This window comes from Rhodococcus sp. NPDC056516, from assembly GCF_042794655.1.
GTDB lineage: Bacteria > Actinomycetota > Actinomycetes > Mycobacteriales > Mycobacteriaceae > Rhodococcus_F.
In genome coordinates this window covers 340,977-452,063 of sequence record NZ_JBHTTG010000007.1, presented here as the reverse complement: position 1 = coordinate 452,063, position 111,087 = coordinate 340,977, and the positions used below count along the sequence as shown (strand labels likewise).

Annotated in this window: 97 protein-coding genes, 7 tRNA genes, 1 rRNA gene and 1 pseudogene (1 of these 106 cut by a window edge); 49 read left to right on the top strand and 57 right to left on the bottom strand. The window is 62.9% G+C overall.

Annotated elements, in window-relative coordinates; all coding sequences use genetic code 11:
- Nucleotides 1–93 (top strand): 5S ribosomal RNA (gene rrf, locus ACFQ6Y_RS23320); the annotation flags it as partial.
- Nucleotides 94–388: 295 nt separating this feature from the next.
- On the opposite strand, the gene ACFQ6Y_RS23315 is transcribed toward rrf, so the two are convergent.
- Nucleotides 389–1,015, bottom strand: coding sequence for a dihydrofolate reductase family protein (locus tag ACFQ6Y_RS23315; RefSeq protein WP_378637656.1), 627 nt, complete (start codon nucleotides 1,013–1,015; stop codon nucleotides 389–391).
- Between the two features lie 183 nt (nucleotides 1,016–1,198).
- Nucleotides 1,199–2,791, bottom strand: coding sequence for an adenylate/guanylate cyclase domain-containing protein (locus ACFQ6Y_RS23310; protein WP_378450098.1), 1,593 nt, complete (start codon nucleotides 2,789–2,791; stop codon nucleotides 1,199–1,201).
- 42 nt (nucleotides 2,792–2,833) lie between these two features.
- Here ACFQ6Y_RS23310 and nucS point away from each other — a divergent pair, with 42 nt between their 5' ends.
- Both nucS and ACFQ6Y_RS23300 read left to right on the top strand, forming a co-directional pair.
- A complete protein-coding gene (gene nucS, locus ACFQ6Y_RS23305) occupies nucleotides 2,834–3,508 on the top strand; it encodes an endonuclease NucS (RefSeq protein ID WP_064444085.1) in 675 nt (224 codons plus the stop codon).
- A gap of 19 nt (nucleotides 3,509–3,527) precedes the next feature.
- On the top strand, nucleotides 3,528–3,872 hold the full coding sequence (locus ACFQ6Y_RS23300) for an ATP/GTP-binding protein (protein ID WP_378537840.1): 345 nt from the start codon (nucleotides 3,528–3,530) through the stop codon (nucleotides 3,870–3,872).
- A 7-nt stretch (nucleotides 3,873–3,879) separates the two neighbouring features.
- Here the strand turns inward: ACFQ6Y_RS23300 and ACFQ6Y_RS23295 are convergent, their stop codons facing one another.
- Nucleotides 3,880–4,923 carry a hypothetical protein gene (locus ACFQ6Y_RS23295; protein ID WP_378637652.1) on the bottom strand — a complete coding sequence of 348 codons (1,044 nt, stop codon included), beginning with the start codon at nucleotides 4,921–4,923 and terminating at the stop codon, nucleotides 3,880–3,882.
- A gap of 40 nt (nucleotides 4,924–4,963) precedes the next feature.
- On the bottom strand, nucleotides 4,964–5,437 hold the full coding sequence (gene mce, locus ACFQ6Y_RS23290) for a methylmalonyl-CoA epimerase (RefSeq protein ID WP_037131968.1): 474 nt from the start codon (nucleotides 5,435–5,437) through the stop codon (nucleotides 4,964–4,966).
- Nucleotides 5,438–5,544: 107 nt separating this feature from the next.
- On the opposite strand from mce, the gene ACFQ6Y_RS23285 reads away from it, so the two are divergent.
- The 3 genes from ACFQ6Y_RS23285 to ACFQ6Y_RS23275 all read left to right on the top strand — a co-directional run bounded on the left by ACFQ6Y_RS23285 (nucleotide 5,545) and on the right by ACFQ6Y_RS23275 (nucleotide 8,222).
- Nucleotides 5,545–6,738, top strand: a complete 1,194-nt coding sequence (locus ACFQ6Y_RS23285; protein WP_378637643.1) for an acetyl-CoA C-acetyltransferase — start codon at nucleotides 5,545–5,547, stop codon at nucleotides 6,736–6,738.
- A gap of 119 nt (nucleotides 6,739–6,857) precedes the next feature.
- Nucleotides 6,858–7,220 carry a DUF3817 domain-containing protein gene (locus ACFQ6Y_RS23280; RefSeq protein ID WP_230814089.1) on the top strand — a complete coding sequence of 121 codons (363 nt, stop codon included), beginning with the start codon at nucleotides 6,858–6,860 and terminating at the stop codon, nucleotides 7,218–7,220.
- Nucleotides 7,221–7,325: 105 nt separating this feature from the next.
- Nucleotides 7,326–8,222 carry a co-chaperone YbbN gene (locus ACFQ6Y_RS23275; protein ID WP_378637693.1) on the top strand — a complete coding sequence of 299 codons (897 nt, stop codon included), beginning with the start codon at nucleotides 7,326–7,328 and terminating at the stop codon, nucleotides 8,220–8,222.
- An 18-nt stretch (nucleotides 8,223–8,240) separates the two neighbouring features.
- On the opposite strand, the gene ACFQ6Y_RS23270 is transcribed toward ACFQ6Y_RS23275, so the two are convergent.
- The 3 genes from ACFQ6Y_RS23270 to ACFQ6Y_RS23260 are packed head-to-tail and all read right to left on the bottom strand — an operon-like array spanning nucleotide 8,241 to nucleotide 13,914.
- A complete protein-coding gene (locus ACFQ6Y_RS23270; RefSeq protein ID WP_378637690.1) occupies nucleotides 8,241–9,689 on the bottom strand; it encodes a neutral zinc metallopeptidase in 1,449 nt (482 codons plus the stop codon).
- A complete protein-coding gene (gene glgB / locus ACFQ6Y_RS23265) occupies nucleotides 9,689–11,890 on the bottom strand; it encodes a 1,4-alpha-glucan branching protein GlgB (protein ID WP_378637639.1) in 2,202 nt (733 codons plus the stop codon). The genes ACFQ6Y_RS23270 and glgB overlap by 1 nt, the downstream gene beginning before the upstream one ends.
- Nucleotides 11,890–13,914, bottom strand: a complete 2,025-nt coding sequence (locus ACFQ6Y_RS23260; protein ID WP_378637634.1) for an alpha-1,4-glucan--maltose-1-phosphate maltosyltransferase — start codon at nucleotides 13,912–13,914, stop codon at nucleotides 11,890–11,892. The genes glgB and ACFQ6Y_RS23260 overlap by 1 nt, the downstream gene beginning before the upstream one ends.
- Nucleotides 13,915–14,091: 177 nt before the next feature.
- Between ACFQ6Y_RS23260 and glgP the strand changes: the two genes are divergently transcribed.
- The gene (glgP, locus tag ACFQ6Y_RS23255) at nucleotides 14,092–16,692 is read left to right on the top strand and encodes an alpha-glucan family phosphorylase (RefSeq protein WP_378637629.1); all 2,601 of its coding nucleotides are present in this window, start codon (nucleotides 14,092–14,094) and stop codon (nucleotides 16,690–16,692) included.
- Between the two features lie 68 nt (nucleotides 16,693–16,760).
- Here the strand turns inward: glgP and ACFQ6Y_RS23250 are convergent, their stop codons facing one another.
- The 3 genes from ACFQ6Y_RS23250 to ACFQ6Y_RS23240 are packed head-to-tail and all read right to left on the bottom strand — an operon-like array spanning nucleotide 16,761 to nucleotide 20,803.
- On the bottom strand, nucleotides 16,761–18,809 hold the full coding sequence (locus ACFQ6Y_RS23250; protein ID WP_378637624.1) for an ATP-dependent DNA helicase: 2,049 nt from the start codon (nucleotides 18,807–18,809) through the stop codon (nucleotides 16,761–16,763).
- A 9-nt stretch (nucleotides 18,810–18,818) separates the two neighbouring features.
- Entirely contained in the window at nucleotides 18,819–19,466 is a 648-nt protein-coding gene (locus ACFQ6Y_RS23245) for an isochorismatase family protein (protein WP_378637620.1), read from the bottom strand.
- Nucleotides 19,463–20,803, bottom strand: coding sequence for a nicotinate phosphoribosyltransferase (locus ACFQ6Y_RS23240; RefSeq protein WP_378537858.1), 1,341 nt, complete (start codon nucleotides 20,801–20,803; stop codon nucleotides 19,463–19,465). The genes ACFQ6Y_RS23245 and ACFQ6Y_RS23240 overlap by 4 nt, the downstream gene beginning before the upstream one ends.
- 121 nt (nucleotides 20,804–20,924) lie before the next feature.
- On the opposite strand from ACFQ6Y_RS23240, the gene clpS reads away from it, so the two are divergent.
- The 7 genes from clpS (at nucleotide 20,925) to rdgB (ending at nucleotide 26,002) form a co-directional block, all read left to right on the top strand.
- Nucleotides 20,925–21,236: an ATP-dependent Clp protease adapter ClpS gene (clpS, locus tag ACFQ6Y_RS23235; protein ID WP_029255695.1), complete on the top strand. Its 312-nt coding sequence runs from the start codon at nucleotides 20,925–20,927 to the stop codon at nucleotides 21,234–21,236.
- Between the two features lie 54 nt (nucleotides 21,237–21,290).
- Nucleotides 21,291–21,881: a DUF2017 domain-containing protein gene (locus tag ACFQ6Y_RS23230; RefSeq protein WP_214886774.1), complete on the top strand. Its 591-nt coding sequence runs from the start codon at nucleotides 21,291–21,293 to the stop codon at nucleotides 21,879–21,881.
- Nucleotides 21,878–22,945 (top strand): P1 family peptidase, encoded by a 1,068-nt coding sequence (locus ACFQ6Y_RS23225; RefSeq protein ID WP_378637616.1) that lies wholly within the window; start codon nucleotides 21,878–21,880, stop codon nucleotides 22,943–22,945. Before ACFQ6Y_RS23230 ends, ACFQ6Y_RS23225 begins: the two co-directional genes overlap by 4 nt.
- A gap of 91 nt (nucleotides 22,946–23,036) precedes the next feature.
- Entirely contained in the window at nucleotides 23,037–23,696 is a 660-nt protein-coding gene (locus tag ACFQ6Y_RS23220) for a rhomboid family intramembrane serine protease (protein ID WP_378637612.1), read from the top strand.
- A gap of 97 nt (nucleotides 23,697–23,793) precedes the next feature.
- A complete protein-coding gene (locus ACFQ6Y_RS23215) occupies nucleotides 23,794–24,552 on the top strand; it encodes a cyclic nucleotide-degrading phosphodiesterase (RefSeq protein ID WP_047270275.1) in 759 nt (252 codons plus the stop codon).
- A gap of 52 nt (nucleotides 24,553–24,604) precedes the next feature.
- The gene (gene rph, locus ACFQ6Y_RS23210; RefSeq protein WP_003945332.1) at nucleotides 24,605–25,390 is read left to right on the top strand and encodes a ribonuclease PH; all 786 of its coding nucleotides are present in this window, start codon (nucleotides 24,605–24,607) and stop codon (nucleotides 25,388–25,390) included.
- Between the two features lie 3 nt (nucleotides 25,391–25,393).
- A complete protein-coding gene (rdgB, locus tag ACFQ6Y_RS23205) occupies nucleotides 25,394–26,002 on the top strand; it encodes an RdgB/HAM1 family non-canonical purine NTP pyrophosphatase (protein ID WP_378637607.1) in 609 nt (202 codons plus the stop codon).
- 63 nt (nucleotides 26,003–26,065) lie between these two features.
- Here the strand turns inward: rdgB and ACFQ6Y_RS23200 are convergent, their stop codons facing one another.
- Complete coding sequence (locus ACFQ6Y_RS23200) at nucleotides 26,066–26,446, bottom strand: DUF3817 domain-containing protein (RefSeq protein WP_378637603.1); 381 nt, start codon at nucleotides 26,444–26,446, stop codon at nucleotides 26,066–26,068.
- Nucleotides 26,443–26,850, bottom strand: a complete 408-nt coding sequence (locus tag ACFQ6Y_RS23195; RefSeq protein WP_378637600.1) for a transcriptional regulator — start codon at nucleotides 26,848–26,850, stop codon at nucleotides 26,443–26,445. The genes ACFQ6Y_RS23200 and ACFQ6Y_RS23195 overlap by 4 nt, the downstream gene beginning before the upstream one ends.
- A 207-nt stretch (nucleotides 26,851–27,057) precedes the next feature.
- Between ACFQ6Y_RS23195 and ACFQ6Y_RS23190 the strand changes: the two genes are divergently transcribed.
- On the top strand, nucleotides 27,058–27,777 hold the full coding sequence (locus ACFQ6Y_RS23190; protein ID WP_378637597.1) for an aspartate/glutamate racemase family protein: 720 nt from the start codon (nucleotides 27,058–27,060) through the stop codon (nucleotides 27,775–27,777).
- 47 nt (nucleotides 27,778–27,824) lie between these two features.
- Here ACFQ6Y_RS23190 and ACFQ6Y_RS23185 read toward each other — a convergent pair.
- Nucleotides 27,825–27,906 (bottom strand) — tRNA-Leu (locus ACFQ6Y_RS23185).
- 73 nt (nucleotides 27,907–27,979) lie between these two features.
- Nucleotides 27,980–28,696 (bottom strand): hypothetical protein, encoded by a 717-nt coding sequence (locus tag ACFQ6Y_RS23180; protein ID WP_378637592.1) that lies wholly within the window; start codon nucleotides 28,694–28,696, stop codon nucleotides 27,980–27,982.
- Nucleotides 28,697–29,115: 419 nt separating this feature from the next.
- Between ACFQ6Y_RS23180 and ACFQ6Y_RS23175 the strand changes: the two genes are divergently transcribed.
- Together ACFQ6Y_RS23175 and ACFQ6Y_RS23170 are read left to right on the top strand one after the other, a co-directional pair.
- Nucleotides 29,116–38,424, top strand: coding sequence for a fatty acid synthase subunit beta domain-containing protein (locus tag ACFQ6Y_RS23175; RefSeq protein ID WP_378637587.1), 9,309 nt, complete (start codon nucleotides 29,116–29,118; stop codon nucleotides 38,422–38,424).
- Between the two features lie 10 nt (nucleotides 38,425–38,434).
- Nucleotides 38,435–38,833 carry a holo-ACP synthase gene (locus tag ACFQ6Y_RS23170; RefSeq protein WP_378449676.1) on the top strand — a complete coding sequence of 133 codons (399 nt, stop codon included), beginning with the start codon at nucleotides 38,435–38,437 and terminating at the stop codon, nucleotides 38,831–38,833.
- Nucleotides 38,834–38,891: 58 nt separating this feature from the next.
- On the opposite strand, the gene ACFQ6Y_RS23165 is transcribed toward ACFQ6Y_RS23170, so the two are convergent.
- Nucleotides 38,892–39,593 (bottom strand): TetR/AcrR family transcriptional regulator, encoded by a 702-nt coding sequence (locus tag ACFQ6Y_RS23165; RefSeq protein ID WP_378637582.1) that lies wholly within the window; start codon nucleotides 39,591–39,593, stop codon nucleotides 38,892–38,894.
- A gap of 290 nt (nucleotides 39,594–39,883) precedes the next feature.
- Between ACFQ6Y_RS23165 and ACFQ6Y_RS23160 the strand changes: the two genes are divergently transcribed.
- A complete protein-coding gene (locus ACFQ6Y_RS23160; protein WP_378637579.1) occupies nucleotides 39,884–41,233 on the top strand; it encodes a dipeptidase in 1,350 nt (449 codons plus the stop codon).
- Here the strand turns inward: ACFQ6Y_RS23160 and bcp are convergent.
- Nucleotides 41,230–41,703 carry a thioredoxin-dependent thiol peroxidase gene (bcp, locus tag ACFQ6Y_RS23155; RefSeq protein ID WP_007733290.1) on the bottom strand — a complete coding sequence of 158 codons (474 nt, stop codon included), beginning with the start codon at nucleotides 41,701–41,703 and terminating at the stop codon, nucleotides 41,230–41,232. The genes ACFQ6Y_RS23160 and bcp overlap by 4 nt on opposite strands.
- Before the next feature lie 145 nt (nucleotides 41,704–41,848).
- Here bcp and ACFQ6Y_RS23150 point away from each other — a divergent pair, with 145 nt between their 5' ends.
- Nucleotides 41,849–42,070, top strand: coding sequence for a DUF3618 domain-containing protein (locus ACFQ6Y_RS23150; protein WP_003945299.1), 222 nt, complete (start codon nucleotides 41,849–41,851; stop codon nucleotides 42,068–42,070).
- A gap of 66 nt (nucleotides 42,071–42,136) precedes the next feature.
- Here the strand turns inward: ACFQ6Y_RS23150 and ACFQ6Y_RS23145 are convergent.
- The 3 genes from ACFQ6Y_RS23145 to ACFQ6Y_RS23135 all read right to left on the bottom strand — a co-directional run bounded on the left by ACFQ6Y_RS23145 (nucleotide 42,137) and on the right by ACFQ6Y_RS23135 (nucleotide 43,931).
- Nucleotides 42,137–42,209, bottom strand: a tRNA-Lys gene (locus ACFQ6Y_RS23145).
- 93 nt (nucleotides 42,210–42,302) lie between these two features.
- Entirely contained in the window at nucleotides 42,303–43,733 is a 1,431-nt protein-coding gene (locus ACFQ6Y_RS23140) for an amidase (protein WP_378637576.1), read from the bottom strand.
- A gap of 125 nt (nucleotides 43,734–43,858) precedes the next feature.
- Nucleotides 43,859–43,931 (bottom strand) — tRNA-Lys (locus ACFQ6Y_RS23135).
- A 368-nt stretch (nucleotides 43,932–44,299) separates the two neighbouring features.
- Between ACFQ6Y_RS23135 and ACFQ6Y_RS23130 the strand changes: the two genes are divergently transcribed.
- The gene (locus ACFQ6Y_RS23130; protein WP_378637685.1) at nucleotides 44,300–45,469 is read left to right on the top strand and encodes an Ig-like domain-containing protein; all 1,170 of its coding nucleotides are present in this window, start codon (nucleotides 44,300–44,302) and stop codon (nucleotides 45,467–45,469) included.
- Between the two features lie 336 nt (nucleotides 45,470–45,805).
- Here ACFQ6Y_RS23130 and ACFQ6Y_RS23125 read toward each other — a convergent pair.
- Nucleotides 45,806–45,878, bottom strand: a tRNA-His gene (locus tag ACFQ6Y_RS23125).
- Between the two features lie 84 nt (nucleotides 45,879–45,962).
- Complete coding sequence (gene orn / locus ACFQ6Y_RS23120) at nucleotides 45,963–46,562, bottom strand: oligoribonuclease (RefSeq protein WP_024487359.1); 600 nt, start codon at nucleotides 46,560–46,562, stop codon at nucleotides 45,963–45,965.
- A 120-nt stretch (nucleotides 46,563–46,682) separates the two neighbouring features.
- On the opposite strand from orn, the gene ACFQ6Y_RS23115 reads away from it, so the two are divergent.
- Nucleotides 46,683–48,431 carry a helicase HerA-like domain-containing protein gene (locus ACFQ6Y_RS23115; protein ID WP_378637573.1) on the top strand — a complete coding sequence of 583 codons (1,749 nt, stop codon included), beginning with the start codon at nucleotides 46,683–46,685 and terminating at the stop codon, nucleotides 48,429–48,431.
- 19 nt (nucleotides 48,432–48,450) lie between these two features.
- On the opposite strand, the gene lysA is transcribed toward ACFQ6Y_RS23115, so the two are convergent.
- The 5 genes from lysA to ACFQ6Y_RS23090 form a co-directional block, all read right to left on the bottom strand.
- Nucleotides 48,451–49,794: a diaminopimelate decarboxylase gene (gene lysA / locus ACFQ6Y_RS23110; RefSeq protein WP_378637571.1), complete on the bottom strand. Its 1,344-nt coding sequence runs from the start codon at nucleotides 49,792–49,794 to the stop codon at nucleotides 48,451–48,453.
- 135 nt (nucleotides 49,795–49,929) lie between these two features.
- A complete protein-coding gene (locus ACFQ6Y_RS23105) occupies nucleotides 49,930–50,367 on the bottom strand; it encodes a hypothetical protein (protein ID WP_378637568.1) in 438 nt (145 codons plus the stop codon).
- Between the two features lie 172 nt (nucleotides 50,368–50,539).
- Nucleotides 50,540–51,343 carry a mycolate reductase gene (cmrA, locus tag ACFQ6Y_RS23100; RefSeq protein WP_019749133.1) on the bottom strand — a complete coding sequence of 268 codons (804 nt, stop codon included), beginning with the start codon at nucleotides 51,341–51,343 and terminating at the stop codon, nucleotides 50,540–50,542.
- Between the two features lie 19 nt (nucleotides 51,344–51,362).
- Nucleotides 51,363–53,393, bottom strand: a complete 2,031-nt coding sequence (locus ACFQ6Y_RS23095; RefSeq protein WP_378550167.1) for an FAD-dependent oxidoreductase — start codon at nucleotides 53,391–53,393, stop codon at nucleotides 51,363–51,365.
- Nucleotides 53,390–53,956, bottom strand: coding sequence for a PadR family transcriptional regulator (locus ACFQ6Y_RS23090; RefSeq protein ID WP_378637565.1), 567 nt, complete (start codon nucleotides 53,954–53,956; stop codon nucleotides 53,390–53,392). The genes ACFQ6Y_RS23095 and ACFQ6Y_RS23090 overlap by 4 nt, the downstream gene beginning before the upstream one ends.
- A 128-nt stretch (nucleotides 53,957–54,084) precedes the next feature.
- On the opposite strand from ACFQ6Y_RS23090, the gene ACFQ6Y_RS23085 reads away from it, so the two are divergent.
- The gene (locus ACFQ6Y_RS23085; RefSeq protein WP_378449687.1) at nucleotides 54,085–55,446 is read left to right on the top strand and encodes an MFS transporter; all 1,362 of its coding nucleotides are present in this window, start codon (nucleotides 54,085–54,087) and stop codon (nucleotides 55,444–55,446) included.
- Here the strand turns inward: ACFQ6Y_RS23085 and ACFQ6Y_RS23080 are convergent.
- The 3 genes from ACFQ6Y_RS23080 to ACFQ6Y_RS23070 form a co-directional block, all read right to left on the bottom strand.
- On the bottom strand, nucleotides 55,436–56,257 hold the full coding sequence (locus tag ACFQ6Y_RS23080; protein ID WP_378550162.1) for an acyl-CoA thioesterase: 822 nt from the start codon (nucleotides 56,255–56,257) through the stop codon (nucleotides 55,436–55,438). The two genes, ACFQ6Y_RS23085 and ACFQ6Y_RS23080, sit on opposite strands and share 11 nt — an antisense overlap.
- Nucleotides 56,258–56,332: 75 nt before the next feature.
- Complete coding sequence (locus ACFQ6Y_RS23075; RefSeq protein WP_378449689.1) at nucleotides 56,333–57,172, bottom strand: alpha/beta fold hydrolase; 840 nt, start codon at nucleotides 57,170–57,172, stop codon at nucleotides 56,333–56,335.
- Nucleotides 57,173–57,207: 35 nt separating this feature from the next.
- Nucleotides 57,208–57,903: a TetR family transcriptional regulator gene (locus ACFQ6Y_RS23070; RefSeq protein ID WP_378637553.1), complete on the bottom strand. Its 696-nt coding sequence runs from the start codon at nucleotides 57,901–57,903 to the stop codon at nucleotides 57,208–57,210.
- Nucleotides 57,904–58,071: 168 nt separating this feature from the next.
- Between ACFQ6Y_RS23070 and ACFQ6Y_RS23065 the strand changes: the two genes are divergently transcribed.
- From ACFQ6Y_RS23065 to ACFQ6Y_RS23055, 3 genes are read left to right on the top strand one after another with little or no spacing between them, the layout of a single operon-like run.
- Nucleotides 58,072–59,205 (top strand): ferredoxin reductase, encoded by a 1,134-nt coding sequence (locus ACFQ6Y_RS23065; RefSeq protein ID WP_378637550.1) that lies wholly within the window; start codon nucleotides 58,072–58,074, stop codon nucleotides 59,203–59,205.
- Between the two features lie 35 nt (nucleotides 59,206–59,240).
- Nucleotides 59,241–60,413 (top strand): fatty acid desaturase family protein, encoded by a 1,173-nt coding sequence (locus ACFQ6Y_RS23060; RefSeq protein ID WP_378449692.1) that lies wholly within the window; start codon nucleotides 59,241–59,243, stop codon nucleotides 60,411–60,413.
- 13 nt (nucleotides 60,414–60,426) lie between these two features.
- Nucleotides 60,427–60,672, top strand: a complete 246-nt coding sequence (locus ACFQ6Y_RS23055; RefSeq protein WP_283304040.1) for a hypothetical protein — start codon at nucleotides 60,427–60,429, stop codon at nucleotides 60,670–60,672.
- A gap of 132 nt (nucleotides 60,673–60,804) precedes the next feature.
- On the opposite strand, the gene ACFQ6Y_RS23050 is transcribed toward ACFQ6Y_RS23055, so the two are convergent.
- The 4 genes from ACFQ6Y_RS23050 to gdhA form a co-directional block, all read right to left on the bottom strand.
- A complete protein-coding gene (locus ACFQ6Y_RS23050) occupies nucleotides 60,805–60,972 on the bottom strand; it encodes a hypothetical protein (protein WP_003945367.1) in 168 nt (55 codons plus the stop codon).
- 244 nt (nucleotides 60,973–61,216) lie between these two features.
- Nucleotides 61,217–61,360 carry a hypothetical protein gene (locus ACFQ6Y_RS23045; protein WP_003945326.1) on the bottom strand — a complete coding sequence of 48 codons (144 nt, stop codon included), beginning with the start codon at nucleotides 61,358–61,360 and terminating at the stop codon, nucleotides 61,217–61,219.
- A gap of 362 nt (nucleotides 61,361–61,722) precedes the next feature.
- Nucleotides 61,723–62,982, bottom strand: a complete 1,260-nt coding sequence (locus tag ACFQ6Y_RS23040; RefSeq protein ID WP_378637546.1) for a PucR family transcriptional regulator — start codon at nucleotides 62,980–62,982, stop codon at nucleotides 61,723–61,725.
- 490 nt (nucleotides 62,983–63,472) lie between these two features.
- On the bottom strand, nucleotides 63,473–64,816 hold the full coding sequence (gdhA, locus tag ACFQ6Y_RS23035; protein WP_317556274.1) for an NADP-specific glutamate dehydrogenase: 1,344 nt from the start codon (nucleotides 64,814–64,816) through the stop codon (nucleotides 63,473–63,475).
- 266 nt (nucleotides 64,817–65,082) lie between these two features.
- On the opposite strand from gdhA, the gene ACFQ6Y_RS23030 reads away from it, so the two are divergent.
- On the top strand, nucleotides 65,083–66,417 hold the full coding sequence (locus ACFQ6Y_RS23030; protein WP_378538534.1) for a DUF4185 domain-containing protein: 1,335 nt from the start codon (nucleotides 65,083–65,085) through the stop codon (nucleotides 66,415–66,417).
- 85 nt (nucleotides 66,418–66,502) lie between these two features.
- Here ACFQ6Y_RS23030 and ACFQ6Y_RS23025 read toward each other — a convergent pair whose 3' ends face one another.
- Nucleotides 66,503–68,680: a glutamine synthetase III gene (locus ACFQ6Y_RS23025; protein ID WP_378537904.1), complete on the bottom strand. Its 2,178-nt coding sequence runs from the start codon at nucleotides 68,678–68,680 to the stop codon at nucleotides 66,503–66,505.
- 225 nt (nucleotides 68,681–68,905) lie between these two features.
- Between ACFQ6Y_RS23025 and ACFQ6Y_RS23020 the strand changes: the two genes are divergently transcribed.
- Nucleotides 68,906–69,175, top strand: coding sequence for a putative quinol monooxygenase (locus tag ACFQ6Y_RS23020; RefSeq protein ID WP_378637542.1), 270 nt, complete (start codon nucleotides 68,906–68,908; stop codon nucleotides 69,173–69,175).
- 25 nt (nucleotides 69,176–69,200) lie between these two features.
- On the opposite strand, the gene ACFQ6Y_RS23015 is transcribed toward ACFQ6Y_RS23020, so the two are convergent.
- The 4 genes and pseudogenes from ACFQ6Y_RS23015 to ACFQ6Y_RS23000 all read right to left on the bottom strand — a co-directional run bounded on the left by ACFQ6Y_RS23015 (nucleotide 69,201) and on the right by ACFQ6Y_RS23000 (nucleotide 70,357).
- Complete coding sequence (locus tag ACFQ6Y_RS23015; RefSeq protein ID WP_378637538.1) at nucleotides 69,201–69,380, bottom strand: hypothetical protein; 180 nt, start codon at nucleotides 69,378–69,380, stop codon at nucleotides 69,201–69,203.
- Between the two features lie 118 nt (nucleotides 69,381–69,498).
- A pseudogene (locus tag ACFQ6Y_RS23010) lies at nucleotides 69,499–69,819 on the bottom strand (DUF6226 family protein); the annotation flags it as partial.
- A 29-nt stretch (nucleotides 69,820–69,848) separates the two neighbouring features.
- Nucleotides 69,849–70,172: a hypothetical protein gene (locus tag ACFQ6Y_RS23005; protein ID WP_378637533.1), complete on the bottom strand. Its 324-nt coding sequence runs from the start codon at nucleotides 70,170–70,172 to the stop codon at nucleotides 69,849–69,851.
- A gap of 26 nt (nucleotides 70,173–70,198) precedes the next feature.
- Nucleotides 70,199–70,357 carry a hypothetical protein gene (locus ACFQ6Y_RS23000; RefSeq protein ID WP_003945304.1) on the bottom strand — a complete coding sequence of 53 codons (159 nt, stop codon included), beginning with the start codon at nucleotides 70,355–70,357 and terminating at the stop codon, nucleotides 70,199–70,201.
- 300 nt (nucleotides 70,358–70,657) lie between these two features.
- Between ACFQ6Y_RS23000 and ACFQ6Y_RS22995 the strand changes: the two genes are divergently transcribed.
- On the top strand, nucleotides 70,658–71,767 hold the full coding sequence (locus tag ACFQ6Y_RS22995) for a tyrosine-type recombinase/integrase (RefSeq protein ID WP_378637530.1): 1,110 nt from the start codon (nucleotides 70,658–70,660) through the stop codon (nucleotides 71,765–71,767).
- 1,024 nt (nucleotides 71,768–72,791) lie between these two features.
- Here the strand turns inward: ACFQ6Y_RS22995 and ACFQ6Y_RS22990 are convergent.
- From ACFQ6Y_RS22990 to ACFQ6Y_RS22965, 6 genes are all read right to left on the bottom strand, one after another.
- A complete protein-coding gene (locus ACFQ6Y_RS22990; protein WP_378637526.1) occupies nucleotides 72,792–73,202 on the bottom strand; it encodes an HNH endonuclease in 411 nt (136 codons plus the stop codon).
- 325 nt (nucleotides 73,203–73,527) lie between these two features.
- Nucleotides 73,528–74,940, bottom strand: a complete 1,413-nt coding sequence (locus ACFQ6Y_RS22985; protein WP_378637521.1) for a phage major capsid protein — start codon at nucleotides 74,938–74,940, stop codon at nucleotides 73,528–73,530.
- Between the two features lie 27 nt (nucleotides 74,941–74,967).
- Nucleotides 74,968–75,531, bottom strand: a complete 564-nt coding sequence (locus ACFQ6Y_RS22980; protein ID WP_378637517.1) for an HK97 family phage prohead protease — start codon at nucleotides 75,529–75,531, stop codon at nucleotides 74,968–74,970.
- A gap of 538 nt (nucleotides 75,532–76,069) precedes the next feature.
- Nucleotides 76,070–76,378: a hypothetical protein gene (locus tag ACFQ6Y_RS22975; protein ID WP_141488442.1), complete on the bottom strand. Its 309-nt coding sequence runs from the start codon at nucleotides 76,376–76,378 to the stop codon at nucleotides 76,070–76,072.
- A complete protein-coding gene (locus ACFQ6Y_RS22970) occupies nucleotides 76,375–76,647 on the bottom strand; it encodes a hypothetical protein (RefSeq protein WP_378637512.1) in 273 nt (90 codons plus the stop codon). Before ACFQ6Y_RS22970 ends, ACFQ6Y_RS22975 begins: the two co-directional genes overlap by 4 nt.
- Complete coding sequence (locus tag ACFQ6Y_RS22965) at nucleotides 76,644–76,868, bottom strand: hypothetical protein (RefSeq protein WP_141488440.1); 225 nt, start codon at nucleotides 76,866–76,868, stop codon at nucleotides 76,644–76,646. Before ACFQ6Y_RS22965 ends, ACFQ6Y_RS22970 begins: the two co-directional genes overlap by 4 nt.
- A gap of 256 nt (nucleotides 76,869–77,124) precedes the next feature.
- On the opposite strand from ACFQ6Y_RS22965, the gene ACFQ6Y_RS22960 reads away from it, so the two are divergent.
- Complete coding sequence (locus ACFQ6Y_RS22960) at nucleotides 77,125–77,265, top strand: hypothetical protein (RefSeq protein WP_378637505.1); 141 nt, start codon at nucleotides 77,125–77,127, stop codon at nucleotides 77,263–77,265.
- A gap of 46 nt (nucleotides 77,266–77,311) precedes the next feature.
- Here the strand turns inward: ACFQ6Y_RS22960 and ACFQ6Y_RS22955 are convergent, their stop codons facing one another.
- From ACFQ6Y_RS22955 to ACFQ6Y_RS22935, 5 genes are all read right to left on the bottom strand, one after another.
- Nucleotides 77,312–77,764, bottom strand: a complete 453-nt coding sequence (locus ACFQ6Y_RS22955; RefSeq protein ID WP_378637501.1) for a hypothetical protein — start codon at nucleotides 77,762–77,764, stop codon at nucleotides 77,312–77,314.
- Nucleotides 77,761–78,453 (bottom strand): hypothetical protein, encoded by a 693-nt coding sequence (locus ACFQ6Y_RS22950; protein WP_378637497.1) that lies wholly within the window; start codon nucleotides 78,451–78,453, stop codon nucleotides 77,761–77,763. Before ACFQ6Y_RS22950 ends, ACFQ6Y_RS22955 begins: the two co-directional genes overlap by 4 nt.
- A 276-nt stretch (nucleotides 78,454–78,729) precedes the next feature.
- Entirely contained in the window at nucleotides 78,730–78,918 is a 189-nt protein-coding gene (locus ACFQ6Y_RS22945) for an excisionase family DNA-binding protein (RefSeq protein WP_317557240.1), read from the bottom strand.
- Between the two features lie 306 nt (nucleotides 78,919–79,224).
- Nucleotides 79,225–80,103, bottom strand: a complete 879-nt coding sequence (locus ACFQ6Y_RS22940; RefSeq protein ID WP_283337241.1) for a hypothetical protein — start codon at nucleotides 80,101–80,103, stop codon at nucleotides 79,225–79,227.
- A 211-nt stretch (nucleotides 80,104–80,314) separates the two neighbouring features.
- A tRNA-Arg gene (locus ACFQ6Y_RS22935) sits at nucleotides 80,315–80,390 on the bottom strand.
- Between the two features lie 97 nt (nucleotides 80,391–80,487).
- On the opposite strand from ACFQ6Y_RS22935, the gene ACFQ6Y_RS22930 reads away from it, so the two are divergent.
- Nucleotides 80,488–82,623, top strand: coding sequence for a cytochrome c oxidase assembly protein (locus ACFQ6Y_RS22930; protein ID WP_378637488.1), 2,136 nt, complete (start codon nucleotides 80,488–80,490; stop codon nucleotides 82,621–82,623).
- A 182-nt stretch (nucleotides 82,624–82,805) separates the two neighbouring features.
- The gene (gene ssb, locus ACFQ6Y_RS22925) at nucleotides 82,806–83,219 is read left to right on the top strand and encodes a single-stranded DNA-binding protein (RefSeq protein WP_378637484.1); all 414 of its coding nucleotides are present in this window, start codon (nucleotides 82,806–82,808) and stop codon (nucleotides 83,217–83,219) included.
- Between the two features lie 4 nt (nucleotides 83,220–83,223).
- Here the strand turns inward: ssb and ACFQ6Y_RS22920 are convergent, their stop codons facing one another.
- Nucleotides 83,224–83,685, bottom strand: a complete 462-nt coding sequence (locus ACFQ6Y_RS22920; protein WP_378537956.1) for a MarR family winged helix-turn-helix transcriptional regulator — start codon at nucleotides 83,683–83,685, stop codon at nucleotides 83,224–83,226.
- 105 nt (nucleotides 83,686–83,790) lie between these two features.
- On the opposite strand from ACFQ6Y_RS22920, the gene ACFQ6Y_RS22915 reads away from it, so the two are divergent.
- From ACFQ6Y_RS22915 to ACFQ6Y_RS22885, 7 genes are all read left to right on the top strand, one after another.
- Nucleotides 83,791–85,608 (top strand): ABC transporter ATP-binding protein, encoded by a 1,818-nt coding sequence (locus ACFQ6Y_RS22915; RefSeq protein ID WP_378637682.1) that lies wholly within the window; start codon nucleotides 83,791–83,793, stop codon nucleotides 85,606–85,608.
- A 94-nt stretch (nucleotides 85,609–85,702) separates the two neighbouring features.
- Nucleotides 85,703–86,881, top strand: a complete 1,179-nt coding sequence (locus tag ACFQ6Y_RS22910) for an acyl-CoA dehydrogenase family protein (protein WP_378637479.1) — start codon at nucleotides 85,703–85,705, stop codon at nucleotides 86,879–86,881.
- 166 nt (nucleotides 86,882–87,047) lie between these two features.
- Complete coding sequence (gene ettA, locus ACFQ6Y_RS22905) at nucleotides 87,048–88,727, top strand: energy-dependent translational throttle protein EttA (protein WP_007730925.1); 1,680 nt, start codon at nucleotides 87,048–87,050, stop codon at nucleotides 88,725–88,727.
- Nucleotides 88,728–88,731: 4 nt separating this feature from the next.
- Nucleotides 88,732–89,151 (top strand): acyl-CoA thioesterase, encoded by a 420-nt coding sequence (locus ACFQ6Y_RS22900; RefSeq protein ID WP_378449741.1) that lies wholly within the window; start codon nucleotides 88,732–88,734, stop codon nucleotides 89,149–89,151.
- A gap of 99 nt (nucleotides 89,152–89,250) precedes the next feature.
- Nucleotides 89,251–94,098 (top strand): NAD-glutamate dehydrogenase, encoded by a 4,848-nt coding sequence (locus ACFQ6Y_RS22895; RefSeq protein WP_378637473.1) that lies wholly within the window; start codon nucleotides 89,251–89,253, stop codon nucleotides 94,096–94,098.
- On the top strand, nucleotides 94,095–94,514 hold the full coding sequence (locus tag ACFQ6Y_RS22890; RefSeq protein WP_003944573.1) for a thioesterase family protein: 420 nt from the start codon (nucleotides 94,095–94,097) through the stop codon (nucleotides 94,512–94,514). The genes ACFQ6Y_RS22895 and ACFQ6Y_RS22890 overlap by 4 nt, the downstream gene beginning before the upstream one ends.
- Entirely contained in the window at nucleotides 94,507–95,193 is a 687-nt protein-coding gene (locus tag ACFQ6Y_RS22885) for a hypothetical protein (RefSeq protein WP_378537970.1), read from the top strand. The genes ACFQ6Y_RS22890 and ACFQ6Y_RS22885 overlap by 8 nt, the downstream gene beginning before the upstream one ends.
- Nucleotides 95,194–95,221: 28 nt before the next feature.
- Here ACFQ6Y_RS22885 and ACFQ6Y_RS22880 read toward each other — a convergent pair whose 3' ends face one another.
- The gene (locus tag ACFQ6Y_RS22880) at nucleotides 95,222–96,820 is read right to left on the bottom strand and encodes a glycoside hydrolase family 13 protein (protein ID WP_378637464.1); all 1,599 of its coding nucleotides are present in this window, start codon (nucleotides 96,818–96,820) and stop codon (nucleotides 95,222–95,224) included.
- Between the two features lie 163 nt (nucleotides 96,821–96,983).
- Between ACFQ6Y_RS22880 and ACFQ6Y_RS22875 the strand changes: the two genes are divergently transcribed.
- Complete coding sequence (locus ACFQ6Y_RS22875) at nucleotides 96,984–97,418, top strand: cupin domain-containing protein (protein WP_378537975.1); 435 nt, start codon at nucleotides 96,984–96,986, stop codon at nucleotides 97,416–97,418.
- 4 nt (nucleotides 97,419–97,422) lie between these two features.
- Here ACFQ6Y_RS22875 and ACFQ6Y_RS22870 read toward each other — a convergent pair whose 3' ends face one another.
- Nucleotides 97,423–97,830: a globin gene (locus tag ACFQ6Y_RS22870; protein ID WP_378537978.1), complete on the bottom strand. Its 408-nt coding sequence runs from the start codon at nucleotides 97,828–97,830 to the stop codon at nucleotides 97,423–97,425.
- 182 nt (nucleotides 97,831–98,012) lie between these two features.
- Here ACFQ6Y_RS22870 and ACFQ6Y_RS22865 point away from each other — a divergent pair, with 182 nt between their 5' ends.
- From ACFQ6Y_RS22865 to ACFQ6Y_RS22855, 3 genes are all read left to right on the top strand, one after another.
- A complete protein-coding gene (locus tag ACFQ6Y_RS22865; protein ID WP_020908239.1) occupies nucleotides 98,013–98,711 on the top strand; it encodes an HNH endonuclease in 699 nt (232 codons plus the stop codon).
- 174 nt (nucleotides 98,712–98,885) lie between these two features.
- Nucleotides 98,886–99,149, top strand: a complete 264-nt coding sequence (locus tag ACFQ6Y_RS22860; protein ID WP_007730943.1) for a hypothetical protein — start codon at nucleotides 98,886–98,888, stop codon at nucleotides 99,147–99,149.
- Entirely contained in the window at nucleotides 99,136–99,615 is a 480-nt protein-coding gene (locus tag ACFQ6Y_RS22855; protein ID WP_019749092.1) for a DUF5130 domain-containing protein, read from the top strand. The genes ACFQ6Y_RS22860 and ACFQ6Y_RS22855 overlap by 14 nt, the downstream gene beginning before the upstream one ends.
- A 68-nt stretch (nucleotides 99,616–99,683) precedes the next feature.
- Here the strand turns inward: ACFQ6Y_RS22855 and pepN are convergent, their stop codons facing one another.
- Nucleotides 99,684–102,263 (bottom strand): aminopeptidase N, encoded by a 2,580-nt coding sequence (gene pepN, locus ACFQ6Y_RS22850; RefSeq protein ID WP_378637460.1) that lies wholly within the window; start codon nucleotides 102,261–102,263, stop codon nucleotides 99,684–99,686.
- 65 nt (nucleotides 102,264–102,328) lie between these two features.
- Nucleotides 102,329–103,564, bottom strand: coding sequence for an NAD(P)/FAD-dependent oxidoreductase (locus tag ACFQ6Y_RS22845; protein WP_378637455.1), 1,236 nt, complete (start codon nucleotides 103,562–103,564; stop codon nucleotides 102,329–102,331).
- A 166-nt stretch (nucleotides 103,565–103,730) separates the two neighbouring features.
- Here ACFQ6Y_RS22845 and ACFQ6Y_RS22840 point away from each other — a divergent pair, with 166 nt between their 5' ends.
- On the top strand, nucleotides 103,731–104,354 hold the full coding sequence (locus ACFQ6Y_RS22840; RefSeq protein WP_003944541.1) for a DsbA family protein: 624 nt from the start codon (nucleotides 103,731–103,733) through the stop codon (nucleotides 104,352–104,354).
- On the opposite strand, the gene ACFQ6Y_RS22835 is transcribed toward ACFQ6Y_RS22840, so the two are convergent.
- A complete protein-coding gene (locus ACFQ6Y_RS22835) occupies nucleotides 104,342–105,220 on the bottom strand; it encodes a M48 family metallopeptidase (RefSeq protein WP_378637450.1) in 879 nt (292 codons plus the stop codon). The two genes, ACFQ6Y_RS22840 and ACFQ6Y_RS22835, sit on opposite strands and share 13 nt — an antisense overlap.
- Nucleotides 105,221–105,320: 100 nt before the next feature.
- Here ACFQ6Y_RS22835 and ACFQ6Y_RS22830 point away from each other — a divergent pair, with 100 nt between their 5' ends.
- Nucleotides 105,321–105,794: a ribose-5-phosphate isomerase gene (locus tag ACFQ6Y_RS22830; RefSeq protein ID WP_003944571.1), complete on the top strand. Its 474-nt coding sequence runs from the start codon at nucleotides 105,321–105,323 to the stop codon at nucleotides 105,792–105,794.
- A gap of 15 nt (nucleotides 105,795–105,809) precedes the next feature.
- A complete protein-coding gene (locus ACFQ6Y_RS22825) occupies nucleotides 105,810–106,607 on the top strand; it encodes an Fpg/Nei family DNA glycosylase (protein ID WP_378447843.1) in 798 nt (265 codons plus the stop codon).
- On the opposite strand, the gene ACFQ6Y_RS22820 is transcribed toward ACFQ6Y_RS22825, so the two are convergent.
- Both ACFQ6Y_RS22820 and ACFQ6Y_RS22815 read right to left on the bottom strand, forming a co-directional pair.
- Nucleotides 106,604–107,371 (bottom strand): DUF1542 domain-containing protein, encoded by a 768-nt coding sequence (locus ACFQ6Y_RS22820; RefSeq protein WP_378637679.1) that lies wholly within the window; start codon nucleotides 107,369–107,371, stop codon nucleotides 106,604–106,606. The two genes, ACFQ6Y_RS22825 and ACFQ6Y_RS22820, sit on opposite strands and share 4 nt — an antisense overlap.
- Nucleotides 107,372–107,565: 194 nt before the next feature.
- Nucleotides 107,566–107,639: transfer RNA gene (locus ACFQ6Y_RS22815), tRNA-Gly, on the bottom strand.
- 426 nt (nucleotides 107,640–108,065) lie between these two features.
- Here ACFQ6Y_RS22815 and ACFQ6Y_RS22810 point away from each other — a divergent pair.
- From ACFQ6Y_RS22810 to ACFQ6Y_RS22795, 4 genes are all read left to right on the top strand, one after another.
- Nucleotides 108,066–108,139: transfer RNA gene (locus ACFQ6Y_RS22810), tRNA-Pro, on the top strand.
- Between the two features lie 132 nt (nucleotides 108,140–108,271).
- Nucleotides 108,272–109,645, top strand: coding sequence for a trigger factor (gene tig / locus ACFQ6Y_RS22805; protein ID WP_378546718.1), 1,374 nt, complete (start codon nucleotides 108,272–108,274; stop codon nucleotides 109,643–109,645).
- 216 nt (nucleotides 109,646–109,861) lie between these two features.
- Nucleotides 109,862–110,449, top strand: coding sequence for an ATP-dependent Clp protease proteolytic subunit (locus ACFQ6Y_RS22800; RefSeq protein WP_007730960.1), 588 nt, complete (start codon nucleotides 109,862–109,864; stop codon nucleotides 110,447–110,449).
- Between the two features lie 48 nt (nucleotides 110,450–110,497).
- Nucleotides 110,498–111,087, top strand: the 5' portion of a protein-coding gene (locus ACFQ6Y_RS22795; protein ID WP_003944539.1) for an ATP-dependent Clp protease proteolytic subunit. It continues 73 nt past the right edge of the window; the window shows 590 of its 663 coding nt (coding positions 1–590); the start codon lies at nucleotides 110,498–110,500; its stop codon lies off the right edge, out of view.

The window sequence follows — 111,087 nt, the reverse complement described above, 5'->3', positions numbered from 1 at the left end:
ACGCCCGGTCCCATTCCGAACCCGGAAGCTAAGCCCTTCAGCGCCGATGGTACTGCACTCGACAGGGTGTGGGAGAGTAGGACACCGCCGAACACACATTAGAGAAGCCCCCCAACCATTCGTGGTTGGGGGGCTTTCTCGTACCCAAAACAAGCCCAAAACCATCTCCCCAACCCGCCCCCGGCATCGAGCGAACGGCACTTCCGTCGCCTCCAGCGAGATGAACGTACCGTTCACCCCGTACACGGCACCCCGGCCGCCAGTCGGCTCACCACCACCACCCCGGGATCGAGTGAACGACACTCTCACCCTCTTAGACGAGGGGAACGGTACGTTCACACCATCAGGGGCGGGAGCACGACTGAGGACGACAGGCGCTTTGCCCGGATCAGTCGAAGCCGTCGGCGGTGGCGGTTGCATACTTCGGCCGGCCGGTAGGCAGATACCGCTGAATCGTCACACCCTTTGGAGTGGCCCGCGATTCGGCCAGCTCGAGTGCGATGTCCGGTCCGGAGTCGGGAAAGAGTCGCGTGCCCTGGCCTAGGACCACCGGGGCGATCAGCAGGATCATCTCGTCGACGAGATTGTTCGCGAGAAGCCAGCGGCACAAGTTGCCACTGCCGTGCACCTGAATCTCACCGCCGGGTCTGGCTTTCAGTTCGCCGATCGCGGTGGCGGTGTCACCTGTGAGCGCGGTCGTGTTCTTCCATTGTGGATCGGTCAGCGTCGTCGACGCCAAATACTTCGGCCGCGAATTCAAGGCGCTGGCAATGGGGTTGACCTCCGGATTCTCGAACGCGCCCCAATAGTCGGCGAAGATGTCGTACGTGCGTCGGCCGAACAGGAACGCGTCAGCACGCTGGTAGACCTGGACGAGGAAAGTCATCGCTTCGGTGTCCACCAACGGCGCGGACCACCCGCCGCGCTCGAATCCACCACGCCGATCTTCGTCCGGCCCACCGAGTCCTTGCATCACCCCGTCGAGAGTGACGATGGTAAAGGTCGTCAGTTTCATAGTCGTACCCATCTCCCAGGCGTCGTCGGATTTCCGCTGTTCCGATATAGACCGACGAGAAGTGGGAAAGTCATCGAGCGAACGTGGCGTTCGTCGCCTTGGATCGACCGAAAGTGCCGTTCGCTCAGGGCAGGGCAGGGCAGGGCAGGGCAGGGCAGGGCAGGGCAGGGCAGGGGTTGGAGGTCAGGGCTGGACGGGGACCGAATCTGCCGGAGCGGCCTCGGACTCCAGGGCGTCGCAAGGAATCGCGAGCTCGGTCTGTTCGAGACGGCCACGAAGGGTGATGTTCTCGGTGATCGACCAGTGGGCAGCTTCGGCGCTGTCAGCGGCAGCCACAGCCCTTCCTGAAGCGGCGAGGTTACCCGGAACCGTCTTGGCGACCTCCGACAGGCGCGCTGCCTCGTTGACCGGATCACCGATGACGGTGTACTCGAATCTTTCTCGCGCACCGACGTTTCCGGCCACGGCAATACCCGCAGCGACGCCGATTCCCGCGCTTACTTCCGGAACTTCGGCACGCAGGCGCTGTTGAATCTTGCGGGCGGCGGCAAGTGCACTGCCGGCGTGATCGTCGAGTGTTGTCGGCGCTCCGAAGATCGCCAGCGCTGCGTCGCCCTCGAACTTGTTGACGAATCCACCGTGAGCATCGACCTCGTCGACGATGACGTCGAAGAATCGGTTGAGTAGAGCGACCACCGCGGTCGGGGAGTTGGTGGCCGCGATGGTGGTCGAACCGATGACGTCGACGAAGAGAACGGCAACGTCACGTTCTTCCCCGCCGAGCTCCGGGTTGCGGCGGACCGCGTTTGCGGCAACCTCGTGTCCGACGTGGCGCCCGAAGAGGTCGCGAATTCGCTCTCGTTCGCGCAGGCCCTCGGCCATGCGATTGAAGCCGGTCTGCAGCAGCCCCAGCTCGGTTCCGTCGTACACGACGACGGACGCGGTGAGGTCACCACGGGTGACTTGTTCCATGCCTCGTCGCACAGACCGAATGGGAGCCGCGGCGGACCGAATGTTGATGTACGTCAGCCCGAGTCCGACGCACAGTGTGATCCCGCCGATGACGAGGATCGCGGTCGCGAGTGCTTGCCACGAAGCGGGTCGGATGAAGCTGAAGACCGCTACGAGCATCAAGCCGGTGACGGGGACTCCGCTTCCGAGCAGCCAGACGAGGATTGTCCGGCCGGTCAGTCCGAGAACGGCAGCCTTGCGGGGTGCTCCGGATTCGAGTGCACGCGCAGCAATCGGGCGGAGTGCGAACTCGCTGAGCAGGTAGCAGAAGGCACATGTGGTGATACCGCTGAAAGCCACGGTGAACAGAACTTTCGGAATGGTGTCGGGGTCGACGATTCCGTACATGGTTGTGAAGGTGATGAGCGCGGCCGTCCACAGGACGGCTTGCACTCGGGTCAGTCTCCACGGCCCGCGCAGCGCCGCGCGTTGATTCTGCTCTGTCGGTGGGTGATCCTCGGTGGCCCACCGAAGATCCCGCATCAGCCGTTTGGTGCCCCACAGAAGTCCGATGAGAAAGACACACCCGATGAAGACGGGCACGGCAATGAAGTTGATCCACGCGAATTCGGGGTGGATGATCTCGGGTCCGGGAACCACGAATCCGACGAGCACGATCGCCAGTACCGCTCCGATCAGGTTGGTGACCAGGAGAGGGGCGGTCAGTAGTGCCTGGACGCGGATTCGGCGGCGCCTGGGGCTTTCGTCGGTGGATCCGAGCAGCCACGACCCCAGGGGCGCACTCGGGACACGGCTTCGCTGCATAGTGTGTCGAGAGTAGTCGTAATGATCGCTTAGGGTGGTCCGGTGCGCCTAGTTATTGCTCGTTGCCGTGTCGACTATGTGGGACGCCTGACCTCCCACCTCCCTACCGCAAGACGACTGCTGTTGGTCAAGGCCGACGGCTCGGTCAGCATTCATGCCGACGATCGGGCGTACAAGCCGCTCAACTGGATGAGTCCGCCGTGCTGGTTGGTCGAGACCACCGGAGACGGCGACGATGTCCTGTGGGTCGTCACCAACAAGGCAGGCGAGGAACTTCGGATCACTCTCGAAGAGGTCGAGCACGATTCGTCGTATGAACTCGGTCTCGATCCGGGTTTGATCAAGGACGGTGTCGAGGCACACCTTCAAGAACTTTTGGCGGAGCATGTCGAGACGCTCGGCCCCGGATACACCCTGGTGCGACGCGAGTACATGACGGCCATCGGGCCGGTCGACCTTCTGGTCCGTGACGCGGACGGCGCCTCGGTGGCGGTGGAGATCAAGCGGCGCGGCGAGATCGACGGTGTCGAGCAGTTGACGCGCTACCTGGAGTTGCTCAACCGCGATCCGCTCCTCGCACCGGTCACGGGAGTTTTTGCAGCGCAACAGATCAAGCCGCAGGCAAAGACTTTGGCGAACGATCGTGGAATCCGCTGCCTGGTCCTGGACTACGAGGCCTTGCGCGGCACCGAAAGCACCGAGTTCCGACTCTTCTGACGCTGTTTAGACTCGAACCATGCCGCGCCGCAAACCTTCGCCGAAGCAAACCCGTCGAACGGATCCTCGGCGTACTCAGAACTCGAGCGCTGAGTCGGCGTCACCTAGCGGTGTGTTGTTCGGCGGCGCGCTGGTCCGGGAGGAGCCAGGGCCGGGCGGTGAAATGTACATGGTGCGGCCGATACCCGGCTCCAACGCGACGAAGTTCTATCGGTGCCCCGGCTGTGATCACGACATCAGGCCGGGAGTCGCACACGTGGTGACCTGGCCTTCGGAACCGGGCGGCGCGAACGAGCGTCGGCACTGGCACACCGGGTGCTGGTCAGGCCGCGGAACTCGCAGCCTGACCAGAAGGTGGTCCTGAGCGCCGATCAGTTCCTGGACTGGGCTCGCTGCTCAACGGCGCGGGTGTCGATCTCGGCGGTGTTCGTCTCGTCCGAGTCCTCGAGAACGTCGTTTTCGTCGATACTCGGTTCTGCGTCGACCTTATCTGCGTCGGCCTTCTTGTCTTCGATCTCGAGATCTTCCTCGGCTTCGACGATGACCGGAGCAGGCGGTGAATCGAGAAGTTCGCTCTCGCGATTGACCGATGCGAGCATGGCCGGAACCGAATCGAGTTGTCCGCGAATTCCCAAGAGCTGGGCCAGGATTCGGCCGCGGAGAACGCGCAGTTCTTCGGTGAGTTCCTTCGCGTGAGCGATCTTGCGCTCGGATTGATCCGTCGCGGCTTGCAGCCTGCGCTGAGCTTCGTGTGACGCATCGGCGAGTCGACGCTCGGCCTCTGCCTTGCTCGACGACTCCAATTCATTGACGGCGGCGACGACCTTGGCGCGGCGCTCCGACATCGAGATGTCGAAGTCTTCGCGGATCTGGGTGCGCTTGGCCTCGGACTCGGCAGCCAGTCGATCCCGCTCGGCCTGTGCAGCTTCGACGATCCGGGCGGCTTCGGTACGGGCCTGCGCCATGGTCTGCTCGTGCATGGTTTCCATCGCGTTGCGACGGTCCTCGAGTTCGGCGATCAACGACTCGTAGTGTCCACGTAGGCGGGCGCCGTCCTGTTCGGCGATGGAGGTCATCTCGGCTGCGTCGGCCTCGGCCTTCGCGCGAACCTCCGAAGCTTCGTCGGAGGCAAGGCGGAGCATGCGGCTGATGCGATCGCTCATGCCCTCCGCAGTGGTGGGTGGAACGGAGAGACGGTCGACGTCCTTGCGGAGGTCGTCGATGTCGTCGCGTGCATCGTCGAGCTGCTTGGCAAGATCACGGGCCTGCGCGGCGGCAGCATCACGATCGGCTGCGGTAACGCGCAGCTCCGCGTCGAATCGCTCGAAGTAGTTACGTACCTCGTCACGGTCGTATCCCTTCCGTGCGATCTGGAACGGAAGTTGGATCGAACCGCGGTCCTGCTCGTATGCCATGGCGACAATCTACCTGGCATACGAGCTGGAGTCGGGTCTGCTAGTGGCTCGCGTCGGGTTCGACCAGTTCCACGAGGACGCCGCCGGCGTCCTTCGGGTGAATGAAGTTGATGCGCGAGTTGGCCGTACCGCGTCGGGGAGCGTCGTACAGCAACCGAACACCGCGGTCGCGAAGCTCGGCGGAGATCGCGTCGATGTCGGTGACTCGGTAGGCGAGCTGCTGGAGTCCGGGGCCGCTTCGGTCGATGAACTTGGCGATGGTCGAGTTCTCGTCCAGCGGCGCGAGCAGCTGAACGGCAGTGGATCCGGCGGGGGAGCCGACGACGGAGAGCATGGCCTCACGGACGCCCTGCGATTCGTTGATTTCCTCGTGGGTCGACACCATGCCCAGGTGCTGCGTGTACCACGCGATTGCCACGTCGAGATCGGGCACCGCGATTCCGACGTGATCGATCGCGACGACGAGGTCGGAGGACAAAGGCGCGAGTGCAGAACTGGGGGAGGTCTGTGTCATACCTTTCACGGTAGCGCTACCGTTTGAGGAGTACACGTCGGGATGTGACTTGGCTCTTAAGCCGCACGGAACCGACGACTATGTCTCTTTTGCAGCCGGAGGAAATCGTGACCAGTTCTGTGATTGTTGCGGGAGCTCGTACCCCGATGGGTCGACTCCTCGGATCGTTGAAGGACCTCTCCGGGTCCGACCTCGGCGGCATCGCCATCAAGGGCGCCCTCGACAAGTCCTCAGTCGCACCCGAGCAGGTCGAGTACGTCATCATGGGACAGGTCCTCACCGCCGGCGCCGGCCAGATGCCCGCCCGCCAAGCCGCCGTCGCCGCCGGCATCCCCATGAACGTGCCTGCCCTGAGCATCAACAAGGTGTGCCTGTCCGGCATCGACGCCATCGCCCTCGCCGACCAACTCATCCGCGCCGGCGAATTCGACATCGTCGTCGCCGGCGGGCAGGAATCGATGTCCCGCGCACCCCACATGCTCGAAAAAAGCCGCGAAGGCTTCAAATACGGCGACGTCACGATGCGCGACCACATGGCCTACGACGGCCTCCACGACATCTTCACCGACCAGGCCATGGGCCTGCTCACCGAACAGGTCAACCAACAAGAAACCGCCCACATCACCCGCGCCGAGCAGGACGCCTTCGCCGCCGCCTCACACCAGAACGCGGCCCGCGCCTGGAAAGACGGCTACTTCGACAACGAAGTCGTCCCCGTCTCCATCCCCCAACGCAAGGGCGACCCCATCGTCTTCGCCCAGGACGAAGGCATCCGCGCCGACACCACCACCGAATCCCTCGGCACACTGCGTCCCGCGTTCAGCAAGGACGGCACCATCACCGCCGGCTCCGCCTCCCCGATCTCCGACGGCGCCGCCGCCGTCGTGGTGATGAGCAAAACCAAAGCCGAAGAACTCGGCCTGACCTGGATCGCGGAAATCGGTGCCCACGGCGTCGTCGCCGGACCCGACTCCACCCTCCAGTCCCAGCCCGCCCGGGCCATCGCGAAGGCCTGCGCCAAGGAAGGTATCGACCCCACCGATCTCGACCTCGTCGAAATCAACGAAGCATTCGCCGCCGTCGGGATCGCCTCCACCCGCGAACTGGGCCTCGACCCCGCCAAGGTCAACGTCAACGGCGGCGCCATCGCCGTCGGACACCCCCTGGGCATGTCCGGTGCCCGCATCGCCCTGCACCTCGCCCTCGAACTGCAGCGCCGCGGCGGCGGCATCGGCGCAGCCGCACTCTGCGGCGGCGGCGGACAAGGCGACGCACTCATCGTCCGCGTCCCCAAGGCATAGGCACCCCCGGCACAAGCGTCACCCTAAATACACCCGAACGAACGCTCTCGCTCTGCGACGCCCCGTGGTTTTCCTCACACAACTACGGGGCGTCGTAGTTGTTCGGGCACAATGGCCTCATGGCGAACATCTTTGACGTATCCACTCCCGCGAAACGCTTCCGTCTGGTGGCGTGGTGGGAAGCTGTGACCTGGGCGGCCTTGCTGGTTGCCATGTTCTTCAAGTGGGTTCTCGGACACGAAGAAGCGATTCGCATCCCCGGAATGGTCCACGGCACCGCTGGCTTCCTGGTATTCATCGTTGTTGCGCTGCTGACCGCGTGGTCGCTCAAGTGGGACATCAAGACCACGATCCTTGCGCTGATCTCGAGCGTTCCGCCGTTCGGCACCGTCATCTTCGAACGCTGGGCAGTGCGAAACGGCAAGCTCGGTGAGCTGTCCACGGAGTTCGAGGCTGCCAAGGGCAACGCGGCGCTCGTCTGAGTGCTGCATCCCTCTACGTAGCTTCGCGCAACTCGTGACAAACTGGGAGTCGTGACTCGACCAGGTTCCAGGCCCCCCGCGCGTTCGTCCGCAGTTGCTGCCGCCATGAGCGGCGCAGTCGACTTGTCCGCCTTCAAAGAGCGGGCCACGGCCCCACCACCGCCGCGTAACACCAGCGGCGACGGGGCCGTTTCTGCTGTCTCCGGGGCAGTGATCGAGGTGACCGAGGAGAACTTCGAAAGCGAAGTCCTGCTCAAGTCGAGCCAGGTCCCGGTCATCGTCAACATCGGTGGCCGCGCATACGAGCCCTCGGTTGTCTTCACCGAAGTTCTCGAATCGTTTGCAGCGCGTGCCGGCGGCAAGTGGATTCTTGCCAACGTCGACGTCGACGTGAGTCCTCGCATCGCGCAGGCTTTCGGCGTCCAGTCGGTGCCGACGGTTGTTGCCGTCGCGGCCGGTCAGCCGTTGGCCGATTTCCAGGGCGCTCAGCCGGAGGCGCAGTTGAGCCAGTGGTTCGACGCAGTGCTCCAAGCTGTCGAGGGCAAGTTGAGCGGTCCTGTCCCCGAGGGTGACGAACCGGTGGAGGAGGTCGAGGATCCTCGATTCGTGGCCGCTGAAACCGCGCTCGACGAGGGTGATCTCGACAGTGCCATCGCCGCGTACCAGGTGATTCTCGACGCCGAACCCAACAATGCGGAGGCCAAAAGCGCTGTCCGCCAGGTGAAGTTCATGGCTCGGGTTCAGGGCGTCGATCCCGAGTCGATTGCGGCCGCGGATGCTGATCCGTCCAATCTCGAACTGCAGTTCGCAGCGGCCGATCTGGAAATGTTCGCGCAACAACCCGAGGCGTCGTTCGCCCGCTTGATCTCGGTGGTCTCGCGAACTGCCGGCGATGACAAGGCCGCAGCTCGCACGCACCTGCTCGAACTGTTCGAACTGTTCGACCCGGCAGAACCGATCGTCATCGCGGCCCGCCGTAAGTTGGCTTCCGCGCTCTACTGACGTGTGAACCGGCAGCCGCTACTCCGTGTAGCGGCTGTCGCACACTTCCCGGCCACCGAGTACGCCGGTCCGGAACGCGTCGACGCGCGCAAACCCGCTCGGAACCGTCTCGCCGTTGACGTCACTTGCGGCGAGGCCGTCGGTCAGCAGTCCTGATACGGCTTCGTCGAGGTCGCCAGGGGAGAGCGTGACCTGAGCTCCGGACGACGCGGCGTTGGTGGGGCTGAGCGCTGCGGTGATGACGCCGGACAGGCACGCGGCGCGCAAGGCAGTCTGCGGGGTGTCGAGTGATTGGCCGTTCTCCTTCTGCATCGCGAGGGTGTATCGCGACGCGAGCAGGACGTAGGCGTTGTAGTCGCCGGTGATGTTGGTTTGGATCAACTCGCGTCGTCCGACGCGGCCCGGCGTGCCGCGCTCGGCCAGTTCGTCGACGCTGATTCCGATGGTGTTCGTCGACGGGCAGTACGAGACAGGTTCGGTTGCAACAGCGTCGCTGCACCCGGTGTCCGCGCCGGAGAACACGACCTTCGGCGGCTCGGGTAGATCGAAGATCGCTTGGAAGGTCTTCACGAACTCGTCGAGGGTTGCCTCGGTGACCGGCAGTTCTCCGGAATCGTTGCCTTCGGCGAACTGCTGCGGTAGGTCTGCGCGTCGTGACTCGATCTCGTCGGCGTCCATCTTCGCGCAGGCGCCGGCGCCGTCGGTGAATCCGATCTGAGTGGCGGTGACGCGCTCGAAAGCCGAACCATGGTGGCTCTCAGGATCATTGGGGTCTTCGTCGCGGATGGCGACGGCCGAGGCCAACACCTTGTTGAGACCGTCGGAGGTGTTCATGGTGAAGTGTGCGGCCTTGTCCTCGGCGACGTGCCGCAAGAACGCCCCACCGAAACAGTCGGCTTGTTGTTCGCGCACCAGGGCGGCATCTCGTTTACCGCCGACGATCCCGGCTTTGCGCTGAACGGCATGGCCGTACTCGTGCGCGAAGATGAAGGCAACGGCCACTTCACCGAACTTCTCGCGTACCTCGGGCAGCAGCAGTTCGCGATCCCAACCGATGGTGTGATCGATGCTGCAATACCCGGCGTTGATGAGTTCTGCGGTGGTCTCCTCACAGAAGTCCGGGCCGTTCGATTCGGTGGGGTCCCACGAGATCAGCTCGTCCACCGGTTCGAAGGGCTTGTCGAACAGAGACGGGTACTCGGCGGACCAGTAGGTTTCGATGTCGGTGATTGCGTTGGCCGCCAGGGCGTCGATGTCCCCGCCGTCGGTGCCGGTGATTGCTCGGTCGGCGTTGGGGGCTCCTGGGCGCAACCCACTCGGTCCTGCCGTTGCGTCGAGTCCGGCGACGCGGAACGGATCGTGATAAATCGAGACGGCGTGGCCACTCGTTCCCTGGGCACAACCGGCGAGCAGTGCGGCCACTGCCAACAGTGACGACGTGACAATGACTACTCGCCGGCCGACCATCAACGCTCCAGACTTATCCAAATCGCTCCAGCAGCTGGCAGCGCCACCTGTGCGGAGGCTGGCCGACCGTGCCACGAACGCGACGTTGCCGTGACCGCTCCGAGGTTCCCGACTCCGGAGCCGCCGTACACCTCGGCATCGGTGTTGAGAATTTCCACCCATCGGCCGGGCTCTGGTAGCCCGACGCGGTAGCTCGAGTGTTCGCTGCCCGAGAAGTTGAACAGGCAGGCGACAATCGAACCGTCAGTACCGTAACGCAGAAAACTGAGGACGTTGTTCTCGGTGTCGTTGGCGTCGATCCAGGAGTATCCGCCGGGGGAGGTGTCGAGGGTCCACATAGCCGGATGGCGTCGGTACGCAGAGTTGAGATCGCCGACCAGTCGCTGGACGCCGCGATGGAGAGTGCCTGTGTACTGGTCGTCGAGCTGCCACCAGTCGAGGCCGCGTTCTTCGGACCATTCCGCGCTCTGGCCGAACTCTTGTCCCATGAACAGCAGTTGCTTGCCAGGATGCGCCCACATGTACGCGAGCAGTGAGCGCAGGCCGGCTGCCTTGGCGAAGTCGTTGCCGGGCATCCTCGTCCACAGAGTTCCCTTGCCGTGCACCACTTCGTCATGGCTGATCGGTAGCAGGTAGTTCTCGCTCCATGCGTACATCAGTGAGAAAGTGATCTCGTGATGATGGTAAGTCCGGTGCACCGGGTCGTGACCGAGGAACCCGAGAGTGTCGTGCATCCACCCCATGTTCCACTTCATGTTGAACCCGAGGCCACCGACATTGGTCGCCCGTGTAACTCCGGGCCACGCCGTCGACTCCTCGGCGACGGTGACGACCCCTCGATGATTCTTGTGAACGGTGGCGTTCATCTCCTGCAGGAACGCAACGGCTTCGAGATTCTCGCGGCCACCGTGAATGTTGGGAGTCCATCCACCTTCCGGGCGTGAGTAGTCCAGGTACAGCATGGAGGCGACGGCGTCGACGCGCAGTCCGTCGATATGGAACTCCTCGAGCCAGAACAATGCGTTGGCGACGAGGAAGTTCCGGACCTCGCGACGTCCGAAGTCGAATACGTATGTGCCCCAGTCCAACTGCTCGCCGCGACGCGGATCGGCGTGCTCGTACAGGGGAGTTCCGTCGAAACGAGCCAGGGCCCATTCGTCTTTGGGGAAGTGTGCAGGCACCCAGTCGACGATGACGCCTATCCCTGCGGCGTGCAAGTGGTCGACGAACCAGCGGAAGTCATCCGGGGTGCCGAAGCGGGAGGTCGGTGCGTAGTACGAGGTGACCTGGTATCCCCACGATCCACCGAACGGATGCTCGGAGACGGGTAGCAGTTCGACGTGGGTGAATCCGGTCTCGGTGACGTAGACGGCGAGTTGCTCGGCCATCTGCCGATAGTCGAGTCCCGGACGCCACGATCCGAGGTGCACCTCGTACACGCTCATCGGGGACTGCGAAGGATCGACACCGGCGCGGGTTTCCAGCCAGGCCGCGTCGTTCCACACATGGGAACTGGTGGTCACCCGCGACGCCGTCGCCGGCGGGACCTCGGTACCGAACGCCATGGGATCGGCCTTGTCGCGAACCGAGCCGTCGTGACCGTGGACCCGGAACTTGTACAGCGAACCGACTGCGATGTCGGGCAGGAAAATTTCCCAGACTCCGGTGGAACCGAGGACTCGCATGGGGGCGAATTGCCCACTCCACCCGTCGAAGTCGCCGACGACGGTGACGCCGCGGGCGGCCGGAGCCCAGACGGCGAACGAGGTGCCGTCGACGGGTCCGTCCGGCGTCTCGTAAGAACGCGGATGTGCACCGAGGATGTCCCACAGTCGTTCGTGCCGACCTTCGCCGAACAGGTGAAGGTCGAGTTCACCGAGAGTCGGCAGGAACCGATAAGGGTCGGCTGCGAGAACCGTGTGTCCACCCGGGTACGTCACGGAATAGCGATAGTCGATCAGGTCGGGGTAGGGGACCAGAGCCGCAAAGATTCCGTTCGAAACATGTTCGAGAGGAAAGTTTTTGCCGCCGATGACGGCGCTGACGGACTCGGCGTTGGGACGCAACGCTCGCAGAACGGTGCCGTCGGCGTGGGGATGGGCGCCGAGGACACTGTGCGGATCGTGATGTTCACCGCGCGCCAACAGCTCCAGATCGTGATTGTCCGGTGCGATACCCGAAGGGAACTTCTCGGTTGACATCACTTGCCTCCACCTGCGCGGTGCGCATTGCGTGCTTGGTAGGCCAGAGAGATCCGGGCCGGATACGGAACGGGTGGGAGCGCGAGGATGTGCGCCACCGAACGCCAGGGCTCGAGGCGGACGAAATTGGCTTGGCCCCAATTGAACTGCTCACCGGTTACCTCGTCGAGCACGGTCATGTGGTCGTGCCATTCGCGTCCGAGCGCCGGCATGTCCAACCAGACGGTGCCCTCTTCTGCCGCGAACGGGTTGAGGTTGATCACCGTCAAGACGGCGTCGCCGGTCGCGGCGTCGAACTTCGAGTAGGCGATCAAAGCGTCGTTGTCGATGTGGTGAAAGTGCAGGTTCCGCAACTGCTGCAGAGCAGGATGCGCACGCCGGATGCGGTTGAGCGCGGTGATCCACGGCTCGAGAGATTCGCCTCGCGCTGCGGCTTCGGCGAAGCGGCGCGGACGAAGTTCGTACTTCTCGGAGTCGATGTACTCCTCGCTGCCGGGGCGGACCGCTTGATGCTCGTAGAGTTCGTAACCGGAGTAGACGCCCCAGGTCGGCGCCAGGGTGGCGGCGAGAGCTGCTCGTAGCGCGAACATTCCGGGCCCACCGTGCTGGAGGGACTCGTGCAGAATGTCCGGTGTGTTCACGAAGAGGTTCGGACGGGCTTCGTCGGCCTTTGCCGCCAGCTCGTTGCCGAATTCGGTGAGTTCCCACTTCGCCACTCGCCAGGTGAAGTACGTGTACGACTGGGTGAATCCGCGTCGCGCCAGACCGTACATGCGCGCCGGACGAGTGAATGCCTCAGCGAGGAACAGAACGTCGGGGTCGGTCTTCTTGACCTCCGAGATGAGCGTCTCCCAGAAGTTGGGCGGCTTGGTGTGCGGGTTGTCGACCCGAAAGATCTTGACACCGGCGCTGATCCAGTGTCGGACGACTCGCAGAATTTCCTTGTCCAGGCCGCGAGGATCGGTGTCGAAGTTGATCGGGTAGATGTCCTGATACTTCTTGGGTGGGTTCTCGGCATAGGCGATGGTGCCGTCGGGAAGGACGTTGAACCACTCCGGATGCTTCTTGGCCCACGGATGATCCGGGGCGCACTGCAGCGCGAGATCCAGTGCCACTTCGAGATCCAGCTTGCGGGCCGTGGCGACGAAGGCCTTGAAATCCTTGAGCGTGCCGAGTTGCGGATGGACTGCGTCGTGCCCGCCGTCGACCGAGCCGATGGCCCACGGCGAGCCGACGTCACCGGGTTCGGGGGTGAGGGTGTTGTTGCGTCCCTTGCGGTTGATCTCGCCGATGGGATGGATCGGCGGAAGGTAGACGACGTCGAAACCCATTGCGGCGATGCGAGGCAGATCCTCGGCCGACGTGCGGAACGTCCCGTGTTGAGGCACCCCGTTCTCGTCCCATCCACCGGTGGAACGGGGGAAGAACTCGTACCAGGATCCGAACAGCGCGCGGTTGCGATCGACGACGACGGGGTGAGACTCGCCCTTGGTGACCAGTTCACGGAGCGGTGTGGCGCGGAGCAGTTCGGCCACGTCGGAGGCGAAGGCCGGAGCGACGCGAGCAGTCAGCGCCTGATCGCTGCGCAGCGACGCGGTGACGGCTTCGAGCCTGGACCGGTTGCCCCGCGGCACCTCGTGCGCGGCCTGTTCGAACAGGCGCGCACCGATTTCCAGGTCGTTGGCCAACTCGGCGGCGCCTTGCCCGACAGCCAGTTTTGCTTCCACCGCGTGCTTCCAGGTGGCGATGGGATCGCTCCACGCCTCGATCCGGAACGACCACATGCCTTCGGCGGACGGAGTGAAGACTGCATCGACGGTGTCCGGTTCGGTGCCGGGATCCATCGGAATGCGCAGCGGCTTGGTACCGCGCGGACCACGCACGACAAGAGTGGCGGAAATGGCGTCGTGGCCTTCTCGCCACACGGTGGCGTGCACCGGGAAGACTTCACCGACCACGGCCTTTGCCGGATAGTTACCCGAGATCTCGGGTACCACGTCGTCGATACCGAGGCGTCCTGACACGGGAAGCTCCATTTCTGATGATGGATCGCGGTAAAACTTTCTTTCGCCGCGTTCAACCGTAGTGGGTGTGGCGCCGGAGTGCTGATAACGACGAATGCGGGTCTGTCGGTGGTCAGGTCGGGTCGGGCATCAAGTTCCACCAGACAGAGTCCGACGAACTCGACTAGGGTTCGCGGGGTGAAAGCCTTGCGTCGGTTCACTGTCCGAGCCCACCTTCCGGAGCGCCTTGCCGCGCTCGGCCCCCTGTCCACCAACCTCCGGTGGTCGTGGCATCCCGAGACACAGGATTTGTTCTCGCGACTCGACCCCGAACTCTGGCAAGCAGTCCAGTTCGATCCGGTCCGCATGCTCGGGGAAGTCGACCCCGCCCGGCTCGACGAACTCAGCAGTGACGAGGCATTCCTCGGTGACCTCGACACTGCAGCAGCCGATCTCGACGCCTACCTGAGCACACCGCGCTGGTATCAGTCCCAGCAGGCCAAGGGCACGTCGCTGGCTGGCGGAATTGCGTACTTCTCCATGGAGTTCGGCGTCAGTGAAGTTCTGCCCAACTACTCGGGCGGATTGGGCATCCTTGCCGGCGATCATCTCAAGGCCGCGTCCGACCTGGGTCTGCCGCTCATCGGCGTCGGATTGCTCTACCGATCCGGTTACTTCCGCCAGTCCCTGACTGCCGACGGTTGGCAGGCCGAGCATTACCCGCCCCATGATCCTCAAGGGTTGCCTCTTCGTTTGCTGACGGACGCAGGCCCGGCTTCCGACGACGGATCGCCGGTCGTCATTCACGTCGCGATGCCCGGTGGACGAGTCCTGCGTGCGCGAGTGTGGATTGCTCAGGTCGGACGAGTGCCGTTGCTGCTGCTCGATTCCGACATCGCCGAGAACGACGCGGACCTGCGCGGCGTCACGGACCGTCTCTACGGCGGGGACCAGGATCACCGCATCAAGCAGGAGATCCTTGCGGGTATCGGCGGCGTCCGCGCGGTGCGTGCCTACACCGCGGCCTACGGATTGCCCGATCCCGAGGTGTTCCACATGAACGAGGGGCACGCCGGATTCCTCGGCATCGAACGGATTCGGGAACTTGTCACCACCAGCGGTCTGGACTTCGATTCGGCTCTGGCCGCGGTTCGCGCCGGAACCGTCTTCACGACGCACACGCCCGTTCCCGCCGGAATCGACCGCTTCCCGGCGGATCTGGTCCGTCACTACTTCGGTGGCGCGAACGGCGAGAACGAATCGACCCTGCTTCCCGGTCTGACCGTCGACCGCATAGTCGGGATGGGGCGCGAATCCGATCCGTCGATCTTCAACATGGCGCACATGGGCCTTCGCCTGGGTCAGCGCGCCAACGGCGTCTCGAAGTTGCACGGCATCGTCAGCCGCGACATGTTCAACGGACTCTGGCCGGGCTTCGACGCCGACGAGGTGCCGATCGGTTCGGTCACCAACGGTGTTCACGCGCCGACGTGGGCGGCGCCGGAGTGGATGGACGTGGCCAGGCGGATCGTCGGTCAGGAGCAACTCGAAGAAGCACGCGGGTGGGAGCGCCTGCACGAGTTGTCGGCCGCCGAACTGTGGGAAACACGTAATGCGTTGCGCGGCAAGTTGGTCGACGAGGTGCGTCGTCGCGTCCGCGCGTCGTGGCTCGAGCGGGGCGCCACCGAAGCCGAACTCGGCTGGACCGCTGGAGTATTCGATCCGAACGTCTTGACCGTCGGCTTCGCCAGGCGCGTTCCGACGTACAAGCGGTTGACGCTGATGCTGCGTGATCCCGAGCGTCTGCGTGCGATGTTGCTCGACGAGAAGCGTCCGGTGCAGTTGGTCGTGGCCGGTAAGTCGCACCCCGCCGACGACGGTGGCAAGGCGCTCATCCAGCAGGTCGTGCGATTCGCCGACGAAGCGGATGTGCGTCATCGCATCGTCTTCCTGCCCGACTACGACATGTCGATGGCGCGGTACCTCTACTGGGGCTGCGACGTGTGGCTCAACAACCCCCTTCGACCACTCGAGGCGTGCGGTACTTCCGGTATGAAGTCCGCGCTCAACGGCGGCCTCAACCTCTCCATTCGCGACGGATGGTGGGACGAGATGTACGACGGCGAGAACGGGTGGGCCATTCCGACGGCCGACGGTGTCCTCGACGACGTGCGGCGTGACGATCTGGAAGCCAGCGCACTCTACGAACTTCTCGAGCATGCGGTACTGCCGACGTTCTACGACCGTGATGCTGCCGATCTGCCGACGCGCTGGGTCGAGAGGGTTCGCCATACCCTCGAGAATCTGGGCCCGAAGGTGTTGGCATCACGCATGGTTCGTGACTATGCGGTCGACTACTACGCCCCTTCGGCGGGATCAGCTCGCGCTGTGGTGGCCGACGATTTTGCCGGCGCCCGTGAGGTGGCCGAGTTCCGTCGCCGTATCGAATCGCAGTGGCCGTCGGTTGCGGTCGAGCAGGTGGACGGTTCCGGTTTGCCGGACACCCCGGAGATCGGTGCGACCATCTCGTTGAAGGCCAAGGTTCGCCTCGGCGGCCTGTCGGTCTCGGATGTCGAGGTCCAGGCGGTCCTCGGGCGCGTGAGCCCGGGTGAGGAACTCACCGACGTGGTGACGTTCCCGATGACGCACTTCGGCGCCGAGGACGGAATCGAGATCTTCGAAGCCGAGGTTGCGCTTCCGGTTTCGGGTTCCGTGGGCTACACCGTGCGGGTGTTGCCGCATCACCGGTTGTTGGTCAATGCGTCCGAACTCGGATTGGTGACCACTCCGAACGCCTGACGTAATACATTCTGCCCCGGTCCGTTCAGTCGGTACCGGGGCAGAACTGTGCCCGGGTGAAAACCGGGTCAGGGACGTGAGTCGCGGATGCGGGTGAGCGCCTTGCGGACGACTTCGGGGTTGGTCGTCTCCCAGAACGGAGGCAGTGATGCGCGAAGGTAACCCGCGTATCTGGCCGTTGCCAGACGTGGATCGAGCACGGCCACCACGCCCTTGTCGTCGGTGCTGCGAAGCAGACGGCCCACGCCCTGTGCCAGGAGCAGTGCGGCGTGATTGGCCGAGACGCTGAGAAAGCCGTTACCGCCATGGGATTCGATAGCTTGCTGACGAGCCATCAACAGTGGATCGTCCGGGCGCGGGAACGGAATGCGGTCCAAGATGACGAGGCTCAGCGAGGGCCCCGGGACGTCGACGCCCTGCCACAGGGACAACGTGCCGAACAGTGACGTGGGTTCGTCCTTGGCGAAGGCCTTGACGAGGGTGCCGGTGGCGTCGTCGCCCTGGCACAGGATGGGGGTGTCGAGGCGTTCGCGCATCGCCTCCGAGGCGGCTTTGGCGGCGCGCATCGACGAGAACAGGCCGAGGGTGCGTCCGCCCGCAGCCTCGACGAGTTCGGCGATCTCGTCGAGATAGACAGGGGAGAGGCCGTCGCGGCCGGGGGTGGGCAGGTGCCGGGCAATGTAGATGATACCGGCCTTGGCGTGGTCGAACGGTGACCCGACGTCGAGTGAGTTCCAGCGGAAAGCCGAAGCGTCAGAAGGGGCTTCGGTGCCGATGGCGGTACCCGAGTCGGGGCGCACCGACGATTCCGCGGGCAGACCCCAGTTGACGGCGAGCCCGTCGAACGATCCGCCGACGGTCAGTGTCGCAGAGGTGAGAACGACGGTCGATTCGGCGAACAGTCTCGAGCGCAGCAGACCGCCGACGGAAAGCGGAGCCATCCGGACCGAGCGCCGCACCGATCCGCGGAACTCGTCCGAGGACAGCCAGACGACGTCCTTTCGCTTGGCCGGGTCGGGTTCGTCGAAGGCTGTGAGGATGCGAACGGCGCTGTCGTGGACGTCGTCGACGGATGAGAGCGCGGCGTTGCGGGCGGCCGCAGCTTCGGGGTCTGCTGCTGCCATGCCAGGTTTGGCCGGGCCGATAGCGGTGCGCAGCGACCAGGCCGCGTCGCGGATTGCGGCCAGTGCGGGCGCCGCCCCGTCCGGGAGGCCTTCCCATCGACCTGGACGCAATTCCTCGAGGAGCCCCGCCCAACCCTCGCCGGCAGCTTCGAGTCGGTCGGCGTCCTGTTCTTCGGCGATCTTGCCGCAACGCCTGGCCGCCGCACTGATCGAAGAGGCCGTGAGATCCGCCGTCGCCAGGCCGGTGACGCGGTCGACCAACTCGTGAGCTTCGTCGATCACCACGACGTCATGGTCGGGCAGAATCTGAATGCCGGTGATGGCGTCGATGGCGAGCAGTGCGTGGTTGGTGACGACTACGTCGGCCTTCGACGCCTCGACGCGGGCGCGCTCGGCGAAGCAGTCCTCACCGACGGGGCACTGGTTCTTGCCGATGCATTCGCGGGAGGTGACGCTGACCTGCCGCCACGCCTGATCGGACACACCTGGCACCAATTCGTCACGATCACCGGTTTCGGTGTCGGAGGACCATTCGGTGAGGCGGACAACCTCCCGGCCGAGACGCGAGACCGTGAACGGATCGAACAGCTCGTCCTCGGGCGGCTGCTCGGACGCACCCGTGTGAATCTTGTTCATGCACAGGTAGTTGTTGCGGCCCTTGAGGATTGCGAACTCTGCGCGTCGGCCGAGTGGTTTCTTCAGGGCATCGGCGAGCCGTGGCAGGTCTCGATCGACGAGCTGACGCTGAAGCGCGATGGTAGCGGTGGACACGACGACGGTGCGCCCCGATTCGACCGCGTGGCGCAGGCTCGGAACGAGGTAGGCGAGTGACTTACCGGTACCGGTGCCGGCCTGAACGGCCAGATGCTCGCCCGTGTCGATCGAGTGCGCCACGGCCGACGCCATCGTCAGCTGGCTGGTTCGTTCGGCACCGCCGAGCGACCGCACCGCTGTCTGGAGCAGTTCGGGAACGTTCGGGAGTTGATCGGCCACCCACGAAGGTTAATGGATCCCTACGTCAGAAACGTCCACGGATGATTCCCGGGGTAGTCCCCCGGCAATCGAGTCTTCTTCCGACGCGGCCTCGTCTCGCCCGATCAGCTGCACTCCCGCCTCCCGCATCTGCACCAATGCCGACTCGATCGTGGCGGTCGACACACCAGCGGTGAAGGGGAGAAGGACTGTCGTGCCGAATCCTGCGCGCGCCGCATCGATGGCCGTGGCCTTGACGCAGTGATCGGTGGCAATGCCGATCACGTCGACGTCGGTGATCTCGTGGGAGCGGAGCCAGTCCTCGAGCGTCGTGCCGTCCTCGGCTGCTCCTTCGAAACCGGAGTAAGCCGCGCTGTAGGCGCCCTTGGAAAAGATCGCCGAACCGGCGACGGAGGCGTCGAATGCCGGATGGAACTCGGCGCCGGCAGTCCCGACGACGCAGTGAACCGGCCAACTGTCGACGAAGTCGGGAGTCTCGGAGAAATGCGCCCCCGGGTCGATGTGGAAATCGCGGGTCGCGACTACAGCGTCGTACTCGTGCGAGTTCACGAAATCGTTGACGGCCGCCGCAACCGCAGCGCCGCCGTCGACTGCGAGGGCGCCACCTTCACAGAAATCGTTCTGAACGTCGACGACGATCAGTGCTTTTGCGCTCACCGGTGCTCACCTCCGGAGAATCGAACGGGCACAGCCGAGTCTCCGCGTGAAAGCTTGAGCCCTTCCCACGGCAGGCTCACGAGCCCGGCTTTCAGAACTGCGCGGCTCTCTTCGAGTGTCGGTGCGCTCTCGACGACCTTGCCTTCACGAACCAGCGGGATCAACAGTTCGGTCGCGCCGTCCGCTTCGGAAACCGGTGACGGTGAGCCGGCGGGGTAGATGACTTCTTCGACGATCGTTCCGGTCGGGCGCACTACGCGCAGTGCTTTCTTGGCGCCGCCGCGAGATGCCTTGTTGGTACTTCTCTTCTCGACGGCAATCCCGTCGACCTCGACAAGTTTGTAGACCATGCCGGCGGTGGGGGCTCCTGATCCGGTGACCAGTGAAGTACCGACGCCGTACGAGTCGACGGGTTCGGCGCGCAGGGCTGCGATGGCGTACTCGTCCAGGTCGCCGGAGACGACGATGCGCGTCTTGGTGGCCCCGAGGTCGTCGAGTTGTTGGCGTACCTGGCGAGCAAGGACGCCGAGGTCACCGGAATCGATGCGCACTCCGCCCAGTTCGGGACCGGCAACGGCGACAGCCGTTTTCACACCCTCGGTGATGTCGTAGGTGTCGACCAACAACGTGGTGGACACGCCGAGAGCGGCGACCTGACCGCGGAATGCCGCCGCCTCGTCCGGACCGTCTTCGGTGGTGTGCAGCAGGGTGAAGGCGTGTGCACTCGTTCCCGCGCTGGGCACGTCGTGACGCCGCGCGGCTTCGAGGTTGGAGGTGGCGTCGAAACCGGCAATATACGCGGCACGTGAAGCGGCAACCGCTGCCTGTTCGTGTGTACGACGCGAGCCCATCTCGATCATTCGTCGACCGCCCGCTGCGCTGACCATCCGGGCTGCGGCCGAAGCGATCGCGCTGTCGTGGTTGAGGATCGAGAGAATCAAGGTTTCGAGGATGACGCACTCGGCGAACGTTCCGCGGACCGAGAGGATCGGTGATCCGGGGAAGTAGAAGTCGCCCTCACGGTAACCGTCGATGTCGCCGGAGAATCGGTAGTTGCGCAGCCACTCGACGGTCGTGTCGTCGAGGAATTTCGCAACGATCGCCAGTTCCGGTTCACCGAATCGGAACTGCTCGAGCGCGTCGAGTAAGCGCTCGGTACCGGCGACGACGCCGTAGCGACGACCGTCTGGCAGCCGCCGTGCGAATACCTCGAAACTGCAGTTGCGGAAGGCAGATCCGTCGGCGAGAGCCGCCGAGAGCATGGTCAGTTCGTACTGATCGGTGAGCAGTGCGGTGCTGGCACCGGCGTCGCGGATGTCGGAAATTTGCGTAGGCACGCACACAACTCTATGCGCGAGACGACGTGGGTGGGTGTTGTCGCCTCTCGTCGCGCCGTACCCTGGATACATGGTTTTCGGCGGCGCGACCGTGTCCGACACTTACTCGGCGAACGTAACGATGAGAGGCGCTACGGCTTCTTCTCCTCAAGCCACGCCCGAGCAGTCGGAGGCTGTTGCGACCATCGAAGCCGCCGATCGGCCCTGGGTGACCATCGTCTGGGACGACCCGGTCAATCTCATGCACTACGTGACTTACGTGTTCCAGAAGCTGTTCGGCTACAGCAAAGCCAAGGCCACCGATCTGATGATGCAGGTTCATTCGGAGGGCAAGGCCGTCGTCTCGAGCGGTTCGCGAGACAAGATGGAAGCCGATGTGCGTCGCCTCCACGCGGCCGGTCTCTGGGCCACCATGCAACGCGACGACACCTGAGAACCATTATTTCGACCGAATTGTTCGCCCAACTCGTAGACGGGAGTCCGACGCGTGCGGACGTGGAGTAGGAAGAGTTCACTCGGCGGAGTGAAGTTCAAGTCCGAGATGGACGGTCACGAAGCGGCGGTTCTACGCTCCCTCGTGGAGTCGGTGACCGGGCTTCTCGACGAGCGTGCGTCTTCGGCGCCGCAAGACGAGCTCGCCGCGCTGACCGGCCTTCGGACCGGCAATTCCGAGACACCCGACAATCCGGTGTTGGCGCGGCTGCTTCCCGACTTCCAGCGCACCGACCCGGACAAGGTCACCCCGAACAGTGACGATCTCGACGACGCGGGTGCCAATGTCAATGGTGCCCTGCGCAGTCTGCACGAGCCCGAGATCATCGACGCCAAACGCGAGTCCGCCCGTACGTTGTTGGCCTCGCTTCCCGAGGCCGGCGGCAAGGTCGTTCTCACGCAGGAACAGGCCGATGCCTGGTTGTCCTCGCTCAACGACGTCCGTCTCGCGCTCGGAACCAATCTCGGCATCGACGCCGACACCCCGGAGAGCCTCGAACCCGACGACCCGCGTGCCCCGCATCTCGACGTCTATCACTGGTTGACATGGATGCAGGACTCCCTCGTCCAGGCGCTCATGCCATGACTACGACGCGGACCGGGCCCACTGATTCACTGACAGATGTCGCCGGCCTCGCAGTCGGCCATCACCACAAGCTCGACGATGCCGTCACCCTCGGAAGCGGCGCAGCCACCGGCTGCACAGTCGTGCTCGCGTCGGCCGGTGTGGTTGCCGGAGTCGACGTCCGGGGCGGCGGGCCTGGTACCCGAGAGACCGACCTTCTCGACCCGAGCCATTCGGTTCAGCAGGTCAACGCGGTGCTGTTGACCGGCGGTAGCGCGTACGGATTGGCCGCGGCCGACGGCGTGATGCGCTGGCTCGAGGAACACGATCACGGGATCGCGATGGGGGCTCCCGGTCAGGTGGTACCGATCGTCCCCGGCGCTGTGATCTTCGATCTGCCGGTGGGGGACTGGACCGTTCGTCCGACCGGAGACTTCGGATTCCTCGCAGCCGACACCGCTTCGCGCGAATTCGCCACGGGCACGGTCGGTGCCGGAGTAGGCGCGAGAGCCGGAGCGCTCAAGGGTGGGGTGGGAACGGCGAGCGTCGTGATCGCCGACGGCCCCGCCGAGGGCACGACGGTCTCCGCTGTGATCGTGGCGAACCCGGTGGGTTCGGTCTTCGACCCTCGAACAGGTTTGCCGTGGGGCGTCGGCTCGGACGGGGCGGAGTCGTTCGGCCTCAGGGTTCCCGACGCGTCCGAACTTGCGGCGGCCAATGCCGTCGCAGCCAAGGGCACCGTCCTCAACACCACGATCGGCGTCGTCGCCACCGACGCCGCCCTGACCAAAGCCGGGTGCCGACGCGTCGCTGTCGCCGGTCACGACGGTCTGGCGCGAGCGATTCGGCCCGCACATTCACCGCTCGACGGTGACACGATCTTCGCGCTCGCCACCGGTGATCACACTCCGAATTCGGAGATCGCGGTTCCGGCAGCTTTCCCGAGCGATCTGCCGATACTCGACGCGGTATGCGCGGCTTCGGCGCAGGTGGTCGAACGGGCGATCGTGAAGGCGATTCTGGACGCCACGTCGGTTGCCGGAATCCCGAGCTACCGCGAACTCTTTCCGTCGGCATTTCTCTAGGCAGCGCTCCTGGAATCGGCGGTAACCTCGAATTGAGCCTGGTTGGAAGTGACCGATCAGAAAACCGGATCGACGGTGGAGGACGCACACGATGACGATGGATTTCAACAATCCGGATTTCGGCACGCGAACGCCGGCACCGAAATCCGGTCCGCCTTCGGTGTGGAAGCAGTCGGCCGTGTTGGTGGGCGGCTTCGCGATCATGCTCTACGTGATCGAGATCGTGGATGTCATCTCCGGTCAGAACGTCCAGAATGCCGGCGTCACCCCGCGCACGCTCGACGGGCTGTGGGGAATCCTGTTCGCCCCGGTGCTTCACGACGACTGGGGTCACCTGATCGCCAACACCATTCCGGTGCTGATCCTCGGTTACCTCGTGCTGGTGTCGGGAATCGCGCGCGGACTCGCAGCTACCGGCATCATCTGGGTGATCGGCGGTGTCGGAACCTGGTTGTTCGCCGGTTCGAACTCGAATCACGTCGGTGCGTCCGTGCTGATCTTCGGCTGGGTGACCTACCTGTTGGTGCGCGGATTCTTCACGCGAAGTTTCACGCAGATCCTGATCGGTGTTGCTGTCTTCGTCGTGTACGGCGGAGTGCTGTGGGGCGTTCTGCCGAGCGATCCTCGCGTTTCCTGGCAGGGACATCTGTTCGGAGCGATCGGCGGCGTCGTGGCCGCATGGGCACTGACGTCGGGGGAGAGGGCGAAGCGCTCAGGTTCGGCACCGGCCGTTCGACCACCCAGTTTCTGAACGGACGTGGGTCACACCCACACTGCGGTGTGACTTCGACGCGCCAAAACGACCAAGAGCTTTTTCCCAGACGGGTAGACGTGGCAGCATGACCGGTATGCGCATGACCGTCCTGGGGTGTTCCGGCAGCGTCACGGGTCCGGATTCACCGGCTTCGGGATACCTGCTCACGGCACCGGGAACTCCGCCGCTCGTGATCGACTTCGGCCCGGGAGTTCTGGGGGCGTTGCAGCGATACGCCGATCCGGGCGAAGTGACGATTCTTCTTTCGCACCTTCATGCGGACCACTGTCTCGACATGCCCGGCCTGCTCGTCTGGCGTCGCTATCACCCCAACCCGCCGGTTGGCCGTGCTCTGGTCTACGGCCCCACCGACACCGCCTGCCGCATCGGAGTGTCCTCCGCCGAGTGTGCCGGCGAGATGGACGACATCTCCGACACCATCGACGTCCGGCTCTGGGCCGAGAACGAGCCGGTGACGTTCGGAGAACTGAGCGTCGTCGCGCGTCGGATGAATCACCCGCCCGAGGCTTACGGTTTCCGGATCACCGGCGCCGACGGCCGCGTGCTCGTCTATACCGGCGACACCGGCATGTGTGACAACGTCGTCGAACTCGCGCGCGATGCGGACGTGTTGCTCTCCGAAGCGTCGTGGACCGACAGTCCCGATCGCCCCGAGGGGGTTCATCTCTCCGGCAAGGAAGCCGGCCGAGTGGCCGCGCTCGCCGGCGTCAAGGAACTTCTCCTCACGCATATCCCGCCGTGGACGTCCCGTGAAGACGTGATCGCCGAGGCGAAATCCGAATTCTCCGGACCGGTCCATGCTGTCTCCGCCGGAAGCGTCTACGACATCTGATTCCCCTCACATTCGATGCAGCGCCGAGCGGGCGACCGCTAGGCTCACGAAGGTGACTACACGAGAAGACGGTAGGGCGGACGACGAGCTCCGCACGGTCAAGATCACCCGCGGGTTCACCAGTCATCCGGCTGGATCCGTTCTGGTCGAGTTCGGGAACACGCGCGTCATGTGCACGGCCAGCGTCGAAGAGGGTGTTCCCCGCTGGCGCAAGGGTTCCGGTTTGGGTTGGCTGACAGCCGAATACGCGATGCTTCCCGCCGCCACGCACACACGTAGTGGCCGCGAATCGGTCAAGGGCAAGGTCGGCGGCCGCACTCAGGAGATCAGTCGACTCATCGGCCGATCACTTCGAGCGTGCATCGACCTCGCGGCAATCGGCGAGAACACCATCGCGCTCGACTGTGACGTTCTCCAAGCCGACGGCGGCACTCGCACCGCGGCAGTGACGGGGGCGTACGTGGCCCTGGTCGACGCCGTGACGTACCTGCGCGCTGCCGATCTGCTCTCCGACCCGCAGCCCATCTCGTGTGGCATCGCGGCCGTCAGCGTCGGCGTCGTGGACGGGCGAGTGCGTCTCGATCTTCCGTACGAAGAGGATTCGCGTGCCGAGGTCGATATGAACGTCGTGGCCACCGATACCGGCACTCTGGTGGAAATCCAGGGAACCGGTGAGGGTGCCACGTTCCCACGCTCGACGCTGGACAAGCTGCTCGACTCCGCGCTCGCAGGTTGCGAGCAACTTTTCGAGATCCAGCGTCAGGCGTTGGCCGAGCCGTATCCCGGGGTGCTCCCCGAACCGAAGAATCCGGAACCCAAGAAGAAGTTCGGTGCTTGAGCTGTGAGCGTACGAGTATTGGTTGCAAGCCGAAACGCCAAGAAGCTGAAGGAACTTCACCGAGTTCTCGACGCAGCCGGAGTGAACGGAATCGAGCTGGTCGGCCTCGACGAGGTTCCGCCGTTCCCCGAGGCTCCCGAGACCGGCGCGACATTCGAGGAGAATGCGCTCGCCAAGGCGCGTGACGGCGCTGCGGCAACCGGAATGCCGTGCATTGCAGACGATTCCGGTGTCGAGATCGATGCACTGAACGGTATGCCGGGTGTGCTGTCCGCGCGGTGGTCGGGCACTCACGGAAACGACGGCGCGAATACCGCCCTGGTGCTGGCTCAGCTGGGAGACGTGCCAGACGAGCGGCGCGGTGCGGCCTTCGTCTCCGCCTGTGCACTCGTGATTCCTGGTGGCGACGAGATCGTGGTGCGCGGCGAATGGCGTGGGGTGATCGGCCGCGAACCGGCCGGAGACGGCGGTTTCGGATACGACCCCATCTTCCGTCCGGACGGTGACACCCGCTCTGCCGCAGAACTCACCCCGGTCGAGAAGGACGCGGCGTCACATCGGGGGAGAGCGCTCGTGCAGCTCGTTCCGGCGTTGGCCGCACTTGCCGGCTGATCCGAATCCGAAAAGTACAGCCCTGAACGCGACTGCGTTCAGGGCTGTACTTTGTCGAAACTCTCAGAGGTGGTAAGCCTGCTTCACCTGGGCGGTTCGCTTGTGCTCGAACACGAACGACAGGAACGGAATCGTGCCGGCCAGCGCGGTGGCAACCGTCGTACCGGGCTTCCACCGGGCCTTGATCGCGAGGTCGATCGTGAAGACCAGGTAGAGCATGTAGAACAGACCGTGGATCTGGCCGATGTAGAACAACCACGCCGGTGCATCCGCAGAATTGTCCAGAATCAGGTACTTGTAGACCATCTCACCGGTCAGGAACAGCAGCCACAGACCGGTGATCCAGGCGAGAACGCGGTATCGGACGAGCGCCGACGCAACCTTCTTCTGCTTCTCTGCGTTGACTGCGGGGGTAGCGATGCTCGCTTCCGAACCGGTACTCACGTCGTGCTCCTATCGGACTCGCGAGCGGCGAGCTGCGCAAGGTAGTCGTTGTATTCGAGCATTTGGCGGGCTTCGGGATCGTCGACGTCGAGGTTCACATCGTCGAACTCGGCCTGCGGGCGTTGCGGCAAGAGGTCGGCGGGAATCTCACGCGGCTCCGCGGTGGCTTCCTCGGCTTCGGCCTCTTCCGGGTCCACGTCTTCGAGCTGAACGAACTTGCGATACGCGTACACGACAAACGCCGCGAACAGCGGCCACTGGAACGCGTACCCAAGATTCTGTCCCGAGCCTCCGACGGCTTCGAAGCGCTCCCACTGCCACCAGCCGAGCGCGAGGCAGCCGGCGGCTGACACGATGACCAGCAGAATCAGCGCAGGTCGGCGTTTAGTAGCGTTCTTGGACACACTAAGACGGTACCTGAGAGCTATAGTGCCTCGCCCTGCGATCTCCGACACGGTGTCGTAGAAGCCGTGCCACGGCGTGTCGTAGGAGCCCTGCCACGGCGCCTGTGCGCTATGCCCATCCTCACCCGCGACGCCAGGCACTGACCACATTCTCCCAGCAGTACTGCATCGATAACCTTGGGCAGATCCGACAACAGGGGAGTGTTCATGCACATCAGAGTGATTCGTCCGGTCATCGACACCACACTCACGCCTGCTGTTACAGCCGAGGTGGAGCACTGGGCAGCGCCCGGTACGACGGTCGACGTCGTTTCGCTGCGCTCCGGCACGGCGAGCATCGAGAGTGAGTACGACGAGGCCCTTGCCGGTCCCGGGATCGTGCAGAGGGTCGAAGAAGCGGCAGTCGACGGCGTGGACGGTGTGTTCATCACATGTTTCGCCGATCCCGGAGTGCATGCCGCCCGCGAGATCATCGACGCACCGGTGGTCGGCGGGTTCGAGCCGTCATTTCTGACAGCGATGGGTCTGGGCGATCGGGTCGGTGTCGTGACCATCTTGCCGAACGTCGTGCCGATGCTCCGATCGCTCACTCGGCGGTACGGGTTGGACAATCGGCTGGGCAGTATTCGAGTCGTGGACATGCCGGTGCTCGGACTAACCGATCGCGAGGTGCTGATCGATCGACTGGCCGATCAGGCGTCTGCAGCAGTGGAGAACGGCGAGGCCGACTCCGTCGTTCTCGGTTGCACCGGCATGCTCGGTGTTACCGGCGCGGTCCGAGACAGGCTGCATGGCAAAGGGATTCATGTTCCGGTGGTGGATCCGACGGCAGCGGCGATCACGTGGTTGGAGAGCTCGGTCCGTCTGGGGCTGACGCCTAGTCGGACGACGTACATGACTCCACCGGACAAGGATCGAAAGCGCTGAGAACTGGAAAGGCCCCGCCGGATCAGATCCGGCGGGGCTCTTCGTTGTGCGCGAGGGGGGACTTGAACCCCCACGTCCTGAGACACTGGAACCTAAATCCAGCGCGTCTGCCAATTCCGCCACTCGCGCGCGGAATTCAAAGGATACGCGAGTGGAATCGCTCGCGGGAACACCACCCTGGTCGGGATGAGCCCGCCTGCTCTCAGGCCGATTCGCCGAGTGGATCCGCTGCCGCCGGGGTGGTGGTTTTCTTCGACCGGCGCGGTTGCTCAGCCGTCCGTTGATACCGCCACGCAGCGTGGGTGAGTGTCCGAACATCGACGTCGAGGTGTTCCGACACCGCAACAAGCAATTCAGCCGCGTCGGTGCTCGACAACAATTCCTCGCTGCTGCTCGCCTCGGTGGCGAACCGCGCAAGCAGGTCTAACGAGGTTGCCGTCAACTTCCCGGACAGGAACACCAGCGTCTCGAAGGTCCTTGGGCCGAGGCCCGGAACGGAGACGACTGCCGAGCGGAGGCATTCGGTGTCCTCGACGTCGGCACTGGACCGGCAACCGGCGTCGACGAGCGCTTTGGCTGCGCGAGCTACACCTTCGGCTTTGGTGGAGTAGTTGCCAGGCACGCGCTGGCGATTGCCGAGAACCGTTGCGAGTTCGTCGCCCCGGTCGGTGAAGGCGGCGAGAGCGGACAGGCTGTCGAGGTGTTCGCCGGCCTCCACCGACCGGTGCGTGCGCCAACGGTCGACGACGGCGCGGACTCCGGTCTTCGGCGTTCCGTACGCGGCGCGTGACGAGAAGATCGCGTCGAGAAGGGCCGCTTCGGACTCGAGCGGCCAGCCTTGATTCCAATGCGGCCACGCCTCGCGCGGAAGTTCGGCGCCGATGAATTCGACGGCTCTGACTATGTCTGTGTCTTCCATGATTTCTCCCCCCGAGAAGTTGTCCGGTGTGGACGCGCTGAACGTAGCGAGGGGGTCCGACAGATTGTGGCCGCAAACGCACGGGATCGACCGTCCGTCAAGGAGGTCACGAATTGGTAACAATAAATATGAGGGGTTCCTCAGGTTTCTGAAAATCCCGGTAACAGTCCCAGGCAGGGCGTTCGCGACCTACTCGCGAGTCACTTTCTCGAACTCTCGTGAGGAAGATCACGGCCCTGAAAGTCCAGATTTTGAAGGCGTCGACAAACGTGAGGAAATCCTCATGATTCTGTGTAAACCTTGTCTTGCACGAACGCCCTGACTCCGTCGATTCTCTCGACGAATTCGCGAGCACTTCAGCCGGGCAGCACACCGCAAATCCCACCTCGCCGCAGAGGTGACCAGGAGAGGACGTACGCGTGACGATCGATGACACGACACCTACAGGAAACGGACGCGACTCGAAGGGTGGACGCCGTTTCGGCGTCGATGGGGGACAGTCCCGCACGACCAGCAAAGGTGCCCTCGTCGATTCGCTGAACAACGGCGTTTCCTACGCAATCGCTTTCGGTGGACAGGGCGCTCCCTGGCTCACCTCGCTCGAGGAGCTCAGCCGTGACAACGGCCTGGAACCCGTTCTGACCGATCTGGTCAATGATGCAGCCGCACGCCTTGCACCCGTCGCCCAGGATCTCCTCGTGGTGCGCCCGGTCGGATTCGATCCGATCGCGTGGATGCTCGAAGCCGAGATCGTCGACGAAGAAGAAGGTGAGAAGTCGGCGGGACCTTCCGCTGCAGCGCTCACCGCAGCCCCGGTGTCGCTACCCGGTGTCTTCCTCACGCAGCTTGCGGCGTTGCGTGCCCTCTCCGCTCAGGGTCTGGATGTGGCCGGCAACCCGCCTGCTGCTGTCATCGGCCACTCGCAGGGCCTTCTTGCCACGGCTGCCGTAGCCGCCCAGGGCAACGACGACGGTGAGCTCCTCGCTGTCGCACAGCTCGTCGGTGCTGCTGCCAGCTTGGTCGGCCGTCGCCGCGGCGTCATCGCAGGCGCCTCCGCGAAACCGATGGTTGCGGTCTCGGGTGTCGATCCCGAGCGTCTCGCTGCCATCGTCGCCGAGCTTGCCGAGGGTGTTGCGCCCGAGCGCGCAGCTGTTCTCGCCATCCGCAACGGCCGTCGCCGTGTCGTCCTTGCCGGACCGCCCGCTCAGTTGGCACGCGTGCAAGAGCGCTGCGAGCAGATCGAAGCCGAAGAAGCCCGCGAGCGTGAGGGCAAGAAGCGTGGCGGTTCCGTCTTCGCTCCGTCCTTCGATCCGCTCGACACCGAAATCGGCTTCCATCACCCGGCGTTGGCCGAGGCCGTCGAACTGGTCGGCAGCTGGGCAACCCGGTGCGGTCTCGACGCGGACCGTGCGCGCGAACTCGCGCAGGGTGTCCTCGTCGATCCGGTCGACTGGGTCGAGGCTGTCGACGGTGCAATTTCCGCCGGCGCCAAGTGGATTCTCGATCTCGGACCCAGCGATCAGCTGACCCGCATGACGTCCTCTTCGCTGCGTGGACAGGGCGTCGGCATCATCGCCGCAGCCACCCGCGGTGGACACCGCAATCTGCTCACTCCCGGTGCTGCGCCTGAGGTCTCACGTTCGTGGTCCGAATTCGCGCCGAAGCCCGTTGCGCTTCCCGGCGGCCGCATCGGCGTCGAGACCGCGTTCACGAAGCTGACCGGTCGTTCGCCGATCCTGCTCGCAGGCATGACGCCGACGACGGTCGACGCCAAGATCGTTGCCGCGGCAGCCAATGCCGGTCACTGGGCCGAGCTCGCCGGTGGCGGACAGGTCACCGAAGAGATCTTCGAAGACCGTGTCGCAGAACTGAAGATGCTGCTCGAGCCAGGCCGCGCGGTCCAGTTCAACTCCCTGTTCCTCGACCCGTACCTGTGGAAGCTGCAGCTCGGTGGCAAGCGCCTCGTGCAGCGTGCCCGTACTGCCGGTGCTCCCATCGACGGTGTCATCGTCACCGCCGGTATCCCGGAACTCGAAGAGGCTGTTGCCCTCATCGACGAGCTGTCCGAGATCGGCATCACCAACATCGCGTTCAAGCCCGGCACCGTGGCGCAGATCCGCTCCGTGATCCGCATTGCCAACGAGGTTCCGAACTTCCCGGTCATCGTCCACATCGAAGGCGGCCGCGCCGGCGGACACCACTCGTGGGAAGACCTCGACGACCTGCTCCTCGACACGTACGCCGAGTTGCGCACGCGTCCGAACCTGGTCATCTGCGTCGGCGGCGGCATCGGAACACCCGAGCGCGCAGCTGATTACCTGACCGGCCGCTGGTCTGCCGCAGCCGGTTTCCCGGCCATGCCCGTCGACGGCATCCTGGTCGGCACTGCAGCCATGGCGACTCTCGAGGCCACCACCTCTCCCGAGGTCAAGCAGCTTCTCGTCGACACACCCGGTACGCCGGACTGGGTTGGTGCCGGTACTGCTGAAGGCGGAATGGCCTCTGGCCGTAGCCAGCTCGGTGCCGACATCCACGAGATCGACAACGCGGCTTCGCGTACCGGACGCCTCCTCGACGAGGTTGCCGGCGATTCCGAGGCAGTGGCCGAGCGCCGCGACGAGATCATCGCCGCCCTCGACGTCACCGCCAAGCCGTACTTCGGCGACGTCGAGACCATGACGTACGCCCAGTGGCTGCGTCGTTACCTCGAGCTGACCGTCGGGATCGACGCCGCCAAGGAATTCGACTGCGGCGCAGATATTCAGGACGCCATCGTCGAGGCGACCTCGAGCCCGTGGCTCGACATCACCTGGCGTGCTCGCTTCGGCGAGATGCTCCAGCGCGCCGAGGCACGTCTGCACCCGGTCGACCGCGGTCCCATCCCCACCCTGTTCGGCGATGCCGAGACCCTCGAGCGTCCCGAGGCTGCGATCTGCGCACTGCAGGCGTCGTACCCGGACTACTCGACGACCGTTCTGCATCCCGCCGACGTTTCGTTCTTCATCTCGCTCTGCAAGACACCGGGCAAGCCGGTCAACTTCGTTCCCGTTGTCGACGGTGACGTGCGTCGCTGGTGGCGCAGCGACTCCCTGTGGCAGGCACACGATCCTCGCTACACCGCAGATCAGGTCTGTGTCATCCCCGGCACCGTTGCCGTCGCCGGCATCACCCGTGTCGACGAGCCGGTCGGCGACCTGCTCGATCGTTTCGAGAAGGCCACCTACGACGAATTGGTTGCTGCCGGAACCACTCCGGTTGCACTTGCGAGCCGTCGCCACCAGGATTCCGCACCCGGACTTCTCGACGCCGTCCTCTCGGCTCCTGACCTCCAGTGGGCCGGCCGCCTGACCCAGAACCCCGTCCGTCGTCTCGGCGACCTCGAGGAGTGGAGTGCGGAGTCTGCCGACAAGGCAGTACACGGCACCACCGGGTCCAGCCTGACCGTCGTCGATTCCTCGCACGTGCTGCTCTCGGTTCCGTTGGTGGCAGACAAGTCCGTCGACATCACGATCACCATCCCCGAGTCCGTGATCGACGGCGGCGCTCCGGTTGTCACCGAGGCAGACGCCGAAGGTGCGATGTCCGCGCTGCTGGCAGTTGCTGCCGGACAGGAACTTCCGACAGTCAAGAACGGCAAGGCCCGACTCAACGTCGCGTGGGTTCCCGATCGCATCGCCGATCACGCCGGTGTCACCGGTTCCGGCCTGCCCGCCACGCTCAGTGTCAGCGGCAAGGCTGTTCCGGACGTCGTCGTCGGAGCATGCTGGCCCGCGGTCTTCGCAGTCCTCGGCGCAGCCAAGCTCGACAGTCTTTCCGTCATCGAAGGCATGCTCGACCTGGTCCACCTCGACCACACCGTCGACTTCGTCGGTGAGCTTCCCTCCGAGACAAGCATTCTCGTTGTCAACGCCGAGGTCGCCTCGGTTCTCGACACCGACCTCGGGCGCGTCGTCGAGGTCAAGGTCGAGGTCGGTGCCATGCTCGGCGAGGGCCTCGACGCCCCCGCAGTCGTCACCATGACCGAGCGTTTCGCGATCCGCGGACGCACCGGTGCAGGAGAACTCGCCGACCCGGCTCGCGCCGGTGGATCGATCAGCGATGCGGCTGTCGACACCTCGCGTCGTCGTCGCCGTGACGCGAAGATCCTCGCGCCGGTCAGCATGGGCGCATTCGCTCAGGTTTCCGGTGACCACAACCCGATTCACACCTCCGACAACGCCGCTCTGCTGGCCGGCCTCGGAACCCCGATCGTGCACGGCATGTGGCTCTCCGCCGCAGCGCAGCAGGTTGTCACCGCAGTCGACCCGGCCGAGACCCGCGTTCCGCCGCGCCGCCTGACCGCCTGGACCGCCCGCTTCCTCGGGATGGTTCGCCCCGGCGCCGAGATCGACGTCCGCGTCGATCGTGTCGGTATCGACCAGGGCGCTGAAATCGTCGAGGTCGGCTGCCGCATCGACGGCGAACTGGTCATGGTCGCCACCGGTCGCACCGCCGCACCCAAGACTGTCTACGCCTTCCCCGGCCAGGGCATCCAGCGCCCGGGCATGGGCCTCGACGCCCGCGCCCGCTCCAAGGCCGCGCGCGACGTCTGGGAGCGTGCCGACAAGCACACTCGCAAGGCGCTCGGATTCTCGATCCTCGCTGTCGTGCGCGACAACCCGGTGACCGTCAAGGCGCGCGGTGTCGAGCACAAGCATCCCGACGGTGTCCTGCACCTGACGCAGTTCACCCAGGTGGCCATGGCCGTTCTCGGTGTTGCTCAGGTTGCCGAGTTGCGCGAGTCCGGAACCTTCATCGAGGATTCGCTTCTGGCCGGTCACTCGGTCGGTGAGTACAACGCACTCGCCGCTGTTGCCGAGGTCTTCCCGCTCGAAGCACTTCTCGAGGTCGTCTTCCAGCGTGGCTCCGCGATGCACCAGCTCGTTCCCCGTGACGAAGCCGGACGCTCCGACTACCGCATGGCCGCTATTCGCCCGTCGCAGATCGGTGTCTCCGACGACGACGTGCAGGGCTTCGTTGCCGGTGTCGCCGAGGCTTCCGGTGAGTTCCTCGAAATCGTCAACCTGAACTTGCGTGGCAGCCAGTACGCCATCGCCGGTTCGGTGGCCGGTCTCGACGCACTCGAGATCGAAATCGACCGTCGCCGCGCAGAATTCGGTGGCAAGCGGGCATACATCCAGGTCCCCGGCATCGACGTTCCGTTCCACTCCACCGTGCTTCGCGGCGGCGTGGCGGACTTCCGCGTATGCCTGCAAGACTTGCTCCCGCACGACATCGACCCGGACATCCTGATCGGCCGCTACATCCCGAACCTGGTTCCGAAGCCGTTCTCGCTGCGTCGTGACTTCGTTCAGGAAATCGCCGACTTGGTGCCGTCCGAGCCGCTGCAGGAAGTCCTTGCGGACTTCGACAGCTACGCAACGCGTACCCACGAGTTGTCCCGCATCATCCTGATCGAGTTGCTGGCGTGGCAATTCGCCAGCCCGGTTCGCTGGATCGAGACGCAGGACCTGCTGTTCGGCGACGAGTCCGAAGGTGGACTCGGGGTCGAGCGCTTCGTCGAGATCGGTCTCGGCGCCGCCCCGACCGTCGCGAACCTGGCGTCGCAGACCCTCAAGCTGCCGGGCCGCTTCGGCTACCCGGTAGAGGTTCTCAACGTCGAGCGCGAAGCTGCGATCGTCTACGGCACCGACGTCGATCCGGCCGTCGATGACGACGACGAGATCGAAGCCCCTGCCGCGCAGGCTGCCCCGGTCGCCGCAGCTGCCGCTCCGGTCGCTGCTGCTCCCGCTGCACCTTCGGGCGGACCGCGTCCGGACGACCTCACCTTCAAGGCTCCCGACGCCACGAAGGTCCTGATCAGCCTGTGGACCAAGCTCCGTCCCGATCAGGTCGGCCCCGCCGACACGATCGAGGCACTGTGCGACGGCGTCTCCTCGCGTCGTAACCAGCTCTTGGTCGACCTCGGCTCCGAGCTGTCTCTCGGCGCCATCGACGGTGCCGCAGACGCCGACATGGGCTCCCTGGGGGCAACCGTCGACAAGCTCGCCCGTACGTACAAGCCGTTCGGACCGGTGCTCTCCGATTCGATCAACGATCACCTGCGCAAGGTCTTCGGCCCCTCTGGCAAGCGTCCCGGCTACATCGCCGACCGCGTCAAGAAGGTCTGGGAGCTGGGCGACGGCTGGGCACACCACGTCACCGCAGCAGTGGCTCTCGGTACCCGTGACGGCGCCAGCATCCGCGGCGGCGACCTCGGTGGCCTGAGCTCCGGCGCACTGGCCGACGCTGCAGCAGTGGACGCAGTCATCGACAGCGCAGTTGCCTCGGTCGGGTCTGCTCGCGGAGTCAGCGTCTCGTTGCCGGCTACCGGCGGCGGAAGCGGCGGAACCGTCGACGCAGCCGCTCTGGGTGAGTTCACCGAGAACATCACCGGTCGCAACGGCGTTCTGGCCTCGGCCGCACGCCTGGTACTCGAGCAGCTCGGACTGAACGAAGAAACGGCAGTCGCGACGGTCGAGGACACCGAACTTGTCGACCTGGTCTCGGCTGAACTCGGCTCCGACTGGCCGCGTCTGGTTGCTCCGGCATTCGACGCGCAGAAGGCCGTTCTGCTCGACGACCGCTGGGCAAGTGCGCGTGAGGATCTCGCTCGCATTTGGCTCGGTGACACCGCGTTGTCGGTCGAGAACTTCATCGGTGCCGGCTCCACCGTCGCCGCACAGGCGAAGTGGTGGGCCACCCGTGCGACCGACGAAGGCCGCACCGCACTCGCCGAGGTCTACACCCGCATCGTTGATGCGGCTGCTGCGGCAGAATCCGACGCACCCGAGTGGGCAGGCGAGGTCGCAGTAGTGACGGGCGCCAGCAAGGGTTCCATCGCGGCAGCGGTCACGGGCAAGCTCCTTGCCGGTGGCGCAACGGTATTCGTGACCACCTCGCGACTCGACGGTCAGCGTCTCGGCTTCTACCGCGACCTGTACCGCGAGAACGCTCGCGCAGGTGCCGCCCTCTGGGTGGTTCCCGCGAACATGGCGTCGTACACCGACGTCGACGCACTGATCGACTGGATCGGCAACGAGGCCACCGAGAACGCAGGCGGTGCAAAGAAGCTCATCAAGCCGGCCATGACGCCGACGATGCTCTTCCCGTTCGCAGCTCCCCGTGTCGGCGGCGAACTTTCCGACGCCGGCGCTCGCGCCGAAATGGAAATGCGCGTGTTGCTCTGGTCGGTGGAGCGCCTCATCGGCGGTCTGTCGAAGATCGGTTACGACAGCGACGTCGACACGCACTTGCACGTAGTGCTGCCCGGTTCGCCGAACCGCGGAACGTTCGGTGGTGACGGTGCTTACGGTGAGGCCAAGGCTTCGCTGATCGCCGTGGTGAACCGTTGGAAGGCCGAGCGCAACTGGGCCGAGCGGGTCACGTTGGCACACGCCGTCATCGGTTGGGTTCGCGGAACCGGACTCATGGGTCACAACGATCCGATCGTCGACGCGGTCGAAGCTGCTGGCGTCCGCACCTGGTCCACCCAGGAGATGGCGACCCAACTGCTGAAGACGGCAACGCGTGAGTCGCGTCGCGCTGCTGCAGAGGCTCCGCTCGAGGTCGACCTGACCGGCGGACTGTCCGAGGCCAACCTGGATCTGGGTGCTTTGGCCAAGGAAGCTGCCGAGGTTGCCGAGATCGCCGAAGCTGTCGACGAGGCAGTGGACGAGTCCAGCATCCTGGCACTGCCCGCGCCGGCTCGCATCGACGACTCGGTCAAGGCTCCGAGCTGGCCCGAACTGGACGTCACCCCCGCGGACCTCGTGGTCATCGTGGGCGCCGGAGAGCTCGGACCCTACGGTTCCTCGCGCACCCGCTTCGAGATGGAGGTCGACGAGCAGCTCTCTGCCGCAGGCGTTCTCGAATTGGCGTGGAACACCGGACTCATCGTCTGGGAGAACGACCCCAAGCCGGGTTGGTACGACGTCGAATCCGGTGACCTGGTACCCGAGGCGGAAATCGCCGACAAGTACCACGACGCAGTCGTCGAGCGTTGCGGCATCCGTCGCTACGCCGACGAGGGCGCGATGATCGACAACACCGCTCCGCTGCTCACCTCCGTGTTCCTGGACAAGGATCTGAGCTTCGTGGTCGGCAGTGAGGCAGAGGCTCAGGCCTTCGTCGAATCCGATCCGGAGAACACGACGGCCACGGTTTCCGCCGAGTCCGGAGACTGGACGGTCACCCGCCGCGCAGGCACGGAGATCCGCGTCCCGCGCAAGATGAAGCTGACTCGTAGTGTCGGCGGCCAGATCCCGACCAACTTCGACGTCACCAAGTGGGGCATCCCCGCGGACATGGCAGATTCGGTCGACCGTGTCGGTCTCTGGAACATCGTCGCAACGGTGGACGCCTTCCTCACGGGCGGCTTCACTCCGAGCGAACTGCTCCGCTGGGTACACCCGAGCCTGGTCGCCAACACGCAGGGCACCGGCATGGGCGGCATGACCTCCATGAGGAGCCTGTACATCGACACGCTGCTCGGCGAGAACCGCCCGAACGACATCCTGCAGGAAGCGCTGCCGAACGTCATTGCAGCGCACGTCGTTCAGTCGTACGTCGGCGGTTACGGCGCGATGGTTCACCCCGTCGCCGCCTGCGCCACGGCAGCAGTATCCGTCGAAGAAGGCGTCGACAAGATCCGACTCGGCAAGGCGCAGTTGGTTGTTGCCGGCGGGTTCGACGATCTGAGCACGGAAGGCATCATCGGCTTCGGCGACATGTCGGCTACTGCGAAGACCGAGGACATGCACGCCAAGGGCATCGAGGATCGCCGCTTCTCGCGGGCAAACGATCGTCGCCGCGGCGGATTCGTCGAGTCGGCCGGTGGCGGAACGATTCTGCTCGCTCGCGGTGACCTGGCACTCGAGATGGGTCTGCCCGTCCTCGGTGTGGTCGCCTGGGCCGGATCGTTCGCCGACGGTGTCCATACCTCGATCCCGGCACCGGGACTCGGAGCACTGGGCGCCGGACGTGGGGGAGCGGATTCACAGCTCGCACTCTCGCTCAACGCACTCGGAGTGAGCGCCGACGACATCGCCGTGATCTCCAAGCACGACACCTCCACTGCCGCCAACGATCCCAACGAGGCAGAGCTGCACGAGCGCCTCGCCGGGGCATTGGGACGCAGTGAAGGCGCGCCGATGTTCGTGGTCTCGCAAAAGAGCCTGACTGGTCACGCGAAGGGCGGTGCCGCAGCCTTCCAGCTGATCGGACTCTGCCAGGTACTGAGCCAGGGCATCGTCCCGCCGAACCGCAGCCTCGACTGCGTCGACGACAAGATGGCCGAGTTCGAGCACCTCGTGTGGGCGCGTCAGCCGCTCAAGTTCGGTGAGCAGCTTCCGCTGCGCGCCGGCCTGCTGACCAGCCTCGGCTTCGGTCACGTTTCCGGCTTGATCGCAGTCGTGCATCCGCAGGCATTCGTCGAGTCGGTTCCGGCCGACAAGCGCGCGGACTACGTTGCGGCGGCGCAGCAGCGGACGATCGACGGTCAGCGTCGTCTCACCAAGGCGATGTGCGGCGGCGACAGCCTCTACGAGCGTCCGGCGGATCGTCGCCTCGGCGCCGACGGAACGCCGGCGAAGGCGTCGCGTCAGCTCGAAGCGGACATGCTGCTGAGCGAGGACGCACGACTCGGCGCAGATCAGGTGTACCGCTCGAATCTGCCCGGCTGCAAGTAATAATCACGGTATGGGAGTTCTGGGTATCGGCTTCGACCTCGTGACGGTGTCGGAGTTCGCCGAGCAATTGAACAGGCCGGGAACGGCAATGCTCGACAACTTCACACCGGGCGAGCGTCGAGACGCCGCTACCCGGAGCTCCGAACCAGCACGACACTTCGCGGCGCGGTGGGCAGCGAAGGAAGCAGTGATCAAGGCTTGGTCGACTGCCATCTTCGCCAGCCCGCCGGTGCTGGGGGAGATGATCCACAATCAGATCGAAGTCGTCTCGGACGCCTGGGGCCGCCCCGGCATCCGCCTTCGCGGTGACGTGGCCAAACACCTCACCGGAGTGAAGATTCATATTTCACTCACTCACGACGGGGACATGGCCGGAGCTTTCGCGGTCATCGAATCCGAACCGGAGTAACACCGCCGGACACGAAAGAGCCGGTCTCCCAAGGGGAGACCGGCTCTTTGCCGTTCGACTAGTCCTTCGTGCGCGATTCCTTCTCGGCAACGAGGAGATACGCGACCATCAGCCTCTTCAGTTCGGCGACAGCGTCGGCATGCGACTGACCGTCCTGAACCGAAAAATTGAGCATCGAATACACCACGTGGACAAGGACTTCCGCCATCATCAGGCGACGATCTCGCCGCGTACGCGGCGTCAACGGGCCCAGCATATTCGCGACAGTCTCGGCGAACTGCTTCTCGTGAATGACGCCGGTGGCCCGCGTGGACGGTGTCGACTGCATCGCCAGCCAGACCTCGCGGCGCGACGGATCGGACGTCCACAGCCCGGCCATGTGATCAACGAAACTGTTCAGGAACCGCAGCCAGTCGAGCGAGGGCACTTCGCCGCCGAACTGGGCAAGCTCGTGTTGGACCCCGACGAGGTCCTGGCGGTTCAATTCGCAGACGATGACGTACTTGTTCGCGAAGAACTGGTAAAGCGTCCCAATCGGGACGTCAGCACGTGCCGCGACTTCTTCACAGGTGAACGACTCGAAACCGACATCGGTGAGGAGTTCCCGTGACGCCGCCAGGAGGGCGTCGAATTTACGCTGGCTGCGTTCTTGCGTCGGACGCTTGCGCGGCAGCAGTTCCTGCGGTTCTTCGAGGCTCTGGGGATTTTCCAGTGCTGGGTCGACTCGCCGCCGCGCGCGCTGACGAGTCGTGGGCTGCACATCTTCCAGGCTATCGGTGTTTTCTGTCGAATTTGGGACTTGTGCGTTATCCGGTGTCATCGGCCACCTACTTCGGCGGTCGTGATCGGTCGAAACGCACCGCGCAGGTGCGCGCACACGAGTCCCGATGCTGTAGCCACAACTCGATACTAGGTGACCACCTGTCCAGTAGCCGAAGAGGTTGCTGCACGGTGTGGCGCACCGGCGATCCTGCCGACTCCTTTCATCTGATTCGGGCAGACTGAGATTCTTCGGGCACACCGAGATTCGACGCCGAGGAGAGGGAGACGATGACGGAAGAACTGCGAACCGCGGTACGTGAACTCATGCCGCGTGCCCGTGAAGATCTGAGTGCACTTGTGGCGATGAAGTCCGTCGCCGATGCACGGCAGTACCCGCCGGAAGAATGCGCAGCCGCGGCACATTGGGTGCTGGAGGCATTCCGTGATCAGGGTTTCGCCGATATCGAGGCGATCGAGACCTCCGACGGTTCGGCAGCGGTCGTCGGGCGTCGACCAGGCCCGGCCGGTGCCCCGACCGTTCTGCTGTACTGCCACTACGACGTTCAGCCGTCCGGAAACGAAGAGCTCTGGGGCTCGCCGCCTTTCACGCTCACCGAGCGCGACGGACGGTGGTACGGACGCGGCGCTTCCGACTGCAAGGGCAACGTCGTCATGCATTTGACGGCGCTGCGAGCGCTTGCCGCTGCCGGTGTGGATCCGAGCGCGCATCTGACGATCGTCGCCGAGGGTTCGGAGGAGATGGGCACCGGCGGTCTCGAGGATCTGGTGCGCGAGCGGCCGGAACTCTTCGCGGCAGACATGATCCTGATCGCCGATACCGGCAACACGGAGGTCGGGGAGCCGACGATCACGACGTCACTACGCGGGATCGCCAACGTGGTGGTCCACGTGTCGACGCTCGAGGGTGAGATTCACTCCGGTGTCTTCGGTGGGCCGGCACCCGATGCGATCACCGCGCTGGTGCACATTCTGTCGACGTTGCACGACAGCGCCGGAAACACCACCGTCGAAGGCTTGACCAACGACCAGGAATGGGCCGGGGTCAGCTACGACGACGATCAGTTCCGCTCCGATGCGGGAGTACTCGACGGTGTGCAGCTGACGGGTTCCGGTTCGGTCGCCGAGCAGGTGTGGGCTCGTCCGGCGTTGACCATTCTGGGTATCGACTGCCCGCCGGTCGTGGGCTCGGCAGCGGCGATCACCCCACGCGCGTCCGCACGCCTGAATCTTCGCGTCCCGCCCGGCACGGATCCGGCGCAGGCACAGAAGTCGTTGACCGACCACCTCCTGGCAGCGGCGCCGTGGGGCGTCCACATCGAGGTCGTACCGGAATCGACGGGATCGCCGTTCTCGTCCTCGACGGAGGGGGCAGGTTTCGCGGAGCTGAAGTCCGCGCTCACCGATGCCTACGGCCGCGAAGTGGGATTTGCCGGACAAGGGGGATCGATACCGCTGTGCAGTGCACTGGCCGAGCAGTTCCCCGACGCGGAGATCGCATTGATCGGCGTCGAGGAACCGCAGTGCCGCATTCATGCACCTGACGAAAGCGTCGACCCGTCGGAGATCGAGAATCTCGCTTTCGCGGAAGCGCTGTTCTTGACCAGGTACGGGAGTTAGACCGACAGATCGCGTCGTAGCTTGGCGACGTGGCCGGTGGCCCGGACGTTGTACTGAGCCACCTCGATCTTGCCTTCCTCGTCGACGAGGAACGTCGAGCGGATGACGCCCTGGACCGTCTTGCCGTACATCTTCTTCTCACCGAACGCGCCCCAGGCTTCGAGCGTCGCCTTCTCGGGATCGGAGAGAAGCGGGAAGGTCAGCTCTTCGGTATCGCGGAACTTCGCGAGTTTGGCGGGCTTGTCCGGTGAGATTCCGATGACTTCGAGGCCGGCGCCGTTGAGTTCGGCGAGGCTGTCACGGAAGTCGCAGGCCTGCTTGGTACATCCCGGGGTGCTGGCCGCGGGGTAGAAGTACACGATGACCTTGCGGCCGCGGTAATCGTGGAGCGAAACCTCGTTGCCGTCGGCGTCGGGGAGCGTGAAATCCGGCGCGACGTCGCCGGCGGACAATCTACTGTTCTCGGTCACGGGAATCGAGGTTAGTCGAGAAATTGCGCGGCAGGTGGGCGCGAGGGCATTCTGCTCCTCTACGGTAGAGCGAAGTGTCGGCGCGCTGCGTCCGCACAGCAGACCCGCACACAGAGCAGCAGAACACAGACAAGTTGGAGGACACGTGCCCAGGGACACCGAGAGCATCGAGCGCGAGATCGAGAAGGCGCGTAACCAGCTCGCGAGCACACTCGACGAACTGACGGTCCGCACCAACCCGAAGCGGCTGGTCGAGAACACCAAGAAGACGGTGCTCGCCAAGCTCAACGAGCCGGCAGTGAAGTACGCGCTGATCGCAGTCGGTTCGGTGGTGGGACTACTCGTGGTCCGGAAGATCATTCGCTGACCCGAGTTTTCGTAGGCAGGACATGAAGAAGGCCCCCACCTCGTGAGGTGGGGGCCTTCGTGCAAGTGCGCCCACAGGGACTCGAACCCCGGACCCAGTGATTAAGAGTCACTTGCTCTACCAACTGAGCTATAGGCGCTCGCTCTTGCGAGACAGAACATTAGCCGACAGGCTCAGGAGTTTGCAAAACGCGTGTTCATCGTGGTGACGATGGTTACATAGCCTCTGCAATTCACGAGTGTGGCGGGCGCGAATCCGGCCAGCGGACGGTGCTTTCCAACTGCTGTGCGACGGCGAGAATCGTCGGTTCGCCACCGCTGCGCGCAACCAGTTGGACGCTCAGGGGGAGTCCGCGTTCGGAGAAGCCGGCGGGTACGGCGGCTGCCGGATTACCGCAGACATTCCAGATCGAACAGTAGGCCGCGATCGGCAACGCCTTACGGACTGCGGACAGAAGGCCGGTTCCTTCGAGCTGTCCGATCGGGCGCGGCAAGGCGGGCGTCGTCGGCATCAGGACCAGGTCGAAGGTGTCGAAGACCTGGTTGACCGTCGCTGCAATTCGCTCACCTTTGCGGTACGCGAATTTCCCGACGCGCTCGGGGGCGGCAATCCGGCCGATGGTTGCGAGTGCGCGCGTGCGCTTCTCGAGGAGCGCCGGATGATCGACGCGCAGTGCCTCGTCGCGGACGCCGCCGAGCACCTGGGGGAGAAATGCCGCAGTTGCATCCGGGTACTCGGGGTCGTGTTCTTCGACGTGATGTCCCAACGCGCTCAACATCTCTGCGATCGAGTGCACCGCGGCAATAACCTCCGGTGACGGGCGGACTCCCCGGACCGGACTCCGGGTGGACACCGCGATGCGAAGCGGCCCGGGAGCCGACGCGGCCGACTCGGCAAAGCTGGTGCCGAGCGTTTCGGCTGTGTAGTCGTCGGTCCCGGTGGTGCCGGTGATCGCGTCGTACACGAGTGCGCTGTCCTCGACGGAACGAGTGAGAGGGCCGAGCGTGCCGAGTCCGCGCCAGAGGTTTCGGTTCGGTGCGGTGCTCACCCGACCACGTTGCGGCTTCAGTCCGAACAGGCCGCAGAAAGCCGAAGGCAATCGAATGGAACCGCCGCCGTCGCCGCCTATCGCCGCCGCGACCATTCCCGAGGCGACGGCCGACGCAGATCCTCCGCTCGATCCGCCGGTGGATGCGCCAGTGTCCCAAGGGTTTCTGGTGTAGCCGTTTGCAGCAGTCTCCGTGAAGGGCCAGATGCCGAACTCGGGCATCGTCGTCTTGCCGACGATCACCGCGCCGGCCTCGCGCAAACGGCGCACGACCTCCGAGTCAGCGGAGGCGATGCGAGTTGCTGCCGCACCGCCGTACGTCGTCGGCGTTCCGGCGACGTCGTTCTCGTCTTTGATCGCGATCGGGACTCCGTGCAGTGGGCCCAGGCTGAGGCCGTCGGCCTGGCGCTGATCGAGCCGTGCCGCCTCGTCGAGCGCTTCGTCTGCGAGAACTCGCACGAAAGCATTGAGCGTCGAATCGAGGCGTTCGATACGGCGAAGTGTGTTCTCGGTGAGCTCGCGGGCGGACAATTCGCCGGACCGGATCAGAGCGGCCTGACCCGCAACCCCGGCGAATACCAGCTCGCTCCCCGGTGTGGTTTCGCGCTCGGTCATCAATCCTCCAGGCCGTGGTTCCGATAACTGTGAAGTCTATTCACCACAAACTGTTCACCACGACCTGTTCACCACGACACAACGAAAAATCCCCACCTTCCGAAGAAGGTGGGGACCTTTGCAAGTGCGCCCACAGGGACTCGAACCCCGGACCCAGTGATTAAGAGTCACTTGCTCTACCAACTGAGCTATAGGCGCTCGCTCTTGCGAGACAGAACATTAGCCGAATCGCCGGTTCGGGAGCAAATCGCCAGGTAGCAGGTTCACTGCCTTAGTCCGATCGGAGGAAATCCGCCTCGAACGGTAACAAAACGGACGGTTCGGAGCGATTGATACTTGAACGTTACTGACGGCGTGGCCCTTCATGACCATTGGTAACGAGCGCGCCTGGCATCATTGGTGCAGCGCAGTCATACCGCAAGTCCCACTTGCCTTCCGGTAAGTGGGATTCGCATGTGACGCGGAAGTTAGTCGGAGAAATTGTGAAGCGGAGTCGAACGATGAGTCGTCAAAGGTGGGGTCTGTCCGTGCGCGGGGGGAACGGTCGAGCGTCGAAGGGCGCGGCGATGATCGCGGTGTCACTCGGTGCGCTCGTTCTGATGACCGCGTGCACGTCGGGTGGCAAGGATGTCAGTACCGAGGGATCGGCGCCGATCGATTCCAATCCGCTCACCGAACTCATCAAGCCGAAGCTCACCTCGACTGCCGCCGACGGCGCTGTCGGCTTCTCGCCGGGAGACCCGGTCAAGATCAACGTCGCCGACGGCGCTCTGTCCGACGTGACGATGGTCAATCAGGACGGCAAGGCAGTTGCCGGCGCTATCACCGCCGACGGAGCGTCGTGGACGACCACCGAGCCGCTCGGATACAACCGCAAGTACAAGATCGAAGCCCGCGCGTACGGATTGGGCGGCGCCAGTACGACGGTCACGTCCTTCACCACCAGCGCACCCGGCAACGTCACCAAGCCATATGTCTTGCCGAACGAGGGCGACGTGGTCGGCATCGGTCAGCCCATCGCCGTGCAGTTCGACGAGAACATCCCCGATCGCAAGGCTGCCGAGGCGGCGATCACCGTCACCACGACTCCGGCCGTCGAAGGTGCGTTCTACTGGGTCAACAATCGTGAGGTCCGCTGGCGTCCGGAGAACTACTGGGCACCGGGCACCAAGGTCGACGTGAACGTCAACGTGTACGGGCGCAATCTCGGAAAGGGAGTCTTCGGGCAGGAAGACGCGAAGAGTTCCTTCACCATCGGTGACGCCGTCATCGCCACCGCGGACGACAACACCAAGCAGGTCACTTTCCAGGTCAACGGTGAGACTGTCATGACCATGCCCACCTCCATGGGCAAGGACAGCACTCCCACCGACAACGGCGTCTACATCATCGGTGACCGCTTCGCGAACATGATCATGGACTCGTCCACGTACGGCGTCCCGGTCACCTCGGCGCAGGGTTACAAGACTCCCGTCGACTGGGCGACCCGAATGTCCTACAGCGGCATCTTCTTCCACTCGGCGCCGTGGTCGGTCGGGCAGCAGGGCTACTCCAACACCAGCCATGGCTGCCTCAACCTGAGCCCGTCCAACGCCAAGTGGGTCTACGACAACACCAAGCGCGGAGACATTGTCGTGGTCAAGAACACCGTCGGCGGCACGCTCTCCGGCACCGACGGGCTCGGCGACTGGAACATCCCGTGGAGTGTCTGGAAGACCGGCAACGCGGACGTCTGAGCGCGCCGCTGAAGCACTGAACGTCAGAATGCCCCCGACCGTCCGGTTGGGGGCATTCTGCATCTGCACGCCTTGTGTGAGCGAAAGTGCCTCTCGGTCTATCTGAGGCGCTGAGAGGTGCGTTCGCTCTGCCCGGGCACGGGTTGCTCGGGTGTGCGCGATTTGTCGCGGTCGCCACCCCACCCACTTCGGGTGAACGTATCGCTGCCCCTGTCAGAAAAGGGGAGCGATACGTTCACCCGAAGTGGAGGGGGAGATTGGGGATGGGGTGGGGTGGGGGCACAAACCAAAAGAACCCCCGAAAATGTCTTTCGACATTCTCGGGGGTTCCGCTTGGGTGAGCGACGGGACTCGAACCCGCGACAGCCAGGATCACAACCTGGTGCTCTACCAACTGAACTACGCCCACCATTGCCTCGGCCACCGGTTTGGCCCGGCTGCTTTGACGAAAGAGATACTAGCGCGAAAGTCGGTCAGGATGCCAATCGGCAGGTCAGGCGGGACCCAAGCCCTCTACGACGGCTGCGATCTCCGCGCTCGACGGTCCGGGCGCCGCGACAAATGCAGTGCCGCGGTAGTACTTGAGTTCGCGGATGGATTCCTTGATGTCGGCGAGCGCTCGGTGGGCGAGACCTTTTTCGGGCTGACCGAAGTAGATTCGCGGGTACCAGCGGCGGGAGAGTTCCTTGATGGAGCTGACGTCGATCATCCGGTAGTGCAGGTAGGTGTCCAGCGCCGTCATGTCGCGTGAGATGAACCCGCGGTCGGTGGCGATGGAATTACCTGCCAAGGGCGCCGTACCGGCGACGGGAACGTGTTTGCGGATGTACGCGAGCACTTCTTTCTCCGCCTCGGCGAGGGTGACCGTCGACTTTCGGACCTCTTCGGTCAGTCCCGACTTTGCATGCATCTTCTTCACGACGTCGGGCATGGCAGCCAACGCGTCGTCGTCGGCGTGGATGACGATGTCCACACCTTCGCCCAAGATGTTCAAGTCGCTGTCGGTCACCAGAGCCGCAATCTCGATGAGTTTGTCGGACTCGAGTCGCAGCCCGGTCATTTCACAATCGATCCATACCAATTTGTCCTGCACCAGGAACACAGTAGTGCGCGTGGGCGCGGGATAAGGTCTGCGGTGGAAACTCGGGTGCGTGCAGGACTGCGCTCGGGTGATGACAAGAACTTCGCCGCATTGCAACGAGGAGGGCTTTCGATGACCGTGGATCCGAAGGACGGAGCCGCGCCGCTGACGCCGGCGGAGAAGGCGAAAGCTGCAAAGGCCGCCGCTGCCGAAGCCGCTCGGATTGCCGCTGAAGCTGCGGCAGCTGCTGAGGAAGCGGAGAAGGAAGCTGCTGCCGCTGAGGCCGAAGCATCCGCAGGAGCCACCCCCGACACCCCCGCTGCCGCGACGCCGTCGGGTGCTGCAGCTGAAATCGCGGCGGGCTACTCATCCGAGGGGCGGGCACTCGAGCTCGGCTCGGTGGTGATCGACGGAGTGGCAGATCCCTCCGCGCGGGTGCGGATTCCGTTGGCGACGATCAACCGTCACGGCCTGATCGCCGGTGCGACGGGTACCGGCAAGACCAAGACGCTGCAGGGCATTGCCGAGCAGCTGTCCGCCGCGGGTGTGCCGGTCGTGATGGCCGACGTCAAGGGCGACCTCTCGGGGCTGTCGAAGGCGGGGGAACCAAGCGAAAAGATGAAGGCTCGCGCAGTCGAGACGGGCGACGATTCGTGGACTCCCGCAGGGATGCCGGTCGAGTTCTTGTCGTTGGGTACTGACGGAATCGGTATCCCGGTGCGCGCGACGATCACCAGCTTCGGGCCGATCCTACTCAGTAAAGTGTTGGGCCTCAACGAGACACAGGAATCGACTCTCGGACTGATCTTCCACTGGGCCGACACTCAGGGCCTCGCACTGCTGGACCTCAAGGATCTGCGTTCGGTCATCGCCCACCTGACGAGTACTGAGGGCAAGGCGGATCTGAAGGGTATCGGCGGAGTTTCCTCGGCTACGGCAGGAGTGATTCTGCGCGCGTTGGTCAACCTCGAAGCCGATGGCGGTGACACCTTCTTCGGCGAACCGGAACTCGAAACCGAGGATCTGCTGCGGGTCGTCGGCGGTGCCGGTGTGATCACGCTGTTCGAACTCGGTGCCCAGGCGGCTCGCCCGGCGATGTTCTCCACCTTCCTGATGTGGGTGCTCGCGGATCTGTTCCAGACGCTGCCGGAAGAGGGAGATCTGGACAAGCCGAAGCTGGTGTTCATCTTCGACGAGGCGCACCTTCTGTTCGCGGACGCGTCGAAGGCCTTCCTGCAGCAGGTCGAACAGACGGTCAAGCTGATTCGCTCGAAGGGCGTCGGCGTGTTCTTCTGCACGCAGCTTCCGACCGATATTCCCAATTCGGTTCTGTCGCAGTTGGGTGCGCGCGTCCAGCACGCTCTTCGTGCGTTCACGCCCGACGACCAGAAGGCACTCAACAAGACTGTCCGCACCTACCCGAAGACCGAGCACTACGACTTGGAGAAGGCGCTGACTTCACTCGGCATCGGTGAAGCCATCGTGACCGTGCTCTCGGAGAAGGGTGCGCCGACGCCGGTGGCCTGGACCAAGATTCGTCCTCCGAGGTCGCTGATGGACACCATCGGCAACGACGCGATCAAGGCGGCTGCGTCGTCGAGTCCCCTCAATCAGAAGTACGGCCAGACGATCGACCGCGAGTCGGCGTACGAGAAGTTGACGGCGAAGGTGGCCGGTGCTCCGACGGCGGATCAGTCCCTGGATCTGCCGTCGCTACCGGACCTGCCACCACCGCCGCCGGCCGAACCGGAGGGCCCCAATATCGCCGAGCAGATCTTGGGCAACTCGGCCGTCAAGAGTTTCCTGCGCTCCGCGGCTTCGGCTGCGGGACGGGAGATTTCGAGAAACATTTTCGGGACCGGTAGCCGCCGCAAGCGCTGAGGGTTCGACGCCCGCGAGGTCAGATACCGACCTCGCGGGCCAGCAGGTCGTTGATCGATTCGCGCCTGATCAACGGCCGCGCAATACCGCCGAGCACAGCGACGACGGGCGGCCGGCCGACGCTGTTGTAGGTGGACGCCATGCTGTGGTGGTAGGCACCTGTACACGGCACTGCCAGCAGGTCGCCTTCGTGTAGGTCGGCGGGAAGCCTGGCGCCAACGGCGATTTCGTCGCCCGATTCGCAGTGCCGCCCGGCGACCGTGACCTCCTGGAGCGGTGCGCTCGAATGTCGGTTCACCAGTTCGACGTCGTAACGGCTGTTGTACAACGACACCCACGGATTGTCGCTCATCCCGCCGTCGACGGAAACGAAGGTCCGTCCGCCGCTGATCGACTTGATGTTCTGTACGCGATAGAGCGTGACTCCGGCGCGCGCAGCGATCGCCCGGCCAGGCTCGAGCACGATTTCGGGGCGAGGGAAGCGGTTTCGGGTGCAGGCGTCGTCGAGGGTATCGTCGATGACGTGAGCGAGGCGGGTCAGATCTAGTTGGGCATCTCCCGGTAGGTACGCGATCCCGTGGCCGCCACCGAGATCGAGTTCGGTGAGGATGATTCGGTGTGTGCGTCGAATGTCGTCCATCTGCGCGATCATCGTCTCGATCGCGGGTCGGAAGTGTTCGGGATCGGTGATCTGGGAGCCGAGATGGCAATGCAGGCCGATGAGTTGCAGGTGCGTCGCGGTGGCGACGACGGACACGGTACGTTCCAGTTCTTCGGAAAATGCTGGTAAACCGAACTTTTGGTCCAAGATGCCGGTGGACACTGCCTTGTGTCCGTGTATGTCGACGCCGGGTGTGACTCTGATCAGCACCTTCTGAGGGCGGGTGCACACCGACGCCAAGCGTACCGCTTCGCTGGGGGAGTCGAGGACGATCCGGCCGACACCGGCGTTGACCGCTGCTCTCAGTTCGGCAACCGATTTGGCGTTGCCGTGCAGGATGATTCGCTTCGGGTCCACGCCCGCGGCAAGAGCAATGGCAAGTTCGCCGGCCGAACAGACGTCTACCCCGAGGCCCTCGTCGGAGACCCAGCTAGCCATCGCACGGATCATCAGCGCCTTGCCGGCGTACACGATCTCCGAGTCGGGGAAGATCTCTCGATACGTGCGGCAGCGGTGCCGCACGTCCGCCTCGTCGACAACGTACGTCGGTGTGCCGTACTGGTCCGCGATCTCTTCGAGGGAGACGTCGCCGATGCAGACACGCCCGCTTTGATCGTGGCGAGTGCTGATGGGCCACAACGCAGGATCCATACGAGGCGTCATTGCGCCGCGTAGGGAGGGGAAGATTTCGAGTAGCGTCACGTCGATCTCCTGAAGGTGTCCCGCCGTGTTGCGGGCTACTTTCAGATCTACTCCCGACGATCGCCGGTGGGAGGAGTCTTGACGCTTACTTGACGCGCCGTCGAACGAGGTTGACGCGGCTCTGACGGCCTCGACTCACTGTTTCCCTCGCCGCTTCCATCCGAACCAGCCGAGCACCGCGAGTAATGCCACTGCCACGGTTCCGCCGATCACCGCCGATCTGTCGACGGATACGCCAACGGACTGAACTCCGCCGGCGCGTGGGGCGTAACCGGGGCCGTACACGGACTCGACCGCCGCTTGGATGTCGAACCCGGTTTCGGTGGCCGGTCCGCAGCTGTATCCCTCGTGTTCGGCGTCGACGTCGTACGGCGCCGAAACGAACATCAGTTGCTCGGTTCCGAGTACGTAGCTTGTGCCGCAACCGTTCCCGTTCGCGAGTGTCCCCACCGACGTCACCGACGCAAGATCGCCTTTGTAGACGCGGCTGACGTCGAACAGATAGGTGTCCTCGAACCCGTCCGAGGTTTTCTCCGTCGGAGTCCCCAGGAAGACAGTGCTGGAGACGCTCACTGCTTCTTCCGGTGAGGCCGATGACGCGCACGAGCACGCGTTCGCCGTCGCAGGCAGCAGTAAGGGCAACCCTCCGGTCACAAGAAGGATTGCCCCTACCGCCAGTGTTCGTCGCATCGCCATTAACCGACTATATGGTCTGCTATGGCGTGGTCTAAGAAGTTTGCGTGAATCAGCCGCCGAGCTTCTTGTAGAACGTGCCCACGATGGGCGCCACGACGGCGCGGGGGCTGTAGCCGCCGGCGACGGACATCGCCTTGCTCAAGATGCCCGGTACGACGCGCATCTTGTTCTCGGCCAGGCCGTCGAGCGAGACCTTGGCGGTGTACTCGCTCGAGATCCAGAAGAAGTCCGGAACGAGCTTGTCGACGATGGACGCTTCGGCCGGGTCCGGAGTTTCGGTCCGGACAGGGCCCGGGGCGAGGAGGGTCACGTTCACCCCGGTGCCCTTGAGTTCACCACGCAACGATTCCGCGAACGTGTTCACGAACGCCTTCGTGGCGGCGTACGTCGCGTTGTTGGGGATCGGCATGTTGCCGGCCGCGGAACCGACCATCAGGATCGCTCCGGACTTGCGGGCGAGCATGCCGGGCAGTACGGCCAGGGTGAGGTCGTGAACCGCGACGGCGTTGAGCTCGACCTGGTCACGCTCGTACGCGGGGTCCAGTTCGGCGATCGGGCCGAAGGTGGCGATCCCGGCGTTGTTGCACAGAATGCTGATGTCGCGGCCACCGAGTTCCTCGACGAGAACGGCACGCGCCGCGCTGTCGGAGAGGTCCGATGCACGGACTTCCACCTCGACGCCGTGTGCGGCGCGAAGCTTCTCGGCGAGGACCTCCATGACCTCGCCGCGACGGGCGACGAGGATCAGGGAGTGTCCGCGTGATGCCAGATCAGCGGCCAGTGCCTCTCCAATGCCGGAGGAGGCGCCGGTCACGACGGCGCGGGCTGTGGTTGTGGGTGTCGGCAGGCTCACGATCAGTCAGCGTAGCCGGTCAGATCTTCGCGGCCAGTCGTGTGCCCTGTTCGATGGCACGCTTGGCATCGAGTTCTCCTGCCACATCGGCGCCACCGATGATGTGGGTCACCACACCCGCGACGGTCAGTTCGTCCACGAGGTCGCGAACCGATTCCTGCCCGGCGCAGATGACGATGGTGTCGACCTCGAGGAGCCGGGGCTTCTCGTGCTTCTCACCGAACGTGATGTGCAGACCGGCGTCGTCGATGCGCTCGTAGTTGACGCCCGAGAGTTCGTGCACGCCCTTGTTCTTGAGGGCTGCCCGGTGGACCCAGCCCGTGGTCTTCGCGAGTCCGGCACCGATGCGTCCGGGCTTGCGCTGGAGGAGGTAGACCTCACGTTCGGAGAGTTCCGGTACCGGTGTGGTGAGCGCGCCCGGCGCCATCTCGGGTTCGGTGACGCCCCATTCCTGCTTCCACTCCTTCAGATGAAGGGTGGGGGAGGTCGGATGGGTGAGGAATTCACTGACGTCGACGCCGATGCCGCCGGCACCGATGACGGCGACGGACTTACCGACCGGCTTGCCCTCTCGGACGACCTCGGCGTAAGTCAGCACCTTCGGGTTGTCGATGCCGGGGATCTTGGGAACGCGCGGTGTCACTCCGGTGGCAACCACCACTTCGTCGAAAGAGCCGATGAGATCTGCTGGTGCGACGCGGGTTTCGAGCTTGACCGTCACTCCGGCCACGTCCAGCATTCGCGTGTAGTAGCGAATGGTTTCGGCGAACTCTTCTTTTCCGGGAATGAGCTGTGCGATCCCGAACTGTCCGCCGATCTTGTCCGAAGCCTCGAACAACGTGACCGAATGACCACGCTGAGCAAGATTGAGTGCCGCGGAAAGTCCGGCGGGGCCGGCGCCGACCACGGCGAGGTTCTTGGTCCGCCGAGTGGGGGAGAGGATCAGTGTGGTCTCGCGGCCCGCGCGCGGGTTGAGCAGGCAGGAGACCTGCTTGTGCACGAATGCGTGGTCGAGGCAGGCCTGGTTGCAGGCGATGCATGTGTTGATCTCGTCGGAGGCTCCGCGCTCGGCCTTGTTTACCCAGTCGGGATCGGCGAGCATCGGCCGGGCCATGGAAATCAATTGTGCGTCACCGCGGTTGAGGATCTCTTCCGCAGTCTCAGGCATGTTGATCCGGTTCGAGGCCGCTACCGGAATGTCGACGTGCTTCTCGAGCTTGCCGGTGATGTCCACGAAGGCTGCTCGGGGAACCGAGGTGACGATGGTGGGCACCCGTGACTCGTGCCACCCGATGTCGGTGTTGATGATCGTGGCGCCGGCAGCTTCGACTTCCTTTGCCAATGAGACGATTTCATCCCAGGTCTGACCACCCTCGACCAAGTCTGCCATGGACAACCGGAACACGATGATGAAGTTCGGGCCGACGGCCTTGCGTGTGCGTCGCACGATTTCGACAGCAAGGCGTCGACGGTTCTCGGAACTGCCGCCCCACTGGTCGGTGCGCTTGTTCGTGCGCTCGCAGAGGAACTGGTTGATGAAGTAGCCCTCACCGCCCATGATTTCGACGCCGTCGTAACCCGCGGACTTGGCCAGGCGCGCGCAGCGAATGTAGTTGCGAATCTGCCAACGCACCCCGCGGCCGGTCAGCTTGCGCGGACGGAACGGGTTGATGGGCGCCTTGATCGACGACGCGGAGACACTGAACGGCTGGTAGCTGTATCGGCCCGCGTGCAGGATCTGCATGGCGATCTTTCCGCCTGCGTCGTGAACCGCCTTGGTGATCCGGCGGTGACGACGCGCTTCGACGCGGTTGGTCAACTTGGCGCCGAACGGCAACAGCCAACCGGTGCGGTTCGGTGCGTAGCCGCCGGTGATGATCAGACCGACACCGCCACGTGCGCGTTCGGCGAAGTACTCGGCCAAGCGGTCGGTGTCCTTCGCGCGATCCTCGAGGCCGGTGTGGATTGATCCCATGACGACGCGGTTCTTCAGCGTCGTGAATCCGAGGTCGAGCGGTTCGAGCAGGCGGGGGAACTGTGTATCCGTCATGGCTGGGAAATTCCTTCCGTGGCGTTCTCGCCAGTGGGCAATGCGTCCAGAACTTCTTGGCACCAGTCGGTGAATCCTTCTTCGACGCGGATGCCGCCGCGAAGTACGAGGTACTGATGCAGCGAAGAGCCGGAAAGTGCTGCTGGATTGGGGAAGTCACGCTTCTCGATGAGTCGGTAGACGTCGAGGCGGGCGGCGTGGCCGTCGCGGTGGCGAGCGACTTCACGCCGTAGAGCGGGGAGATCGGCGTGCGCTGCGGCCCTGATCTTGATGGCCAACTCGTTGCGCAGGTGGTTCGGTTCGGACGGCTCGGCGATCCATCGGGTCAGTTCGGCGCGGCCGGCGTCGCTGACGCGGTACATCTTCTTGTCCGGGCGGCCGTCCTGCGCAATGGCCTCCACCTCCACCCAGCCGGCCTCGTCCATTCGCTTGAGGACTCGGTAGATCTGCTGGTGCGTCGCGCTGTGGAAGAAACCGATCGACTTGTCGAACCGGCGTGTGAGGTCGTATCCCGACGCATCCTGTTCGGAAAGGGAGACGAGCAACGCATGTTCGAGTGCCATGTAAAAAGTATCTATGCACTCAGGTGCGTATGCAACTAAGTGCGTACTAACTCGGGTGCATAGAACGCCCTGTATGTCGACCTCGGAGAGAGGCGCCGAGTCGCCTGCGCACAGTTAGGCTTCGCCGTATGAGCGCCGAGTCCACAAGCACGCAGGCCGAGCCACCCGCAGGCATCGGTGGTGCGGCCACGAAGAGTCAAGTGTTCGCGTGGGGGCTGTGGGATTGGGGATCGGCCGCATTCAACGCCGTGATCCTCACGTTCGTCTTCTCGGTCTATCTCACCGACGCGGTCGGCGACGACCTGCCCGGCACGATTTCGGCAACTACATGGCTTAGTTGGGCTCTCGGAATTGCCGGCTTCTTCATCGCCATACTCGCTCCGATCACCGGACAGCGTTTCGATGCGTCGGGCAAACGCAAACTCTCGCTCGCGATACTTACCGGCATCACCGTGCTCTCGATGGCGGGCCTCTACTTCGTCGAAGACAACTACCGTTACCTATGGCTCGGATTGGTACTGCTCGCAATCGGTTCGGTGATCTTCGAGCTTGCCGGCGTGCCGTACAACGCCATGATGCGGCAGGTGTCGACACCGGAGAATCTGGGTAGAGTCTCCGGCTTCGGCTGGGCTATGGGATATTTCGGCGGAATCGTGCTGCTGTTGCTGTGTTACTTCGGGTTCATCGTCGGCGACGGCGACACTCGGGGATTCCTGGGATTGACCACCGACGGCGGTATGAACATCCGGATGGTGGCACTGCTGGCCGCAGTATGGTTCGCGATTTTTGCGATCCCGGTATTCTTCAAGGTTCCCGAGTTGCCCAGCCCCGCGGTCGATCCGGGCGCGTCGAAGGCCGGATTCCTCGACTCCTATCGGGTGTTGTGGCGGGATCTGCGTGAACTCTGGAACGTCGACAGGCGCACGATCTGGTACCTGATCGCGAGCGCACTCTTCCGCGACGGACTCGCGGGTGTGTTCACCTTCGGAGCCGTGCTGGCCGTCAACGTCTACGGAATCAGCGCAGCAGACGTCCTGCTCTTCGGTGTTGCCGCCAACGTGATTTCCGCGATCGGCGCCCTGGTGGCCGGACGCTTCGACGATCGGATCGGACCCAAGCAGGTCATCACCGTCTCGCTCGCGTCGATGATCGTGGTCGGCGCGATATTGATCGCGGTGTCAGGGCCGGTGATGTTCTGGATCTTCGGACTCGCGCTCTGCCTGTTCGTCGGACCTGCTCAGTCGTCGGCACGAACGTTCTTGGCGCGCATCACCCCGCCCGGGCGTGAAGGTCAGATGTTCGGCCTGTATGCGACAACAGGCCGAGCAGTGTCGTTCCTCGCGCCGACACTGTTCGGCCTGTTCGCATGGCTCTTCGGCGCCGACCGCGCCGGCATCATCGGACTGCTGGTAGTGCTCGGTGTCGGCCTCGCCGCCCTGTCGATGGTCAAGGCGCCGGAAGGGGACAGTGCGGTGATTGTCAGTCCTTGAAGTAGACCAACTGGTGTGTCGTAGCGAGCAATGCGCCGTCACTGCCCCATATTTCGGCCGACTGATCGAAGTACCCGTTGCCGAACCGCTGAGTCCGCGCGGTGCCCAGGACTGAATTGTCCGCCTGTTCGGTCAGCGCCTGAGTGTCGGCGTGGAAGTAGATGGTCATCGAGACCGTTCCGGCCGGTGCCATCTTGCCTCGGCGCAGGAAAACTCGTGGGAAGAAGACATCGCACAGTGCGGTCAACGACGTGTAGTCGAGAGCGCGTGCCGGCTGATCGCGCACCCAGAGCGTCGTAGTCGAGTCGGGGTGCTCGCCCGACTCCAGGTCGGGGATCGCACCTTCGACAAACCGCATCTCGTAGTTCTGTGCCCAGGCGATGAACTCGGGGAACGGCAGCAGTGCAACGTCTTCGGCCGACGGAACCTCCGGCATCGTGATCTCGGTCGACGACCACGTCTCACGCCTCGTGCCGAACACTGCCGTGGCGGTCGTGGCGACGGTGCCGTCCTGAGACAGTTCGATCGACCAGTGCTGCGTCGAGCGGTTGGTGCGCACCGGGCGGGCGGAGATCTCGAAAGCGCCCTCGGTGATCGGACCGGCAAAGTTGACGGTCAACGACAGCGGATCGCCCAGTCGCTCGGGGTGCTTCAATACCGATTCGAGCAACGTGGCAGCAGTGACGCCGCCGAAAGGTCCGACCATGTTGTTGTACGCCGCATTGGTTTCGCCGGTCGACAAACCGGCGGTGAGCGACGTCAAGCCGACAGCAGCGTCAAAAGGATGGGGTGTTGCAGCGGTCTCGGTCATCGCAGAACTCCTGGTGGTGGAATCAATTCGGCTCTATGTATGACAACATACATAGAGCCGCATTCTTCGCTTCGGTCAGGATCCCGCACGTGCGAGGATGGCCTCGGCCAACTCTTCGGCTCGCTCTTCCGGGACCCAGTGACTCCCGCCTTCGAGGACGACGAACTCGTAGGGCGCGTCGACGAATTCACCGCAGCGTTCTGCGCCTGCCCGGCCGAGCGCCGAGTCGCCGGTGCTCCAGACGTACGTGGTCGGCACCGTGGTGCGATCGATGTCGCCGAAGTCGCGCGTCATCGCGCGGTACCAGTTCAAGGCGCCGGTCAGCGCGCCCGCCCCGCTCAGGACACGAATGTGCTCGTCGGCGAATTCAGGATCGATCTGGCCGTCGAACATGGCGCGCAGCCGGCGGAAGTTGTCCTCCGACAACACTTCCTCGGCTTTTCCTTCCTGCCGGAGAAGTCCGATGTACGACGAGCGTTGCTTCTGGTCCTCGTCCTCGCGTAGTGCCCAGCCGAAAGCTGTGGGGTGGGGGACCGAGATCGCGGTCAGGCTGCGGATCCGGTTCGGATGGCGACCGGCGACCTGCCAGGCGACCGCCGAACCCCAGTCGTGGCCGACAAGGTGTGCGTCTGGCAGACCGAGTGCGTCGAGCAATCCGACGACGTCGGCTACCAGGTGCTCAATGCGGTAGGCATCGACACCTTCCGGGCGTGCGCCCGCGGAGTATCCGCGCTGATTCGGTGCGATCACGCGGTATCCCGCAGCGGTCAGTTGCGGCGTGACCTTGCCCCAGGATGCGGCGCTCTCCGGGAATCCGTGCAGCGCTACCAGCGGAATACCGTCGTCCGGGCCCGAGATCAGTACGTCGAAGGTGAGGTCGCCAACGGGGATTTCGAATGTACTCGTGGAAGACATGGCTCTCACCGTACGTCGAAAAGGTGAACCCGAGGTCAGTTTCGAGGTGGATTCCAGGTGGCCATTCCGAGCATGATGATCCGCAGCTGCTTCTCTGCTCGTGTGATGACGGCGGCTTCGTCGCGATATCCGGCAGTCCCGGCGTCCAGGAGTTCGACGACGGCACCGAACATCGTCGAGACGATCAGATCGGCGGCCATTTCCAGATCGTCCGACGACCAGCTTTCGAGTCCGGGAATTCTGGACAGATCGAGGGTCAATTCGCTGACGAACAACCGCATTTCGGTGGCTATCGCGCGTCGCACCTCGCTGACGCCGCTGTAGCGTTCACGGCAGAGGAATCGAAACTGTCGTTCGTGTGTATGCACCTGTCGCACAAGGATACCCAGTGACGTAGTGGCGTCCTTCGTACTGGGGTTGCGCCTGGCGTCGCGCAGCATCTGACGCAACATGCGCATGCTTTCCTCGACGAGGACAACGCCGAGATCTTCCAGTGAAGCGAAGTGGCGATAGAACGCAGTCGGAACGATCCCGGCTTCCCTGGCGACCTCTCGCAAGCTGATTCCGGCGAAGCCTCGGTCGGCCGAGAGGTCCATTGCCGTGTCCAAGAGGGATTGGCGCGTGCGCTCCTTTTTGGCGGCACGGCTTTCCGGTTCCCTGTTGTCGGGTTCCCTGTTCTCTGGGCTCACCGGTCCGGCCTTCGTCACGACGTCGAGTGTAGGTACAGGCATCCCGGCTCCTTTCGGCAACTCGTGTAACTCGGGTCACATTCTTGTTGACATGTACTTGTGTGCACCTGTCACACTATCTTCGGTGAACATTTGTACACTGAATTCACGCAGTCGGGGGAAGCCAGCCCGGCAAACGATTTACCCGGCAATCGAAACACGAGGAGGGTCATGACAATCGCATCTGCTCCTGAGAACACGACACCGAAGCCCGCATCTCGGCGCGGACTGTCCTTGGTGGGACTGATCGAAGCCATGGCCGCCCCACATCAGATCGATCGCTACCTCGAGCTGATCAACCCGATGGCGACCGTTCGTGACATTCGCGCACAGGTTGTTTCCGTCGACCACCCGACCGCAGACTCCGTCACGCTGACGCTGCGTCCGACTCGCCAGTGGCGTGGATTTCAGGCGGGCCAGTTCGTGCAGTTGGGCGTGGTGATCGACGGTATTCGTCACACTCGGTGCTACTCGCCGGCCGGGGGCGCGTCTACGCGCAACGGGCTGATCGAGCTGACCGTGAAGGCTCATCCGGGTGGATTGGTGTCGCAGTATCTGTACGCCAACGCTGCGCCGGGACTTGTAGTCAGTCTTTCGCAGGCAGACGGGGTGTTCTCCCTCCCGGTCGACCGCCCGCGCCGGGTGTTGTTGATCAGTGGTGGCAGTGGAATCACCCCGGTGATGTCGATGCTGCGGACGCTCGTGGACGAGGATCATTCGGGCGAGATCGTGTTCGTGCACTACGCGAACACCGATGCCGACGTGGCATACACGCGCGCCCTGAAGACCATCGCCGAGCAGAACCCGAACGTGAAACTGGTACTCGTGTACACCGAAAGCGGTGGAGGTGATCTCGAAGGTTTCTTCGACCGCGCGCACCTCGACGCGGTGGCCCCGTGGATCGCTGATCCGGAAACGGTCGACGCCCAGGCTTACCTCTGTGGGCCTCCCGGACTGATGCGGGGAGTGCGCGAGGTGTTCCGTGAGGTCGACGTCGAGCACTTGCTCCATACCGAGGAGTTCGCACCCGCGGTGGCCGAGCCAGGTGAGGCCGGCGGCGAGGTGTCATTCACCAAAAGTGGAGTGGCAGCCGAGAACTCCGGCGAAACACTGCTCGAACAAGCAGAAGCTGCGGGCCTCAATCCCGAATACGGATGCCGGATGGGAATCTGCTTCTCCTGCACCTCCGTCAAGAAGGCGGGTCGTACCCGCAACGTGCGCACCGGTGAGACCGACGACGAGCCGGACAAGAAGATCCAGCTGTGCGTCAGCGCTCCCGTCGGCGACGTCACCGTCGACATCTGAAGTCCCATTTTTCTCACGACTGTCTGGAGACCGACATGTTTGGACTTTCACTTCCCACCCTCCCTTTCCTCGGCAACGGTTCCGATGCGAAGAACGACGCTCCTGTTGTCCTGACGTACGAGCAGGTTGAGGAGATCGGCCGCGAGTTGGACGCACTGCGTGATCGCACCGTCGCCTCACTCGGTGCTGAGGATCGGGAGTACATCTACAAGATCATCAAGGCGCAGCGTGGTTTCGAGGTCGCGGGTCGCGGCTTGATGTACCTCGGCTTCCTCCCCCCGGTATGGCTCGCGGCCGTCGGTGCATTGAGTGTGTCGAAGATTCTCGACAACATGGAGATCGGCCACAACGTCATGCACGGTCAATACGACTGGATGCGTGAACCCGGGCTCAATTCCGAAGTCTTCGAATGGGATACGGTGTGCCCGGCCGACCAGTGGCGCCACTCGCACAACTACATGCACCACACGTACACCAACATTCTCGGCAAAGACCGCGACATCGGATACGGCATCCTGCGTATCGACGACGCGCAGAAGTGGAACCCCTATTACCTCGGTAATCCGGTCTGGGCTTTTGCCTTGATGGTGCTCTTCGAGTGGGGCGTGATGATGCACGACCTCGAGATCGAGAACGTCATCCAAGGTAAACGCAAGTGGCACGACGTCAAGCCGTTACTCAAGGGTTGGTGGAACAAGGCAGGCAAGCAGGTCCTCAAGGACTACGTCATATTCCCGGTTCTCACGGGACCGCTGTTCGTGACCACTCTGGCGGGCAACGTCACCGCCAACCTGGTGCGAAACGTGTGGACCTACTCGATCATCTTCTGTGGCCATTTCCCCACCGGCGTCCAGAGCTTCACCGAGGACGAGACGGCCGACGAGACTCGCGGGCAGTGGTACGTGCGTCAGATGCTCGGCAGCGCCAACATCGAGGGAAGCCCGCTCTTCCACATCATGTCCGGCAACCTCTCGCACCAGATCGAGCACCACCTGTTCCCGGACTTGCCTGCGCATCGTTATCCGGAACTGGCTCCCGAGGTGAAAGAATTGTGTGTGAAGTACGGTTTGCCGTACAACACCGGTGGGTTCTTCAAGCAGATCGGTTCTGTGTGGGGCAAGATCTTCAAGCTCGCTCTGCCGCCCGGTTTGGTCAAGTCGAAGACCCCTCCCGGTGTTATCGTCGAGCGCCAGCGAACAGCAGCCTGAGAGGCACACTTTGATGGTCGGGAAATTCGAACGCCGCAAGGACACCGTCCAGGAGTTGACGGAAAGTGCAGCCAACCACGTCGGCTCCATCGCGATGATCATCGCCGGGGCAGTTCGAGACGTGACGCGCGAGATCGGTGACTGGGTGTCCGACGGTATCGAGATGCGTGAAGCGGCGAAAAAAGCTGCGGCCGACGATCGTTCGGAATCCGTGACTATCGAACACGACGACACCGATCCGCCTGAAGACTGGCGTTGATCCGACTGCGCCGTACCCGTTCGGCGTGACCGACGACGTTGCCCTCCGTCCTTTGTGGCGGAGGGCAACGTCGGTTTCATGGACTGCATACCGATCAATGGCGGTGAATCAGCCACTCATCAGCGGGAGATGCTAAGCAGCGCTCCCGAGACTCGCCGAGTCGAAGCTGCCGAGCCCGGTGCTACCGAGACCGCTGCTGCCGACCCCGCCCAAAGCGAGCGCGTTGCTGCTGCCCGCGCTCAGTAGCTGGACGATGATGTTGATGACGATGGGGTCGCCGGTGAGCGGGATTGTAGGCACAGGGAGACCTGCTTTCTGTTTCGAGATGTGGTGAGAATGTGAGCGGCGACGGGATCGTCGACGTAGTCAGGACGGCTTTTTCAGGCACTTCCGGTGCTGCCGAGCGACACGATCGAGCCGTTGCCGAAGCCGAGTGCCCTGGAGAGTGAGCCGAAGTCGATAACCAGGCTGCCCTGGGTGTGCGGGTTTATCACGGTGATTCCTGTCTGCGCCGCGACGTTTGTGGTGCGAGCGGGTAAGTCGATCAGGGAGCAGGCGTCGTGGGAGTTTCGCCGCCGCCGCCGATCGGAGAGTTGTCGGTGTAGAGGAAGCTGCTGCCCGCGTTGAACATCTGAAGGACGGTGTTCAAGACGACGGCCAAAGCGCCTGTGGTTGGTGCGGCGATCATGTGCTGGCTCCTGGTTTCAGCGATGGCGACATGGTGGTCACCGTGGTCACCGCCCTCACAGTGTCAGGCGGCTTGGAGCGGGCCCTGTGCGAGAGAATCTCGCACAGGGCCCGCGATTCGTCCTAGGAGACGCCGCCGCCATCCGTCGAGCCCGTGCCGGTGCTGCCCGCGTTGAAGAGCTGCAGGATGGTGTCGAAGAAGGCACCGAGGAGAGCGTTGTCCTGGCCGTTGATCATGTGGTTCCCCTTAATTGTTACTGGTTTGCGCGGTGATTCGCACCACACTTTTATAGCCCGGCTCGGTGCGGAAAAGTGGGGTCGAGGCCACCATTCGTGGAGAGCTAATAGCGAGGGTGTGAGTGTTCACACTTTCGCTGGACGGTTGTCCACATCAGTGCTGGCGAAAGAAAGCGAGATCATCGCAGCGCGCAGTTTGAGCAGCTCAGAGGGTAGAGCCGGATCCAATCCAGTCAGGGCGGCGATGCGCTTGATCCGGTTGTCGACGGTGTTCGTGTGCAGGCCCAGTGCCGACGCGGTGCGCTGGCGGTGCTGGCCGTTCGCGAGATGTATGGACAGTGTCTGCAACAGTTCCGGATTGCCGTGGAGTGGCTTGAGTAGGTTGATCAAGCTGTCGCGGCCCGCGCCGCTCCGCGTCAGTTGGTACTCGAGCGCGAGGTCCTCCATCCGGTATGACCGCGCCGGCAGTCTCAGGCGCCGCACGAGTTGCGCCAATTCATGTGTTGTTGCCTGGGCGGCGGCGATGTCTCCGACGGCGGCACTCTCACCGATGGCCGTGATCTCCACGCCGACCGTCGCGCGCGCATTTTGGATGACCTCGCACACCGATTTCCAGTCGGGAGTGCCCTCGATCAGGACCAGACCGCGTTGCGGTGCAGGCGCTTCGAGCAGTGCCGAGCCGAAGTGGGCCGCGATCTTTGCCTGAACCACCGTGAGATCGCGATAGGCCTGTATGCGCTGGTGCGTGCCGTTGCGGGCTCCTGTTCGCGTGGGCGGCAGGTTCACCATCAGTCGCAGGACGAGATAGCGGGGTGCGAGTTCAATGCCCATCTGGAGCGCGAGTTGGGTGGGATCGTCGCCGTCGAGCATGGCTTTCACGAGGGCGCCGGCGGAGTATTCGCCGAGTTGGGAACCGGCCGGAAGAGCCGCGAGATAGCTGATCGAGATGAACGAGTGAAGCCGCTGTGCCAGTGCAAACAAGAACTCGTTGAGATCGCCGAGATTGGCGGAGTCCCCGGCGTCGGCTCGACTGAGGATGAGGGTGCGAAAAGTGCTGATGCCCTCGTTCGTCAGGCTGAGAATTGCGCTGAGTGGCACGCCTTTCAGTGCTTGTTGGACGGTCATGGTGTGAATGCCGTCCAGGTCTTGGTCGGTGGGGAGTTTGCGGTGATCCAATAGCTGGATCCCTACTTGAAGCCCCTGCACGATTACCGCGATCAACTCCCGACGTACTGCCTCCGTTTGGAGGGAAGTCAACGTCGGGTTGGCGCGGGACAAGTGATCTACGAGATCGCTTGCCAGTGGGATGACGTCATTGACCGCTGTGGAGGCGGGCTTGCCTCCCAGCATGAGCGGTCCCGGGTTGTTCAGCAGCGCTGGGGACATGGGTGGCCTCCTCTAGACAGATGCGTCGCGCGGCACAGGCACCCGGAGGCTCGGCGCGTTACGAAGCGGGGTACACGCTGAGGCCTTGTTCGGGGGCATACTCGCCGCTGAAATCTGCGGATCGAATTGCGCCAGGCGTTGTGATTTCTACCACATGAACGAATGTCCAACTGTGAAATGGACAAATGTGAAGATAAGTCCATATGCCCCACGCGTCGCCGAACTAAACAATCGTCCATTTACGATGTTTTCCGACGTCAGAGCGGAAACGGATTCGGAGGACACCACGAGTTCCGTCTGGGATCATTGCCGTCGCCTGCGGGTACGTCGCGGGCGATTTGCTCAGATCACGGTCGAGGGCCCTGGGTCCGACGCTGTCGCGGACCCAGGGCCCTCGAGGCCTAGGTGTTGATTCGACCAGTCCGACGTAGGGGGACCGGTTCAGGCGGGAGGCACCCTTTTCTGTGCTGCCGTCTGTGTTGCGAAATCTCTAGATGACGCCCAGCGAAATCATGGCGTCGGCGACCTTCACGAAGCCGGCGATATTGGCGCCGTGAACGTAGTCGCCCGGCTTGCCGTACTCGGCAGCGGTGTTGATGGTGCGCTTGTGGATGCCGCGCATGATTCCGGCAAGGCGCTCGTCGGTGTACTCGAAGCTCCAGGAATCACGCGAAGCGTTCTGCTGCATTTCGAGAGCAGAGGTTGCAACGCCACCGGCGTTGGCTGCCTTGCCGGGGGCGAAGGCCACGTTCGCGTCACGGAAGAGCTGGATGCCGCCGGGGGTGGTGGGCATGTTCGCGCCTTCGGCAACGGCCTGAACGCCGTTGGCAATCAAGGTCTTTGCGGCATCTTCGTCGAGTTCGTTCTGAGTCGCGCAGGGGAGTGCGACGTCGCACGGCACGTCCCAGATGGACCCGTCGGCGATGAACTCGGCGTGCGGAACGGCGTCTGCGTACTCGCTGATGCGGCCGCGGCGTACTTCCTTGATCTCCTTGAGGAGGTCGAGATCGATGCCTTTCTTGTCCACGATGTATCCCGAGGAATCCGAGCATGCGATTGCGACGCCGCCGAGCTGGTGGATCTTCTGGATGGCGTAGATGGCGACGTTGCCGGATCCGGAGATCACGACGTTCTTGCCTTCGAGGCCTTCACCCTTCGCCTTGAGCATTTCGGCGACGAAGTACGCGACGCCGTAGCCGGTGGCCTCGGTGCGAACCTGCGATCCACCCCAGGTGATGCCCTTGCCGGTGAGGACGCCCGACTCGTACGTGTTGGTCAGCCGCTTGTACTGGCCGAACAGGTAGCCGATTTCGCGACCGCCGACTCCGATGTCGCCGGCCGGGACGTCGGTGTATTCACCGATGTGCCGCTGCAGTTCGGTCATGAAGGACTGACAGAAGCGCATGACCTCTGCGTCCGAGCAGCCCTTGGGATCGAAGTCGGAGCCACCCTTGCCGCCGCCGATAGGCAGGCCGGTGAGGGAGTTCTTGAAGATCTGCTCGAAGCCGAGGAACTTCACGATGCCCAGGTTGACGCTGGGGTGGAAACGCAGGCCGCCCTTGTAGGGGCCGAGTGCACTGTTGTACTGCACGCGGAAGCCACGGTTGACGTGAACGTTGCCCTGGTCGTCGGTCCACGGCACGCGGAAGATGATCTGGCGTTCCGGCTCGCAGAGCCGCTCGATGAGTCCGGCGTCGGCGTAGCGGGGGTGGCGTTCGAGCACTACGTGAAGAGACTCGAAGACCTCTGCGGCGGCCTGATGGAACTCGGGCTCTCCTGCATTGCGAACCAAAACCTGATCGTAAATCTGCGCTACGCGGTCACGTACGGACACCGCTCACCTACCTCGTTGTGAGAACTCTTTTACATTTCCGTTACATACTAGGCGCCTTTATTGCTGTATCGGACAACTGTCCTGTGAAGGTGAAATCGGACACAGCTGTCACTTGTGTCAGTTGAACGGGCGTTTTATAACAATTTGCTCAGCTTTCACTCTCTTAACACAGTCCAAATGGTTTGCTTCTGCAGTCGGGGGATCACTGTGCCCTGTGGTCCGAGCGTGAACGATCAGAGAGGCTGCATGTGCGTACGAAACACTCCATGTCGGCGATGTTGTCGATAGGCGTTGTCACGATTGCCGCGACGATTGCCGGGGCGCCGTCTGCTTCGGCGATCGGTGGACCGTGTGGTTCGGGAGGAAGCGGTTCCGCCGGATCGATGACAGGTTCGCTCGGCTCGCTGACCGGATCACTCGACAATGGTTCAGCTGGTACGGGATCCCTCGCCAACGCGTTGCCCTGGATCACCGGCGCCCCCAACGGCGCTCTACCGGTGCTGACCGGCCGGACCAAGGCGATAGAAATGGTCACTGGCCCAGGCAGTCCCAACAACACCATCGAGCGGTTCAACGTGTCGGGAACCGACCTCGGAATCATGTGGGACAACGGCCTTTCGGGGCCGGATCACGACGTGTTGATGGCCTTCGGCGATACAGTGGGCGACTGCGACATCCCGGGTGACGACTGGCGCAGCAACGTGTTGTTCCGCAGCAACGACACCGCCATCGCCGACGGTATGAAGATCGACAGTTCTCCGCTGGACGGCCCCAATCATTCCAAGGAGATCATTCCGGGATTCGGCATTCCGGGTGAGTTCACCACCATCCCGACCGCTGGAATCTCTTACGGTGGTGTGCAGTACATCAGATTCATGTCCGTTCGGTCGTGGGACGAACCCGGAGCTTGGACCACCAACTACTCGGCTCTGGCTTCCTCCACGGACAACGGTGAGAATTGGGAACTCGATCCGGCGACAGTTCGCGCCAATACCGAAGGACTCGGCATTCCGGGGATTCCGGCAGTATCGCCGATCAATTCCAACTTCCAGCAGAGCGCCTTCCTCGACGGACGCGACGGCTACATTTACGAATACGGAACTCCCTCAGGTCGTTTCGGTAAGGCGATCCTGGCGCGAGTTTCCGGCGCCGACATCAGAAACCTCGGCGCCTACGAGTACTGGGACGGCTCCGGTTGGAGTCCGCGAGATACCGATGCCGTTCAGGTCATCAAGGCACCGGTCAGTGAACTCGCAGTGCAGTGGAACGACTACCTGAACAAGTACGTTGCCATGTACACCAGTGCCGAGGGTAATCTGGTGATCCGTCAGGCCGACCAACCGCAAGGCCCGTGGAGCGGTACGCAGACCCTGTTGAGCGGAATCACGTTGCCCGCGTTGTACGGCGGATTCATGCACCCCTGGGCGAGCGGACAGTTCCTCGAATTCGTCGCCACCACGTGGGACCGTTACAACGTCATCTACATGCGGACCGATTTGAACGGACTCCAGATGGCGTCGTCGGATTCGCGCGATCGACCGGACCCCGCAACCACCGGTGAGGCTCGCGTCCTCGAAGTCACCATGCCGGAAGACCGCTAGCCCGAACAACGTTCGACAACTATGGCCTGCAACTCGATCGAGTTGCAGGCCATAGTTTCTGTGGGCACTGATATTTGGGTGATGATCAGAGAATGAAGAGCATTTCCTGATACGTCGGGAGTGGCCAGTGATCGTCGGCGACGATGGTTTCGAGGAAGTCGGCAGCGACGCGAACCTCGGCCATTGCGGGCAGGAGTGAGTCCTGTGCGTGCTTGGCCTGGTCGAATGGTGACTCGCCGGCGTCGGCGTCGATGGCGGCGCGCAGGGCAGCGAGCGCAGTTCGCAGGGCCGCAACTGGCGCCGACACTTCTTCGAGTGGAGCAGAATCCGGTTCGAGGCCGGCGGACTTCAGAGCGACGAAGTTTTGAGCAACTTCCGTCTGGTGGCGCACTGCCGCCGGAAGGATAAGCGTCGTACCGATTTCGGCGGCCAGGCGTGCCTCGACGCCGATGCTCAGTGCGTACTGTTCGAGTCCGACCTCGTAGCGGCTGTGCATCTCTCGGTGGTTGAAAACCTTGTACTTCTCGAAGAGTTCCATCGAGGACTCGGTGATCAGTTCTGGCAGAGCGTCCAGCGTCGTGCGAAGATTCGGCAGGCCGCGAGACTCGGCCTCGATCTGCCAGTTCTCGGAGTAGCCGTCGCCGTTGAAGACAACCGCACCGTGGTTGGTGATGATTTCGGTGAGCAGATTCTGGACGGCGGTGTCGAAATCGGCGCCGTCGGCGACTGCCGCCTCCAGTTCGGTGGCCATGTAGTCGAGAGCCTCGGCCATGATCGTGTTGATGGTGACCATCGGACCGTTGACTGTTTGCATCGATCCCGGCGCGCGGAACTCGAAACGGTTGCCGGTGAAGGCAAATGGGCTGGTGCGGTTGCGGTCGCCCGGATCGGTCGGCAGGACAGGAAGGGTGTCGGCGCCGATCATCATGGTGCCCTTGTCCTTCGACGACGTCGCCGCACCCTTGGCAATCTGCTCGAAGACGTCGGCAAGCTGATCGCCGAGGAAGATCGAGATGATCGCCGGGGGAGCCTCGTTGGCGCCGAGACGGTGATCGTTGGTGGCCGATGCGACCGAAGCGCGGAGGAGTCCCGCGTACTTGTGGACGGCCCGGATGACAGCGGCGCAGAAGACCAGGAACTGGGCATTGTCATGCGGATTGTCGCCAGGGACAAGCAAACTGCCGAGTTCGGAGTTGCCCAGCGAGAAGTTCACGTGCTTGCCGGAGCCGTTGACACCTTCGAACGGCTTCTCGTGGAAGAGACACTCCATGCCGTGCTTCTTGGCGATGGTTTTGAAGGTGGTCATCAGCAACTGCTGGTGGTCGGCGGCAATGTTCCCGCGCTCGAACATCGGGGCGATCTCGAACTGACCGGGCGCAACCTCGTTGTGCCGCGTCTTGGCAGGTATACCAAGTTTGAACAGTTCACGCTCGGTATCCATCATGAATCCGAGCACACGTTCCGGAATCGCCCCGAAGTAGTGGTCGTCGAACTCCTGGCCCTTGGGCGGCTTTGCGCCGAAGAGTGTTCGGCCGGCGTTGAGGAGGTCAGGGCGGGCGAGGAAGAAGTGGCGATCGATCAGGAAGTACTCCTGCTCGGGACCACAGAACGACACGATGTGCTCGGGGTCGGTGTGGCCGAACAACTTCAGGATTCGTTCGGCGTGGTAGCCCATTGCCTGCTGGGAACGCAGCAGGGGAGTCTTGTGGTCGAGCGCCTCGCCGGTCATCGAGACGAACACGGTCGGGATACACAGTGTGTTGCCGTTAGGGTTTTCGAGAACGTAGGCCGGGCTGGTGACATCCCAGCCGGTGTATCCGCGAGCCTCGAACGTGTTGCGCAGTCCGCCGTTCGGGAAACTCGAAGCGTCTGGTTCACCTTGGATCAAGGTCTTGCCGGCGAACTCCGCCAACGCGCTGCCGTCACCGACCGGTTCGAGGAAGCTGTCGTGCTTCTCGGCCGTCAAACCCGTCAGCGGATAGAAGACGTGGGCGTAGTGGGTCGCGCCCTTCTCCAGTGCCCAGTCCTTCATCGCGGACGCGACTGCGTCGGCGACCATGGGATCGAGCGGCTTGCCTTGTTCGATGGTCGCCATTACCGACTTGTAGACGAGCTTGGGCAGTCGCTTCTGCATGACCACCTTGTTGAAGACGTTGGCGCCGAACACTTGACCGGGCGTTTCCTCGGTCGTGAAACTGACCACCGGAGGTGTGTAGGCCTCGACGTCCTTGATCGCTTGCAAGCGAACTGCATTTCCACTCATGTGCTTACCCCTCGCCCGGGCCCAGGGCTGCGCTGCTGATTGCGAGCCCGACTTCGGCAAACCCTACGAACCTCCGGTATCGGGGGTGTTTCGTAGATATTGCGCCTGTCCGCAAACTTCGAGTCACAACGGAAATGTCGATCTGTCGGAGGTCTACGGCAGACTTCGAGCGGAGGGGTCAACGCGGGACAGTCGAATCGGAGAATCTTTGTGATCAGGGTTTTGGTGCCAACCACGGTGGAGCAGGGCGATCTCGCGGAAGTGCTTCGGTTGTACGACGAACTTGTCACCGAGACCCGAAAAGAGGACGGCTGCATCAATTACGAGTTACTGCAGCGCACCGACAATCCCTGCGAGCTCGTGTTGGCGGAGGAATGGAAATCGCAGGAGCACCTCGACGCCCACACCCATACCGAGCACTTCGTCAGGTTGGTCGCGGCGCTGGACAAGCTCGAGACGGCAGCGCCGGCCCAGATCTTCACGAAGGTTCTGTAGCGGCAAGGTCAGACCTCAGTGCCGCCTACCAACATTCAGGCACGAGCGAGCGTGCCGTCCGATGTGGGGGCCACGGTGCCGCAGTAAAAGCAGTGGGTTCGTCGAGGTATTGCACCCCGTGTCTTCCGCCGTGAAAAGAAGTTCGAATCGAATAACAGGCGGCTGTGACGTCGACTGCGAGAGAGCCGTCGACCACCGATATCACCCAGGTGTCGAATTCTTCGAGCAGTACCGCGGACCCCCTGTCGCATCCGTCGCACGTCACTCGAAGGTTCCAAAACGGTGTCGGCCCCGCCGGACTCCAAGGAACGGAGCGCCCATCGCACGGGCGATGCTTCTCGTGCCCAGCCGCGATCAAGAAGAACTCTTGTCCACGCTCGAGCTCTTGCGACCACGATCAGGAACTTCTCCGGATCGGTACAACGCTCGTACGACGCTTTGCCGAGTTGGGTGTCGTCGCTGAACGGGTCCGGCCAGCCAGGCGTCAGCGCGCCCGTGATGGCGAATGCGGCAGCGACGTCATCGAGTAGGTCGCACAATTCTTGCGAGAGCGTGGAATCGGCTCCACTCCAGCCATTTTCCTGGGTGGAGAGGACATTGTTGTTGTAAGTCTCCCACCACGGCGTCGGCGGGCCCGTATCCATGACGGCGACATTACAAACAGCCCCGACAATCAGTCGCCGATGTATCCGGTCTCCGGGTTGATCTTGCTGAGGAAGTCGCGGATCGACGCGCGGTGTTCCTCGATGGTCTCGGGCTGAATTTCGTTGGATGGGCTATTCGCTCGGTCGAGAACACTGTAGTAGGAAACACGCTGAAAACTGGAAAATCCGTACCCCTCGTTCGGCCCCGATTTCCAGTCGTAGTCGGACGCGCCCGGCTCCCCGGGGCGGACTGTCACCGTGAAGATTTCTCCATCGACTTCCAGCGTGAATGGCCCATCATCTGCGATCGAACGGCTTTCACCTATCGACTCGTCGTGTTCCTCGAACGTCATGTGTCGACCCTGTCACAAGGGAACGGCTACAACGATTGGTCGGGCCCGGTCAACGATGCGGGGCCGGTAGTCGGTTGGTGTGCGCCGGTGAACCGCTCGACGACGGATACCACGACGATCGCGAGTGCCAGGATTCCAACGGTCCGGGCGAGTGACTTCAGCGTCTTCGGAAGTGCCTTCTTCATGCGAGGCAGATTACTGCGGGCGACTCACGAATTGTGGCCTACGTTTTGGACCGTATCGCGATCGCTCTGCGTGGAGGTCGATCATCGACGCAGTGTGACCATCCGTGATGCAAATCTTTTGGTGCCCCCGGCAGGATTCGAACCTGATCACGCCACAGGGGATACGTGCAGGTAGGCACGCCAAAAAGTCATTCTGAGCAGCATGCAAAGCTCTCAGCCGATGTTGCAAGTAGGTACATAGGTATGCAGAGAACTACTCTCATAAGGGAACGCAGACGGAACGATCCAGGGGAGTGCAGCATGACGGTCAAGCGGCGTCGTAGCTGGGGAACGATCAAGAAACTGCCGAGCGGCAACCACCGTGCGAGCTATGTCGGCCCTGACGGGATCACCTACGCCGCGCCACAGACGTACAAAGCGAAGATCGACGCGGAGGGCTGGCTCGGCAACATCAAACGCACCATTGACCTGGAGACCTGGACGCCGCCTGGTGCGGAGAAGTCGCGCGGTCTGAGCCTGGCAGCGTATTCGGCGATATGGCTCTCTCATCGCACGCTCAAGCCGCGCACCCGCTCCCTCTACGACGATCTGCTGCGCCTGCACATCAATCCGAAGCTAGGGGATCTGAAGGTGTCGGCAGTCTCGCCTGCTGCTGTTCGGGTCTGGTATGCCGAACTAGCGACCGGACAGACTCGCAAGGCTCATGCCTACGCACTACTGCACGCGATTATGGCGACGGCTGTCTCGGACGAGGTGATCGACGCCAACCCTTGCCGTATCCGTTCGGCGATGCAGACCAAGAGGAAGCGCGATATCGGTCTACTGACGCCACAGGAGTTGTCTCGGCTCGCGGGGGAGATGCCCGAACCATTGGCCGTCGCGGTGTTGCTGCTCGGGTGGTGCGGTCTACGGTCTGGTGAGCTGAAGGAGCTACGGCGCAAGGATGTCGGCAAGGATGCGGCGACGTTGCGTGTCGAGCGGGCCGTGACGTATCGGTCCGGGGTTACCACTGTGGATACGCCGAAGACTGCTGCCGGTGTCCGTACCGTCGCGGTGCCTCCTCATATCCGTAGCGCGATCACTGCGCATCTGCACCGGATTCCGAAGCATCCCGAAGCCCTTCTCTTCGCTGCCGACGATGGTGGGCACATCACCGATTGGGAATTCCGTAAGCCATTCAAGAAAGCCGCTGCCGCGATCGGTAAGCCGGATCTGCGCGTGCACGATCTTCGCCACGTCGGCGCGGTGCTGGCTGCTCAAGCCGGTGCCACCACCGCCGAACTGATGTTGCGTATCGGGCACACCACCCCGGCCATGGCGATGAGATATCAATCGGTAGCGGCTGGACGTGACGCCGAATTAGCGGAGAAGTTATCGAAGATGATGGCGGAAGATAATTCAAAAGAATAGGGCTCGGCCACAGAAAGAATAGGCAGGAGTGGGCACTTCCTGTGGTGATCGGAGCTTTATCGGACCGCATTAGCGCTTGGCTGTCGGCCATTCTTCGATCCATTCTTTTGCCATTGTTTGGTGCCCAGGAATGGCGGTCGGCGGTGCCGGTTCTCGTCGTCCCATGGCGGATTCTCTTTCAGGCCCTGTTTCGGACCACATGCACGCCGCGAATAGTGCTCTGACCTGCCGTTATGTAAAGTAGTTGAAGAGAAAATTATAGAGGGAGAAGCGATCGGAGGCAGGGTCTCGCTAGGCATGTGGGAATCACGGCAAACGATTGCCCCCCACCCTCTGTCCACTGCGGCCTACCTACACCATCCTTTTTGTGCCGCTCGCGCTATTCTCGAATAGGTATTAGTGTCGAGTTATCGGTAAGGAATAACCTCATTCATTGCAGTGTTATTCATTCGGATATCACCAACTGGAAGAGGTGAGCGACCAATGACTACTACATCAGCGGTAGGCGATTGGACTGCATTAGTACGGCAGGAGCTACCGAGCGCAGCTGCGGCACAGCGGTTCGCATGGATGGCACTTCGAGCGTGCGTTGGTCTCACAGTCGTATCGTTCGCGGTCGCTGCTGCACTGCTGCTGGCTGTGCTGGTCGTCGTCGGCAACGTCGTGCGCAACGGACCAGCGATCGTGGGCAATGGAGTCGAGGCAGACTGTCGCAAGCTGAGGTACAGAAGAGGCATTGGTCATGCAGGGTTCAGCACACTAGGCAAGGCGCTGAGTTGGGCATACAGGTTCGTCGTAGGTGGCAAGGCATAGCATGCAGGGTGGTCATGCGTCAGTGCAGTGACAGAAGGTGCAAGACATCTTGAGGTGCAAGAGATCTGAGGCAGGCAAGGCATGCATGGTGTGCAGTAGGCAAGGCATGCAGTTGGTGTCAGTCAGTAGTGAAGCAATGTGTGTGATGTGAGATGCAGTGTGAATGGTTGTGCAGTGTGTTGGTGTGCAATGCAGTGAGATGCACTGTGGGCTACCAGATCTGGCTACCAGTCACGTCGTCGGGTCCAACAGGTTCCACAGGGATCGGCTGCGCTGCTACGGCCTTGGGCTTCGGTGTTGTACCTGGTGCTCGGCGTGCTCGGCGTCGGAAGGGCGCACGGTACGGATCAGTTGTCTTGCCTCCCAGTGTTCTACCTTCCCTCTTCCCTGAGTTACAACCCATGTGGGCAGCGGCAAGGTTGTTCAGATCGTAGAGTGATCCACCTCGGCTGGTAGGTGCGATGTGATCCACCGACAGTCCAAACTTGGTGCGACCAGAGGCATATGGATCAATTCGTTCGTTGCACAAGTGGCAGATGTATCCACCCTCCGGGGTGTTGTCAACGAAATACTTACGCACAGCGCGCCACTCGGGCGTTTTCAACCACCAGCTGTCGGACATTGCTCAGTCTCCAAGCGTTTCAATTTGTGTACTAGGTTTTGTAGTAGGGCGGTTGCATTTGTAAGATGCACCAAAGGCTCTGTCTCCCATTGTGAAAGAGACAGAGCCTTTGGTGGGTAGATGATGCCGCGCCCCTCGGCTGATTATGGAGACGATGAGCCGCCACTACCTATCCGGCGTTCTGCACCGGAACCCTATGGGGGTCACAGGGAAACGACAACGGCCGAAACGCTTCCCTGTGACCCTGGTGACCGGCTAAGGCTCGCACGCGCTCTGCCGGTCGAACCCTCCCCCTCGGCTATGACAACGGGAGGGAGGGAGTTCGTCAGGCCGTGGTTGCGACGTTCAGCAAGCGGAATGCGTTGGCGTTCACCACATCAGATCCGACACGGCGATGCATCCAAAGTCCGCGTTCACCGGTCGGGCGACGATTGGCCCCGAAGAGGTGCGGTACCAGTTCGACTGTCGTCCCGATGCGATCCACGATCACAAAGTTCTGGAAGTCGCCGTAGACGAGTGCGTAGTTCGCTGCCGTCACTGCTGCGTCGATGGTGCCGTCCATACCCGAAATTTCGTGCAGTGGGCGACTCAACAGGTTTGCCGGTACTGCCTGCGCCCCTGGGAACTTCAGTGCGCCGTTGGTGGTCTCGAACTGCCGGATGGTGTTCAAGATCGCCAGGTTGCCCGCGAACGATGCATTGGGCTGCCAGCGCGAACCGAGAGCGCCCTGCAGCTTGTAGATGTCTGCGGAGGAGAGTGCTTCACCGGCTGCAGGCACGATGACAGATCCACCTGCCGCCACAAGGGCGGTGATGAGACCTGTGGGCTGCCCGGTACCCGATCCCGTTGCAAAGGCAGCGTTTTCGAGCTGCAGCGCCGAATCAGCGAGCAATGCCTGCAACTGACTGAGCAACTGCAAACCATCCTCTTCCAGTTCGATAGAGAAGGGAACCCAACTGGCTGCCTTGTGAACAGGGATCGGCTCGGGTGCCAGCGTCGGTGTGGCGTCTGCGGCCTCGGTAGCTTCGGCCAACCACTCGGATGTGACTCCAGCGGAGCTGACACCATTCCACGCGTTGGAAGTGGTCTGCACGACCCGCGAGATTTCGCGAAGCGGAGAGACGCTACCGGCGTTGGTCAGGATGATGCTGGGGTCCAGATCGAAGGGCACCAAGTGCTTTCCGGTACCGCCTGCACCCTCGATGAGTCCGCGAACCTGGTCGGCGTCCCGGTAGGACTGAGACTCTTCCGGCGTCCAGAGCAGGTGACCCCTCTCAGAGTCCCTGAGCAACTTGGAGAAGGCACTGCGGTATGCCTCGCTGCCGGTCACAGCTGCCAATCGGGCCACAGTGGAATCGGTGCCCACCAGTGCCTCGGAAAGCGTTGCAGCGGCGTCGGTAAGCCTGCCTGCCTTGTGCGAGCGCTCCACGTTTCGGAGTGCGGCGTCACGAGTCGGGTCGGTGTCCTTGCGTACCTTCGTCTCGAATGTGGTGCCGTTCTCGCGGCTACCCGCGTCATGCAGAGACATCAGACGCTGATCCTGTTCGCGTACGTGGCAGAGGAATTCGACCTCGTACAGTGCGGTGGCGAGTCGTTCGGATTCCTCGGCATTGATGCCCTCGCTGCGTGTGGTGAACGGTTCGATGTATGCCTTCAGCTCGGTGAGCTTGGCTGCCCGCTCTTCACGCTTGAGCGCTCGGAGTGCGTCGAACCGGGAATCTTTCGGATTGATGTTCATTGTCTTGATCCTTTGAGAGTGAGGGCTTTACAGCCCGTAAGTTGCTTTGAGTAGCCCTAGGCGGGCCGCTAGTTGTGCTGAGTCGAGCTGTGGGAGCTGAGCTGCCCGTACGCCTGCGATGTGCTCCTGCTCGTATGCGGGGAACGACACCACCGATACCTCGGTCAGCTTGGACTCGTAGTGGACGCGCTCGGTCTTGTTGCGGTTCCACGTTTCTCGGATCGCTTGGAATCCGATGCTGAACGAATCCAGCGCGCCGTCCCGGATGAGTTCTAGCGCTTCATCTCCAGCCTGAGTGGCGCTGACTCGGAATTCTCCGTAGAGACCGGCTGCGTCCTCCCTGAGCAACACCGCGCGGCCAAGAGGGTTCGTGGTGCGCTGATGCTGGGAAAGGAATTTGATCCGGTCGCCGCGCTCGGCAATGGATCTGGCGAAGGCCCCGCGTTTGAACGTCTCGGTGTAATCGCCGTCGTAGTCGCGGATATCGGTGGGAGAATCGAACGGGACCACGATGCCGTGAACTGTTCGACCGTCACCGCTGGAGCGGATTTCGAGGTCATTCGAGAGTGCTCGGGTGTATGTATTTCTCATGATGGCAGTGTCTTTTCGTCTCGCTGAATAGAGGGAGCGCTAGGTTGCTCCAGAACCTCTACAGGGACGTGACGTGGTGATCCGCAATGGATTCCGGCGTTCGATCTGCTTCGTGCTGGCGGTTTCGGCGCAATGCCACTCGACCTAGCTTCTTTAGCATAGCTAAGGATCGGGGATAGCGCGAGGGTGGCGGCCCCGGAAACACTGTGCGGGCAGAGGTTCCGGGATCGCCACAGTCAATCGGTCAGTCGGTTCAGCTGTCTGATGTTGGTTCTCCTTCGACTATCGTGGCCCAACCATTACGCTCGATCTCCGGCTTCACGATCCGCTGCCAGGTGTGGGTGTCCATCTCCCAATACCGCCCCCTCGCGGAGTATGACCGGTCGCGCTGCGGCAGGCTTTTCACGAAGTCAGTGAGTCGTCGGTCGAAGCCTTGGACGAATTGTATGACGGTCAGGTCGGTGTGCGGTCCTGAGTGTTTGAAAATCTGACGGTCGGCCCTGAGGATAGATTTCATCTTTTAGCCCTCTCGCTCGCCCTAGTCGGTCAGTTCGGCGATGGTATCCGGAATCTCGTCGGCACTCGGTACATACTCCAGTTCTGGGCCGCTCGGGTCGCAGTCATCGGTCAACCATTCGGCGTCTGCCAGAACCAACACTCGATCCGGGAACGCTGCGGCTCGGAACTCCACGACGTGGCCCAGGCTCTTCCAGGTCACTCCCGGATTGTTCTCGATGGTGATCTGCTCGTCGGGCGGTAGTAGTTTGGTTGCCTCTTCCACTAGTCGCGAGACCTTCCACTTGAACAGTTCGATCCCGCGTAGTGGTGAGTAGTTGTCGGTAGTCATTGTCTTGCCTTCCCTTTGGTGTGTGCATTGCTTGTCGCTACGGCTCTGCGGCGCTCTGCCTGTTCGCGTTTCGCCTTGTCGCTAGCGGCCTGCCACTGGTCCCAGGTGGGTGAATAGGTTCCGTTACTTGCCAACTCGTGCATCTCTTTGAACTCCCGGTAGATGCGCCGCTTGTATTCCCGTTGTCGCGCCCACGTTTTGGCGGATTTGAATGATTTTTCTTCGGGCATGTAGTCGTCGGCGTCGAAGTCCTCCAGTAGTGGTCTCATAGCCAGACCGATTCTGTAGTGCGCCAACGACTCGCGAACCCTCGGCGGCTGTCCGGCACTCGGGCAACCAGTTCTGCTGCCTCACTTGCCGCCAGGGCGTCGAGAACGACCGGCAGGGGTAGTTTGGTCCGGGATGCCAGTTCGGATGCTGTGAGGGCTCCAGGCGCGGCTTTGAGTGCAACGATCACGCGGAGTGCCTCGGCCACAGGGGATCTGGTCATCTCCAACACGCCACGTTGCTAGTGTTCTCGGTCATTGCCTTCTCCTTCGTTCGATGTCCTGCAACCAATTTCGGCCACAGGGAGGACAAGCACTGTTCAGTTGTCGGTGAGATACCATGGGAGGCAACCGTTTATCTTTGTCGAGCGAAGCGAGATGCCCTGTGGAATCGCACTTGGTCGATCGGACGCTAACCGGTATAGTTATTCGTGTTGCCGGGAGACCCGCCCTGGCAGAAATTCAGTGAGGAAATCAGCCATGACTGCTGCGCTCGAAACAACTCGTCGTCCGTCCGTCGCGTGGACCGTCCCGAAGCATCCACTGCCGGGGTTCACCTGGTTTCAGCCCGGAGAAAGGATCAACCCTCGGACCGGCAATCAGGTGATGTGCACGTTCTAGGCAGTTCGGCAGGAAACGGCTCTCAGATCAATTCTGGGGGCTGTTTTCATGTTCGGGGTCTGCCAGTTTCGGGAACGGCCTTTGCGGGCCTCCAGGGCGGATACATCCACTCCCGAATGGCATCCCTCTCCTCGGTCACGGCTCGGTCCTTGGCCTTGGCGAGTGCTTGCAGACCTCGGTCGCTTGGTGTGAACACCTCCTCGTCGCTGTCGGGGTGATAGTCCATCGGTAGCCACAGGTGAATTCCCGTCTCGGTGATCTTCACGATTTTGATGCCTCGGAAGTTGTGAACCAGGATCTTGCCCATGCGCCCGAAGATCCGCGCTTCGATCCGGTCGAGGTGCAACCAGTCGCATTTTTCGATCCAGTCGGCGGGCGGCAAGGATGTCCACTCGTCGCGGGTAACCAACATCTGCATGGTCCAGGTGCCGTGCCGGTTCAGATCCACGTAGCTGTCCTCGGTCGGGCCGTCGTAGTTCTCGATATTGATTGTGATCATCCGACTTTCCACTTTCGTTTCGGTGGCGGCGTGTAGTCCTCTTCCGGCTCGTCGTCTGCCACAGGTGCACCCGCTTCGCTTGGGGTCTTGGGCGAGGGAGGTTCTGGCGCAGCGACCGGAGCGTCAGCGGAGGGCGGCGAAGCCAGGTTCTCCTGAGCGTCTGCGCCTGCGACTTCGTTCACTTCACTACGTTCCGTTACCTTGTCTTGCCTTGACTTACCTTTCCTTGCCTTGTGTTGGGACTCCCTATTGGACAAGGGCGCGGAGTCCTGAGCCTTGTCCTTCGAGGTGTCCTTACGGGACATTCCCCGCCGACACTGCCAATGGTCCGGGCATTGCTCGTGATTTCCTCGCTGATGTCGCTTACTGATGCGCCAATATTCGTTCTGAGCCTGCCGGTCGTCGGCGGTCTTCTGACTCTCCCAATCGACAATCCACACCCCGTCGTCCTCTCGCTTGAGCACCTTCCCCGCCGACTCCAGGAGTAGGAAAGCGGAGTCCGGGTCCGGGTGGACAGTCGCCTTGCGAAGTACGTGAGGTTCGATAACGCCTTCCGATTTCGCGCTCGCGGAGTAGGTGCGCAACTCCAGCAGCATCAACACCGCACGCGCCCCTTCGAGAGTCTGCATCAATTTGAGAGTGGCAGAGTCATCGAAAAACTCGGCTTCGAGTGTCGTTCCGTAGCTCATGATTCCTCTTCCTCCTTTTGGGCTTTCCTGTGGGCGAGCCAGTGTTTCCGGCAGAGTCCGCTTGCGTGGATCTTGAGATAGCAACCTCGGGCGTCGGCACAGTGCGGGGTGTCCTTCGCTGGCTCGTCGGTCGGGTACTCGAATCCGTTGGGGTAGTGAGTCCCTCCGTACTGGCCGATGCTTCTCACGCTCTAATTCCGTGTTCGGCCCTGCACTTAGAGGCTCGGCATTCGAGGGGTGCGTAGGTGGCCAGATCAACCAATTCGTTTGCGGCGCTCACGGCTTCACCTGGACGGGAACCAGGAGGGCTTCGACCTCAGCGGCGTCGATACGCAGGAGGTGTCCACCGACACGGAATCCGGTCAGTCGGCCGTCCGCGAGCATGCGACGAATAGTGATGGGGTGCACCGCAAGTCGATTGGCGGCGTTTGCAACGCTGATCAACTTCGTTGGCGTACTTGACATCTGAACCAGTCCTATCCACAGAGATATCCTGTGGACGGCTCCCGATCAGTGACTCTCAGCTCCAGTCAGACCGGCGATGTCCTTCGCGCCTCGTTGCTCAGTTGGATCTACGTTTCCCAATCGCGGCGTCCGCTGAGTGGACTTGATTGGCTACATCAGTGAACATACATGCCCTCGGAGGAACTGTCGCATACACCTCAAGTCAGGTTGAGGTTTTGCGGATCTTTCGAGGGGGCGGTAGTCCGGTCTAACACCACCGCCCCGGTCCTCGTGTGAGGCCAGGGCGGCGGTGTATGGGCATGTGGTCTAGACGTGAGCGAGTTCGCGGTAGCGTTGCGTTGCTGCCTCTAGTAGGTCCATTGCGATTAGAATGCCCTGGTCCAAAAGCCACGCCGGTGGATTCCAGCTTGTTCGCACTCCGGTGATCGGATTCGTTTCAACTCGCGCCGATAGATTCGCCGCCCATGCTTGACCATGTGCGTGGGCGCTGAGTGTGCGCCACTTTTGGCGAATCTCGACCACCGGGCCGAAATCCTCATAGTGAGGTTTCGTCGGCGATACAAGTTCGGCTGCTTCTTCAATAAGGACATTGTCTCGAGGCTGCCTCGTGATGGCGGTCGGCTCAAGTTTCAAGCGAGCAACATCCGACTCGATCTGTTGAAGAGTCTCATTCATTCTCTGCACTGCTTTCTTTGCTCCCTCCGTCCGCGTGTTGTAAGCCTCGTTTTCGGGTGTTTTTGGCCGATCTGGTCCGATCATCTCTTCTGCGGCAACCTTCTCGTTCCGGGCTTGCTGCCTGTTGAGATTCAGCGCACGCTCAAGTCGGGTTGCTTTCTCAGGGGCGACCAGCCATGCCGCTACTGCCGCCGCCGTAATTGCAGATCGGACGACTGTGAAAGTGGCAAACGCCGTCAGGCGCTTCTCGGCCAGCACGAACGACGCGGTCAAATGCAAATGGTCGAGCGCGACCATTGCCGCCTCTGCCGCCAATACGCTGGTTGATCGAACCGTAAGGGAATCTTCTTCGTCTGCAAGTTCGCTTCCGGGTGCGGGAGTGGAATTGTCACACCAGAAATCCGCATATCCCCTGCATGCCTCCAGCAAGTGCTCCATATGTTCTCGTGTTGACTCAGTGATCTCGTGAAGCGGATCAATCGTTGCTCCAACGTCCTCTATGTCGGTCATCGCGCAAGGATAAGTGCAGCTTCCGGGCATTCCGTGGTGGTCCCGCTTTTTTCTGCATCCACGCCGCGACCGAGTTGTCGTGGGGCAGTGGTGGCAGGACATGGTGAAAACACCACCGCCCCGGCCTCATTCGAGGTTCGGGGCGGTGGTATCTATGCAGGTGGTCTAGGCAACGGTAAGGGAACGGAAGCTCCCGAAACATGCTCTGACCTGGTGCCCCCGGCAGGATTCGAACCTGCGACCAAGAGATTAGAAGGCTCTTGCTCTATCCCCTGAGCTACGGAGGCGCGTGGAACATCATACTCGAGCGTTCGGGATGTGACGCGCGCCGCCCAACTCCGACGCGTTGTCGTAGTCGGTTCGCGAAGGTCCTACCCTTGAGGTATGGCTACACCCGACCTCGCGCCGACAGATTCCCCACCGGAGTCCACACAGCACATTGGTGCACCCGCTTCTTCGACCGCGATATTCGTGGTCAGCGGACTCATCGCAGGGCTCACCGCAGCCATCGTGGTGGGATTCTCCGCGTCGCAGGCACTGACTCTTCTGGGCATCCCGGATCCAGGTCCGATCACCACCTACGGCCTGCCCGCGATGCGCGCACTGGGGGAGATCGCCGCAGTCATCGCGATCGGGTCACTGCTTCTGGCCGCGTTCTTCGTGCCGCCGCAGAAGTCGGGCGTCCTCGACGTCGACGGCTATCGGGCAGTCCGAACTGCATCGCACGCCGCGATCGTGTGGGCGATCTGTTCGTTCATGATGGTGCCTCTGACGCTCTCCGACACATCGGGTCAGCCGTTTGCCGAAGCGATCAAACCGGCGAACCTGTGGTCGGGACTCGATCAGGTCGAGATCGCCGGCGCTTGGCGTTGGACGGCGATCATCGCGGTTGTTCTGGCGATCCTGGCCCGGCTGACACTGCGCTGGTGGTGGACTCCGCTCCTGCTGCTGGTCGGTCTCCTCGGACTGATGCCGCTTGCTCTCACCGGTCACTCGTCTTCGGGCGGCTCGCATGACATCGCTACCAATAGTCTGATCCTGCACCTCGTGGCGGCTTCGCTCTGGGCCGGCGGGTTGTTCGCGCTACTGGCACACGCGCGCCGCGGCGGCGATTACACCGACGTAGCAGCCCGACGCTTTTCGACGGTCGCATCCATCTGCTTCGTCGTCATGGGATTCAGCGGCGTCATCAACGCGATTGTCCGTCTGCCTCTCGGCGACGTATTCACCACGACGTATGGACGATTGATCGTCGCGAAAACGGTTGCACTGATCATCCTCGGGTTCTTTGGTTGGGCTCAGCGGAGTCGGGCGCTACCGGCGCTGGCGGAGAATCCGAAGAGTCGCTCTGCCCTGATTCGATTTGCCGGCGCGGAGGGCATCGTGATGGCGGCGACCATCGGTCTCGCGATCGGCCTCGGTCGTACCCCGCCGCCCCCGCCGCTGTCGATTCCCTCGATTCCCGAGGTCGAACTCGGTTACAACCTTCCGGACCCGCCGTCGTTCATGGCTTTCGTGACGGACTGGCGATTCGACCTCATGTTCGGCACCGCCGCGATCGCCGCGGCGATTCTGTACGGAATCGGCCTGCGCAAGCTGGCCAAGCGTGGTGATTCCTGGCCTGTCGGCCGAACCATCGCCTGGATGAGCGGTTGTGCGGTGCTCTTGATCGCCACGTCTTCGGGCGTCGGCAAGTACGCGCCGGCAGTATTCAGCGTTCACATGGGTGCGCACATGGCGCTGTCGATGTTGGGCCCAGTCCTGCTGGTTCTGGGTGCGCCGATCACTTTGGCTCTGCGGGCCCTGGATCCGGCAGGCAAGGACGGCGTGCCCGGCATTCGCGAGTGGATTCTGACCGCTCTGCACAGCCCGTTCTCGCGATTCATCACCCACCCGATCGTGGCGGCAGTTCTCTTCGTCGGCGGTTTCTACGCGCTGTATCTCGGCGGAATCTACGGTGCGACCGTCGACTCGCACAGCGCTCACCTGCTGATGAACCTGCACTTCATCCTCAGTGGCTATCTCTTCTACTGGGTGGCGATCGGTATCGACCCGTCACCACGCCAATTGCAGCCGGTGACCAAGCTGGCAATGGTCTTCGGCTCACTTCCGTTCCACGCCTTCTTCGGCGTGGCATTGATGAGCACCACCGCCGTCATGGGCGGCGCGTACTTCCGTTCGCTCGGCCTCGGCTGGAACAACGACCTGATCGGCGATCAGCAGCTGGGCGGCAGCATCGCGTGGGCGACCGGCGAGATCCCGCTCATGGTGGTCATGCTCGCGCTACTGGTTCAGTGGTCGCGCAGCGATGGCAGGACAGCGCGCCGAACCGACCGTGCGGCCGAGCGTGACCACGACGCCGACCTCGCCGCGCACAACGCGATGTTCGCCGAATTGGCCAGGCGGGACCGCGAAGGGTGGAAACCCCGTGAGGCTGCTGACGCGGAGACTGCCGGCGAGGACACTGCCGACGGGGCGCCCAGCGAGAAGGAATCCGACGAATCCTCCACTAGCACTTAGCTCCGACACTGCCCGGGCCATTCGGTCCGGGCAGTGCTGTTTCTCCACAGTTGTCCCGCCTGTACACAGGTCGAAATCGATCTCTCGCTCTACGGCCTTTGCCGTTCCACAATCGAAGCTGCCGACGCAATGATCGGCCCCGTGGCAGTTGGCGGGTTCTGGAGTTCGAAGGGGGATCGGACATGTACGAAACGCATGCAACCGTTGTCGGAACCGTCATCACCAATCCGGTGAAGCGGCAGACCACCAATGGTGAAGAGGTGCTGAGCTTTCGGATGGCGAGCAACACACGTCGCAAAGACGCTGTGACGGGGGAGTGGACGGACGGAGCGACCCTGTATCTCACGGTCAGCTGCTGGCGGCGGTTGGTCACCGGCGTCGGCGCATCGATCATGAAGGGTGATCCGGTAATGGTGGCGGGGGAGTTGCGCACCAACGAGTACACGACCAAGGAGGGTGTGCCGCGTTCCGATCTCGAGCTGCGGGCGACGGCAGTAGGTGCCGACCTTGCTCGTTGCATCTCGAAGATCGAGCGTCAGAGCAAGCCGACGTCGGCGGAGAACACGGAGGATGCGGTCGACACTGTCGCTGCGTGAGGACTCAGACCGAGGGTTTCGGGCAGTCGCGGGGCCGAGAGCAATCGTGCCCCGCGTCCACTCGCTCGAGGAGTTCTGTGAGAGTTGCTCGCTCCGACTCGTCGAGGTCGTCGAACACATCCGAGGACTCGCGTCGCTGAGCTTTCGCGACGTCCGCAGCCAGGGCAGCGCCGGCGTCGGTCAACTCGAGCAGCACTGCTCGCCGATCGTTCGGGTCGGGAGTGCGGCGCACCCATCCGGCATCTTGGAGGGAATCCACGACGTCGGTCGCCGACCGCGGAACTATGCGCAATCGCTCGGCAAGAAAACCGAGTCGAACCGGTTCGCCCACTCGGGTCAGCACTCGCAGCGCTCGGCTTTGCGACGGCGAGAGGCCGAATGGTTCCAGCGCTGCCACCTGGCGTCGGCGGATGAGCCGTGCCACGGACATCACGACATCGGTGAGTTCGCGCTCTCGGGAATGCATGGCGCCAGTCTAGCGTTGTTGGTGTCAGCCTCATAGTGAGGTAACCTCATCAATATGAAACTAGGGTGAGAAAGCCTCCAGGAGGTAAACGTGAAACCAGGTCACATGCGAAACATCGAACGATCCGCTGTCGAGATCACTCCGGCGGAATCCGTACCGGCAAAGCGCGTACTCGGACTGTTCGCGCCGTATCGAACTCAGATCGCCATCGTCACCGCGGTCATCACACTCAGCGCGATCGTGGCGTTGGGCAGTCCGCTGCTCCTACGCGAAATGCTCGACAAGGCGATCCCGGACAAGGACCTCGGACTCGTCAGCGTTCTGGCCATCGGCATGATCGCCATTGCCGTGATCACGAGCTGTCTCGGCGTGGCGCAGACCTGGATGTCCAACAGCATCGGCCAGAAACTGATGCACCAACTGCGCGTGCGGGTCTACTCGCATCTGCAGAATCAGTCGCTCGGATTCTTCGCTCGAACCCGAACCGGAGAAGTTCAGTCGCGTATTGCCAACGACATCGGCGGTATGCAGTCGGTGGTCACCAACACGGCAACGTCCATCGCGCAGAATGCAACGACCGTGGCAGCCACCATTGTTGCTCTGTTCCTTCTGGATTGGCGGCTTGCCATCTTCTCGCTGGCGATCTTGCCGGTGTTCATCCGTATCGCACGCAAGATCGGTGACGAGCGCCGCAAGATCTCTGGTAAGCGGCAGAAGCTACTCAGTGATCTGTCGGTCCAGGTGGAGGAATCTCTCTCCGTCAGTGGCATTCTCCTCGGCAAGACGACCGGCGCGAAGTCGGCTCTGACGGATCGATTCACCGAGCGTTCAGCGGAAGTCGCAGACGTCGAACTCCGAGCCATGATGGCCGGCAAGTGGCGCATGGCGACCATGTCGATCACCTTCGCAGCCATGCCTGCACTGGTCTACTGGTTTGCCGGTTTCACTCTCGATCACGGCAACACCATCACCGTCGGCACCCTCGTCGCATTCACCACGCTGCAAACACAATTGTTCCGTCCCACTATGATGCTGCTCAACACGGGCGTCGAGGTGCAGAGTTCCATGGCCCTGTTCAGTCGCGTGTTCGAGTACCTGGATCTGCCGATCGACATCGCGGATCCGGAAGAGTCGAAGAGCTTCGACCGCACCAAGATGTCCGGCGAACTTCGGTTCGACCATGTCGACTTCTCGTACCCGGGAACCGACAGCAAGACCCTCGACAACATCGACCTCACGGTCCCGGCCGGTGGAACCTTGGCGCTTGTCGGCTCCACCGGTTCGGGCAAGACCACTCTCGGATACTTGGCCGCACGTCTGTACGACCCGACGGCGGGATCGGTGAGAATCGACGACGTCGATCTGCGGGACCTCGATCTGGCGACGGTCTCCGATCTGGTGGGTGTGGTGTCGCAGGAGACGTATCTCTTCCACACGACGATTCGTGAGAACCTCCGGTTCGCGAAACCCGACGCCACCGACGCCGAGATCGAGCAGGCAGCACGCATCGCGCAGATCCACGAGTTCATCTCCGGTCTCGACGATGGTTACGACACCATGGTCGGCGAGCGCGGCTACCGATTCTCCGGTGGTGAGAAACAGCGCATCGCGATCGCGCGCACAGTTCTGCGGAATCCGCCGATCCTCGTCCTCGACGAGGCGACGAGCGCCCTGGACAACCGCACCGAACGTGCGCTGCAAGACGCACTCGACGAACTGATAGTCGGACGTACCACTCTTGTTGTGGCACACAGACTCTCAACGGTTCGAGATGCGGACCTCATAGCGGTCCTCGACCAGGGCGTCGTTGTGGAAAAGGGAACTCACGACGAACTGGTCCAACAAGGCGGGCGGTACGCGCAGCTGCTTGCGGCTTCGGGTAGTGACGCAGTCGAACTCCCGTCAGAACTGCAGACCGTGTGAGTGCAAGAAATGTCGAGCATTCACTTCCGCAAATTTCTAGAACGTGTTCTACTTTAATGGTCGTTGGTCGACTATCAGTGGAGGCGGAAAGATCATGGGTCAGGTTCTGGACAACATCTCTCAGTTTGCCGACGAGATCCGCGCCGACGGAGTCGAGGGCGACAAGCTGATGCGCTTGACGGACGGCAGCGCGAAGCGACTGCGCGACTCCGGTGTCATCCGGATGTTGCAGCCGAGGGAGTTCGGCGGGCTCGAGGTGCATCCGCGTGAATTCGCCGAGACGGCAATGGCTATCGGTGCGATGGACGGTGCTACCGGCTGGGTCAGCGGCATCGTCGGTGTGCATCCGTGGGAGCTTGCGTTCTTCGACCGCAAGGCTCAGGAAGAGGTGTGGGGAACCGATCCCGATACGTGGATGGCGTCGCCGTATGCGCCGATGGGCGTTGCGAGGCCGGTCGAGGGTGGGTACATCCTCAACGGCCGCTGGTCGTTCTCCTCGGGAACTGATCATTGTGACTGGATCATGATCGGTGCGATGGTCGGTGACGAGTCCGGTAAGCCGTTGATGCCGCCGAAGCACCTGCACGTGCTGTTGCCGCGCTCCGATTACGACATCGACCAGGACAGCTGGAACGTCGTGGGCCTGCGCGGAACCGGTTCGAAGGATCTGATCGTCAAGGACGCGTTCCTGCCCACCTACCGCACGATCGACGCCGGAAAGGTGTACGACGGAACGGCATGGAAGGAAGCGGGCCGTACGGAGACGTTGTACAAGTTCCCGTTCTCGTGCATCTTCCCGCTCGGTATCACCTCGTCGTTGATCGGTATCGCCGAAGGTGCGTTGGCGTGCAACATGGCGGCGCAGCGTGAGCGGGTGACGGTCAGTGGTGTTCCGATCAAGGAAGATCCGTATGTGCTGTTCGCGATCGGTGAGGCGGCGGCCGAGATCGCTGCTTCTCGGGCTGCGATTTTGGAGACGGTGGATCGTTTCTGGGACATGACGGAGAAGGGGCAAGAGGTTTCGTTCGAGCTTCGTGCGATCGGTCGGCGTACGCAGACTGCTGCGGCGTGGCGGGCGGTGCGGGCGGTGGACGAGATCTTTGCTCGTTCCGGTGGTGGGGCTTTGCAGTTGAGCACGCCGATGCAGCGGTTCTGGCGTGATGCTCATGCAGGTCTGGCGCATGCGATTCATGTGCCCGGTTCCATTTTCCATGCGTCGACGCTCTCGCAGCTCGGTGGCGAGCCGAAGGGCATCCACCGGGCAATGATCTGAGCCGTCCTGGGGACACCCGGAGGTGTCCCCATCGCGGTTTTCGTGGGGGTCGATGAGCATGTCGGTGAATCTGGTCGATGACCTCGGACTGTCCGCAGAACCCGCATCGGTGTGAGCGCCAACGCGCAATGTGGGTTATAGGACAAACACCGATAGGCTGGCGGTCATGGCTGAGTTCATTTACACGATGAAGAAGGTGCGCAAGGCGCACGGTGACAAGGTCATCCTCGATGACGTCACGATGAGCTTTTACCCCGGCGCGAAGATCGGTGTCGTCGGACCGAACGGCGCTGGTAAATCCAGCATCCTCAAGATCATGGCCGGACTGGACCAGCCGGGCAACGGCGAGGCCTTCCTGGCTCCGGGCGCGACCGTCGGCATCCTCATGCAGGAGCCGGAGCTCGACGAGACCAAGACCGTTCGCGAGAACGTCGAGGACGGCCTCGGTGAGACGATGGTCCAGCTCAAGCGATACAACGAGATCGCCGAGCTGATGGCCACGGATTACTCCGACGAGCTCATGGAAGAGATGGGCGAACTGCAGGAGAAGCTGGATCACGCAGACGCGTGGGAGATCGACTCGCAGCTCGAGCAGGCTATGGACGCCCTGCGCTGCCCCCCGCCGGAAGAGATGGTCACCCACCTCTCCGGTGGTGAGAAGCGACGCGTTGCACTCTGCAAGCTGCTGCTGAGCAAGCCCGATCTCCTGCTCCTCGATGAGCCCACCAACCACCTCGACGCAGAATCGGTCCTGTGGCTCGAGCAGCACCTCGCTGCTTACCCCGGCGCAATCCTCGCCGTGACCCACGATCGTTACTTCCTCGATCACGTCGCACAGTGGATCTGTGAAGTCGACCGCGGACGCCTGTACCCATACGAGGGCAACTACTCCACCTACCTGGAGCAGAAGGCTGCACGCCTCGAAGTTGCCGGCAAGAAGGATCAGAAGCTGCAGAAGCGTCTCAAGGACGAACTCGCCTGGGTTCGTTCCGGCGCCAAGGCCCGTCAGGCCAAGAACAAGGCTCGTCTCGATCGCTACGAGGAAATGGCGAACGAAGCCGAGAAGACTCGCAAGCTCGACTTCGACGAGATCCAGATCCCGGCACCGCCGCGTCTGGGTGACGTGGTCGTGGAGGTCTCGAACCTCGACAAGGGCTTCGACGGCCGCGTTCTGATCAAGGACCTCTCGTTCACGTTGCCGCGCAACGGAATTGTCGGCGTCATCGGCCCCAACGGTGTGGGTAAGACGACGCTGTTCAAGACCATCGTCGGTCTCGAGGAGCCTGATGCCGGTGAGGTCAAGATCGGTCAGACGGTCAAGCTGAGCTACGTCGACCAGAACCGTTCCGGCATCGACCCCAAGAAGACGGTTTGGGAGACAGTCTCCGACGGGCTCGATTTCATCGTCGTCGGCCAGACCGAGTTCCCCTCGCGCGCGTACATCAGCTCGTTCGGTTTCAAGGGCCACGATCAGCAGAAGCCGGCCGGCGTCCTCTCCGGTGGTGAGCGCAACCGCCTGAACCTGGCGATGACGCTCAAGCAGGGCGGAAACCTGATCCTGCTCGACGAGCCCACCAACGACCTCGACGTCGAAACCCTCGGCTCGCTGGAGAACGCTCTCGAAGAGTTCCCCGGCTGCGCCGTCGTGATTTCGCACGATCGCTGGTTCCTGGACCGCACCTGTACCCACATCCTCGCGTGGGAAGGTGGCTTCGGCGACAACGAGGCAGCCTGGTACTGGTACGAAGGCAACTTCGAGGGCTACGAGGCGAACAAGGTCGAGCGACTCGGCCCCGACGCCGCGCGCCCGCACCGCGTCACTCACCGCAAGCTCACCAGGGACTGATCCGGTGTCCGACGTATACACAGCGCAGATCCAGGTCCGGTGGGGCGATTCCGACCGGTTGGGTCACGTCAACAACACGCGTTACGTCGAGTACATGCAGGAAGCTCGCATCCAGTTCCTGGAAGCGAAACTGGCGCCGCTCGGCGGCCGGCCGGGATACCTCGTGGTTCGAAAGATGACCATCGAGTTCCTCAGGCCGGTCACCGATCGGTCCGGTCCCTTGAACGTGGAGATCTTCACGACTCACGTCGGGACTTCCTCGTTCACGGTTCGTCACATCATCCGTGACAACGCGGGTGTCGAATGCGCATTCGGCGACGCGTTGATGGTCGGATTCGACACGGTGTCCGAAAAGTCCAGACCGCTGGCGGACAGCGAACGCGCGGTGCTCGAAGCATCGCTTGTTCAGATGACGACATCGTAGATTTCGTTTCTCAGTTCACCCTAGGTGCTGGTTGCCGCGGCTAGTCTCGAGTCAGAGATTGGTCGCGGCGATCAGAACCCACAAGGATGTGAGCCAGGAATGACAGACCGTGTACGGCAGCAGGGCACAGGCCTCGACGAAGCGACGTTGTTGACGCGTCTTCGCGAGGCCTTTTTCACGCATATCGACGAGGGTGACAGCGACGACGTCATCAACGGTCGATCGGATCGAGTCCTGCTCGCGCATCTTGCGCTCGGGCGGCAACGGACACCGGGCACGGCCGTATGGCGTGTGTACCGCCCGTCAGGATCCGAGGGTCTCGGCGCTGCCGTCCAGATCGTCACCGACGACATGTCGTTGCTCGTCGAGTCCGTCACGGCGATGCTCAACCGACAAGGTGTGGGAATCAGTCAATTCGCCCATCCGATCCTGACCGTCGAACGCGATGACTCGGGCAATCTGATGTCCTTGGGCGACAGCGGTATCCAAGAGTCCTGGATGCACGTCCAGTTGGATTCCGAAGTCGAGGATTCCGCTCTCGACGCGATCGAAGCGCACCTCGGCAAAGTGCTCGCAGACGTCCGCCAGGTGGTTGGCGACACCCCGGACATGAAGGCATTGCAATTGCGCATTGCCGACGAGTTGGCGAGCGCCGCCGAAACCGCCACCGGCAGGATCACCCCCGAAGAGTTCTCCGACACCGCTCGACTACTTCGGTGGATGGCCGACGGAAATTACGCCGTTCTCGGGTACCGGCGATTCGAGGGCACGAAGGACGGTTCACGTACGGTCGCGGGTAGTGGACTCGGTGTGCTGCGCTCCGACGCGGTCACCGAGGGCCCGATGAGTTTGCCTCCCGTCGCAGATCTCCCGGATCGACCGCTTCTGGTCCTGACTCAGGGATCGTTCCCCGCCACGGTGCACCGCGCTGTCTACCCGTACTTCGTGGGCGTCTCGATCCTCGACGACAACGGAAACATCGTGGGGGAGCACAGGTTCCTGGGAGTGTTCACCGTGGTCGCACTCCACGAGAACGTCCTCGCGATTCCCCTGATCGAGCGCCGCGTCCGCGAAGTAATCGCGCGTGCCGGTGTCGACCTGCATTCGTACTCCGGCCAGGCGATGCTCGAGGTCATCCAGTCGTTCCCGCGCACCGAGTTGTTCTCGAGCGATGCCGAGACCTTGTTCGAGACCGTGCACGCCGTGCACAGCATCGGATTGCGTCGGCAAGTGCGACTTTTCGTCCGCGAGGACACGTTCGGCCGCTTCGTGTCTTGCCTGGTGTATCTACCTCGCGACCGGTACACGACGCGGGTTCGGCTGGCGATGCAAAGCCTGTTGTGGCGCGAATTCGGACCAGGCACAGTCGATTACACCGCCCGGGTTACCGAGAACGATCTTGCGTTGTTGCACGTGACGATCCGGCGCGATCCGGCCAGCGAGCCGGTTCATCTCGATGTCTCCGAGGCCAACCGCGAGCGAGTTCAGGCGCTGTTGACCGAAGTCAGTCGTAGCTGGGACGACCGCATCAACGACCTTGTTCGAGAAAGTCCGGGCGTGGATCCGGAACTGGTGCAGCGGTATTCGCGGGTACTGCCGGACGGATACAAAGAGGACTTCGAGCCGTCGCGGGCGCTCGCCGACATCGCCAGGCTCGAGGCGTTGGCACCGGGCGCGATCGACGTGCTGCTCTATCGCGCCGTCGACTCCGCGCCTGGCGCCTGGCGCTTCACCCTCTTCGTCGGCGGCGACGGTATCTCGTTGAGCCAGGTCCTGCCGGTGCTGCAGTCACTCGGCGTCGAAGTTCTCGACGAGCGGCCGCACGTCGTACAGCGCCTCGACGGCGTTCAGTGCTGGATCTACGATTTCGGATTGTCGGTACCGGCGGATCTTCGGGCGTCGGTCGAGATCGACCTCGATGCGCAGGTGCCACTCGAGACCAGTACCGCCCCGCTGACCGAGGTCCAGAAGCGCTTCACAGCCGCGTTCGGCGCAGTCTGGTTCGGCCGGGCAGAAGCTGACCGATTCAACGAGTTGGTTCTGCGCGCCGGTATGTCCTGGCGTCAAGCCGTGGTGCTGCGCGCATACGCAAAGTATCTGCGGCAGGCCACATTTCCGTACAGTCAGTTCCACATCGAAGGAATCGCGCTAACGCATCCGCAGACCGCGTTTGCATTGGTGCAGTTGTTCGAGGCGATGTTCGACCCCGAGAAACAGGACGACATCCGCGTCGCGGAATTGGACGAGCAGTTGCGTGCGTCCATCGACGAGGTACTCAGCTTGGATGCCGATCGCATTCTGCGTGGAATGTTCTCGTTGGTGAAGGCGTCCTTGCGTACCAATTTCTACGTCGTCGACGCCGATGGTCGTTCTCGTGACTACCTGTCGGTCAAGCTCGATCCCTCACGGATCAGCGAGTTGCCCAAGCCGCGGCCGGCTTTCGAGATCTACGTGTACTCGCCCGAGGTCGAAGGCGTGCACCTGCGATTCGGCGCCGTCGCGCGCGGCGGGCTCCGCTGGTCCGACCGGCGCGAAGATTTCCGCACCGAGGTGCTGGGCTTGGTGAAGGCGCAGGCCGTCAAGAACGCGGTGATCGTCCCGGTCGGCGCCAAAGGCGGCTTCGTCGTGAAGAATCCGCCCTTGCCGACGGGCGATCCGGCCGCTGATCGAACCGCGACGCTGGAAACCGGCAAGGCCTGCTACACCACGTTCATTTCCGGATTGCTCGACATCACGGACAACGTGCACGCCGCCACCGGCGAAGTTGTGACGCCGGATCGAGTGGTACGCAAGGACGATCAGGATCGCTACCTCGTCGTCGCCGCAGACAAGGGCACGGCGACGTTTTCCGATCTCGCGAATTCGGTTGCCGCCAAGTACGACTTCTGGCTCGGCGACGCGTTCGCTTCCGGCGGTTCCGTGGGATACGACCACAAGGGCATGGGTATCACCGCCCGGGGCGCCTGGGAAAGCGTCAAGCGGCACTTCCGCGAACTCAGTGTCGACACGCAGACCGAGGATTTCACGACGGTAGGCGTCGGCGACATGAGCGGTGACGTGTTCGGCAACGGAATGCTGCTCAGTCGCCACATCCGACTGGTGGGCGCGTTCGACCATCGACACATCTTCCTCGATCCGAATCCTGACGCAGCGAGTTCGTTCGTGGAGCGTCAACGGCTCTTCGAGTTACCTCGGTCGTCGTGGGCCGACTACGACACCAGCCTGATCAGTGAAGGCGGCGGGGTCTGGGATCGCACGGTCAAGTCGGTCCCGATCGCCGAAAGCGTACGGGTCGCACTGGGGTTGGCCGAGGGAGTCACGAAGCTCTCTCCGCCGGAGTTGATGCAAGCGATCCTGTCGGCGCCGGTGGACCTACTCTGGAACGGCGGAATCGGTACGTACGTCAAAGCGTCGACGGAGACCAATGCGCAGGTCGGCGACAAGAGTAACGACGCCGTACGAGTCGACGGTCAAGATCTGCGGGTCAAGGTGATCGGTGAGGGTGGCAACCTCGGCGTGACAGCCCTGGGACGAATCGAGTTCAGCGCCAACGGCGGTCACATCAACACCGACGCCATCGACAACTCGGCCGGCGTCGACTGCTCCGATCACGAAGTGAACATCAAGATTCTTCTCGATTCGCTCGTGCGCTCGCAGTTGCTGCCGTCACCGGAACGCAATCCGCTACTGGCGTCGATGACCGATGACGTGGCCGCATTGGTGTTGGCGGACAACATCGCTCAGAACGCGCTGCTCGGAATCTCACGGGTGACCGCGCCGCAGATGCTCGGTGTTCACCGCCGTCAGTTGACGGACTTGAGCAAAGCACGTGGCCTGGACCGCAAGCTGGAGGCGTTGCCGACCGACAAGGAGATCGAGCGTCGACTCGAGGCCGGTGTGGGTCTGACGTCGCCGGAACTGGCGACGCTGACGGCGCACGTCAAGCTTTCACTCAAGGACGATTTGCTCGCAACCGAGTTGCCGGACAACGATTTCTTCGCCCAGCAGATCCCGCAGTACTTCCCGACCGCTGTTCGCGATCGGTTCGAAACGGAGATCAAGGCACACCCGTTGCGTCGGCAGATCGTGGCGACGATGCTCGTCAACGAAGCGATCGACAACGGCGGAATCACCTACGCCTACCGCTTGGCCGAGGAGACTGGAGCGAGCAGTACCGACTCGATTCGCGCCTACGCTGCTGTGCGGGAGGTCTTTGCACTCGACGAGGTGTGGTCGCGAATCCGCTCGGCGGGCGTCAGTGCAGAGATCGAAAACGAGTTGATCGTGGAATCATGCCGACTGCTCGACCGGGCGTCGCGATGGTTCCTGGCCAATCGGCCCCAGCCGATCGCAGTCGGCGCCGAGGTTGCGCGTTACTCGGCAGCGTATCGGGCGACGGCCCCGCTGGTTCCCGGACTGCTCGCCGGCCATCAGCTCGACGATCTGCTGGTGCGCGCGCAGTCGGTGATCGACCGTGGGGCTCCGGAAGCGTTGGCGCTGGACGTGTTCCGGCTGCTCGACGTCTACTGCCTGCTCGACATCGCGGATATCGCCGACATCGCAGATCACGACATCACCGAAGTCGCGGAGCTGTACTACGCCTTGGACGCGCATCTCGGAATCGACTGGTTGCTGAGCGCGGTCTCGGGACTCGAGCGCGGCGATCGTTGGCACTCGCTCGCGCGGCTCGCGTTGCGAGACGACCTCTACAGTTCGCTTCGGCAGCTGACGATGGAGGTTCTGGCCGGCGGCGAGCCGGGGGAGTCGCCGCAGGAAAAGATCGACGAATGGGAATCGACCAACGCCTCGCGCCTGAGCCGGGCGAGGGCAGCTCTCGTCGAGATCTTCGAGTCTGGGACGCTTGACCTCGCGACGCTCTCGGTGGCGGCGCGTCAGGTTCGTAGCATGGTGCGCAGCATGGGCACCCGATCGGAGGTAGGACGTTGAGCGAAGGATTCCACGCCGAAGTAGTGGTTCGGTGGTCCGACATGGATGCCTTCCAGCACATCAACCACGCACGAATGGTGACGTTGCTCGAAGAGGCGCGGATTCCTTGGTTGTTCGAAGACTCGCGCCCGACGGTCACCCTGCGTGACGGGGCCGTGATTGCCGATCTCCATGTCCGGTACCGCGGCCAACTGCGGCACGACGATTCACCGCTCGACGTCTTCATGTGGGTGGAAAAGGTGCGCGCGGTGGACTTCACCATCGCGTACGAAGTTCGCCCGCGCGGCGCCGATCTCAGCGTCCCGCCGTCCATCGTGGCGTCGACTCAAATAGCGGCCTTCGACATCGACACGCAACGTCTGCGCCGTCTCAGTGGCCCTGAGCGCGAGTACCTGGAGAGCTGGCAACGTGCATGAACGTGTACTGACCGTGCCCGAGGAGTCCGAGCGAAAGAACTTGGCCGGCTTCATCGGTCATGCACTGCGCTTGGACGAGTCCACGGTCATCCGGATGCGTCGACGTGGAGATGCCCACCTGAGTGTCTGGGCACCAACGGGTTTCGACGCTCTGGCAACGCGAACCGTGGCGGGCACCATCAACCCCGACGACACCTCGGCTGCCGGGGATCAGTTGCTCGCGGCCGTGGAGCAGGCAACGGGTGAGCTGATCGATCCGGGGTTCGCTATGGATTCGGCGTGGCGTGGGGCGTTGCCGCCCACGGAGGGCTTCGAGCACCTGGACGACGTGCCCGCCCGGGTGCTGATCGAACTGGCCCAGCGGGGCAACGCCTTGGCCCAGGAGCATGGCAGCAGTCACGGGCCGCCGGCGTCGTTGCTCGATCAGGACGTACTCGAGGTCAGTGGTCCGTCCGGCACGGTCGGGATCTCGATGCGAGTTATCTTTGCCTTGACCGCAATGGGATTCGTTCCGCACGCCGGATCCGAAGCGATGACCGCCGACATCGACCTCGAGCAGATCGACGCGTCGGAGTTGGTTCGGGTGCGGGCAAGCAAATCCTGGGTGCGCCTCGATGCACGATTCGGCTCGATCTACCGTCACCGCGGAGGTTCGATACCCCTGATGGTGGCACGGTAGGAGTTCAGGCGGCGGGTGCGGTGGTCTCTCAGATCAGCCACGCCGCCGCATTGACGGGCAGTTGACCGTCGACCAGAGGCGCACTGCTCAGTAGAAGCTGCCCGCTCGGCAGCGCGATGGGCACCTCCGTCGTGTTGAGGGCACAGATCAGACCACCACGCCGACGGAAAGCGAGGCAGCCGGGAGGACTGCCGTACCAATCGATGTCGGTTCCGGAGAACTCCGGCCTGGCGCTTCGAAGTTCGAGGGCGGCGCGATAGAGCGAGAGCATCGAGTCCACGTCCTCGATCTGCGCCTCCACGGTGAGCGTCGACCACTCGGGTGGCATCGGCAACCAGGTGCTCGCACCGGTGGTGAAACCGAAGGGTGGTTCGGTTCCTTCCCACGGAAGGGGCACGCGGCAACCGTCACGTCCGCGCTCGGTATGTCCGGATCGTTCCCAGACCGGGTCCTGCAGTGCGTCGTCGGGAAGGTCGACGTTCGGCAGACCGAGTTCGGCTCCGTTGTAGATGAAGCTCGCGCCCGGGAGCGCCAGCTCGACGAGGATCATTGCCCGGGCGCGGTGCGTCCCGATCTCGCCCCCGCCGTAGCGCGTGACTTCACGTTCGACGTCGTGGTTCGACAGTGTCCACGTGGGCACACCTCCGACCTCGGCGACAGCTGCGAGGGAGTTTTCCACGGCCTCGCGGACGGACTCGGCCGAGAACCCGGTTTCTGCGAGTCGGAAGTTGAATCCGAGGTGCAGTTCGTCAGGCCGGATGTATTCGCCGAACTTCTGGTTGTCCTTCACCCAGATCTCGCCGACGGTCATGGCCTCCGGGAACTCGTCCATGACCTTGCGGATTCCGCGGTGGATTTCGTGAACGGCCGGGTTGTTGAACCGCGGGTCGTCGTCGGAATTTCGCATGAGCTCGTTGAGCTCCCAGTCGTGGTCCGGCAAACCGTCAGGCTTGGCCATTCCGTGCGCCACGTCGATACGGAATCCGTCGATTCCGCGTTCGAGCCAGAAGCGCAGAGTCTTGGCGAGGTCGTCGAAGACCTCGGGGTTGTCCCAGTTCAGGTCCGGCTGCTCCTTGGCGAAGATGTGCAGGTACCACTGACCGGGTTTTCCGTCGGCTTCGATGACGCGGGTCCATGCCGGGCCGCCGAAGATGCTCGGCCAGTTGTTCGGCGGTTCGCTGCCGTTCTCACCTTTACCGTCTCGGAAGATGTAGCGGGATCGCTCCGCAGAGCCGGGCGCCGACGACAGAGCCGCCTTGAACCACTCGTGCTGATCACTGGTGTGGTTCGGGACCAGATCCATGGTGACCTTGATTCCGCGTTCGTGAGCCGACGCGATCAGCGAATCCATCGTCGCCAAATCGCCGAACAAGGGATCGATGTCGCGAGGATCCGAGACGTCGTAGCCGTGGTCGGCCATCGGTGACTTCATTACCGGGCTCAACCAGATCGCGTCGATACCGAGAAGCTCGAGGTATCCGAGTTTCTCCTCGACTCCGCCGAGGTCGCCGATACCGTCACTGCCCGAATCGGCAAAGGAACGCGGGTAGATCTGATAGAAAACCGCCTCGTTCCACCACGGTGCTTCGGGCCGGCTTACAGAGGACGAATCCGCGGGGGTGCTCACAGCAGTTCATAGTGCCAAACGTCCGGCACTCGCACGACTTGGACACGGCAAAAGCGTGACTCTTTACCTAGCCTTGGTGTACTTTGCATTGACGCGGTCACGCCATGTGGCAACTGTGGTGTTACCGCCGGGGGTGATGTATCGAAAATTCAACCAAGGGGGCTTGGCCATGACTTTGTCGGCAATCGAAGCGGTCAGTTTGGATCACGTGCTGCTCGATCATGATCCGATCAACCGGGACTGGATAATCTCCGGCACACCAGCTGCGCGGTCGGCGCAATGGTCGGTGAGTAAAGACGGCACCACGACCACGCACGTCTGGGATTGCACGAAGGGACGGTTTCGCTGGTACTTCCAGGCTGACGAAATCGTGCACATCATCGAGGGCTCGGTCACTGTTCAGGCCGACGGAATCGCAAAGCGGACCCTGGGCGTCGGTGATGCCGCACTCTTCCGTGCGGGCAGCTGGTCGGAGTGGGAGGTCGACGAGTACGTGCGTAAGCATGCAATCTTGAGTTCGCCGCTTCATCCCACAGTGTCGTTCGGGGTACGAGCAGCCCGCCGGGTTGCGCGTCTGTTCAGACCGAAGGCGAAGTAAACGCTCAGATGGCGGAGTTCACCATGGACGCAGCTGCCATCTCCATGTAGTCGATCAACTGCTTGCGGTGCACCGGGCTCAGAGTTTTCTCGTCGATGGACGCGATGGCGACGTGCATGCACCGCAACCAAGCATCACGCTCGATCGGGCCGATCACGAAGGGATTGTGGCGCATCCGCAGACGCGGGTGCCCACGCTCCTCCGAGTACGTGTGCGGCCCGCCCCAGTACTGCTCGAGGAACATCCGCATTCTCCGCTCGGCCGGGCCGAGATCGGCCTCGGGGTAGAGCGGGCGCACAACCTCGTCCTTCGCGACTTCTTCGTAGAATCGCGCGGTGAGCTTGTGAAACGTCGCGGCTCCGCCGACGGCGTCGTAGAAGGTCTGCTGCACGTCGTGCTGTACGTCATTCATGGCAACTTCCATTGTGCCTGACGGCCGTAGTGGTCGGTTTCCGGGTCGACGACGGTTGTATCGAGTCGGAGTGCGTACCCATTCACCGGAAATTCACCGGCCGTCCTGGCAATTTTGTTCGAAATGGGAGTGCGTAACGCGATCATCCGTGGTCAACTTGGGGGCAGTCTCCCGGAGGTCGTATGAAGAACCGACATGCTGCACGCAATCACCGACAACTCCAGCCCACTAGCGCGCGGAACGACCACGCGTTAGGGGCTGTTCTGGAAGTTGTTCCTGACGGGTTCGCGCACACTGCCGACCCACTCTTTTCCGAAGAACATTCTCACCTCGAGATGTTCCCTCCCGATCGCGTCGTCCCCGAGTGGGTAAAACGTCGGGTGCTACTGCTCAACGTCACGTACGAACCGCTGACCGCCCTTCCTGCCAGGCGCGCGGTCGTACTGATGGCCTGCGGCAAGGCCGATACCGTCCACGAGGACGAACAAGGCCCGGTAGTCCATTCTGCGGACTGGTCGGTGCAGGTTCCCTCGGTCATTCGATTGCGCACCTACGTGCGTGTCCCTTATCGCGCCCGCATTCCGATGACCCGCGCCGCACTGATGCATCGTGACCATTTCCGATGTGCCTACTGCGGAGCCAAAGCCGAAACCATCGACCACGTTGTTCCTCGCAGCAGAGGTGGCGGACATTCGTGGGAAAACTGCGTCGCGTGCTGTGCCCCCTGCAATCACCGCAAGGCCGACAAGATGCTCAGCGAACTCGGATGGACCCTCCGCGCGGAATTGGTTCCGCCGTCCGGCCCGCACTGGCGTCTGCTCGCGGCAACCAAGGAATTGCATCCGGCGTGGATGCCGTATCTCGGCGTGGGCGCAGCCTGAGCTTTGTTTCGGCGTGGGCGCAGCCTGAGCTTTGTTTCGGCGTGGGCGCAGCCTGAGCTTTGTTTCGGCCTGGGCGCGGCCTGAGTCGTGTTCCAACGCCGCCGAAACGAAATTGGCCGAGAATTTGTGGCCCTGACGCTTTCCTTCCTGGCGTTCTGGGCTACGTTATCTGGTGTGAGCATTCTCGAGGTAGTACTGATATACGTTGGGATTCCGGCCTTGATCACCGCGTTCTTCGCGGCTGCGTCCTTCCTCGGGAAGAAGACGCCGGGACCGGTTCCGCCGGCGTTCCATCTCGGTGAGTCGTGGGATCACGCTCCCGTGCTGTGGAGTGCTGTCGACGAGGTCACCGTTCGCGGTGGCCATCACGGCAGTGCACACGCAATCGAAGCCGGTTCGGCTGATCTGATCGGAGGGTCCGCAAGTGGCAAGTGGTGATCATTCGACCGCGCTCGCAGTAGCGCCCGAGGACCTGCCGGTCGGCAGCGTCGTCACGTCCAGCGGACGTGTTTCCGGTGTGCATCGCATCGGTGAGCCGTTCACCGACGACCTTCCGTTCGAGACCATGGATCTGGTCGCGCTCGACGTCGCGATGACCGAAGCAACTCGGGCCACCAAGGTGCGATTCAACGCGTACATCGGTGATCTCGGTTCTGATCCGGCAGCGGGGGCCGACGCACTGTTCCCGACGACGCCAGAAGCCGAGCGTTCCGTCCTGATCGCAGTCTCGCCCAACCAGCGCACCGTCGAGGTACGCAGCGGGCGGGCAATCGCCGATCGGGTCACCGATCGCGTTACGCAGCTCGGAGCAACGGCAGCTGTTGCATCCTTCAGTGAAGGCAACCTGATCGACGGACTGATCAGCGCCATTCGCGTTATGGCAGCCGCAATTTCGGCGCCCTGACTTGTAAGACACAGGCCGGTGCCCGCTTCGATTCGTGAGAATCGACGCGGGCACCGGCCTTTCGCATGTCAGCTTGCGTCGAACTTTCGTGCTGCGAGTGAACGAACCACACCGGCCTGGCCTTCGACGACCAGACGGCGCAATGCGGGAGGGATGTCGCCTTCGAGGAATCGGTCTGCTGCCGCGACGGATTCTTCGGAGATCGACCACGCCGGGTAGAGCCCGATGACGACCGTCTGTGCCACCTCGCTCGAGCGTCGTTCCCACACCGCCGCGATGTCGGCGAAGTAGCGGGAGACGAAGGGCTCGAGCAGTTCGTCCTGGCCCTCGCGAGCGAACCCGCCGATGATCGATCGTGCGGTGATGTTCGGCACCGAGTCGTCGCCGACGACCTTCGCCCAGACCTCTTCCTTGACAGCGGCCTGCGGACGTCCGGCCGCGGCGGCCGCGGCTTGACGAGCGCCCGCAGCGGTCGGGTCACGCTGGGCTTCGGCGTCGATGAACGGCGTTGCGGTTCCTTCGGCGTCGATCTCGCCGGCAGCTGCGAGTGCCCCGACGATGCGCCAGCGCAGGTCGGTGTCGACGATCAGGCCGTCGAGCCCGACGGTGGAGGGATCGGCATCGAGCAATTCGCGCAGTACCTCGGTGTGCCACGGCGAGAGCGCAGCACCGGTGAGTGCGTTGACGAATGCCAGCTGGTGGTCGGAACCGGCCTCTGCCTCACGTGCGAGTTCGAGCAACCGATTGGCGAAGCTAGTCCAGCCTTCGGCCTCGGCCCAGTCGGGATCGGCATAGGAACCGATGGCGGTTTGGGCTTGGAGCAAGAGGCGTTGCACCACACCGACTTCGGTCTCCGAACTGATTCCGCGTCCGACCAGTGCGACGAAGTCGCGTGCCTTCAGTTCGGCTTGGCGGGTCATTTCCCACGCCGCCGACCAGACCAGGGTGCGGGGGAGTGAGTCGGTGATGTCGCCGACCCGCTCGATCGCCGTCGCCAACGATTCGGGATCGAGTCGCACGGAGCCGTACGTCAGATCGTCGTCGTTGACCAGCACGAGCGCACCGCGGGCGACGCCGACAAGTTCGGGAACAACCGTGCTTTCCGCAACATCGAGGTCGAGTTCGACGCGATGGGTGCGCACCAACTTGCCGTCGACGTCGTCGTAGATTCCGATGGCGATCCGGTGGATTCGACGCTCACCGGCGCCGGGGGTAGCACCGTCCTGCAGGACGGCGAAGCGGGTGAACTTTCCGTCCGCGTCGACGTCGAAGTCGGGTCGCAGGATGTTCAGGCCGGTGGTCTTGAGCCACTGCCGACCCCAATCGGAAAGATCACGGCCCGAGGACTTTTCGAGTGAACCCAGTAGATCGTCGAAGGTTGCGTTCCCGAAGGCGTGCTCACGGAAGTATTCACGCAGTCCGGCGAGGAACGGCTCGAGTCCGACGTAGGCGACCAACTGCTTGAGGACGCTGGCGCCCTTGGCGTAGGTGATGCCGTCGAAGTTGACCTCGACGGCGGCCAGGTCCGGAATGTCCGCGGCAATCGGGTGCGTCGACGGCAACTGGTCCTGGCGATAGGCCCACGACTTCTCGACGTTGGCGAACGTCGTCCACGCGTTCGTGTACTCCGTGGCCTCGGTCTGGCACAGGACCGAAGCGAAGGTCGCGAACGACTCGTTGAGCCACAGGTCGTCCCACCACGCCATCGTGACGAGATCGCCGAACCACATGTGCGCCATTTCGTGCAGCACGGTTTCGGCGCGACGCTCGTACGAGTAGCGGGTCACCTTGGAGCGGAAGACGTAGTCCTCGAGGAAGGTAACGGCGCCGGCGTTCTCCATCGCGCCCGCATTGAATTCGGGGACGAAGAGCTGGTCGTACTTGCCGAAGGCATAGGGAACACCGAAGTTGCGGTGGTAGAAGTCGAATCCCTGCTTGGTCTCGGTGAAGAGCCGCTCTTCGTCCATGAACTCGGCCAGCGAAGCGCGGCAGAAGATTCCGAGTGGAATGTCGCCGTGATCGTCGGAGTAGTTGTCGGTCCAGTGGGCGTAGGGACCGGCGATGAGCGCCACCAGGTACGTGCTCATCTTCGGGGTGGTCCGGAAGACGTGCTTGCCGGGATCGGCGGCGAGGGTCTCGACGACCGCGGAGTTGGAGATGACTTTCCACGACGTGGGAGCGGTGACGCGGACGTCGAACGTCGCCTTCAGATCAGGCTGATCGAAGCACGCGAACATGCGCTTGGCGTCAGCCGTCTCGAACTGTGAATAGAGGTAGACGGCGTCATCGGTCGGGTCGACAAATCGATGCAGTCCCTCGCCGGTGTGGGAGTAGATGCAGTCGGCCTCGATGACCAACTCGTTGTCGGCAGCGAGGTCGGGCAGGCTGATGCCCGTCGACTCGTCGTAACCGGAGACGTCGAGTGCCGTTCCGTTGAGGACTGCGGAATGGACTCGGGCAGCGACGATGTCGATGAAGCTGCTTGCCCCGGCCGTAGCCGTGAACGTGACGGTGGTCTTCGAAGAGAACGTCTCTTCGCCGGGTGCGTCGTTGCCGTCGGTGAGATCGAGTTCGATCAGGTAGTTCTCGACGGTCAGGATTGCTGACCGTTGCGCTGCGGTTTCGCGTGTCAGGTTCGGTGCGACCACAAAGATCTCCTCGTTGATGGTGCGGATCTATTGCGTCCATCCCATCACGAAGAGAAGAGCTTTACTCAAGCGGACACTTCTGCCAGCGGAATCTGCGGATCGGCCAACCGATCCGGATCGACGGGGCGCGAAGATGCGACCAGTTCCTTGATGGCGTCACCGGCATCCCAGATGTTCACGTTCATGCCGGCAAGTACCTTGTTCGCGGAATCGAGCCAGAACGCCAGGAACTCGCGCTTGTCCACGTCACCGCGAGTGACCACACGGGCATACGCGCCATGCGGTGCGTGACCCGAGTATTCCATCCCGAGGTCGTACTGATCGGTGAAGAAATACGGCATGCGCACGTACTCGGCGGGCCGCCCCAACATGGTGTCTACGGCCGTCTCGGGTTGGTTGAGCGCGTTTGCCCAGTGCTCCACCCGAATTCGTGCATTCAGAATCGGATGCTGTGCGGCCGCGATGTCTCCCACCGCGACCACGTCGGGGTCGCTGCTCTGCAGACCGGCGTCGACGAGAACCCCGTTCTCGACGTCGATACCCGCCTCCGATGCCAACTCGGTGTTCGGCAATGCGCCGACAGCGATCAACACGGCGTCGGCCGGAATCACGGTTCCATCGCTCAAAGTGACGCCCGAGGCGTGACCGCCGTCGACAGAGATTGCGGTGACGTCCGTGCCGGTGCGCAAGTCGACGCCGTTCTGGCGGTGCAACGCGGCGAAGACCTCACCCATTTCCGGGCCGAGCGTCGATTCGAGCGGGAGGCCGGCATGTTCGAGCACGGTGACGTCGACGTCGAAACCGCGAGCCGACGCGGCAATTTCGAGACCGATCCAGCCCGCACCGATCACGACCAGTTTCTTGTCGGCGGCCAGGGTGCGCAGCAGCGCAGCGGCTTGATCGACTGTTCGGACGTAGTGAACGCCCTGGGCGTCGGACCCCGGGATGTCGAGGCGCCGCGAACGTGAGCCGGTGGCCAAGGCGAGCTTGTCGTAGCTGATCGTGGAACCGTCCGGAAGTGAGACGGTGTGTGCAGCGGTGTCGATCGCCGTTGCCGTGGTTCCCGGTCGAAGATCGACGCGATGGTCGCGGAACCACTCGCCGTCGTGGACGGTGAATTCGGGGAGTGTTTTCTTTCCCGCGAAGAACTCTTTCGACAGCGGTGGCCGCTCGTACGGAAGGTGGTCTTCTTCGCTCAAGACGGTGATTTCACCGTCGAAATCTCGCTCACGCAGGGCTTCTGCGATCTTTGCACCCGCGAGCCCGCCGCCGACGATCACGAATCTCCGGTTGGTGCTCATTACTGAACCACTCCTTCGCACTCGTTTCTTTTCGACACTACTGCGATCGGAAGGTGGTTCGGGGGAAAGCGCGGGAAGGATTGCGGGTTCATGATTGTTGGCAGGACGGGAGTATGTCCCCGAACTGATATGACCTGACCGACATGAACTGATAGGGAGTTTCTTCGTGAGCGCAACCTCGAGCAAGACCACGGACACTGCTGACTTCTGGTTCGACCCGCTCTGCCCGTGGTGCTGGATCACCTCACGCTGGATTCTCGAGGCCCAGCAGGTTCGCGACATCGAGGCCAAGTTCCACGTGATGAGCCTTGCGGTTCTCAACGAGGGCCGCGACCTGCCAGACGAGTACCGCGAGATGATGACCAAGGCCTGGGGACCGGTCCGCGTCGCTATCGCTGCAGCGCAGCTGAAGGGCGACGAGATCCTTCTGCCGCTGTACACGGCGATGGGCACGAAGATTCACAACGAGGGAAACAAGGACTTCGCCGACGTCATCAAGTCGTCCCTCGCCGAGGTGGGCCTGCCACCCGAGCTGGCCGAGGCCGCCGACACCGACAAGTACGACGAGGCTCTGCGCGAGAGCCACCACAAGGGCATGGACGCCGTCGGACCCGACGTCGGAACCCCGACGATTCATGTCAACGGTGTGGCTTTCTTCGGCCCCGTGCTTTCGCGCATCCCGCGAGGCGAGGACGCAGGCAAGGTGTGGGACGGCGCAGTCGCGCTGGCCGGCTACCCCCACTTCTTCGAGCTCAAGCGGACCCGCAACGAGGATCCTCAGTTCGACTGAGCAGCAGTGAGCGCCGGATTTCGGTAGAGCTGACCGGGCCGGAAGAACAGATGACCTGAGTGCGTGCGGTTGCGAAGCGCGGCCGCACGCCAGGTCATCACCGGGTGCGACGACAAGATGTTGACGAACCACGGAAAGAACCCGGATTCGAGTGTCGCGCGATCGGCGAGTTCGTCGAACCCGACCAGGCCGACCAGATACTTGCCCGCGCCGAGGACGCCCATCGCACCCGGAGCGCCCTGTGGGCGCATGTGAAAACCGAAGTTGTCCGCCGTGTACTCCATGGAACGCGACAGCGAAGACCCGATCACCGGAATGTAGTTCGACGCGAACTGTCCCCACTGACGCCAGTACGACGCATGTCCGGCAGCGATGTGACCGACCTCGTGGCCGATGATGAACGCGAGCGCGTCGGGCTGGCGTGCCTGCCCACCGACTTCGAACAGGTCGCTGTAGACGACGACAAACCGGCGAAATCCGTGCCCCGACGCAAATGCGTTGATCCGTCCGTTCCCCAGCACGACGTAGGCATCCGGCGGAGTTTTCATGCCGAACCGTGCGGCAGCCTCGGCAACCAGCTGATACCCCTCCGGGAATTGCGAAGGCGTCATCTTGATTCCGTTGACCTGCTGCGACCCGTACAGCTGACCTCGCGCGAGGAACAGCAAGATCGGAGCCGCGAGCACCACGAGGATCCACGTCGACAGATCACCCGCAGCGATCAGAACGATCGCCACCACATAGGTGACGACTGTCGTCAGAACTGCGAGCACGAGTAGCGGGATTTCCCACGGGTGGCGAACCGCGTCACTGCCCGGTGACACGCGAACGGCGGGTGCAGCGGCCTGAGCGTTGGCGGGGTACATGGGCACCACGATAGGTGCGCTCGCACGGCGATGCGCGCTCCTGAAAGTGTGACGTCGACCCGGGTGCGCCCGGCTGGTCGGGCCTGAGAGAATTGTCGCCATGCGCGTATACCTGGGTGCCGACCATGCCGGATTCGAACGTAAGAACGAGATCATCGAACACCTGAAAGCGAACGGCCACGAGGCCATCGACTGTGGTGCTCACGAGTACGACGCCGTGGACGACTACCCGGCCTTCTGCATCGAAGCCGCAAAGCGCGTCGTCGCCGACGAGGGCAGCCTGGGAATCGTCCTGGGTGGCAGTGGCAACGGGGAGCAGATCGCAGCGAACAAGGTTCCCGGCGCACGGTGCGCCCTCGCCTGGAGCGTCGAAACGGCGAAGCTGGCCCGCGAGCACAACAACGCTCAGCTGATCGGCATCGGCGGACGTATGCATTCGCTCGAGGAGTCGCTTGCCATCGTCGACGCTTTCCTCGCCACCGCATGGTCGGGTGAAGAGCGCCACCAGCGTCGTATCGACATCCTGTCCGAGTACGAGAAGACCGGCGTCGCACCGGCTCTGCCGCAAGCCTGATCCGAAAGTTGTTCCGTGCCTGAAGGTCATACCCTGCACCGGCTGGCACGGTTGCATGCCCGCAAGTTCGTCGGTTCACCGGTCCGCGTCCTCAGTCCGCAAGGCAGATTCGCCGAGGACGCGCGCCTGGTGGACGGACACGTACTCACGTCATCGGATGCCTGGGGAAAGCACCTCTGGCACACGTACGACAACGGATTGACAGTTCACGTGCACCTCGGGTTGTACGGAAAGTTCACCGACGCCACCCTGCCGATGGAAGAACCGGTAGGCCAGGTCCGGATGCGAATGGTCGGTGCCGATTTCGGCACCGACCTTCGTGGTCCCACCGCCTGCGAAGTCTTGCTACCGCCTCAGGTCGCCGCGATAGAAGCCCGGCTCGGGCCGGACCCACTGCGCCGCGACGCGGATCCGCAGAAGGCTTGGATGCGAATCTCGAAGTCCAAGACGGCAATCGGCGCCCTGCTGATGGACCAGGCGGTCCTCGCAGGTGTCGGCAACGTTTATCGCGCCGAGCTTCTCTTTCGCCACGGAATCAACCCCGAACGAGAAGGAAATCTCGTCTCTCACGACGAGTGGACTGCCATGTGGGCAGACCTTGTCGAATTGATGAAAGTCGGTGTCAGACGCGGGAAGATGCACGTCGTTCGCGCCGAGCACGACAACGGTGATCCGGCGTACGCAAAAGATCGTCCGCGGACCTACGTCTACAGAAGAGCAGGATCGCCGTGCCGCGTGTGCGGCACACCGATCCTGCATTCCGTCATGAAGGCACGAAACCTGTTCTGGTGCCCGGTGTGTCAGTCGGCTTAGAAGTCGAAGCCGCCGAAGTCCCCGCCACCGAAGTCCCCGAAGTCGCTGCCCCCACCGTCGTAGCCGCCGTCTGCGGTGTAATCCGTGTTGTCCATACTTCCTTGGTCCGCACCGGAATCACCGGCGTCCATGCCCTGATCGCCGGAGTCGCCGGCTCCCGTATCGGCGCCGGGATCGCCACCCTGGGCGAAAGCTTCTGCGCCGTAAGGAACCCCCGCCATTCCGGAGAACATGGTCGAGAACAGCATCATCGAACCCAGACCCCAGGCGCCGGCGACGAGGGCAGGCTTCCACCAAGGCTCGGAGTACCAGCCGGCCGGGACCGGGCGACCTGCGACTCGTCCACCGGGGTAGTAGTTGGGTGTGTGCGAAGACGGATTGGGTGATGCGGCGACCTTGCGGCCCTCGAATTCGACCTCACGGTCTTCGGTGACAGAACCCGCAGCCTTCTGTCCGTCGATGGAGGGAACTTCCGGTCCCGGATCCATGCCCATCGCCACCCGTGCCGCGCGGATGTAGTAAAGCCCTTCCAGGGCAGTCTGTTTCGCGAGACGAGCCTGAACCGGCGTTGCGGCCTGGTCGATCTGCGAGCCTGCGGCGTTGTACCGTTCGCCTGCGTCGGCGAGGGCTTGGCGCGAGGCGTCGTCACTGCCGGTCAGGTTGTAGACCTGACCGCCGAGGCGTTCGATCGCCTGCCGGGCATCGGCTTTCGCGTCGTCGAGTTGTGTTGCGCTGTGGCCGGAACCGCGTTGCTGGCTTTTCATGACCAGAAATACGACTACGGCCAGAACGACGAGTATGAGAAGAATCGTGGTCACGAGTGGCCTCCCGAGCAGAATCGATCCGGACAACTCCAGGATACGGACCCCGGGGGAGTGGTCTGGGTGCACAGAGTTCGAACGCAAAAAAATCCGCACCGGCCAGGCCGATGCGGATTTTTGTGGAGTTTCCCTCCTGGTGGAGGGGATGACGGGAATCGAACCCGCGTGATCAGTTTGGAAGACTGAGGCTCTACCATTGAGCTACATCCCCGTGCATACGACAACTCGGGATCGCCGTGTTCGTCGTCTGCGATACGAAACTGTACCCAATGCTCCACCGGATTTCATAATCGGGGGGTCGGGGAAGTTCGATACCGTCGTTCACCTGGGGAATTGCCGAATTGCTCGGCGAGTCGGGGCTTTTTACAGGCGGCGCAGCTTCCAGTCCGGGTGTCGTGATCGGTCGGTCAAGGACTGTCAGGCAACGGCATCAGCGGGGCCGCGGGTCGGCTGCCATACTGACGGGGTCGGACAGGCGGGCCGTGTACAAATGACGGTCGGGTTCGTGAGAGAGTAGTGAGCGCGATAGGGTTGTGCGCGGTCACCGATGGTGGCTGCCTTTGTGGCCCGCTGTCTTTGTGGCCTCAGATGGCCGTATCGTGTGTTTCATGTGTTCGGTGTTTCATGTGATCGGAAACGGGATGTAGCGCAGCTTGGTAGCGCATCCGCTTTGGGAGCGGAGGGTCGCAGGTTCAAATCCTGTCATCCCGACAAGTACGTACATGGCACTTCACCTCCAGCTTCTACGGGAATGAAGTGCCGCGCCAGACAGCACTACCGAAAACCCAGCAGTACCGATTCAACACAAGTTGTGAGCAAGACCAGACGAAGGAGCGAAGTTTCGTGAAGAGCACCGTCGAGCAGCTCAGCCCGACGCGAGTCCGTATCAACGTTGAGGTGCCCTTCGCGGAACTCAAGTCTGATTTCGACAAGGCCTACAAGGCCCTCGCGCAGCAGATTCGTCTCCCCGGCTTCCGTCCCGGCAAGGCTCCGGCCCGCCTCCTCGAAGCACGTGTCGGTCGCGGCGCTGTGCTCGAGCAGGTCGTCAACGACGCTCTGCCGTCGCGTTACTCCGAGGCTGTCACCAGTGCCGGCGTGAAGGCCATCGGCCAGCCCGAGATCGAGGTCACCAAGATCGAAGACGGCGAGCTCCTCGAGTTCACCGCCGAGGTCGACGTGCGCCCCGAGATCGAGCTCCCTGACTTCAGCTCCATCAACGTCGAGGTCGATCCGATCGAGATCACCGACGAAGCCATCGAAGAGCAGTTGCTTTCGCTGCGTCAGCGTTTCGGCACCCTCACCGGCGTCGACCGCGCAGTCGAGGACGGCGACTTCGTCTCCATCGATCTGTCGGCCACCGTCGACGGAGAGAACGTTGCCGAGGCAACCGCGAGCGGACTGTCGCACGAGGTCGGATCGGGCCAGCTCATCGAGGGCCTCGACGAAGCCATCATCGGCCTCAAGGCCGGCGAGTCCAAGGACTTCACGTCGACGCTGGTCGCCGGCGAGTACGCAGGCAAGGAAGCTGTTGTCACCGTGACCGTGCAGACGGTCAAGGAGCGCGAGCTTCCGGCTGAGGACGACGAGTTCGCTCAGCTCGCCAGCGAGTTCGACACCCTGGAAGAACTGAAGGCAGACCTCCGTGAGCGCGTCGCACGCGTCCGCAAGGTCGAGCAGGCCGGTCAGATCCGCGACAAGGTTCTCGAGCAGCTGCTCGAGACCGTCGAGGTTCCGTTGCCGGAGGCCGTCGTCAAGGCCGAGGTCGACGCTGCACTGCACGACGCCGTTCACGGTCTCGATCACGACGAAGAGGCACTGAACAAGCTCCTCGAAGAGCAGGGCAGCAGCCGCGAAGAGTTCGACAAGGATGCCCAGGAAGCCGCTGAGCGCTCCGTCAAGACGCAGCTCCTGCTCGACTCGATCGCCGATGCGGGCAACGTCACTGTCGGTCAGGACGAGCTCACTGAGCGCATCCTGTTCCAGGCGCAGCGTTACGGCATGGCTCCGGAGCAGTTCATCCAGCAGATCCAGCAGGCCAACCAGCTCGGCGCCGTCTTCGCAGACGTCCGTCGCGGCAAGGCGCTCGCGTCCGTCGTCGAGTCGGCCGGTGTCAAGGACACCTCCGGTGCCGTTGTCGACACCGCAGAGCTTTTCGGCAGCAGCGAAGACGAAATCGAAGCGGATGCGTCTGATTCCGCCGAGAGCGAAGACAAGTAAAAACGCAGGCGGACGGGTGTTTTCACCACGATCGACTGCACTGAGTTTTCCGCTTTGAGCGAAGTAGGGCGGCACCGGGACTCCGGTGCCGCCCTACTTCGTTACTGTCTGTGTCAGTAGAAGTGTTTCGCATAGACGATCCACCGCACAAGTAGATCCACATAGAAGGCAGGTACCGTGACTTCCAATCACCTGGAGACTTTGCAGAGTCCCGCCATGACTTCAGCGACCGCTGGGTTGAACCTCAGCGACTCGGTGTACGAGCGCTTGCTGCGAGAGCGCATCATTTTCCTCGGTACCCAGGTCGACGACGACATCGCCAACAAGCTGTGCGCACAGATCCTGCTGCTCTCGGCCGAGGACCCGACGCGAGACATCTCGCTCTACATCAACTCGCCCGGTGGATCCGTGACCGCCGGTATGGCGATCTTCGACACCATGCAGTTCGCCGAGTGCGACATCGCCACCTTCGGCATGGGCCTTGCGGCGTCGATGGGTCAGTTCCTCCTCTCGGCCGGCACCAAGGGCAAGCGTTACGCACTGCCTCACGCCCGCATCATGATGCACCAGCCGTCCGCCGGTATCGGTGGTTCCGCCAGCGACATCGCGATCATGGCTGAGCAGTTCAAGCACACCAAGCGCGAAATGGCCGAGCTGATCGCTCAGCACACCGGTCAGACGGTCGAGCAGATCACCGCGGACTCCGACCGTGACCGTTGGTTCACGGCGAAGGAAGCTCTCGAGTACGGCTTCGTCGACCACGTCGTCTCCCGTGCGAATCAGGCCGGCGGCACCGGCAACTGAGCCGGTTCGTCCATCCTTTCGCTGCCCAATTCATACTTTGGAGAACTGATGACCAATCTTTTCGGAGCTAACTCGCTGGGCGGCCAGGCGCCGTCAGGCCCCCAATCGCGCTACATCCTGCCCCAGTTCACGGAGCAGACCAGCTACGGCGTCAAGACGTCCGACCCGTACAACAAGCTGTTCGAGGAGCGCATCATCTTCCTCGGCTCGCAGGTCGACGACGTCTCCGCCAATGACCTCATGGCGCAGTTGCTGGTTCTCGAATCGCAGGATCCGGACCGCGACATCACCATGTACATCAACTCGCCCGGTGGTTCGTTCACCGCGCTGATGGCGATCTACGACACGATGCAGTACGTCCGTGCCGACATTTCCACCGTCTGCCTCGGTCAGGCTGCTTCGGCAGCTGCCGTGCTTCTCGCCGGTGGTACGCCGGGCAAGCGCTTCGCGCTCCCCAACTCGCGCATTCTGATCCACCAGCCGGCCACGGGCGGCATCCAGGGTCAGGTTTCCGATCTGGAGATCCAGGCTGCGGAGATCGAGCGTATGCGTCGACTCATGGAGAGCACGCTGTCGCTGCACACGGGCAAGGATCCGGAGACCATCCGCGTCGACACCGATCGCGACAAGATCCTCAC

What these genes read in the sequence shown, in the direction of transcription:
- ACFQ6Y_RS22845 (WP_378637455.1), bottom strand. Translation starts at nt 103,564, where the DNA reads ATGAGCACCAACCGGAGATTCGTGATCGTCGGCGGCGGGCTCGCGGGT.
- ACFQ6Y_RS23025 (WP_378537904.1), bottom strand. Translation starts at nt 68,680, where the DNA reads ATGAGTGGAAATGCAGTTCGCTTGCAAGCGATCAAGGACGTCGAGGCC.
- ACFQ6Y_RS23065 (WP_378637550.1), top strand. Translation starts at nt 58,072, where the DNA reads ATGACAATCGCATCTGCTCCTGAGAACACGACACCGAAGCCCGCATCT.
- ACFQ6Y_RS23275 (WP_378637693.1), top strand. Translation starts at nt 7,326, where the DNA reads ATGAGCGGCGCAGTCGACTTGTCCGCCTTCAAAGAGCGGGCCACGGCC.
- ACFQ6Y_RS23160 (WP_378637579.1), top strand. Translation starts at nt 39,884, where the DNA reads ATGACGGAAGAACTGCGAACCGCGGTACGTGAACTCATGCCGCGTGCC.
- ACFQ6Y_RS23045 (WP_003945326.1), bottom strand. Translation starts at nt 61,360, where the DNA reads ATGATCGCCGCACCAACCACAGGCGCTTTGGCCGTCGTCTTGAACACC.
- ACFQ6Y_RS22985 (WP_378637521.1), bottom strand. Translation starts at nt 74,940, where the DNA reads ATGAACATCAATCCGAAAGATTCCCGGTTCGACGCACTCCGAGCGCTC.
- ACFQ6Y_RS23215 (WP_047270275.1), top strand. Translation starts at nt 23,794, where the DNA reads ATGCGCATGACCGTCCTGGGGTGTTCCGGCAGCGTCACGGGTCCGGAT.
- ACFQ6Y_RS22835 (WP_378637450.1), bottom strand. Translation starts at nt 105,220, where the DNA reads ATGTACCCCGCCAACGCTCAGGCCGCTGCACCCGCCGTTCGCGTGTCA.
- ACFQ6Y_RS22975 (WP_141488442.1), bottom strand. Translation starts at nt 76,378, where the DNA reads ATGACTACCGACAACTACTCACCACTACGCGGGATCGAACTGTTCAAG.
- ACFQ6Y_RS22920 (WP_378537956.1), bottom strand. Translation starts at nt 83,685, where the DNA reads ATGCATTCCCGAGAGCGCGAACTCACCGATGTCGTGATGTCCGTGGCA.
- ACFQ6Y_RS22830 (WP_003944571.1), top strand. Translation starts at nt 105,321, where the DNA reads ATGCGCGTATACCTGGGTGCCGACCATGCCGGATTCGAACGTAAGAAC.
- ACFQ6Y_RS23115 (WP_378637573.1), top strand. Translation starts at nt 46,683, where the DNA reads ATGACCGTGGATCCGAAGGACGGAGCCGCGCCGCTGACGCCGGCGGAG.
- ACFQ6Y_RS23055 (WP_283304040.1), top strand. Translation starts at nt 60,427, where the DNA reads ATGGTCGGGAAATTCGAACGCCGCAAGGACACCGTCCAGGAGTTGACG.
- ACFQ6Y_RS23000 (WP_003945304.1), bottom strand. Translation starts at nt 70,357, where the DNA reads ATGAAGAAGGCACTTCCGAAGACGCTGAAGTCACTCGCCCGGACCGTT.
- ACFQ6Y_RS23080 (WP_378550162.1), bottom strand. Translation starts at nt 56,257, where the DNA reads ATGACCGAGACCGCTGCAACACCCCATCCTTTTGACGCTGCTGTCGGC.
- ACFQ6Y_RS23180 (WP_378637592.1), bottom strand. Translation starts at nt 28,696, where the DNA reads ATGGAAGACACAGACATAGTCAGAGCCGTCGAATTCATCGGCGCCGAA.
- ACFQ6Y_RS23310 (WP_378450098.1), bottom strand. Translation starts at nt 2,791, where the DNA reads ATGCAGCGAAGCCGTGTCCCGAGTGCGCCCCTGGGGTCGTGGCTGCTC.
- ACFQ6Y_RS22870 (WP_378537978.1), bottom strand. Translation starts at nt 97,830, where the DNA reads ATGAATGACGTACAGCACGACGTGCAGCAGACCTTCTACGACGCCGTC.
- ACFQ6Y_RS23085 (WP_378449687.1), top strand. Translation starts at nt 54,085, where the DNA reads ATGAGCGCCGAGTCCACAAGCACGCAGGCCGAGCCACCCGCAGGCATC.
- ACFQ6Y_RS23280 (WP_230814089.1), top strand. Translation starts at nt 6,858, where the DNA reads ATGGCGAACATCTTTGACGTATCCACTCCCGCGAAACGCTTCCGTCTG.
- ACFQ6Y_RS22915 (WP_378637682.1), top strand. Translation starts at nt 83,791, where the DNA reads ATGCGAAACATCGAACGATCCGCTGTCGAGATCACTCCGGCGGAATCC.
- ACFQ6Y_RS23075 (WP_378449689.1), bottom strand. Translation starts at nt 57,172, where the DNA reads ATGTCTTCCACGAGTACATTCGAAATCCCCGTTGGCGACCTCACCTTC.
- ACFQ6Y_RS23070 (WP_378637553.1), bottom strand. Translation starts at nt 57,903, where the DNA reads ATGCCTGTACCTACACTCGACGTCGTGACGAAGGCCGGACCGGTGAGC.
- ACFQ6Y_RS22865 (WP_020908239.1), top strand. Translation starts at nt 98,013, where the DNA reads ATGAAGAACCGACATGCTGCACGCAATCACCGACAACTCCAGCCCACT.
- ACFQ6Y_RS23225 (WP_378637616.1), top strand. Translation starts at nt 21,878, where the DNA reads ATGACTACGACGCGGACCGGGCCCACTGATTCACTGACAGATGTCGCC.
- ACFQ6Y_RS23130 (WP_378637685.1), top strand. Translation starts at nt 44,300, where the DNA reads ATGATCGCGGTGTCACTCGGTGCGCTCGTTCTGATGACCGCGTGCACG.
- ACFQ6Y_RS23030 (WP_378538534.1), top strand. Translation starts at nt 65,083, where the DNA reads ATGTCGGCGATGTTGTCGATAGGCGTTGTCACGATTGCCGCGACGATT.
- ssb (WP_378637484.1), top strand. Translation starts at nt 82,806, where the DNA reads ATGTACGAAACGCATGCAACCGTTGTCGGAACCGTCATCACCAATCCG.
- ACFQ6Y_RS22970 (WP_378637512.1), bottom strand. Translation starts at nt 76,647, where the DNA reads ATGAGACCACTACTGGAGGACTTCGACGCCGACGACTACATGCCCGAA.
- glgB (WP_378637639.1), bottom strand. Translation starts at nt 11,890, where the DNA reads ATGTCAACCGAGAAGTTCCCTTCGGGTATCGCACCGGACAATCACGAT.
- ACFQ6Y_RS23090 (WP_378637565.1), bottom strand. Translation starts at nt 53,956, where the DNA reads ATGGCACTCGAACATGCGTTGCTCGTCTCCCTTTCCGAACAGGATGCG.
- ACFQ6Y_RS22940 (WP_283337241.1), bottom strand. Translation starts at nt 80,103, where the DNA reads ATGACCGACATAGAGGACGTTGGAGCAACGATTGATCCGCTTCACGAG.
- ACFQ6Y_RS23040 (WP_378637546.1), bottom strand. Translation starts at nt 62,982, where the DNA reads ATGTCCCCAGCGCTGCTGAACAACCCGGGACCGCTCATGCTGGGAGGC.
- ACFQ6Y_RS22980 (WP_378637517.1), bottom strand. Translation starts at nt 75,531, where the DNA reads ATGAGAAATACATACACCCGAGCACTCTCGAATGACCTCGAAATCCGC.
- ACFQ6Y_RS23300 (WP_378537840.1), top strand. Translation starts at nt 3,528, where the DNA reads ATGCCGCGCCGCAAACCTTCGCCGAAGCAAACCCGTCGAACGGATCCT.
- ACFQ6Y_RS22930 (WP_378637488.1), top strand. Translation starts at nt 80,488, where the DNA reads ATGGCTACACCCGACCTCGCGCCGACAGATTCCCCACCGGAGTCCACA.
- ACFQ6Y_RS23270 (WP_378637690.1), bottom strand. Translation starts at nt 9,689, where the DNA reads ATGGTCGGCCGGCGAGTAGTCATTGTCACGTCGTCACTGTTGGCAGTG.
- ACFQ6Y_RS22960 (WP_378637505.1), top strand. Translation starts at nt 77,125, where the DNA reads ATGACTGCTGCGCTCGAAACAACTCGTCGTCCGTCCGTCGCGTGGACC.
- ACFQ6Y_RS23170 (WP_378449676.1), top strand. Translation starts at nt 38,435, where the DNA reads ATGGGAGTTCTGGGTATCGGCTTCGACCTCGTGACGGTGTCGGAGTTC.
- ACFQ6Y_RS22895 (WP_378637473.1), top strand. Translation starts at nt 89,251, where the DNA reads ATGACAGACCGTGTACGGCAGCAGGGCACAGGCCTCGACGAAGCGACG.
- ettA (WP_007730925.1), top strand. Translation starts at nt 87,048, where the DNA reads ATGGCTGAGTTCATTTACACGATGAAGAAGGTGCGCAAGGCGCACGGT.
- ACFQ6Y_RS22910 (WP_378637479.1), top strand. Translation starts at nt 85,703, where the DNA reads ATGGGTCAGGTTCTGGACAACATCTCTCAGTTTGCCGACGAGATCCGC.
- ACFQ6Y_RS23295 (WP_378637652.1), bottom strand. Translation starts at nt 4,923, where the DNA reads ATGGCATACGAGCAGGACCGCGGTTCGATCCAACTTCCGTTCCAGATC.
- ACFQ6Y_RS22995 (WP_378637530.1), top strand. Translation starts at nt 70,658, where the DNA reads ATGACGGTCAAGCGGCGTCGTAGCTGGGGAACGATCAAGAAACTGCCG.
- ACFQ6Y_RS23005 (WP_378637533.1), bottom strand. Translation starts at nt 70,172, where the DNA reads ATGACGTTCGAGGAACACGACGAGTCGATAGGTGAAAGCCGTTCGATC.
- ACFQ6Y_RS23190 (WP_378637597.1), top strand. Translation starts at nt 27,058, where the DNA reads ATGCACATCAGAGTGATTCGTCCGGTCATCGACACCACACTCACGCCT.
- ACFQ6Y_RS23140 (WP_378637576.1), bottom strand. Translation starts at nt 43,733, where the DNA reads ATGACCGAGCGCGAAACCACACCGGGGAGCGAGCTGGTATTCGCCGGG.
- ACFQ6Y_RS22990 (WP_378637526.1), bottom strand. Translation starts at nt 73,202, where the DNA reads ATGTCCGACAGCTGGTGGTTGAAAACGCCCGAGTGGCGCGCTGTGCGT.
- ACFQ6Y_RS22965 (WP_141488440.1), bottom strand. Translation starts at nt 76,868, where the DNA reads ATGACCAGATCCCCTGTGGCCGAGGCACTCCGCGTGATCGTTGCACTC.
- mce (WP_037131968.1), bottom strand. Translation starts at nt 5,437, where the DNA reads ATGACACAGACCTCCCCCAGTTCTGCACTCGCGCCTTTGTCCTCCGAC.
- ACFQ6Y_RS22945 (WP_317557240.1), bottom strand. Translation starts at nt 78,918, where the DNA reads ATGTCAAGTACGCCAACGAAGTTGATCAGCGTTGCAAACGCCGCCAAT.
- ACFQ6Y_RS23315 (WP_378637656.1), bottom strand. Translation starts at nt 1,015, where the DNA reads ATGAAACTGACGACCTTTACCATCGTCACTCTCGACGGGGTGATGCAA.
- ACFQ6Y_RS22820 (WP_378637679.1), bottom strand. Translation starts at nt 107,371, where the DNA reads ATGAAAAGCCAGCAACGCGGTTCCGGCCACAGCGCAACACAACTCGAC.
- clpS (WP_029255695.1), top strand. Translation starts at nt 20,925, where the DNA reads ATGAGAGGCGCTACGGCTTCTTCTCCTCAAGCCACGCCCGAGCAGTCG.
- ACFQ6Y_RS23095 (WP_378550167.1), bottom strand. Translation starts at nt 53,393, where the DNA reads ATGACGGATACACAGTTCCCCCGCCTGCTCGAACCGCTCGACCTCGGA.
- ACFQ6Y_RS22800 (WP_007730960.1), top strand. Translation starts at nt 109,862, where the DNA reads ATGACTTCAGCGACCGCTGGGTTGAACCTCAGCGACTCGGTGTACGAG.
- ACFQ6Y_RS22950 (WP_378637497.1), bottom strand. Translation starts at nt 78,453, where the DNA reads ATGAGCTACGGAACGACACTCGAAGCCGAGTTTTTCGATGACTCTGCC.
- ACFQ6Y_RS22955 (WP_378637501.1), bottom strand. Translation starts at nt 77,764, where the DNA reads ATGATCACAATCAATATCGAGAACTACGACGGCCCGACCGAGGACAGC.
- ACFQ6Y_RS23220 (WP_378637612.1), top strand. Translation starts at nt 23,037, where the DNA reads ATGACGATGGATTTCAACAATCCGGATTTCGGCACGCGAACGCCGGCA.
- ACFQ6Y_RS23060 (WP_378449692.1), top strand. Translation starts at nt 59,241, where the DNA reads ATGTTTGGACTTTCACTTCCCACCCTCCCTTTCCTCGGCAACGGTTCC.